This window comes from Mesorhizobium sp. USDA 4775, assembly GCF_054062655.1.
Genome location: NZ_JBSSFM010000001.1, coordinates 2,445,071 through 2,557,932, shown reverse-complemented (window position 1 = coordinate 2,557,932; position 112,862 = coordinate 2,445,071). Strand labels below are relative to the sequence as shown.

The following is a 112,862-nucleotide window of genomic DNA, read 5'->3' as shown; positions in this document are numbered from 1 at the left end:
CAAAAGCTGCGACTTAGGTTTTGAACCCGCACGGACATGACGAAAGGCGCTCGGCAACCGGCCGCCAACCATCCGGCAATGGTGAGGACATGAAGAAACTGGTTTGTGCCGGCGAGATCCTGGTCGAGATCATGGCCGAGCGGATCGGCCAGAGTTTCCTTGCCCCCGGCCCGCTGGTCGGCCCGTTTCCATCGGGCGCGCCCGCGATCTTCATCGACCAGGCGGCACGGCTCGGCCAGCCGGCTGGCCTGATCGCGGCCGTCGGTGACGATGATTTCGGCCATTTGAACATCGAGCGCCTGCGCGCCGACGGCGCCGACATCTCGGCCATCAAGGTTCACCGGGGCGCCGCCACGGGCACAGCTTTCGTGACCTATGAAACCGATGGCAGCCGGCACTTCGTCTACAACATCAAGCAAAGTGCGGCCGGCCTGATCGAGATCGGCGTCGAGGCACGCGCGCTGCTCGCCGGGGCCGACCATTTTCACGTCATGGGCACCTCGCTGTTCTCGCCAGAGGTGACCGAGGTGGCGCGTATCGGGATCGAGACTGTCAAGGCGCGCGGCGGCACGGTGTCCTTCGACCCCAACATCCGCAAGGAGATGCTCGATCTGCCGGGCCTGCGCGATGCACTGCACTTCGTGCTGTCGAAGACCGACGTTTTCCTGCCGAGCGGACCGGAACTGTTCATCTTCGCCGGGGCGACCGACGAGGAGAGCGCGGTGCGCGAAATGCTGGACCGCGGCATCTCCGCCGTGGTCATCAAGAAAGGCGCGCAAGGTGCCGTTCACTACGACAAGACCGGACGCACCGCGTCACCCGGCTTCGTCGTCGACGAAATCGATCCGACCGGCGCCGGCGACTGCTTTGCGGCGGCCTTCGTCTCATTCTGGCTGCGTGGAGAAGTACCTGAAAAAGCACTGCGCATCGCCAATGGCTGCGGCGCGCTGGCGGTGACCAGGAAGGGCCCGATGGAGGGCATCGCCTCGCTTGCCGCCGTCGAGGCCTTCCTCGCGACCGCCCGAACCGGAACGCCGGCATGAGCCAGGCGACGGACAGGCTGGCGATAATCGCGACGCGCCGTGCGGCCGGCGAACGCAGCGGCATCGCCTCGATCTGCTCGGCCCATCCGCTGGTCATCGAGGCGGCGCTGCGCCATGGCAAGGCGCGCGACGCCGACGTGCTGATCGAGGCCACCTGCAACCAGGTGAACCACGAAGGCGGTTATACCGGCATGACACCAGCGGATTTCCGACGCTTCGTCGAGACGATCGCTGGCAAGATCGGATTTTCCCTCGACAGGCTAGTGCTCGGCGGCGATCATCTCGGCCCCAATCCGTGGAAGCATCTGCCAGCGCGCGAGGCCATGGCCAAGGCTTCGCGCATGGTCGACGCCTATGCCGAGGCCGGTTTCACCAAGATCCATCTCGATGCCAGCATGGGCTGCGCCGGCGAAGGTGCCGCACCGTCCGATGCGACGATCGCCGCGCGCGCCGCCGAACTGGCCGAGGTGGCGGAGGCCGCCACCGAACGAACGGGCGGCACAAAGCCTGTCTATGTCATCGGCACCGAAGTGCCGGTGCCGGGCGGCGCTCTGGAAGCGATGGACCATCTGGCGGTGACGACGCCCGAAGCGGCACGAGAGACGGTGCGTCTCCACCGCGATGCCTTCAGCCGGCGAGGCCTCGACCAGGCTTTTTCGCGCGCCCTCGGCGTCGTCGTGCAGCCGGGCGTCGAATTCGGCAATGCCGAGGTGATCACCTATAAACCGGAACGCGCCCGAGCATTGGCCGGCACGTTGCGGGATCTGCCGCAATTCGTCTTCGAGGCGCATTCGACCGATTACCAGCAGGTCTCGGCTCTGACCGCGCTGGTCGATGACGGCTTCGCCATTCTCAAGGTCGGGCCATGGCTGACCTTCGCGCTGCGCGAAGCATTTTATGGCCTGAGCCATATCGCCGACATTCTGGCTCCCGACCCGGCGCGCGAAAGCCTGCCGGCGGCGATGGAGCGCGTGATGCTGGCAGCGCCGGGCAATTGGAAGAATTACTACCACGGCTCCGAGCCAGAGCAGCGGATCGAACGCCACTTCTCCTACAGCGACCGCATCCGCTACTATTGGCCGGCGCCGGCGGCACAGCACGCGACGGAAGCGCTGATGCACGCGCTCGGCGACCGCGACATCCCCCTGCCCCTCATCAGCCAGTATCTCGGCCATCTCGACGGCGCGGTGGCGAACGGGTCCGCGGCGCCAAAGGCCGGGGAGTTGCTGATCGCCAGCGTGACAGAAGTTCTCGACATCTACGCCAGCGCAACCGGCTGATCCGCCGGTTACGGCTTCGGTACAAGGCCAGCGCCGCCCAGCCCTGCGCCCCTATTCCAGATCGCGGTGCGCGTTGGGGAGGCATCGCCTCCCCAATCTCGGAATATCACTCCCCGCGCATTGTCGCCTGGAAGGTCGGCAGGTGCTTCTTCTGCGCTTCCAGCATGCGTTCGCGGTAGACGCCGTAGATGACGTCGGTGTCGTGCAGCGTCACGCCCGCAATCGTCGGCGAGGCGAAGACCGGCAGTTCGATGCCGCGCTTGGCGAGCTGCTCGGCGGTGCGCGCGATCAGTTCGTGCGCCAGGATCATGGCGAGCACCGTCGACGAGCCGGAAACCGGACGGCTCCAGCCTTCGACCGGCACGATGGCGTCCTCGATCGGCGAGCACGTGTCGATGACGAGGTCCGCCGCATCCGCCAACCGCTTGCCGGAGGAGTGCGTCGCCGGCTTGTCCAAATTGTTCTTGCTGGTCACCGCGACGACGAAAATGCCGCGCTTCTTGGCATAGAGCGCGGTGTCGATGCCGGAGGAGTTGCGGCCGCTATGGCCGAAGATGATGATCGAGTCGCCCTTGTTGAGCGGCTGGTGGTCGAGGAATTTCTCGGCGTATTTCTCCGTCCGCTCCAGCCACAAGAGCTCGCGCACGCCGCCGGCGCCGAGCACGTTGTGCCACATGACACGCGGGTCGGTCAGCGGGTTGAAGCCGACATAGCTGCCGTAGCGAGGGAACACTTCCTGAACCGGCAGCACCGAATGGCCCGAACCGTAGAGATGGACCAGCCCGCCACCTTCGAGCGAGTCGGCAAAGCGGCTGGCGGCCTGGCCGAAGGCCTCTTCATTGGCTTTTGCCGCCTGATCGATAAGGGCGGTGAGACGGTGGATGTAGAGATCGGACACTTGGGTACTCCTGTTGATATCTAGGCTTGGAAAGGATCAGCTTCTGGGGGTTGACGGGACGCGGCCGGCGCGCAGCGTCGAACGGATTTCATAGCGGTCGCCCCGCATGATCGAGACGGTGAATTCGAACGGGCCGCGCTCGTCGGTGGTGATGCGCTCGACGACGAAAGCGGGGCTGCCGGCCGGGAGATCGAGCAGTTCGGCATCCGCCGCGCCGACGGCACCGACGCGGTAATTCTCGCGCGCGGCCACCGGTACGATGCCGTAATGGCGCTCCAGCGCCTCGTAGAGCGAGCCCTGCAGCAGGCCGGCGTCGAGGAAGCCCGGCACGCGCACGGCCGACAGCTGCGCCGTCTGGATACCGATCGGCTCATTGTTGCCCAGTCTCAGCCGCCGGATGCGCACCACCGGATCACCCTCCTCGATCTCCAGCGCGCCGGCGGCGGCGGCATTGGCGGTGGTGAGGCTGCAATCGAGAAGGCGCGAGCCGGCGACCACGCCCATATTGCCCATCTCCTGGGTGAAGCTGGTCAGCTCGCGGGTGCCGGCGACCAGCGTGGTCGAGCGCACGAAGGTGCCGCGGCCATGTTCGCGGCGCAGCAGCCCGGCCTCCTCGAGATTGCGCAAGGCATGGCGCAAAGTGATGCGGCTCACGCCGAACAAGGCGCACAGCCTGTCTTCGGCCGGGATCTGGTCGCCCGTTGCCCATTCGCCGCTCTTGACGATGGCGCGGATCGCCTCCTCGACCTGATACCAGAGCGGCTCCGGCCTTCTGCGGTCCGGCTGCTGAAAGCTCGCTTCGCTCATCGCACCTGCCTCCACCCTTCCCCCACACGGCCGGCCAGCGCCGCGCCGACAAGTCCCGCATCCGGGCCGAAATGGCCGGGCTGGATCTCAATGCCGCGCAAATGCGAGGGCAACTGACGGCGCAGTGCCGCGAGCAGCGGCGGGCGCATCACGTCCAGCGCCTCGGCCAGCCCGCCTGAAATCAGCACCGCCTGCGGGTCGAGCAGCGCCACCGCGCCGGCAAGCGCCGTGCCGATCTGGCGTGCCGGCACTTCAAGCAAGGTCTGCGCGGCGAGCTCGCCGGCGCGGGCAGCGGCGATCAGCTGGCGGCTGTCGGCGAGCCCGATCTGGCCGGCAAGCGCATCGAGCGCCCTGCCGGAAGCGGCACGCTCCAGCCAGCCGCTGCGCTCCGCGCCATGGTCCCTGATGTCGGCGCACGCCCAGCCGAACGAACAGGCGCCGCCATGCGCGCCGGCAACGATACGGCCATTGGCCAGCACCGCCGAGCCGATGCCGGTGCCGATCGCCAGCAGGATCGCGTCCGACATGCCTTTCGCGCTGCCTTCGACGGCTTCGGCCAGCAGCGCGATCTGCGCGTCATTGCCAAGCGCGATGCGCAGGCCCGGAAACAGCGCCTGGAGGTCGACGCCGTCGAGGAATGGCAGGTTCGGAATCCAGCGGCAGGCCGAGCCCTCGACCAGCCCCGGCACCGCAATGCCAAGCGCCTCGACCGGGCCGGCTTCCGCGCACAGTGCGTTGATGCGGGCGACAAGAGCATCGAGGCTTGCCGGCGCCAGCTCACGGCTCAGCACCTTCAACGCGCTGATGTCGCCGGTCGAGATGGCGGCGCGCAGATTGGTGCCGCCGAGATCGATGGCCAGAACCCGCGTCATCGGCCCGACCCTTTGCCGAACGGTGGCGAGAACAGGCCGCTGCCGGCATTCCAGGAATGCGATGCCGCCGTGAAAGCCTGGGCATGGCGCGTGCCGCGCAGGCAGCCGCGCAGGCGGTAGAGCGCGCTGTAATAGTCGACATAGGGAAAGCTGCTCAAGCCTCGCGCCAGCTCATATTCCTTGACCGCCCCGGTCCAGGCCTCGAAGCCGTCACTGACATCGACAAGATGCTCCGGGCGAAAACCGTCATCGTCCTCCCAGTTCTCACCGAACAGCAGCAATTGCGGCGTGTGCGCCGCATGGTCGCTGGCAATGGTCGGCAGGGCGGCGAAGAAGATGCCGGTCTGCGTGAGATGCGCTGCGGCACGATGGTCCTTGTGCCAGCTGCCGTGCCAATGGGTGATGACGATCTCAGGTTTCAGCTCGCGAATGACCTCGCACACTTTCAGCGCCGTCTCGTCGTTGGAAGGCAGGAAGGCATCGCGCAGCCCAAGACTGCGCAGCGTGACCCCAAGGCGCGCGGCCGCCCTGCCCGCTTCTTCTTGCTTCTGCACGCAATAATGCTCGGGGATCAAACAGGGATGGCCCTGTTCGCCCATGGTCAGGTGCAGAAAGGTTACCGCGGCACCACGCTTCACGGCGGCCGCAGCCAGCGGCCCGGCGATCACCTCGGCATCGAAGGCATGCGCGCCGACCACCAGGATGGAGTGCGCGGCGTAGATCCTGTCCTCGATCATTTCATGCCTCCCCCGGCGCCGACGCCCTCGCGAATCTGGCGCGCCAGCAAACAATACATGATCAGGATAGGCGCCATGGAAATCGCCAGCGACGCGAACACCAGGCCCCAGTCGGTGCGGAACTGGCCGACGAAGACGCTGATCGCCAGCGGCACCGTCTTGTAGCGATCGTCGAAGATGAAGATCAGCGGGAAGAAGAAATCGTTCCACACCGCGATCGCGGTGAAGATGGCGACGATCGACACCGCCGGCCTCACCATCGGCAGGATGATCTGGAACAGGATGCGGACTTCGCCGGCGCCATCCATGCGCGCCGCCTCGTCGAGTTCGGAGGGCAGTACGCGCATGAAATTGGCGAAAATGAAGACGGCGAAGGGAATGCGGATCGCCGAATAGACGAGGATCAATCCGGTCAGCGAATCCAGGAGGCCGAGATTGCGCATCAGCGTGAACAGTTCGACCGAGGCCAGCCGGATCGGCAGCATGATGCCGGACAGGAACAGGCCGAGCATGACAGCATTCCAGCCAAGCCGATAGCGGCTGAGCGGATAGGCGGCCATGGCCGAGACGACGATGGTGAGCACCACCGCACCGCCGGTGACGATCAGGCTATTGATGAAATTGTGGCCGAGATCGGCGCGCGTCCAGGCGTTGACGAAATTGTCGAGAGCCCAGCTTTGCGGCAGGCCAAGCCGGTTGGCGTAGATCTCGGCTGTGGTCTTGAAGCAGGAGACGACGAGGATGTAGAGCGGCAACAGCACAGCCGCCGTCCACACGGCCAACACCGTCCAGCCGGGCAGCCGCGCCAATTGCCGCGAGATCGCCGCCCTGTCTGAAATCGCCAGCGCGCTCATAGCTGCACCGTGCGGCGGTCGAAGAACCGCAGCATCATCAGCGTGCCGACGCTGAGGATCAGGAACAGCATGGTGCCAAGTGCCAAAGCGAGGCCGATATCGGTGATGCCGACAGCCCCCTCCGCGCCGAAGGCCAGCCGGTAGAAATAGGTCACCAGCGTGTCGGTCGAATAGCTCGGATTGCCCTGCACGCCCTGCATGACATAGACGATGTCGAATTGGTTGAAGGTATTGATGAAGGACAAGATCGTCAGCGTGCCCAGCGCCGGCATCAGCAGCGGCAGCGCGATCGAGAACAGCATACGCGCATTGCCGGCGCCGTCGAGTTTCGCCGCCTCGAAGATCTGGCCGGAAATCTGCCGCAGACCGGCCGTGTAGATCAGCACCGGCAGGCCCATCCAGTTCCAGGCATCGACGGCGATCAGCATGGCGAGTGCGGTGTGGCTGTTGCCGAGCACGGTGAGGCTGCCCTGGTGCAGGCCAAGCCCATTCAGCGCCCATTCGACGACGCCGCCCGGCGCCAAAAGCAGCCGCCACAGTGCGCCGACGATGACCGGGCTCAGCACCGCCGGGAAGAAGAAGACCGACTGGAAGAAGGCGGCACCTTTGTCACGCAGGAAGAGCAGCCAGGCAAACAAAAGCCCGATGCCGTTCTGGAAGACCATGATGCCGAGGAACCAGGCGGTGTTGTGCCAGAGCGCGCCATAGAGCCGCGCGCCGCTCGGGAAAACAACCAGCCGCGAGAAATTGGAAACGCCGGCGAACTCGACCATGCGCAGCCCCTTCCAGACGAAGACGCTGCCCCACAGCGACATCGCCAGCGGAAAGAGAACGAACAAGGCATAGACCGCCAGCGCCGGCAGGATGAACAGCACGGCCATGCGCTGCTGCGTGCGCTTCAGGCTGCTTGTGCGGCGAAAAGTGGTCATGCGCTGTTTGTGTCCGGACGAGAGGCCGGCCGCGATGCGGCCGACCGGCTCCCTACTGCTTCGGCTTGAACCAGGTGGCGACGGCGGCCTGCATGTCGGCCGCCAGTTTCTCCGGCGCGATGTTGCCTTCGACCATGTCGATGATCTCCGACTGCAGCACCGAAGACGCCGTCGGCGACTGCCAGCGGAAGCCGACCAGCGTCAGATAGGGCGTCGAATTCTTCGACATCGCCATCATCTCGGCCAGCACCGGGTCCTTCACGGTGACATCGGTGCGGGCCGGCGGCCAGCCGAGCTCGTCGGCAAACATCTGCGCGAATTCGGCCGAAGCCATGAAGCCCAGCACCTTGGTCGCTGCCTCCTTGTTGGCGCTTTCGGAGACGAGACCGTAGGAGCCGTCGGAGAAGGCGGAAGTGTAGAGCTTTGCTCCGGCATCGTCGGCCGGGAACGGGAAGATCGAGAATTTCAGCTTCGGGTTCTGCGCCTTGAAGCTGCCGTTCTCGAACGAGCCGCCGAGGAACATCGCGGCCTTGCCGCCGATGAACTGTTGCGTGGCAGTGGTGTAGTCGATGCCGGCGAAGCCATCGGGGAAATAGGGTTTCAAATCGGCGAATCGCTTCAACGCCGCGACATAGCGCGGATCCTCGAAGGTCGCCTTGCCGGTCATCATCTCGTCGTAGAAGCCCGGGCCGTAGACGGTCGGGCCGATGACGCCGACGCCGATCTCCAGCTCCCAGGCCGAACCGTTGGCGCCGCCGGCGGCGACCGGCGTGATGCCGGCCGCCTTCAACTTCTCGCAAGCGGCGACGAAATCCTTGTAGGTCTTGGGGATCTCGATGCCCTGGGCGGCGAAAATATCCTGGTTGTAGAAGACGCCCATCATCGGCACCGAATAGGGCACGCCATAGAGCTTGCCGTCGGCGCGGCCGCGCGCGCCGCCCAGCGCGGCGTCCGCCATGTTCTTCAATTCGGGCACGCTGTCGTCGAGCGCGTCGAGATAGCCGGCGTCGACGAAGGGCTGCAATTCACCATAGGCCTTGAGCTGGGCGATGTCGGGGCCCCGGCCGCCGCGCAGGGCGGTGCTCAGACGGTTCTGGTAATCGGCGTCCGGCGTAAACTGGATGTCGATCTTGATGCCAGGGTTCTTCGCCTCGAAGGCATCGAAGATGCGGCGCATCGCGGCCTCGTCCTCGGTGCGCCAGCTCCACAGTGTCACCGTGCTGTCGGCCCTCGCCGGCAAGGCAGTGAAGACGCCGGCGCAGGCGGCGGCAAGGCCGCCGATAAGGCCAAGGGCGGTACGTCGATGAAGTGAAAGCATGCTCATTGCCAGTCTCCCATTTTCTCTGTCCTTGGCGCCCCGCAGCGCTTCGACGCCGCGAGAGAGTCATTGGCTCGGGCAAGTCATTATAACGACATAGCAGCATTCGCAAGAGGTCTGGCACGCCTCAGGCATGGCGCCGTCACGGAAAAACTAGTGGCGTCAAGCAATCAATATACTGTTTTATAACGATAAAATCTTCTTATTCGGCAGAGCGAAGAAATCTGAAACCGCTCGATACCAGCTTTTTCGCCGACAGGCTCTTGCGCCATCGCCTGAAGTTGTCATAACGTCATCGTGATCGATAGGGAGGATGAGGAATGTCGTTTGCCTGGACTTCGAAACTGGCGCTGGCCGCGGGCCTGGCCATCCTGCCCGCCACGGCATGGGCGCAATCGGTCAACATCTCCTATTTGACGCACTGGTCGCCGGAGACGGTCGCGCTGCTGGAAGCGGCGGCCAAGGATTATGCCAAGACCAATCCGGACGTCAGCGTCACCGTGCGCGCCGTTCCGTTCGGCGATCTCCTGACCACGTTGCGCTCGCAAGGCGGCGGCTCGGACGGCCCGACGATTGGCGGCATCTACGATCTGTGGCTGCCCGAACTCGCCCGCGACAAGCTGGTCGCGCCCGCTCCCGATGCGGTGGCCAGCGAGGTCAAGGCCTCATGGCCGGCGGGCGTCACCAGCGCCGCCTCTGTCGGCGGCACGCTCTACGGCATTCCCAACGAGATCGATGTCTATGCGCTGAATTACAACAAGGCGCTGTTCAAGCAGGCCGGCATCGCGGCGCCACCGAAAACCTGGGACGAGTTCAAGGATGCGGCGAAGAAACTGACCAACAAGGAGGCCGGCCAGCAGGGTTTCGGCATGATCAACAGCTGGGCGGCCGGCGTCGTCCATCCCTTCGCTTCGCTGCTCGTTTCTAACGGCGGCGAGCTGGTCAAGGACGGCAAGCCGGTGTTGGATAGCCAGCAAGCCGCGCAGACCTTCCAGCTCTATGAGGACCTGATCAAGTCGGGCGCCAGCGTGCCGGCGATGGCGACGGCGGATGCCAACACCACCGGTCCGTTCCTCGACAATTTCGTCTCCGGCAAGACCGGCATGATCATCATGGCCAATTGGTGGGAGAGCGCGCTGAAGACCGGCATGGGCGACAAGTTCGCCGACATCGCTACCGCGCCGATCCCGGTCGGCCCGAGCGGCGACAAGCCGCATTCGATCTCCTATTCGTGGATGACCGTGGTCAACGCCAATGCGGGTGCTGCCGAGCAAAAGGCGGCGTGGGAATTCCTGGCCTGGCTCAACAATCCGAAGTCCGGCAAAAACGGCGCCTCGGCCATGTCGGATATCCTGATGTCGATGGGCATCCTGCCCTCGCGCCTGTCCGATATCGAAGCACACAAGGACAAGCTCGGCTCGGAATTCCTCTCCGGCTATATCAGCGTGCTCGCCGATGCCAAGCCGTTTCCGGTCGTGCCGGGCGGACAGGAATTCTCGGAATCCCTGCAGCAGACGCTCGAGGCGTTGCAGTATGGCCAGGTCTTGGCCAAGGATGCGCAGGCGACGGCGCAGGCCGACGCCACCTCGATCCTGGAGCGCGCCGCCAAATAATGATCCAGAGGTACCGTGCCTCGGCGGGCATCATGCTTACGCCCGCCGTGACGCTGATCGGCATCTTCATCCTGTTGCCGATGATGCTCACCGTCTGGCTGTCCTTCCAGGACTGGTCGACACAGACGCCGTTTTCCAGCGCCAGCTTCGTCGGCCTCGACAATTTCCACGAGATCTTTGGGGCCTCCTCGGTCGGGCGTGACTTTAAGGGCGCGCTCACCCAACACCGCCATCTACACCGCGCTCTCCGTCATCCTCATCCTGCCGCTATCGGTCGCGTTCGGCCTGATGGTCTACCAGCATGATGTCGCCGGCGGCACGGCGCTGCGGACTGTGCTCTTCTCCACCTACATGGTGCCGATGATCGCGGTGGCGCTGGCCTGGTCGAAGCTCTATTCGCCGAGCGAAGGACCGCTCAACCAGATGCTCGGCCTCATCGGTATCGGCCCGCAGCCCTTTCTGTCGTCGCCGCGCTCAGCGCTGGTCTCGATCGTCTTGCTCAATGTCTGGCAGCAGGTCGGCTACTTCACCGTGCTGGCGATCGCGGGCCTCACGCAGATCCCGGGCAGCCTCTACGAGGCAGCGAAGCTCGACGGCGCCAACCGCTTCGAGCAGTTCCGCTTCATCACGCTGCCGTTGATGCGGCGCACGCTTTTGTTCAGCGCCGTCATCGCCATCATCAACGCCGTGCAGGTGTTCGAGCCGGTGGCGCTGATCACGCAAGGCGGGCCGGTCGGCTCGACCAATGTGCTCACCTACCACATCCGCCGCGTCGGCATCGAGCGCGCGCAAGGCGGTCTGGGTTCGGCGATGGCGGTCATGCTGATGCTTTCACTTATCGTCGTGGTCTGCGCGCTGTTTGCTCTCGCCAACCGGAAGGATCAGGAATGAGCGCGGGATCATCGAGCCGGCTGCCGCGCAAGCGCCCGTCCGGGCGCAAGGCGCTGCTGGCGACGCTGATGCTGCTGGTCGCCGTGGCCTCGGCCTTCCCGCTGGTGTGGATGGTGCTGTCGAGCCTCAAGACGCCGGCCGAGAGCATGCAGGTGCCGCCGGTGTGGATACCGCACACACCCAGCCTCGACGCCTATGAAAAGGTTTCCGGCGTGGTCAATGTCGGCCGCTCGATGTGGAATTCCCTGGTCATCGCCTCGATCACCACCGCTGGCATCCTGATCACCAGCATGATGGCCGGCTATGCCTTCGCCAAATACCACTTCCCCGCCAAATCGCTGCTGTTTTCGCTGCTGATCGCCACCATGTTCCTGCCGCCGATCGTCACGCTGATCCCGCTCTATCGGCTGGTCGGCTCGATCGGGCTCAATGCCAGCCTGGCAGGCATCATCGTGCCCAACCTCGCCAATGCCTTCGGCATCTTCCTGATGCGCCAGTTCATATCAGGCGTGCCGGACGACCTTATCGATGCGGCGCGGATGGACGGCGCTTCAGAGTTGCTGATCCTCTTCAAGATCGTGGCGCCCAGCGTCGCGCCGGCGATCGCCGCACTCGCCCTGTTCGCCTTCGTCTACCATTGGAACAGCTATCTCTGGCCGCTGACCGTGCTGCAGGGCAATGCCGACGCCTACCCGATCGTGATCAGCCTGAGCCGGCTCTTGAGCTACAACCGTGGCGCGGTGAATACCGGCCTGGTGATGGCCGGCGCGACGCTGGCCGTGCTGCCGCCGCTCATCCTGTTCGTCCTGCTGCAGCGCTTCTTCGTCGATTCCATCGTCGGCTCGGCGATCAAGGGATAGCTGCTTCAGTATGGCAGCCCGACATAGTTTTCGGCGAGCGCGGTCGACGCGGCCTGCGAGTGCACGAGATAGTCGAGTTCGGCTTCCTGGATGCGCTGGCCGAAATCGCCTGTGTCAGGGAAGCGGTGCAGCATGGTCGTCATCCACCAGGAAAAGCGCACCGCCTTCCACACCCGCGCCAGCGCCTTTTGCGAATAGGCCTCAATGCCAGCTTGGGACTTTCCAACGTAGAACTCGCGCAGACCGGCGAAGAGATAGCGTACATCGCTGGCGGCGAGGTTGAGGCCCTTGGCGCCAGTCGGCGGCACGATGTGGGCGGCATCGCCGACCAGGAACAGCCGGCCGAAACGCATCGGCTCGGCAACGAAGGAGCGCAACGGCGCGATCGACTTTTCGAAGGATGACCCGGTGGTGACGCTTGCCGCCGTCCGTTCCGGCAAGCGGCGGCGCAGCTCGTCCCAGAAGCGGTCGTCGGACCAGGCCTCGACGCGGTCGTCCTGCGGGCACTGCACATAGTAGCGGCTGCGATGCGTCGAACGCATCGAGCACAATGCAAAGCCCCGCTCGTGATTGGCATAGACCAGTTCGTGATCGGCTGGCGGCACTTCGGCCAGCACGCCGAGCCAGCCGAACGGATATTGCCGCTCGAAGGTCTTCAGCGCGCGCTCCGGCACCGATTTGCGGCTGACGCCGTGATAGCCATCGCAGCCGGCGATGAAGTCGCAATCAATCCGGTGAGAGACGCCATCCTTGTCGTCGTAGGTAACGAACGGCGCAGCGCCATCGAAATCATGCAGCGCGACATTAGCGGCCTCATAGACAGTGACGAGGCCAGCCGCCTCGCGCTTGTCCATCAGATCATGCGTCACTTCGGTCTGGCCATAGACGGTGACATGCTTGCCGCCGGTGAGCGCCGCGAGATCAATGCGGTGCAGGCGCCCGTCGAAAGCCAGCGAAATGCCGGAATGCGGCAGGCCTTCGGCATGCAGCCTTGCAGCAACACCGGCCTCTTCCAGCAACTCGACCGTGCCTTGTTCGAGCACCCCTGCCCGCACGCGGCCAACCACATGTTCGCGGCTCGAGCGTTCAAGAATGATGGTCTCGACGCCGATGCCGGCGAGAAGCTGCCCAAGCAGCAGGCCGGAGGGTCCGGAGCCGACAATGGCGACCTGCGTGCGCATCAGTGACCGAGGCTTTCGATCTGTCCGGCCAGTTCGGCGGCAAGGCGCAGCGACGCGGCGGTGGCGACGACCATCTGCGGCAGCAACAGCCATTCCAGCGTCCAGGCCGCACCCGAGCGCTCCTGTTCATGCACCAGTGCCTGATGCATGCCGGAAAGCTGCGTGGCGTTGAAGCGGGCGAGCGCCACCAGCGCCTCGGCCTTCACCGGGTTCTGCTTGTGCGGCATGGCCGACGAGCTGCCGCCGCCGGAAAGCGCGATGTCAGTTCCGCCCTGCGCCATCAGCGCGATGTCCTGGCCGAACTTCCCGAGGCTGCCGGTCAGCAGCGACAGCCAGCCGGCGAAGTCGGCGAGCGTGTCGCGCTGGCTCTGCCATTGGGGCGCATCGGCAAGGCCGAGTTTTGCGGCAAGCGCGGCGCGCACCGCCGGCCCCTTATCGCCGAGCCTTTCCAGCGTGCCGGCAGCGCCGCCGAATTGCACCACCAGCAGGCGCCTCGCCTGGTCCGACAATCTTTCCTGATGCCGCTGCAACGGCCCACGCCACGCCGTGATGCGATCCGTCACTTGGATAGGGATCGCTGGTTGCATGCGGGTCATGCCGGTCAGCGCCCTGCCGCCGAAGCGCTCCTCAAGCGAGGTGAGGCGCAAAACGGTTTCGGTCAGCAGCAGGCCGATATGCTCGACGATCGCTTTCAGCCGAAGCATAAGGCTCGTATCGATGACGTCCTGGCTGGTCGCTCCGAAATGCACCTTGTCACCATGCGGTTCACCGACCGCAGCCCTGATCTGGCGCACCAGTTCCGGCACCATGACGCCGTCCTTGGCGACGCCTGCTCTCAGCAAAGCGGTATCCGGCCGGAATGATGCCAGTGCCGTCACGATCGCTGCCGCGGCATCCCTGGCGATGATCCCGTTTTCAGCCTCCGCTTCGGCCAATGCGCACTCGAACGCTAGCGCCGCCTCGATTTCCGCCTCGACGGAAAAATGCCGCGATGCTTCCTCGTCGCCGAGGAGTGCGGATAGCAACGGATGGTCGAAGGGCGATACGGTCATGAGATCTCCTAGCTGTCGAAGAAGACCGTTTCCTTCTCCCCCTGGAGATGGATGTCGAAGACGTAGGTGCCGCCCTGGCGCTCGGCGATCAAAGTCGGCACGCGGACGCGATGCTCGATGCGCGCCAGGATCGGATCCTCGCCATTGGCCTTTTCCTCGTCGGAAAAATAGAGCCGCGTGTGCAGGCCGAGATTGATGCCGCGCGCGACGATCCATAGCGTGATGTGCGGCGCCATCAGCCTTCCATCCCGGAACGGCACGCGGCCCGGCTTGATCGTCTCGAATGCACAGACGCCTGTGTCCATGTCGGTCGGGCAGCGGCCCCAGCCGAAGAAGTTCGGATCGGCCGCGCCGCGCAATTCGGCCGGCGAATTGTGGAGCCCGTCCGCATCCGCCTGCCAGATCTCGATCAGCGCGTCCTTGAGCGGCGTGCCTGTGCCGTCGAGTACCCTAATTTTGAGACCGATGCGCTCGCCCCTGGTCTTGTCGTTGACCATGGTCGCGCCGAGATCGGTCGCATAGACGCCACCGATGCCGCAGAAGTTCGGCGTCAGCCCGATATGGACGTAGGGTCCCGCGGTCTGCGAGGGGCTTTCCCTGAGGCGGTCGAGCGATTGGCGCATCAATTGCCCTCCAGCCGATTTTCGAACAGCGACGAGCGGCGGCCGCGCAGCACGATGTCGAACTTGTAGGCGAGCGCGTCCATCGGGACCGTCGCCTGCTTGTCGAGGATGGCCGTCAGCGCCTCGATGGCCGCCTTGTCGGCGATGCCGCGCACGATCGGGCATTTCCAGATCAGCGGATCGCCCTCGAAATACATCTGCGTGATCAGCCGCTGCGCGAAGCCGTGGCCGAAAACCGAGAAATGGATGTGCGCCGGGCGCCAGTCATTGGGACCGTTGGGCCACGGGTAAGGCCCGGGCTTGACAGTGCGGAAGGCATAGCCACCATCGTCGCCTGTGATGGTGCGGCCGCAGCCACCGAAATTCGGGTCGAGCGGCGCCAGATAGCCGTCCTTCTTGTGGCGGTAGCGGCCGCCGGCATTGGCCTGCCAGAATTCGATGAGCACGCCGGGAACGCCAACACCGCGTTCGTCGAGCACACGCCCATGGACGATGATGCGCTCGCCGATGGCGCTCTCGCCCGGCCTGGCGAAATTATGGATCAGGTCGTTGTCGAGTTCACCGAGCATGGCATGGCCGAAGACTGGTCCGGCTATTTCCGACAGCGTGTTGTCGAAGGACAAAAGCGCCTTTTGCGGCGAGCGCAGCACCGAACTCTTATAGCCCGGCGTCAGCGCCGGCGGATGCCATGTCCGGTCGCGCTGGAAGAAGGCGCCGGACTCAGGTCTCCGGTTCGAGCCGGACTCAGAGGGCATTGTCGGCTCCGTCCATTTCCGAAAACACGTCCTTGGCTATTCTGAAGGCACGGTTGGCGGCCGGCACGCCGGCATAAATGGCGACATGCAGGAACGCCTCGCAGATATCGTCGCGCGTCGCACCGGTGTTGGCGGTGGCGCGCACATGCAGGGCGACCTCCTCATCATGGCCGAGTGCCGCCAGCAGCGCCAGCGTGACGATCGAGCGCTCGCGCTTGCTGAGGCCCGGCCGGGCCCACACAGTCCCCCAGGCTGCCTCGGTGATCAGTTCCTGGAAGGGTTGATCGAAATCGGTGGCGGCGACCTCAGCCCGATCGACATGCCGATCGCCGAGCACCGCGCGCCGCACCACGAGGCCAGTGCGATATCGGGCTGCGTTGCCGGGGACTTCATCCATGGTTTTCTGCTCCAGGGGCAAGCGATGTGACAAAATCGCGGATCAGCGCGGTGAGCGCTTCAGGCTGTTCGACGCAGAGAATATGTCCGGCGTCACGGATGATCTCGAAACGCGAACCGGGGATCAGAGCGGCCAGCGAGCGGACGAGAGCGGGAGGCGTCGAGCCGTCCTGGTCACCGACGACACAGAGTGTCGGCACCTCGATGCGGCGTGCCGCGTCAGTAAAATCGGCGTTGCGGATAGCAACGCAGGTTCCCACGTAGCCGGCAAGTGCTTGCCGGGTCATCATGTTCCAATAGCCATCCAGTTCGGCCACCCGTGAGGTGTGGAAGGCGGGAGTGAACCACACTTTGAGCACGCCATCGGCAATGGCCTGGATGCCCTTGCGTTCGACGACCGCGATGCGGGTGTTCCAGCTCTCATTTGTGCCGATCTTGTGGGCCGTGTCGCACAGGATCATGGCCTCGACGATCCCCGGGCGCCTGGCGTAGAGCCCTTGCGCGATCATGCCGCCGACCGAAAGGCCGCACAGCACGACCTTCTTCAAGCCGAAATGATCGATGAGCCCCGAGAGATCGTCGACATGATCGTCGATCGACTTGATCTCGCCTATGTCGGACAGCCCGTGGCCGCGCTTGTCATAGACCAGCAAGGACATTTCCCCATCGAGCGCCGAGACAATGTCGTCCCAGATGCGGAAGTCGGTGCCCAGCGAATTGATGAATATGATCGCGCGCGCATTGCCGGTCGCCTTGAGGTGGCGATGGTGCAGCGTGATGCCGCCGATGGTGACGAATGACACGATTTCGATCCTCCACCTCCCACATTGCACAAGGCATTTGGTTCGGTAAAATGATATTTTGCGCCATTTCATTAACTCAGGGGTTACTAAATCCATGGCCGAGAGCCGCATCCGCTTCCGTCACCTGCAGGCCTTCCTGGAGGTTGCGCGGCAGGGCAGCGTGGCCCGCGCCGCCGATTTCCTGCATGTCAGCGCGCCGGCGGTGACCAAGACGTTGCGTGAACTGGAAGAGGCGCTCGGTGTCGCCGTTGTCGAGCGTGACGGGCGCGGTATCCGGGTCACAAGGCTTGGTGAGATCTTCCTCAGCCATGCCGGTTCTGCGATCACCGCGTTGAAGCGCGGCGTCGATTCCGTTCGCCAGGACGGCGCAATCAACCGCCATCCGATCCGCATCGGCGCTCTGCCGACCGTGTCGGCAAAGGTCATGCCCAAGGCCATGAGCCTGTTCCTCGGAGAAAACACCGGCGCGGCGATCAAGATCGTCACTGGCGAGAACGCGGTGCTGCTCGAGCAATTGCGTACCGGCGCGCTCGATCTTGTCGTCGGACGGCTGGCAGCGCCCGAAAACATGACCGGCTTCTTCTTCGAGCATCTCTATTCCGAACAGGTGCTGTTCGTGGTGCGGGCCGGGCATCCACTGCTGGAACCGGGAGCGGATATCTTCGCCAGGCTCGACGAATTCCCGGTGCTGATGCCGACCCGGGAATCCGTCATCCGCCCCTTCGTCGATCGCCTGTTCATCACCAACGGCATGACCGCGCCGGCGACCGAGATCGAAACCGTCTCGGATTCGTTTGGCCGCTCCTTCATGCGGCAGAGCAATGCGGTGTGGATCATTTCGGCCGGCGTGGTTGCCAACGAGATCGCCAGCGGCGCCTTCGTCGCCCTGCCGGTCGACACCGAGGAAACCAAGGGACCGGTCGGCCTGACGATGCGCACCGATACGGCGCCATCGCCGGCCTTCACCATCCTGCTGCAGACCATTCGCGAGGCGGCAAGGCCGGGCAAGTGAGGCGTCGGGCCGTTCGGACCGATCCCCGCGTTCTTCGGAAATCCCCTAACCCCAGGGTTAATGAAACACCGCAAAATATCATTTTACCGAACCAAAACGCTGGTGCACTGTGCCGATGGAGGAGCACAAAGGGAGGAATGCATGACCTACGCTAACGGTAGCAGATCCAGTATTCGTGGCGTGTCGCGGCGCCAGTTCATTGCCACCTCGATCGCTGGCGGCGCGGCGCTCGCGCTTGGTGGCGGCAAGGCCTTCGCCCAGGCGGCCGGCACGCTCAAGGTCGGCTTCGTCAGCCCGCGCACAGGGCCGCTGGCCGGCTTCGGCCAGACCGACGGTTATGTGCTCGACCTCGCCCGCAAGGCGCTGGCCGGCGGCCTCGATATCGGCGGCAAGAAATACAGCGTCGAAATCCTGGACCAGGACACGCAGTCGGACCCGTCACGTGCGGGCCAGCTCGCCAAGGACCTGGTCAACAACCAGGCCATCGACCTGATGCTGGCGGTGTCGACGCCCGAGGTGATCAACCCGGTCGCCGACGCCTGCGAGGCCGCGGGGGTGCCCTGCCTGTCGACCGTCATGCCGTGGGAGGCCTGGTATTTCGGCCGCGGCGCCAAGCCCGGCGCGCCCTCGCCGTTCAAATGGACCTATCATTTCGGCTTCGGCGTCGGCGAGTTCTTCAAGACCTACATCTCGCAATGGAACCTGATCGAGACCAACAAGAAGGTCGGCGTCATGTATCCCAACGACGCCGACGGCAACGCTATCCGCGCCAATCTGGCGCCGCTGCTGGCCAAGCAAGGCTTCACCATCGTCGATCCCGGCGCCTACGAGACCGGCACCACCGACTATTCCTCGCAGATCGCGCTGTTCAAGCAGGAAGGCGTCGAGATCTTCAATTCCTTCCCGATCCCGCCGGACTTTGCCGCCTTCTGGCGCCAGGCGGCACAGCAGGGGCTGATCAAGCAGATCAAGATCGCCCAGGTCGCCAAGACCGGCCTGTTCCCGTCTGACATCGAGGCGCTCGGCGACCTCGGCATGAAGATTTCGAGCGCCGCCTACTGGCACAAGGCTTTCCCCTACAAGTCGCCGCTTACCGGCGTTTCGGGCACCGAGCTCGCCGACGGCTATGAGGCGGCGAGCGGCAAGCAGTGGACGCAGCAGCTCGGCGCCTCGATGTCGCTGCTCGACGCCGGCTTCGAAGCGCTGAAGGCCAGCTCCGACGCCAAGGACAAGGCGGCGGTGGCCAAGGCGCTGAGCACGCTGAAGACCGAGACCATGATCGGCAAGGTCGATTTCACCAGCGGCCCTGTCGCCAATGTCTCGCCCGGTCCGATCATCGGCACGCAGTGGGTGGCTGCCAAGGAAGGCAGCAAATTCCCGCTCGACTATGTCGTGACCGAGAACGCCACCGATCCGAAGGTGCCCGTCGAAGCCAAGCTTCAGCCTTACAACGGCTGATGGACCGCTGACGAGGATCGCCTGGTGACCCATCCGCAACAACAGGCTGTTCTGACCGCTGCCGGCATCCATAAGCGCTTCGGCGCGCTTGTGGTGCTGGATGCGGTCGACTTCGCCATGGCGGCCGACGAGGCGGTGGGTATTGTCGGCCCGAACGGCGCCGGCAAAACGACACTGCTCAGTGTGCTTTCCGGCGCCTTTCCACCGAGTGCGGGCACGGTCAGCTTCAAGGGCGGCGACGTGACGCCGCTGTCGGCGACGCAGCGTTGCCGGCTCGGCCTGGTGCGCACGCACCAGGTGCCCAAACCATTCAGCGGCATGACCACCTTCGAGAATGTCTTCGTCGCGGCCTCGCACGGCGCCGGCCTCGGCCGCGACGAGGCCTATGAGGAAGCCCTCGGTTCGCTGAAACTGTGCGGCATGCTGGGTGTTGCCAACCGCCGCGCCGAGACGCTCGGACTGCTCGACCGCAAGCGGCTGGAGCTGGCGCGCGCGCTGGCGGCAAGGCCGACGCTGCTGCTGCTCGACGAGATCGGCGGCGGCCTGACCGACGGCGAAGCCGGCGAGCTTGTCGCCACGATCAAGGAATTGCGCCGCCGCAAGATCGGCATCGTCTGGATCGAGCACATCGTCCACATCCTGCTGCAAGTGGCCGAACGGCTGATCTGCATGGATGCGGGAAAAATCATCGCCGACGGTGAGCCGCAAGCCGTCATGGCCGATCCGGAGGTCGTGCGCGCCTATCTCGGCGGAGGCCCGAAATGAGCCTGCTGTCGGTTGAGGATCTCGTTGTCCGCCACGGCCTGCTGCAGGCGGTGCGCGGCGTCAGCTTCAGCATCGAACGCGGCGAGACGCTGGCGTTGGTCGGCGCTAACGGCGCCGGCAAGACGACGCTGCTCAGGGCAATTGCCGGCGCGCACCAGCCGGCGGCCGGCCGCGTGCTGCTGGACGGCGCCGATCTTACCAACGTGCCGTCGCACAGGCGCGTCGGCATGGGCATCGCGCTGGTGCCGGAAGGGCGAAAGCTCTTCGTGCAGATGACGGTCGAGGAGAACCTTCTGCTCGGCAGAACCGCCGGCCGGCCGGGCGAGTGGAGCGTCGACAGAGTGCTCGACATGTTCCCCAATCTGAAGCCCCGCCGCCATGCCAAGACGGGCCATCTCTCAGGCGGCGAGCAGCAGGCGACGGCGATCGGCCGGGCGCTGATGAGCAATCCGGAAGTGCTTTTGCTCGACGAGGTTTCGCTTGGCCTGTCGCCGCTGATCGTCGACCGTGTCTACGCGGCCCTCCAGGGGCTGATCGCTTCCGGCACGACCATCATCCTGGTCGAGCAGGACCTCAACCGCGCGCTCGCTGTCTCCGACAGGGTGATCTGCATGCTCGAAGGGCGTGTGGCGCTGGAAGGGCCGAGCAAGGCGGTTTCGCGCGACCAGGTGACGAAAGCCTATTTCGGCCTGCACCGGAAAAGTCCCGGGAGCGTTCCGGCATGAGCAACCAGATCATTCAGGGCATCCTGCTCGGCGGCTACTACGCGCTAATCGCCTGCGGCCTGTCCTTCATGTTCTCGGTGATGCGCATCATCAACCTCGCCCATGGCAGCCTTGCCGTGTTCGCGGCCTTTGCGCTGTGGTGGCTGGCCTCGCGGTTCCATATCCCGCCGTTTGTCGGCCTGCTGATCGTGCTGCCGCTGATGGCGGCGATCGGCTGGGCGCTGCAGCGTTTCCTGCTCGAACGCAGCGCGCGTGGCGGTGCGCTGCTGCCGATCCTGACCACGTTTGGCCTGGCCATTGTCATCGACAACATGCTGTTCGAGCAGTTCGGCGCCGACACGCGTTCGCTGGCACCCTATATCGGCAGCCTGTCCTATGATTCCTGGGAGTGGCCGGGCAGCATCTATGTCGGCAAGCTGGCCGTGATCATGTTTGCCACCGCCGTGATCCTGCTGGGAGGGCTGCAGCTGTTCCTCACTCGCACCCGGCTTGGCCGCTCGATCCGCGCCACTTCGGAAGACCCTGATACGGCCGGCCTGGTCGGCGTCGATGCGCGTCGCGCCAATGCCATCGCCGCTTCCATCGCCATGGTCACGGTTGGTCTTGCCGGCGCCTTTCTCGGCATGCGCGCCACCTTCGATCCCTATGCCGGCGCGCCGCAACTGCTGTTCGCTTTCGAAGCCGCTGTGATCGGCGGTGCCGGTTCGCTGTGGGGAACGCTGGTCGGTGGCATCGTGCTGGCGCTTGCGCAGACACTCGGCGCGCAAGTGCACCCGCAAGGCTTTCTGATCGGCGGCCATGCCGTGTTCCTCGTCGTGCTGTTCGTGCGGCTGTCTACATCCGGCCTCGGCCTGCGCGGCCTGCTGCGCCTGCCTTCCCGGAGCGCATCATGAGTGCGGTTTCGTCCTCGCCGGTCATCGAGCGCGGCACGGCGACGTCGCGGATCGCGGCGATTGCGGTCGCCGTCATCATCGCGCTGCTCGCTATTGCGCCGCAGTTCCTCTCGGCGGGCGCGGTCGACCGCATGACGGCATTGTTCATCTATGTGATCCTGGCGGCGATGTGGAACGCTCTGGCCGGCTTCGGCGGCCTGGTTTCCGTAGGCCAGCAGGTGTTCTTCGGGCTCGGAGCCTATTTCGCCATCCGGCTGGCCGATGCCGGCCTCAACCCTTTCGCCTCGCTTTTCGTTTCAGCGATCGTTGTCGGCGTTGTCTCCTGGCCGCTCTCGTTGTTCATGCTGCGGCTGCGGAACGGCGAGTTCGCCATCGGCATGTGGGTGATCGCGGCGCTGACGCATCTCCTGGTCAATCTCGACCGGCTGGTGCAAGGCGAAACCGGCACGTCGCTGATCTCGCTCAACGTCTACGATGCCGGTACAAGGCGGGTGGCGATCTACTGGCTGGCGCTGGCCTCGATGACCGCGCTGCTCGCCATCCTGTTCGGCCTGCTGCGCGGCAGCACGGGTGCGGCAATCCGCGCCATCCGCGACAATGAGGATGCCGCAGCCTCGGTCGGTGTGCGCGTCACCGGCACCAAGCGGCTTTTGTTTGTGCTTGCCGCCTTCGGCATCGGCGTTGCCGGGGCGCTGTGGCTGGCGACCTCCATCACCTTCCAGCCGAAAACCTACTTCAACGTCCAGTGGACCGCCTACATGATCTTCATGGTGCTGGTCGGCGGCATCGGCACGTTCGAGGGCGCCATCCTCGGCGCGCTGGTGTTCTTCCTCATTGAGACCTGGTTCGGCGGCACCGGCGTCTGGTACCTCGTCGGCCTCGGCGCCACGGCCGTGCTGTTCTCGCTGTTCCTGCCGCGCGGCCTGTGGGGAACGATCGAGGAGCGTTTTGGGCTGCGCCTGCTGCCGGTCGGCTACCGCGTCAGGCTTCCGGCAACCGCTGTCGACGGCGACGCGACGCCACAACAATCCACGATATCTCGGGAGAAGGCATGACCATGCTTTTCGGCAAGACGATCCTCATCACCGGCGTCGCCTCCGGCATCGGCGCGCGCACAGCCGAACTTGCCGGCCAGCTTGGCGCGGACGTGATCGGCGTTGATGTGCGCGAGCCGGCGGCAGCGATGGGCAGTTTCGTCAAGGCCGACATCTCATCGAAGGCCGGCGTCGACGAACTGGTCGCGCGACTGCCGCAGCGCATCGACGCGCTATGCAATGTCGCCGGCCTCTCCGGCAACACCGGCGCGGCAGCAACCCTGGCCGTCAACTTCTTTGGCCTGCGCGCACTGTCCGAAGCCGTCGCGCCAAAAATTCGCGAAGGCGGCGCCATCGTCAACGTCGCCTCGATCGCCGGCTATGGCTGGCGCGCCAACCTCAACCGCGCCGCTTCGATGGTCAGCATCGAAGGCTTTCCCGATGTCGCCGAGGTGGTCCGCGACCACGCCGTCAGGAACGAGGAAGGCTACCCCGTCTCGAAGGAGTTGCTCCTGCTGTGGACCTTTCGCGCGGCGCATCAGGATCTGTTCAAGAGCCGTGGCATCCGCGTCAATGCGGTGAGTCCCGGACCGGTCGAGACGCCTATCCTGAAACAATTCCGCACCGTACTTGGCGATGCCCGCGTCGACAGCGACATTGCCCGGGTAGGACGGGCCGGCACATCGGGCGATATAGCGCCTGTCGTGCTGTTCCTGTGTTCGGACGGCGCGCGGTGGGTCAATGGCGCCAATGTACCGGTCGACGGCGGCCTCGAAGCATCGATCAACGCCGAAGTGCTCGGCTTTTAATCGCGAAGCTCCACCGGAGCGAGGGAGACAATCATGGATATCGGACTTCTGATCGACGGCGACAAAAGGGATGCGTCCGGCGCGGCCGCCTACGAGCGCATGGACCCGTTCACCGGCAAGCTGGCGACGCGCGCCGCAGCAGCCAGCGTTGCCGACGCCAACGCGGCTGTGGAAGCCGCGGCCGCTGCCTTTACGACCTGGTCGAAGACCGGGCCTGGTGAGCGCCGCGCCTTGCTGTCCAGGGCGGCCGACGTGATGGCCTCCAAGGTCGGCGAATTCACCCGGCTGATGATGGAAGAGACCGGCGCCACCGGTCCCTGGGCCGGCTTCAATGTCATGCTGGCGGCCAACATGCTTCGCGAGGCAGCGGCGATGACGACGCAGATTTCTGGCGAGATCATTCCTTCCGACAAGCCGGGGACGCTCGCCATGGCGATCCGCCAGCCGGCCGGCGTGTGTCTCGGCATCGCGCCATGGAATGCGCCGGTCATTCTCGGCACCCGCGCCATCGCCATGCCGCTCGCCTGCGGCAACACGGTGGTGCTGAAGGCCTCGGAAATGTGCCCCGGCACACACCGGTTGATCGGTCAGGTTCTGGTCGAGGCCGGCCTGCCCAAGGGCGTCATCAATGTCGTCACCAACGACCCCAGGGATGCCGCCGCAATCGTCGAGGCGCTGGTCGCGCATCCCTCGGTCAAGCGCGTCAACTTCACCGGCTCGACCAAGGTCGGGCGCATCATCGCCGAGCTTGCCGGGCGGCATCTGAAGCCGGCGCTGCTCGAACTCGGCGGCAAGGCACCGCTGCTGGTTCTGGACGACGCCGACATCGACGCAGCGGTCAATGCGGCGACCTTCGGCGCCTTCATGCATCAGGGCCAGATCTGCATGTCGACCGAGCGGCTGATCGTCGACGAGAGGATCGCCGACGAATTCGTTTCCAAGCTCGCCGTCCGCGCGTCGGGCCTGCCGGCCGGCGATCCGCGCGGCCATGTCGTGCTGGGCTCGCTGATCAGCAGCCAGGCGGCCGACAAGATGGAGGAGCTTGTCGCTGACGCCGTCGCCAAGGGCGCCAAGCTTGTCGCCGGTGGCAAGCGCACCGGCACGGTTGTCGAGGCAACGCTGCTCGACCATGTCACCCCGGCGATGCGCGTCTATGCCGAAGAATCCTTCGGGCCGGTCAAGCCGGTCATCCGGGTGAAGGGCGAGGACGAGGCGGTGCGTGTCGCCAACGACACCGAGTATGGCCTGTCGTCAGCCGTGTTCAGCCGCGACATCAAGCGCGCCATGGCGGTCGCCGCGCGCATCGAAGCCGGCATCTGCCACATCAACGGCCCGACCGTCGGTGACGAGGCGCAGATGCCGTTCGGCGGCGTCAAGGGCTCGGGCTATGGCCGCTTCGGCGGCAAGGCCTCGATCGCCGAGTTCACCGATCTGCGCTGGGTGACGATCGAGGATCCCGGCCAGCACTATCCGTTCTAGCCGGCCTCGTCTCGCGGTCGGCAATGAAGATCAACCGGCCAGGGACGGCGTGAAGCGAACGCTGGCGGATCGCATCAGACCGGGCGCTAGTACGATGCAGCCAGTGTCGATGCGGCTGCCCGTGCGGTTGAAGGCATCGGTGATATTGCTGACCGGCTCGGCGCAAAAGAACGGCTCGCCGGGCGGCGTGTAGAGGACAAGGAAATCGAGCGGCGCCTCGGCCTCGATGTCCAGTCGCCGTCCGTGTTCGGGCCAGGAGATCCGGGCGCGGCGCGCCCATCCGCTGAAAACCGTGTCGAAGTCCACTTCCGATACGTCAAAACCGATGGACGGGTCAGCTCCTACCGGCGGCAGGACATGCCGGACGGGCAGGACCTCCGTGTCCGTCTCCCACATGCCGGACACCGGCGCCTGGACATGCGCCCACGGCGTCGACGGGAAATAGGGATGGAGGCCGAAGCCGGCCGGCATCGGTGCGTCCGACAGGTTGCGTACCTTGATGGTCACGCAAAGCCTGCCGTCAGCCAGCGTTATCTCTTGCTCGGCTTCATAGCTCCATGGCCAGGAATCGGCGGCGTGGCGATAGCGCAGGACGATCGTGCCGGCTTCATGCCTGACGACCACCCAAGGCCGGCGCCAGCCATGGCCATGTTCATGATGAGGATCGTCGGCAGTCGTCGGAAGCCGGATGGTGCGTCCCGCGAACTCGAACCGGCCGCCCCTTATGCGATTGGAATAGGGAACGAGCGGGAAGCAGGCCATGGCGCCGGCATCGCGGCTACTGATCGCGGCCGGATCTGCCGGGCGCAGCCAATCCACCACGGCGCCATCTTGCCACCATCGATACGACGCCAGCGCACCGCCGGCGGCCGGAGCAATGTCAACCGTCGCGATGCCATCGCTGATCGAGACCAGTTCCGTGTGCTGCGCGGCAACCGCAGCGAAATTCTTTGTCATCGGCGCTCCCCCGTCCATTGACTCCGATCGCCATGGCGATAAGACATATCGTATGAATAGTATGAAGAATAAGAAATCTTTTAGCACGGCACGGACGTCGCGGGTTGCCGTGGCGGTTTCCAGCGGCTCCACCGCACTGCACGCGACCGTTGTCGAGCAGATCGGCCTGCGCATCGTGCAGGGCGACTTCCTGCCCGGCGAGGCGCTGCCCAATGCCGACGATTCCAGCGAGATGCTGGGGGTCAGCCGCACGGTGCTGCGCGAGGCGATCAAGGTGCTGGCCGGCAAGGGGCTGGTCGAATCGCGGCCGAAGACCGGCACACGGGTGCGCCCACGCTCCGACTGGAATTTCCTTGATCCGGACGTCCTGTCATGGCGCTACGCCGGCGGTGTCAGCGCCGACGATGTGCGGGCGCTGTTCGAGCTGCGCCGTGCCATCGAGCCAATGTCGGCAGCACTTGCGGCCCAGCGCGCCACGCCTGCCCAGATCGCCGAGATCCATGCGGCACTGGCCGAGATGGAAGCGGTGAGCGACGATGGCGACCGCTTCGCCAAGCCCGATCTGGTGTTCCACCAGACCATCCTGCGCATGACCGGCAACGAGCTGATCGGCTCGCTGGCGGCACTCGTCGAAACCGCACTGGTGATGAGCTTTCGCCTCTCCAACGACAATCCGGAAGGCCAGCGCCATTCCTTGCCGCTGCATCGCGAGGTGGCCGAGAAGATCGCCGCCGGTGACGCCGCCGGCGCGCAAAAGGCACTGCTGGTGCTCATCGACAATGCCGAGGATGACGTGCGCCGCAGCGTCGAGAACCGCAACAGACGCCGCAAGGATCGAGGCCAGCAATCGTGACCGACACCAAACGCAAACTGCGGTCCGAAGCCTGGTTCGGCGGTGAAGGCAAGAACGCCTTCATGCACCGCAGCTGGATGAAGAACCAGGGCATCCCGGCCGATGCTTTCGACGGCCGCCCGGTGATCGGCATCTGCAACACCTGGTCGGAGCTGACGCCGTGCAATGCGCATCTGCGGGCGCTGGCCGATCACGTCAAGCGCGGCGTCTACGAGGCCGGCGGCCTGCCGCTCGAATTCCCTGTCATGTCGCTCGGCGAGAGCAACATGCGCCCCACTGCCATGCTGTTTCGCAATCTGGTCAGCATGGATGTCGAGGAATCCATCCGCGGTAACCCCATCGACGGCGTCATCCTGCTGGTGGGCTGCGACAAGACCACGCCGGCGCTCTTGATGGGGGCCGCCTCGTGCAATTTGCCGACCATCACCGTTTCCGGCGGGCCAATGCTCAACGGCAAGTTCCGTGGGCAGGATATCGGCTCGGGTACGCATGTCTGGAAATTCGCAGAGGAAGTGAAGGCCGGCCGCATGCCGGTCGCCGACTTCCTCGCCGCGGAACAGGGTCAGAGCCGGTCGGCCGGCAGTTGCATGACCATGGGCACGGCTTCGACCATGGCCAGCATGGTGGAAGCGCTCGGCATCGGCATGCCGGACAACGCCGCGATCCCGGCCGTGGATTCGCGCCGTGGCGTGCTCGCCCAGCTGGCCGGACGCCAGATCGTCGACCTAGTCCGCAGGGACGTGAAAATTTCGGACATTCTTACAAGGCAAGCGTTCGAGAACGCCATTCGCGTCAATGGCGCGATCGGCGGCTCGACCAATGCGGTGCTGCATCTGATCGCCATCGCCAACCGGGTCGGTGTCGATCTCAGCCTCGAAGACTGGGACCGCCTTGGCCGCGACGTTCCAACCATTGTCGACCTGATGCCGTCGGGCCGGTTCCTGATGGAAGATTTCTACTATGCCGGGGGGCTGGCTGCGGTCATGGCGTCGCTTGATGAAGTGGGGCTTCTTCATCGCGACGTCATGACCGTCAGCGACAAGACGATCGGCGAGTTGATCGACGGCGCGCCCAACTACAACCGCGAGGTCATCAGGCCGCTGAGCGAACCGTTGACCGACCAAGGCGGCATCTCGATCCTGCGCGGCAATCTGGCGCCCAATGGCGCGGTCATCAAGCCGTCGGCGGCAACGCCCGAACTAATGCAGCATCGCGGCAAGGCGGTCGTCTTCGAGAACATCGAGCATTACTACGCCCGCATCGACGATCCGGAGCTGGATATCGACGCCTCCTCGGTGATGGTGTTGAAGAATTGCGGGCCGCGCGGCTACCCCGGCATGGCCGAGGTCGGCAACATGCCGCTGCCGGCGAAGCTGCTCAAGCAGGGCGTCTCCGACATGGTGCGCATCTCGGATGCACGCATGAGCGGCACGGCCTATGGCACGGTGGTGCTGCATGTCGCGCCGGAGGCCGCGGCCGGTGGCGCGCTGGCCTTGGTCCGCGACGGCGATCTCATCGAGCTCGATGTCGCCGGCCGCCGGTTGGAACTGCTGGTATCGGACGAGGAGCTGGCGATCCGCCGCCGCGACTGGAAGCCGCCGGCGCCGCCTGAAGGCGGCTATCAGAGCCTCTATGTCGAACGCGTGCTGCAGGCCGACAAGGGCTGCGATTTCGACTTTCTCGTCGGCCGGCGCGATGCCGGCATCCCCCGGCATTCCCATTAGAGAGGCGCGCGATGACGGATGAAATCGGCTACGCCATCTACCCGAGCCTCAAGGGCCGCAGTGTCTTCATAACCGGCGGCGGCAGCGGCATCGGCGAAAGCCTGGTGCGCCATTTCTGCGCGCAAGGCAGCCGCGTCGCCTTCGTCGATCTGGCGGAAGAGCCTTCCAGGCACCTGGTCGAGGCGATCGCGGCCGAAGGACACCCAGCGCCGCTGTTTATTCCGTGCGATCTGCGCGATGTCGAGCAGCTGCAGGCGGCAACCGCGCAGGCAATGCAGCACAATGGCCCGATCCAGGTGCTGTGCAACAATGCCGGCAACGATGACCGCCATCAGACCAAGGACGTGACGGTCGCCTACTGGGACGACCGCATGGCGGTCAATCTGCGCCACCAGTTCTTCGCCGCGCAGGCGGTGCGACCGCAGATGAGCGCGCAGGGTGGTGGCTCGATCATCAATTTCGGCTCCATCACCTGGATGGTCGGCGATCCCGACTGTCCTGCCTATGTCACCGCGAAAGCCGCTGTCTACGGAATGACGCGGGCGCTGGCCCGCGAACTCGGCCCCGAGCGCATCCGAGTCAACTGCATGGTGCCGGGCTGGGTGATGACCGAGCGCCAGATGCGGCTGTGGCTAAATCCGGCCGGTGAACGCCAGATCGCGGAAAGGCAGTGCCTGCCCGACCGGTTGCAGCCCGCCGACATCGCGCGCATGGCGCTGTTCCTCGCCGCCGACGACAGCCTGATGTGTACGAGCCAGCAATTCATCGTCGATGCGGGCTGGGTGTGACCGATACGGCTCCAAGGGAAGAAGGGTATTTCATGCGTCTTGTTCAGTACAGAATGCCGGATGGCAGCAGGCGGGTCGGCCGCGTCTCCGAAGACGGCAATCGCTTGCACCCGCTCGACAAGACTGGCAGCGTTCTGGAACTCGCCGAAGCGGCGATCGCCGAGGACATGTCCATCGCGTCGCTGGTCGAGAAGCGCACGGGCACCACGACGGTCGACTACAACGAGCTGTTGCGCGATGGCCGCGTGCTGGCTCCCGTCGATCATCCGGAACCGGCGCGCTTCCTGGTTACCGGAACCGGCCTGACCCATACCGGAAGTGCCGCCGCGCGCAACCAGATGCATGTTCTGACCCATGGCGACGGTGTCGAGGAATCCGATTCCTTGAAAATCTTCCGTATGGGGCTGGAGGGCGGCAAGCCTGGCGCTGGCAAGATCGGCATCCAGCCCGAGTGGTTCTTCAAAGGCGTCGGCACCTGCGTTGTGTCGCCAGGTGCTGAGCTGCCGATGCCGGCATTCGCGAAAGCCGGGGCAGAGGAAGCCGAGATCGTCGGGCTTTATCTCAACGGCCCGGACGGCCATCCCTATCGCATCGGCTATGCGCTCGGAAACGAATATTCCGACCATGTGACGGAGGGCGAGAACTACCTCTACCTCGCCCATTCCAAGCTGCGCTCCTGTTCGATCGGACCCGAGCTGCTGATCGGCGACCTGCCCGAAGAAGTTCGGGGCCATTCCCGCATCCTGCGCGACGGCACTGTCATCTGGGAGCAGGAGTTCCTGTCGGGCGAAGCGCACATGTCGCACTCGATCGCCAATCTCGAACATTTCCATTTCCGCTACCCGATGCACCGAAGGGCGGGCGATCTGCACGCCTATTTCTTCGGCGCGGCGGTGATGAGCTACGCCTCCGGCATCAAGACGGCTTCCGGCGACGAGTATGAAATCCAGGCACAGGCATTCGGCAAGCCACTGCGCAACCGGATGGTGTCGGTGCCGGACGAGGGACTGGTCACCGTCACCCAGCTGTGACGGCAGAGGTCCGAAATCACGGTCCACCAGAACGACAATGGGAGATTAAAAATGGGACTGAAGAAAGCGTTTCTAAAACTAGCGACAATCGGGCTCGGCATCGGCCTGATGACATCGGCGGCCTTGGCCGCGAACCTTCGAGTACTGGCCTGGGACGGCTATGCCGACCCGGATTGGGTGAAGGATTTCACCGCGGCAACCGGCATCGGCGTCGATGTCGTCTTCATCGGCAGCGATGACGAGATCTGGGCCAAGATCAAGGGCAGCGAAGGCCAGGATTTCGATGTCTTCGCCGTCAACACCGCCCAGCTGCAGCGCTACATCAAGGCCGATCTGGTGTCGCCGATCGACATCACCAAGCTGTCGAACCAGAAGGAGGTGCTGCCGCGCTTCCGCGATCTATCGCAGGTCAGCGGCGACACCAAGGACGGCAAGGTCTACGGCATTCCGTTCTGCTTCGATTCCATCGGGCTGATCTACGACACGGACAAGGTCAAGCCGGCGCCGACCTCGATGTCGGTGCTGTGGGATCCGGCCTACAAGGGCAAGGTCCTGGCCTACGACAATGGCGAGCACAATTTCTCGTTCACCGCTCTGACGCTTGGCTACAAGGATCCGTTCAATCTCGACGCGGAGCAGATGGCGGCGGTCAAGGCCAAGCTGGTTGAGCTCAAGCGCAATGTGCTGAGTTTCTACACCACCGCCGACGAGGCGCAGCAGATCTACCAGAACAATGACGTTGCCCTGATCTGGGCCAATTATGGCCAGCAGCAGGTCAAGGCGCTGCAGAAGATCGGCGCCCATGTCGCCTACGTCAATCCGAGTGAAGGCGCTCTGGCCTGGCTCGACAATTGGGTGATCTCCAAGGGCGTGCGCGACAATGCGGCGGCCGAGCAATGGATCGACTTCATGCTGACGAAGAAGGTCAGCGGCGAGCTTTCCGAGCGCACCGGCTTCGGCAACACCGTGGTCGAGTCGAGCAGTGCCGGCAGCAACGACAAGCTGGTCTGGCTGAACAATGTCGAGGACCCGCTGAAGCGGTCGGACATGTGGAACGAGATCAAGGCGACGCCCTGATCCTTTCCGCAGCCCGACCTAGAAGGACCCGGCGGTCCGGACGTTCCGGACCGCCGCAGCGTATGCGAGAATAGTCTATGAGCCAGAACACCGACCTGCTGACGCTGCGGTCCGTCTCGAAATCCTACGGCACGGTTCCCGTGCTGCACGACATCGACCTGTCTGTCCGGGACGGTGAGTTCCTGACCGTTCTTGGACCGTCGGGCTCGGGCAAAACCACGGTCTTGCGGCTGATCGGCGGGCTGGAGCCACTGACCGCGGGCGAGATCCGCCTCGACGGCCAGGACATCAGCCGCATGCCGATCAACAAGCGGCCGTTCAACACCGTGTTCCAGGACTATGCGTTGTTCCCGCATATGACCGTTTCCGGCAATGTGGGCTATGGTCTCTCGGTGCGCCATGTCCAGCGCAAGGAGATTGCGCGCCGTATCGCGGAAGCCCTGGAGCTGGTGCAACTCGGGCGCTTCGCCGACCGCTTTCCGGCACAGCTTTCCGGCGGCCAGCGCCAGCGCGTCGCGCTCGCCCGAGCGCTGATCTGCCAGCCGCGCCTGATCCTGCTTGACGAGCCGCTCGCCGCGCTCGACCTCGAACTGCGCCGGCAGATGCAGGAGTTCCTGAAATCCATCCAGCGCGAGATCAAGACCACCTTCCTTTTCGTCACCCATGACCAGGAAGAAGCGATCGGCATGGCCGACCGGATCTGCGTCATGCAGGCTGGCCATATCCGCCAGCTCGGCACGCCGCACGAGCTTTACTACAAGCCGAATTGCGAGTTCGTGGCGCGCTTCTTCGGCGAGAACAATCTGGTGGCCGGAAAGCTCGGCCCCGTCCAGGGCGAGCAGCGGCCGATCGAGACCGCACTTGGGCGACTGATCTGTTCGATCAGCGGCCAGCCGCATTTGAAGGCCGCGCCAGACGGCGCGAGCGCCTTCGCGGCGTTCCGGCCCGAGGCCTTGCATCTCGCGGACTCCACAGACGGCGACAACCGCTTTTCCGGCACCATCGCCGATCTGGCCTTTGCCGGCTCGTCGACCGTCGCCACGATCACGGCGGGTGCGGACACTGCCGCGCAGCGGCTGCGGCTGCGAACCCCAAGCCGGATCGACGGCAGCGCGCTGAGATCCGGCGAGACGGTTTCGCTTTCGTTTGCGCCGCATGAAGGCCATCTGGTGCTGGCATGAGCGCGGGCGTCACGACACAGCCCGCGGAAAGGCGTTTGTCGCTGCTGGTGACCGTGCTGGCTTTCGCCCTGCCGGTGATCTTCGTCCTGGTGCCGCTGGCGATCTTCCTGGTCTACAGTTTCTTCAGCGTCGACCAGGGCACGATCGTCTACGCGCCGACGCTCGGCAACTATGTCCGGTTCTTCACCGATCGGATCTTCCTGCCGGTGTTTTGGAACACCATCGTGCTGTGCGTGTCGGTCGCCGTCATCTGCATCCTGCTTGCCTATCCCGCTGCCTATTTCCTGACGACGCTGAGAGGGCGGTGGCGCTATGCCTTGCTGATGCTGCTTCTGGTGCCGCTGCTGATGAGCTACGTCACAAGATCTACGCGATCCGCAGCATCCTCGGCCTCAACGGCTTCCTCAACAAGGCGCTGGTGGCAATTGGCATCCTGCAGCAGCCGTCGACGCTTTTCGTGTTCAACATGAACGCCATCCTGTTGACGCTGAGCCTGCTTTTGATCCCCTTCGCGATCCTGCCGATCTTCCTGTCGCTGGAGCGGATACCGCAGACCTTGCTGCGTGCCTCCGACGATCTTGGCGCGAGCGGCTTGCAGACGTTCCTGCGCATCACCTTGCCGCTCAGCCTGCCCGGCGTCGCCTCGGCGGCGAGCTTCGTCTTCGTGCTGGCGATCGGCGATTTCCTGACGCCGCAGATGGTCGGCGGGATCAGCGGCTTCACCTTCGGCCGCATCCTCTACAGCCAGTTCGGCACGGCCTATAATTGGCCATTCGGCGCGGCACTGTCGGTGGCGCTGGCGATCGTGGTGATCTGCGCCATCCTCATCGGCGAACGGTTCGGGCGCAGCCGGGGGACGTCGGTATGAACGCCCTGCCCCGACCCTCCACCATCTTCCTGGCCGTGATCACAACGCTGGTCGCGGTGCTGCTCTACAGCCCACTGTTCGTGCCGATCGTGTCGTCGTTCTTCACCATCTCGCACGGCGATGTCGACTGGTCGTCACCAACCCTCTCGACCTACCGAGCCCTGGCCGAAAACCACAACATCCTGGCAGCCTTGCGCACCACGCTGATCGTCGGCCTGTGCACCGTCGTGCTCTCGGTGGTCAGCGGCACGCTGCTGGCGCTCTATTATCACGGGCGCCGCTCGGGGCGCTCGATCCTGCAGTTCATCATCTTCCTGCCGTTCCTGATGCCGCCGATCATCAGCGGCCTCGCGCTGCTGATCTTCTTCCGCGAGATCGGCCTCGAACGTTCTCTGCTGACGGTCGTCATCGGCCATACGGTCTTCGTGCTGGCGATCGTCTATCGCACCGTGCTGATGCGGCTGCAGTCGATGAGCCGTACACTGGTCGAAGCGTCCTACGATCTCGGCGCCACCGGCTGGCAGACCTTCTGGCGCATCATCCTGCCGAATCTGTCGAGCGCCATGGTCGGCGGCGCAATCCTGGCCTTCGCGCTGTCGTTCGACGAGACGATGATCACCATCCTGGTCACCGGCACGCAAAGCACCCTGCCGGTCAGGCTGTGGGCGATGATGCGGCTTGGCTTCTCGCCCGACATCAATGCGCTGGTCGCCTTGATCCTGATGTTCACCGTGCTGCTCTGCGTGCTCGCCGCCCGTTTCCTGATCCCCAGGCAGATGGCGACGGAGCGGAGCTGAATTATCGAACACCCGTCATCGTGCGAAGGCAGCTGGATCGAGGTCGAAGACGCGCCCCCGATTGAGGATGTTCTTCGGGTCGAGCGCCGTCTTCAGCCGCCGCATCGTGGCGATCTCGGCGTCGCTGCGCACCAGATGCAACCACTGCTTCTTGTCGAGACCGATGCCATGCTCGGCCGAAACGCCGCCGCCCGCCACCGCCACGCCGCTATAGACGATGCCGTAGGCCGCCGCCGGATCCACAGTGCGCACCTGGTAGTGCAGATTGCCATCACCGAGATGGCCGAAGACATAGATGTCGGCGTCGGGGTCAAAGGCGCGGATCGCGGTCTCCGCTTCTTGCAGGAACGCCCCCATCCGTGTCAGCGGAATGCTGATGTCGACGCCGATCAGGCCTTTCATCGAAAACAGGACGCGATTGGCGTCTTCCCGCACATCCCAGAGCGCGCGGAATTCACGCGGCGATTGCGAGACGACGACATCGTCGACCACGCCGTCCTCGACCGCCTGCATCAGGACTTCGGCGAAGCGCTCGCTGTCGCGCTCAGGCTCGCTGCCCTGGATTTCGGCCAGCACATAGACGGGCGAGCCCGCCGGCAATGGCGCCGGCATGGCCATGCTGGCAGCCATTACGTCATAGAGCGGCGCGAAGTTGACCTCATAGGCGGATAACAATGGCCCGAGCTTTTGCCGCAGCAGCCCGAGCAGGGCGATCGCCGCATCGAGCGAAGCGAGCGCGCAGAAGGCGTTCACCTCGGAGGCCGGCTTCGGATGCAGCCGGAGCGCGGCGCGGGTGACGACGCCGAGCGTCCCTTCCGCGCCGATGAAGAGCTGGCCGAGGTCGTAGCCGGAATTGTCCTTGGGCAGGCCCTTGAGCGAGGACAGCACGCTGCCATCGGCCAGCACAGCCTCCAGCCCCAGCACCTGCGCGCGGTACATGCCATAACGCAGCACGCGGATGCCGCCGGCATTGGTGGCGATGTTGCCGCCGACCGTGGCCGAGCCGCGCGCGCCGATATCGACGCCGAACACCAGCCCGGCACCGTCGGCCGCCTCCTGCACCGCTTGCAGCGTCGCGCCGGCTTCGGCGACGATACTGGAGGCTTGAGTGTCCGGCGCGGCGAGGCCGCTCATGCGCTCCAGCGACAGCACGATCTCCCCGGGCTGGACGCGTGTGCCACCGGCCAGCCCGGTGCGTCCGCCCTGGACGACGACCGGCTGGCCAAGAGCGTTGCAGCCAGCGAGCGCCGCCGCGACACCGATAGTATCGCGCGGACGCAGCACCACTTCGGGCAGCACGCCAAGCTTGCCGTCGGGATCGTCGCGATAGCGCTGGTCGACATCGGAGCCTGCAAGCACGCCGCCCACGCCCAGCCGATCGCCAAGGGCGGAGAGAAGCCGTTGCGTTTCAGGCGACATCGGACTCAGACGCCGGCGTGGCGAAGCGCGTCGTCTGCGTCCCGCGACCGCATGGGCCGATGAGTATTTCCGTCCGCCACGCTCGCCATCCTTCAATTGCAGCCGGCCGATCCTATTCGGGATCGCCTGTCGTGCAAGCGATATCGGCTGCCCTGAGCGACACCGGCATCAATCACGGTAAGACGCGATTGATGCCGGCGGCCATTGTGTCTGCTTACTGAAGCTTGGCCTGTAGCGCGTTGACGTCATCGGTGGTCATTTCGCCATCGGTGGTCACCTTGCCATCGATGATCTTCCACAGCCGGAACGGGCCGGTGATGTCGCCGAATTTATCGAAGGCCACCGGACCGATGACGCCTTCGTAGCGGATCGGCTTGCCGTCCTTAATCAGGCCGAGCGCCTTGGCGAACTCCTCCTTACCGGCGAAGATCGGCGTGCCTGCCGGATCGACTGCCTTGTACATGGCATCCCTGATCTTGGCCGGATCCTCGGAGCCGGCAATGGCGATGGCCAGCCCGACGATGGCGCCGGCATCATAGGAACGATCGGCCGCCGGGTTGGAGGGTTCGATGCCGGAGAATGCCTTGTAGTTCTTGGTGAAGTACTCGGTCGATGCGGTCGGGCTGGTTCCCGACGACGTGCCGTAGGCGTCCTTCAGATAGTCGGCGCCGACGGACTCGATGAAGTCAGGACTGTTCATGCCGTCATTGAGCAGGAATTTCTGCACGCCGCCTTGCGAAATCCAGGTGCGGGCAACGGTGGCTCCGTCGACCGGCGTGCTGACCAGATAGAGGCCGTCCGGCTCGCCGGCCATCGCCGCCGTGACTTCCGAGGCATAGCTCGACTGCTTCTCGTTGTAAGGCGTGTCGGAGACGATGGTGCCGCCGAGCGCTTTGTAAGCGCGCGAGAATTCGGCCACCATGTTGACGCCGAAATCGTTATTGACGTGGATGATCGACAGCTTCTTGAAGCCCTTGTCGATGGCGTATTTGGCGGCAGCCACACCTTGCAGCGTATCGGACGTGATGGTGCGGAAGAAGATGCCGTTGGTCTTGCCGTCGCGGCCGAGCGCGGTCAGCGTCGGCGAAGAGGATGCCGGCGAGACCTGGACGATCTTGGCAGGTGCCGTGACAGAGGTCAGGATCGGGATCGACACCGACGAGATGATGCCACCGATGATGACCGGCACCTTCTTGACCTGCACCAGCTGGGTCGCGGCGTCGACGGCGATGTTGCCCTGGCTCTGGCTGTCGCGCGTATCGGTCACCAGATCGCAGCCGCGCACGCCGCCGGCCTCGTTGATGTCGCGAAAAGCCATTTCGACCGACTTGGCGCCGGCCTGGCCATATTCGCCGGCCGGACCGGTCAGTTCCATGACGAGGCCGACGGTGATCTTGCAGTCGGCGGCCTGCGCGGCGCCCGCCATCGTGACGAGAGCAAGCGCGGTGGTGAGTTGGAGTATCGTCTTTCTCATTGTTGTTCCCCTTTCGTTACTCGCACTAAATTGATCTCTGGAGCCTGTTCAGCGTTCCGGCACCTGCAGCCAGGTTTCATGCAGGTGTCGCCATTCGACGCCGTTGGGCGCCGATGAACTGGTGGTGAAGACAGCGCTCGACTGACGGCGGCTGTGCTTGCCCGCGCGCAACTGCACCTCGACGTAAAGGACGACGATGGTGTCCTCGGTTTGCCAACCGGGCCTGATATCCTCGATCGAAATGGCAAAGCCGTCGTCGCACGTGGCGCGGCTTGAGCGGACATGATCGATCACAGCGTCACGGTCGAGGATCTGGCCGCTCGGTGCGATCATGGTCAAGCCTTCGCCCATGACGTCTTCGAAGCGCGAGAAATCCACCGTGTCGGCACGCGCGGCGACGAACCAGTCGACGAAGAAGCGATGCAGGCCGAAGACCTCGGCGCTGGCCCGCGAAAACAGCGTCGGGTTGCTGGCGCTCATGTGCGGCCTGCGTTCAAATTGTAGTGCATGATCGAGCCGTGGCGGCCGTGGCGGTCGCGCTCCAGCGTGTAGACGTCGCCCAGGGGACCTTGACTTTGCGCGATCACGGCCGTGATCTTCGCCCGGTCATCGGCGTCGAGCGCGACATCCATAATGCCAGCATTGGCCAGCGCATGAGCCTGATTGCGGGCACCGACGATGACGGCGGCGACTCGCGGCTGTTCCAGCACCCAGGCACTGGCGATGGTGGCGATGTCGACGCCGTGGCGGTCGCCAACGGCCTTCAATGCCTGGAGCAATTGCTGGAACAGGTCCCAGCCGCCGAAATCATCGATGATCAGCTTGTATTTGACCAGCGAGCGGTTTTCGAGCGGCGTGGTGGGTTCGGCGACCCCAAGCCATTTGTCGCTGAGGAAGCCGCCGGCCACCGAACCATAGCAGAGGAAGCTGACGCCATTTTTCGCGGCAAGCTCGGCGAGGCTGTGTGCCGGCCGCTGATCGAGCACCGAATATTGCAGTTGCTGGCTGACCAGCGGAATGCCGGCGGCGAGGATTTCGGCCAGCCGCGGCGTGTCGAAATTGGTGGTGCCGAGATTGCGCACCTTGCCCTCGCGCCGAAGCTCGTCGAGCCAGCCCATCGCCTCGACATAGCGAGGCTGGTCATAGTCCCACCAGTGGAACTGCACGAGATCGAGCCGCTCGGTCTTCAGCCTGCGCAGCGACTGCTCGACGATGCCCCTGATATAGTCGCGGCTGATCGTGGCCAGCCGTTCAAGGTCGGGCACCAGCTTTGTGTGCACCTTCATTCTTGCGGCAACGTCGAGGCCGCGCTCGCTGGCCAGCCGCAGGCGCGCGGCGCCGATCAGTTCCTCGACGCCGGTGTAGATGTCGGCGCAATCATAGGTCCAGATGCCGGCATCGAAAGTGGCGATCAGATCGGTCACCGCTTGGCTGCGGTCGATGGCGCCATGGCCGCCGGCAAGCTGCCAGCCGCCGCGAATGACGCGCGAAATGGTGTAGCCGGGGCCGAGTTCGAAAGTCTTGGCAGTCATCCCTTGTCATTCTCCTTCGGCAGCGGCACGGCCGTGGTCTGCGCATGGCTGAACCGCCGTTTGCCGGTCCTGACGATCCTGAGCCGGCTGGCGCAATTGGGATCGGGACAGGCGATCTCGGCGTCCGAGGTCATCCAGTCATTGGCGTCGGTCGGACGCTGCTTTGCCGCCAGCAGCGGCAACACGGCGGCGAGCGAATAGATCGAAAAGCCCTGCCCCGCCGGCAGGCACAGCATCTCGCCCTTGAGTTCGAAATAATCGCCTGCCTTGGCGCCGCAATAGATCGGCTTGCCCTCGGGGATGACCGCCTCGACGCGAAGGTCGAAGAGCTCGAAACTGTCGTCGGCCATGTCAGGCCTCCACCAGGCTGAAGGTGACGTCGCAGGCGCCGTTGCGGCGAATGACGCCACATGAGGCGGCGAATTGGTCGCGCTCTTCAGCGCGTACCTGCGCCACCACGCTGCCGGCCAGCCAGCCGATCGGGAACAGAAGCCGCGCGCCCTGCCCGTAGTAGAGGCCGATGTCGAAAATGGCATTGGGGTTGCCGCCCCACATGCGCGGCGGCACATAGGACAGCACAATATCGCCGGGCTGCGGTGTCAGCGTTGCGTTCTCCGACGGCAAGGGCCTGGCATAGGCCTGGCCATCGAGATCAGATGATGGAATCGGGCAGGAGATTTCCGGTCCCGTCCACATCGCATGGATGCCGGGGACGACACGTGGCGTGGCGAGGTACGCCTGGAGAAAGGCAGCGTTTTCCGGCGCCTTTTCGGGCAGCAGCAGCGCCGTCACGGAAAGCTTCGAGCGCGGTTCGGTGATCTTGAAGGCCGGCTTGTTCATGTCTGGTCTTTCGCGGCGGCGGATTGAAGCTTGTCGCGCAAGAAGGCAAAAGGCCGGCTGATATCGGCCACCAGCGCCTCGCGCGCCGCTTGCGCATCCTGCTTGGCGAGCGCCGCGACGATGCGGCGGTGATAGTGCGCGGTGTCGACCTCGCCGGCGTCGGAAAAGGCATAGATGGCGACGCGGATGCAGGGGCCCGATTGCAGCCAAAGGCTTTCGATCATCGGGATCAGCACGGCCGAGCCGCAGCAGCGGTAGATCTCGAAATGGAAGCTCTGGTTGAGCGTCGCTTCGCGGTCGATATCCTTCTTGTGCTTCAGCGCCCGCATCTCATCCCACTCGCCGAGCATGGCTTCAATCGAAGCGATCTGGCGCGGGCTCATGCGCGTGGCGGCAAGCGCGATCGCTTCGCCTTCGATGAGTGAGCGGGCACGCAAAAGATCGTCGATACGTTCCAGCGTGATCGGCGGCACGCGCACCGAGCGGTTGGGCAGCGCCTCCAGCGCCTTTTCGGTGATCAGCCGGCCGAGCGCTTCACGCACCGGCATGGTCGAGGTGACCAGCGCATCGGCAAGGCCGCGGATGGTCAGCACCTGGTTCGGCTCGAACAGGCCGCCGATCAAGGCGCGGCGCAATTCGGAATAGACGCGATCCTGCACGGTCTCGCGGCCGACCGGCGTAAGCTGGGCTGCGATTGTTTCGTTGGTTCGCTCGATGGCAGCCTTCTGCATTCCCGGCTTGTGCCCCGTTTTCGGCTTGCGGATGAAATTAAAGCCGAATAGCGTGATCAAAGCAAGTGTGATCACAAATCAATAATCAGGAGATGGCGATGACCGTCTTCGGCCAGAGGGTTTGATGAGCGAGGCAACCGAACGGCAGGGGAAGGAGACCCGTGCGCCGGCTCTGACGGCGAGGCATATCGTCAGGCGGTTCGGCGGCCTTGTCGCCGTCAACGATGTCTCGTTTGACGTCAAAGCCGGCGAAATCCTTGGCCTGATCGGACCGAATGGCGCCGGCAAGACGACCATGTTCGACCTGCTGGCCGGCAGTATTCTGCCTTCCAGCGGCGATATCCTGCTCAACGGTGCGCGCGTCTCCGGCGAAGCCGCGCATCTGCGTATCGGCCGTGGCCTTGGCCGTACCTTCCAGATCCCCCGCCCGCTGCCCAATCTGACGCTGATCGAAAACATCATGCTGGCGGCACAGGGCCAGGCCGGCGAAAAGCTGCTGGCCAACTTCGTCACGCCATGGCGGGTGGCGGCACAGGAAAAAGCGGCCAGGGCAAAGGCGCTCGACCTTTTGGAACTGGTGACCCTCGCGCATCTGGCGCATGAGCCGGCGCGCGTGCTGTCCGGCGGCCAGCGCAAATTGCTCGAACTCGCCCGTGTCATGATGGCCGACCCGGCAATCATCCTGCTCGACGAGCCGGCGGCCGGCGTCAACGCGACGCTGCTGGAAGTCATCATCGACCGCATCCGCGACATCAATGCGCGCGGCATCACCTTCCTGCTGATCGAGCACAATATCGACATGGTGACGCGGCTCTGTCACCGCGTGCTGGTCATGGCGAGCGGGCAACTGCTCAGCGAAGGCACGGCGGAAGAGGTCGCCCGCGACCCGCGCGTCATCGAGGCCTATCTCGGGGGCACCGCATGAGCGAAGCCGTCCTCGATGTCCGCGATCTCGAAGCCGGCTACGAGCCTGGCGTGCCGATCGTGCGCGGCGCCTCGATCACTGTCAGAAAAGGCGAGATCGTCGTCGTCCTCGGCCCCAACGGCGCCGGCAAATCGAGCTTCATCAAGGCGATCTCCGGCCTCGTCCCGATCACCGGCGGCACGGTGTTCTTGGACGGCAAGGACATCACCGCAGCACCGGCCCATACCATGGTGCGGCTTGGCCTGGCCTTCGTGCCGCAGACCGAGAATATCTTTCCGCTGATGTCGGTCGAGGACAATCTCAGAGTCGCCTGCGGCATCCTCGAGCGGCGTGAAATCCCAGCGCGTATGGACGAGATGTACGCGGCCTTCCCGGATCTCGTGCGCCAGCGCCGCACCGCCGCCGGCAATCTGTCGGGCGGACAGCGACAAATGCTTGCGGTCGCCCGCGCCCTGATCGTGCATCCCAAGGTCCTGGTGCTCGACGAGCCGTCGGCCGGCCTGTCGCCGAAATTCGTGTCGATGGTGTTCGAGATGCTGGCCGGCATCCGCAAGTCCGGCGTCACCATCCTCCTGGTCGAACAAAATGCCAAGGCAGCACTGGCCATCGGCGACCGCGCCTATGTGCTGGTCGAGGGCAAGGATCGGCACGAGGGCGTCGCTTCCGAACTGTGGAACGATCCTGTCGTCGCCGAACTCTATCTCGGCCAGCGCCCCTCTCGCGCCAGCAAGGGAGGCGCGGCATGAGCCTGCAATTTGTCGTCGATGGATTGCTGACGGGTTCGATGATCGGCCTTGGCGCCATCGGCGTGACACTGACCTATTCGATCCTGCGCTTCTCCAATTTTGCTCATGGCGACTTCATGGCCTGGGGCACCTATGCGACCTTGGCCGTCGTCAGTGCCATTGGCGCCACCTTCGGCAAGGTAGCACCCATCGCGCCGCTGTCCTTCGGCTGGCCGCTCCTGGTTGCGCTGGTCGTCGGCATGGCCTTCACCGCCTTGCTGGCGCTGCTACTCGACAGAGTGCTGTTCTCGCGGCTGCGCTCGCAGGGCCAGGCGATCATCGTGGTGATGGCGAGCTTCGGCGCCTCGATGGCGCTGAGGAGCCTGCTCGAATTCACCTTCAGCTCACGTCCGACCTATTTCAGCAGGGCGATCCAGATCGCCATGCCGGTCGGCTTCGGCATCCGCATCACGCCCGATCAGATCGCACTTCTGCTGCTGACCGCGGTGCTGGTGCTCGGCGTGCATCTTTTGATGACGCGCACGCAGACCGGCCGCGCCATGCAGGCGCTCAGCCAGAATGCGGCGCTTGCCCGCATCGTCGGCATCGACGTCGCCGGCGTCGTGCGCGTCACCTGGATCATCGGCGGCGCGCTTGCCTGCGTCGCCGGCGTGATGATCGGCATCCTGGTGCAGATCCGCCCGTTCATGGGTTTCGACATGCTGTTGCCGATGTTCGCCGCCGCCATCCTCGGCGGCATCGGCAGCATTCCGGGTGCGGTGCTCGGCGGGCTGATCATCGGGCTCGCCGAAGCCGGCGCGGTGCAGCTGATCGGCGCCGAATGGCGCGCCGCCGTCTCCTTCATCATCCTGATGGCGGTGCTGTTCGTGCGGCCGATCGGCCTTTTCGGAGTTCGGGAAAGATGATCGATCTTATCGGCTACGGCGCCTTCTTCCTGACCACCGCGCTGATCTTTTCGCTGGTCACGCTCGGGCTCAATCTGCAGTGGGGGCTGACCGGCCTGTTCAATGTCGGCCTCGCCGGTTTCGTCGCCATTGGTGCCTACACCTCGGCCTTGCTGACCACGCCGGACGATGCTGCGCGACTTGGTGGCTTCGCCCTGCCGATCCTTGTCGGCTGGGCGGGTGCCATGGTCGTCGGCGGCATTGCCGCTGCACTGACCGGCATGGCGACACTGCGGCTGAGATCCGACTATCTGGCGATCACCACATTCGGCGTCGCCGTCGTCGTGCAACTGGTCGCGCTCAATGCGCAGAAGCTGACCGGCGGGCCGTTCGGCATCGGCTTCATTCCGCGTCCCTTCGGCAGCCTTGCGGAGACGCCGCTGCTGTTCAACCTGTCCAACCTCGCCGTCGTCGGCGCGGTCACGCTGATCGCCTATCTCGCTCTGGAGCATCTGTCGCGCAGCCCCTGGGGACGCGTGCTGAAGGCCTTGCGCGAGGATGAGCGGGCGGCGATCTCGCTGGGCAAGAGCGCGCGCTTCTACCGCGTCCAGGCCTTTGCCGTCGGCGGCGCGATCATGGCGCTGGCCGGCGCGTTGCAGGCGCATTTCACCGGCTTCATCGCACCGGACAATTATTTGCCGATCCTGACCTTCCAGGTCTGGGTGATGCTGATCGTCGGCGGCTCGGGCAGCAATCTCGGCGCCGTCATCGGCAGCATCCTTGTCTGGGGGATATGGGCGGGGTCGGGCACATTGACCAGCGTTCTGTTCGCGCCCGAGCAGCAGGCGCGTGCGGCCTCGCTGCAGATCGTCGCTATCGGCGTCATGCTCTGCGTCATCCTGCTGATCCGGCCGAACGGTCTGTTCGGCGACAGGCCGCGTCGCCCACGCTTCGGCAAGCGAGAAAAAGCGGCGGCGATCAAGAGCAGTTTTGGATCATGACCGCTGCGATCGGGCAGGAAGCGCGTGGCGCTTCGCTCTGGCATGCCGTCAGCCGCAATCGCCGGGAACGGCCGGCGCTGCAAGGCAGGCTGGATGTCGATCTGGCCATCGTCGGCGGTGGATTTGCCGGCCTGTCGACCGCGCTGCACGCCGCTGAAAAAGGCATCTCCGTGGCTGTTCTCGAAGCCGAAATCATCGCCTGGGGCGCGACCGGGAGGAATGCCGGTTTCGTCGTGCCGAACTTCGCCAAGATGGACCCTGACAGCATCGTCGCGCATCTCGGCCCGGAGCGCGGCGAACGCCTGATCGACTTTGCCGCCGGCAGTGCCGACCTGGTCTTCGGCCTGATCAAACGGCACGGCATCGACTCCGACGCCGTGCAGAACGGATGGATCCAACCTGCACATTCGCCTGCCGCCCTCGAGAAGGTCAAATCGCGCGCCGGGCAATGGGCGTGGCGTAACCGACCGGCTGTCACGTTGGATCGGCAAGACGTCGAGGCGCTGACGGGCGCACGCGGCTATGTCGGCGGCTGGATGGACCGTTCGGGCGGCGTGCTCAATCCGGTCGCCTACGCGAATGGACTGGCCGGTGCGGCGCAGAAGGCTGGCGCCAAGATCTTCGAGCGCACGCCGGTTACCTCGGTCGATCGCGTGGTCGATGGCTGGTCGCTGAAAACGCCATCGGGTTCGGCGCGTGCCGGCAAGGTGCTGATCGCCACCAACGCCTATGGCGGATCGCTCAATCCGCTGCTGCAACGAAGCTATTTTCCGCTGAAGATTTTCCAGATCGCGACAGAGCCTTTGCCGCGCGACGTGCGGACGCGTTTGCTTCCCGGCGGGCAGGGCGTGGGCGACACCAGGCGCAATCTCTTCACCTTCCGCTTCGATGCCGACAATCGGCTGATCAGCGGCGGCATGCATATTCTGAGCGCCGGCGCCGACACACGCGTGCCGCACACGATCTGGCGGCGGCTGGCCAGCCATCTCGACCTGCCGGACCTGCCACCGCTTGCCTATGGCTGGTCAGGAATGGCCGCGGTCGAGCCGGATTTCCTGCCGCACCTCCTGGATCTGGGGCCAGGGCTGATCGCCGGCCGCGCCTGCAACGGGCGCGGCATCGCCATGACGACGGCGATGGGCAAAGTGCTGGCCGACTGGGCCGCCGGAACCGAGGTGCGTGATTTGCCGCTGCCGTTCGCACCGCCGGCGCCGATCCCCTTCCACGCGCTGCTGCGGCACGCGCCCAACATGCTGCTTGGCTGGAGCATGCTGCGCGACCGGCTAGACGAGACAGCGTAGGCTGATCCAGCCGCCGTCCGATCAGGTCGTCGTGCGAAGATTTTCGGAGAGAACCGCGGCCGCCACGGCGATGTCCTGTTCAAGGGAGACTCGGACAGCAGGGCCATCGCGCTGCTCCAACGCCGCGACAATCCCGCGATGCGCGTCGTTCGACTGCGGAATATAGCGGTCGGCCTGCATCAGCAGCTTCAGATAGGGCCCGACGCGGCCCCAGAGATCGCGGATCATGTTCAACAGGATCGGCGCGCCGGCATGCTGGTAGATGGCAAAGTGAAACGCCTCGTTCAGCGCGAGATAGCCTCTGGCGTCGCCGGCCTCGATCGCGCGCTGCATGCCGGCGAGCGTCGCCTTTATCTCGACCAGCCCGCTTTCGCTCATCCGCGTGGCGGCCATCTCACCCGCCAGCCCTTCGACGGCAATGCGGATATGGGTCAATTCCTCGAAGGCCGGGGCCGACAGCAAGGGCACGATAACAGAGCGGTTGTTCTGCATCTCGAGCAGCCGCTCGGCGACCAGCCTTTGCAGCGCCTCACGGATCGGCGTCGTCGAGATGCCGAAGGTCTCGGCAAGCTTGCGGATGACCAGCGTCTGGCCCGGGCTGAAACCGCCTGAAATCAATTCCTGCTTGAGCGCGCCATAGGCGCGGTCGTTGAGGGTTTGATGTTCGAGCTTCAGCATGCGTTCCGATCACCAGTTTGACAAAGCGCGATCGAGCGTCTCGGCCAGTTGCTCGGCATTGTCCCTGGCAAAGGGCAGCGGCGGCCTGATCTTCAGCACATTGCCGCGCGGACCGCAGGACGAGATCAGCACGCCATTCTCGCGCATGGCTTCGACGACAGAAGACGTCTTGCTGGCGGCCAGCGCTTCGTCGCCATCCGCTGTCAACTCGACGCCGAAATAGAGGCCGTTGTGCCTGACGTCACCGACCATGCCGTGCCGGCCCTGCAGCGCCCGCAGCAGATCAGCCGTATAGGCGCCGACATTGCGCGCGTTCTCGATCAGCCCCTCGCCTTCGATCACGTCCAGAACCGCGATGCCGACGGCGGCCGCGACCGGATTGCCGCCGAAGGTGTTGAAATAACCGGTGTTGGAGCCGAAGGACGAGACAAGCCGCGGGCGCACCAGCACCGCACCCATCGGATGCCCGTCGCCGATCGGCTTGCCCATGGTGACGATGTCGGGCTCGATGCCATAATTGGCAAAACCCCACATGCCCTGGCCAAGGCGGCCGAAGCCGGACTGGACCTCATCTGATATGACGATGCCGCCGGCCTTCCTGACGTGATCCGCCGCCTCGCGCAGGACAGCCGCGTCGGGAAAGAAAATGCCGTCGCTGGAAAAGGCGGAGTCAAGCAGCAGCGCCGCCGGACGAATATTCTGCGCACGCATGTCCTCGATGGCGGCGGCGACATTTCTGGCGAAGTCCTTCGCGGCGCGGCCGTGGTCGCGGAACGTGTCCGGCGCGGCCACGGTCCGATGGTGCGCGGGCACGCCCTTCGCGCCGACCGCCGCAGGCGACAGCTGCGCGGTAGCGATCGTGGCGCCGTGATAAGCGAAATCGGTGATGATGACGCCGGTGCCGCCGCTCGAATGCTGGGCGATGCGGATGGCGAGGTCGTTGGCCTCGCTGCCGGTGCAGGTGAACATGGCATGGCCGAGATGGGAGGGAACCGTGCCGAGCAGTTTTTCCGCATAATCGAGGATGATCTCGCTCAAGTAGCGGGTATGGGTGTTGAGCGTTGCGGCCTGTCCCGACAGCGCCTCGACGACGCGCGGATGGCAGTGCCCGACCGAGGCGACGTTGTTGTAGGCGTCGAGGAATTTGCGACCTGTCGCATCGTAGAGCCAGACGCCGCTGCCGCGCACCAGATGGATCGGGTTGCGGTAGAAGGCGCGATAGGTCGGCCCAAGCAGCCTGGCGCGGCGTTCGAGCAGGGCCTGCTCGGATGCTGTCGAGTCGGTATTTGCGGGATATGGCGAAGACTGGGACACGGGCATCTACTCCGGATTGGAATGGTCGAGAAAATAACGGCGGGCCTCATCGGACGACAGCCCGTCCAGTCGTTCGAGTGACGCCCAGACCTCGGTGATGAGGCGCAGCACATAGTCGCGCTTGGCCGGGAACCGTTCCGCCTGCCAGTTGGCGATGTTGGCGATGAGCGCCAGGCGAGCACGGATCAGATCGAAAAGGATGCCGATCTCTTCGGCCTCCAATGCCAGCACCGACTGGTAGCCGGCGACGAAGCGCGCCGCCGGCGCCAGCGGATGGCCTTCAGCAGGCCAGCGGTAGACGGCGCCGATGGCGAGATCGCAGATCAGCGGCGAATGAATCATGTCGCCGAAATCGAGGATGCCGCTGACCATTTCCGGCCGCGAGGCATCCATCACCACATTGTAGGAGTTCATGTCGTTGTGGACGATTTGGGCGCGCAGGCTCGGAATGACCGGCGCCGTACGCGCCTCGAAGGCATCGATGACGCGCTCGACCATGGCGCGGTGGCCGGCATCGGCGATAAACGCCAGCATCGGCCGCGTCTTGGCGACCTTGCGGATGTCCCAGAGCAGGTCGCTGCCGGCGGCCGGATGGAAGAAGCCGCGCAGAGCCCGGCCAAGCCGGGCGAGGAAAATGCCGAGATTGCGATCCTGCGCCGCCGACGTGGGGCAGCGCGACAGCAACTGGCCGGGCAGATAGGTGACCAGCCGGATGATGCGCGGCGCCGATCCGCCGGCGCTGACCGTGAACTGCGCGTCGCCCTCAAGGCTCTTGCGCACCGAAGGAACCGGCAAGGTCGGGTCGACAGCAAGGATGTGGTCGAGCGCCTTGTTCTGGAAATCGGTGAAGCCGGCTTCCTCCGCCCGGATGGGAAATCTTGAGGACGAACTCGCCCTCGCCGTCGGTATGGATGTGGAAATTGTGGTCACGTTCGCCCGGCAACGGCCGCGCGCTGCCGGTGAGGCCGTAGTGCCGGCGCAAGATGGCAAGCGCATCGGCGATCGAAACGTCAGGCGCATCCTGCGCCAGCGTTTCGCCAAAAGCGTCAGGCACAGCCGCATTCATGAGCTCATCTCCGGATCGATCGGCTCGAGACCACACCAGTCGGCGATGAACAGCGCTATGGTCTGGGTGACCTTGCGCACCGAGTCCAGATCGACGGCCTCGTCATAGCCATGCGGCATGCGGCAGATCGGGCCATAGACGATCGCCGGCGTGTCGGCGTAGAGGCCGAAGAAGCGCGCATCCGTGGTCGCCGAGGTGACATGCTCCGTCAGCGGCTCGCCCCACACGGCGGTATGGCTGCGGCGCAGCACGGCTTCCATCTCGTCGGCGCCCTCCAAAACATAGCCCTCGGCCATGAAGCCGTTGTAGGTCATCTTGGGCGGACGATTGGCCAGGAAGGGATCGGCACGGGCCGCATCTGCGATGCAGGCTTCGAGCTCGGCCCTGGCATCCTCGAGCTTCTGCCCGGGATAGGTCGCGACCCGCATCTCGAAGACGCAGCGTGCCGGAACGCTCGATGTCCATTCGCCGCCCTCGATCTTGCCGAGGTTGAAGCGGATCGGGTGCGGGTGATCGCAGAAATGCTTGTCATCGACCTTGCGCGCGTTCCACACGATTTCGAGCTGCTTCAGCGCCTGGATGATGAGAAAGGCCTTTTCGATGGCATTGGCGCCGGCCGAGAAAGCGCCCGACGCATGCTGCGGATCGCCGTCGACCTCGACCCTGAACCAGATCGGCCCCACCTGCGCCCGCATTAAGCGCGGTTCCAGGGGCTCGGGAATGAAGGCGGCGTCGGCGCGATAGCCGCGTTGCAGGCAGGCGAGCGCGCCATTGCCGGTGCACTCTTCCTCGACCACCGACTGGAGGTAAACATTCGCGGCCGGCTGATAGCCGAGGCTGCGCAAGGCGGCGAGCGCGTAGAGACAGGCCGACAGGCCGGCTTTCATGTCGCCGGCGCCGCGACCATGCATCCAGCCGTCTTCGATGGCCGGATCGTAGGGGTCGCGCACCCAGCGGTCGAGCGGCCCCGTCGGCACCACATCGATATGGCCGTTGAGGATCAGCGAGCGGCCGGTGGCGTTTCTCGGCGTGTGGGTAGCGACGACATTGAAAGCATCGTCGTAGGAGACCGCAACCGGTGAAAACCCAGGCAGGTTACGGATCGCGTCGACATCGACGCGCCACATATCGACAGCGTAGCCATCGGCCTCATAAGCGGCCGCCATGAAGGATTGCGCGGCGTGTTCCTCGCCGCGCTGGGATGGAAAGCGCACGAGGTCCGCCAGGAACGCGACTTGCCGCGCGAAGCCGTTATCGATCGCGCGCAAAATGGCTTCGTCGGCAATCCGCTCAGGCATAATATTTCGCTTTCTCGTGAATGGTGTATCATATCTCATATGCCATATCGTGGAAAGGCAAGGAGACAGGTCGGGCCAAAACTATGGCCCAACCCGGGAAGCTCTTGGCAGGCGGGCGCAGAGTTGGCATCAGCTTACTGCATGCTGGCGAAACCGCTTGGCAGAGTTCGAGGACAGATGCTGGTCACCGAAGGCGCATTGCCGGATGAAATCACCGATCTCACGTCAGGCTACCGGCGCGTGCCGGCCGGCAAGATCGTCAATGCGGTGACGTGGATGGAGGCGCGCGCCCCGGTGCCGGGTTTCGCCCAGCCCCTGGCGATGACCCGGATCGCCAAACCCGACAGCGCCGCCTACCGCGCGATCTTCCTCAAGATCGGTGCTCCCTGGCTGTGGGACCGCGCCGCCGAAATGTCGGATGCCGAAATATCAGCGCATTTCGCCGATCCGTGCCAGCATCTCTATTATGGCCGTGATGAGAGTGGCGGCCATGTCGGCATGGTCGAGTTCCGCATGGCCGACGACAACGAGATCGAGATCACCTATTTCGGCCTGTTCCCCGGCTTGACCGGTCGTGGCCTCGGCAAACGGCTGATGGCTGGCGCGCTCGATCAGGCATGGCGCCTCGCGCCGGGACGCATCTGGCTGCACACCAGCAGCATCGACCATCACAGCGTCATCGGTTTCTACCAGGCTTGCGGGTTTAAGCCCTATGCGACCGGTTTCGAAATCACCGACGATCCCCGGATCAAGGGAACCCTGCCGCGCGATGCCGCCCCGCAAATCCCGTTGATCGAAACGGAATGGGTGCCCGTCGCCAGATGAGACCATCTTCGCAACCCGCCGGCCTGTCATCGTCTCACCATCGCCGGTGGGTGCGGCGCGAGAGCATCCTGTCGAGGCTGGAGCGGCATGTCGACACGCGCATCGTGCTGTTCGCGGCGCCCGCCGGCTTCGGCAAGTCGACGACGATGGCGCAATGGGCGGCCGAGGTCGCGCGCCACGGCCGTTTGACGGCATGGCTGTCCTGCGAGGCGACGGATAATGACGAAGGCGCCTTCCTGTCGCATCTGGTGGGCGCGCTGCGCCACCTGGTCCAGAACCCGGCCGAACTCGACCTCGCCTTCCAGTCGAGCCCTATCCCCCAGCTCGACGTGGTGCTCGCGGCACTGGTGATGGGTTTTGCGGCGCGCGACGCCGAAATCACCCTGTTCTTCGACGACTACCACGTCATCGAGGCGGCGGCGGTGAAGCGCTTCATGGAACGCCTGACGCGGCAGGCGCCCGCCAACATCGCCTTCGTCATCGGCTCGCGCAACCTGCCCGACCTGCAGCTCGGCAAGCTCAGAGTGCTTGGCGACGTTTTCGAAATCGGCCCGGACGATCTGCGCTTCGCCTCGTCCGAAGCCGAAGCCTTCTTCAATGACAAATTGGGCCTCAGCGTCAGCAGCGGTACCGTCGAGGCCTTGTGCTCGCGGACCGAGGGCTGGGCCGCCGGCCTGCAACTCGCCTCGCTGTCGCTCAGCGCCGCGCATGCACCGGAAACCGTTATCGGCAATTTCACCGGCGCCAACCGCAACGTCGCCGATTTCCTGATGGGCGAAGTCTTCCTGGGGCTGCCGCCGGCCCTGGCGAAGTTCCTGCTCCACAGTTCGATCTTCGCGCGCTTCAGCGCCGAAGCGTGCCGGGCGGTCCTGCGGGCGGCGGATGCCGAGGCCGATATCACCGAGATCGAGACCCGCAATCTTTTCCTCGTGCCGCTCGATGAGGAGCGGCGCTGGTTCCGCTATCATCATCTGTTCCATGACTTCCTCAGCCGCGAAATGGAGCGGCGCGAGCCGGAGATGATCGCACCGCTGCACCTGGCCGCCGCCGAATGGTTCGGCGAACGCAAGATGCTGACCGAGGCGATCGGGCATGCGCTCGCCGCCGGCGACCAGGCCCGCGCAGCGGTGTTCGTCGAGAACAACGCGCTCGAGCTCATCGCCCAGTGCCAGCTGCTTTATGTGCGCCAATTGCTGGCGCTGTTGCCGAGGAAACTGGTCGACCAGCGCATCCGGCTGCAGCTCATCGTGCTGTGGCTGGCGGTGCACTCAAGCCAGCCCGAGATTGCCCAGCAGACACTTGCCAATGCGCGCAAGCTGATCGAGACCGGGCCGGCCGACGGCAAGGATCCGGGCACGCTGACCGGCACCACGATCGAGGCCGAAATCGCCGTCCTCGATGCCGCCGTGCACAGCACGCTGGAGCGGTTCGAGGACGCGCGCGACACCGCACTGTCCGCCCTGCGCATCATCGCGCCCGATGCCTGGTTCATGGAAGGGGCGACCGCCAATGTCATCGGCTACAATCTCTATGCGCTGGGCGACCTCGAGGGGGCGCGGGCGGCGGCGGACGCGGCACGCAAGGCGCATGAGCGAAGCGGCAGCCTGCTCGGCGTCACCATCGCCAATTGCTACATGGCGGTCATCGAACGCTCGGCCGGCCACCTGCCCGCCGCCGAAAGGCTGCTGCGCAACACGATCATCGAGGCCAGGACGCGGATCGGCGCAAACTCCTATGCCGAGGCCCTTGCCGGAACGCTGCTGGCCGAACTCGCCTATGAGACCAACGCATCCGGCGAGGCGCTGACGCTGGTCGAGAATCTCGGGCCGCTGATCGAAGGCGCCGCGGTCATCGTCTATCCGCTGGCCAGCGTGCCGACCTATGCCCGCGTGCTGCAGCTGACCGGTCGCGGCGACGCGGCACTCGACATGCTGGAGCGCGTCTACCAGCGCGTGCGCGGCTCGGTCTACCGCCGCCTCGCGTCGGTGCTGGTGCATGATCGCATCCGGCTGCTCATCGACCAGAACCGTGTCGCCGAGGCACGCGGCCTGCTCGACGATCATCGCCGCGAAAGCACTGAAACCGCCCCTACCGTCGCCAACGAATTCGAGTTCTTCGCCGAAGGCCGGCTGCTGACGGCCGAAAAATCCTACGCGGCGGCCACGGCACTTTTCGGCGCGCTGCTGGAGCGGACGAAAAGCAGCGGGCGCATGCGCCGCCACATACTGGCGCTGATCCTGCGCGCCAAGGCCGCCGGCCATGACCAGCGCGAGGCCGACCGTCATCTCCTCGAAGCGCTACGCCTTGCCCAGCCTTCCGGCTTCATCCGTTCCTTCGTCGACGAGGGCAGGCCCGTGGTCGAAGCGTTGATGCGATTGCGCGCGGCGCAGGCAAAGACCGACCCGTCCCTGTCGGCCTATGCGACGCGTATTATCGATGCCGCGCAGACGATGCCCATGGCGACGCGCAAATTGGCCGCCCCTGCAGCCGAGAAGGAACATCTCACCCAGCGCGAGTCCGAGCTGCTGCGTTGCCTGTCGGAAGGCATGTCCAACCGCGATATCGCGGTCGCGCTTTCGGTCAGCGAAACGACGGTGAAATGGCATTTGAAGAACATTTTCGGCAAGCTCTCGGTCTCGAACCGCGTCCAGGCTGTGCGTGCCGCGCAGGCGGCCGCAAACCTCCGCCCCCCTCCGAAAGGAGGGGCATAGACATCCCGCGTGCCCCCTCTTTCGGGTCGGGCCATGGGATCTTTAGCCTGCTAGCGTCGTCCAGATTTTAGAGGACGCTGCTTATGGCGACAGGTTACGTTTTTCACGAACAGCTGATGTGGCATGACACCGGCCCCAGCGCCGACATGATGCCTCCCGGCCGTTTCGTGGAACCGGGACGGCACCTGGAATCGCCGGGGTCGAAGCGCCGGCTGAACAACCTTATCCAGGTCAGTGGCCTGGCGCGCCATCTGGTGCCGATCCTTGCCGAGCCGGTGACGGTCGAGGACCTGCTGCGCGTCCACACGCAGCGCCATGTCGACGACATCCGCATGCTCAGCGAACGCGGCTGCGGCTTCGCCGGCCCCCAGGCACCGATCGGCCTCAACAGTTTCGACATCGCCCTGCTCTCGGCCGGCACCACCTATGCCGCGATGCGCGCGGTGCTGACCGGCCGTGTCGACAACGCCTATGCGCTGGCGCGGCCACCGGGGCATCATGCCGAGCCCGACCAAGCAATGGGCAACTGCCTGTTCTCCAACATCGGCATTGCCGTGCGCCGGCTGCAGCATGAAGGCCTGCTTGGCCGCGCGGCGATAGTCGACTGGGACGTGCATCATGGCAACGGCACCGAGACGGTGTTTTATTCCGATCCGTCGGTGCTGACCATTTCCCTGCACCAGGACAATCTCTATCCGACCGGGCGCGGCGCGATGGCCGACAATGGCAAGGGCGAAGGCGAAGGCTACAACATCAACATACCGCTGCCGGCCGGCAGCGGCACCGGCGCCTATGAAGCCACCTTCGACCGCATCGTCGCCCCCGCGCTGCGCGCCTACAAACCGGATCTCGTCATTGTTGCCTCCGGCTTCGACGCGTCGGGCTTCGATCCGCTCGGCCGCATGATGCTTAACAGCGAATGCTTCCGGCGCCTTGCCGCGCGCATGGTGGCGCTGGCAGCCGAGACATCGAAGGGCCGACTGATGATGACCCATGAAGGCGGCTATTCCGAAGGCTATGTGCCGTTCTGCGGCCATGCCGTCATCGAGACACTCGCCAATCACCGCACCGAAGTGATCGATCCGCTGTCGGACCATATCGACGAATGGGCCGGGCAGGACTTGCAGCCGCATCAGGCTGCGGTGATCGATGCGGCCGAAGGCCTGCTCGCAGGCCTGCGCCAACGCCTCGCAAGTGCTGCCTGACACGATGGATTTTATCGTCACCACGCTCCTCAACGCGCTGACGCTGATCAGCATCCTGATGCTGGTCGGGCTCGGGCTGGCGATCAGCTTCGGCCTGATGAACGTGACCAATCTGGCGCATGGCGAATTCGTCACTGTCGGCGCCTTCGCGGTCTATTTCGTCCAGAGCGTGGGCGGCTCGTTCTGGCTGGGGCTGGCCGCCGCACCCATCGCCGGCGCGGTGGTCGGCTGCATCCTGGAGTTCGCCATCATCCGCCATCTCTATTCGCGGCCGGTCTCGACCGTGCTTGCCACCTGGGGCGTCAGCCTGATCCTGCAGCAGGGGCTGGAACTGACCTTTGGCCTCGGCGCCAAGCCGGTGACGCCGCCGATCGAGGGCACGTTCGACCTGTTCTTCACCGTCTATCCCGCCTATCGGCTGATCCTGATCGCCATCGCCATGCTAACCTTGCTCGGTGTCGTGCTGCTGATCAGCCGGACGTCGTTCGGCCTCGACATCCGCACCGTCATCCAGAACCGCGAAATGGCCGAAGGCGTCGGCATCAACACGCGGCGCACCTACGCCATCGCCTTCACCTTTGGCGCGGCGATCGCCGGGCTCGCCGGCGGCCTGGTCGCACCGCTGGCGATCGTGCTGCCGCAGATGGGGGTGAACTACCTCGCCAATGCCTTCTTCGTCGTGATTGTCGGCGGCGTCGGCTCGATCGGCGGTCTCGTCGCCGGCAGTGTCTTCGTCGGCGGGCTGACCAGTGTGCTCAACTACCAGATCTCGCCATCGCTGGCGCAGGCGATCGTGCTGCTGGCGGCAATCGTCGCCGTGCGGCTGCGGCCCAACGGCCTGTTCAACGGAGCGTCGCGATGATCGCCCGCGACCGCAACTGGCTGCTGATCTTCGCCGTCTGCGCGGCGCTCGCCGTCGTCTATCCGTTCATCGCCGACGGCTACCAGCTGACGGTGATCCGCGACGCGCTGATCTTCGGTCTGTTCGCGGCGAGCCTCGACTTCTTCTGGGGCCGCACCGGCATCCTGTGTTTCGGCCACGCCGCCTTCTTCGGCATTGGTGGCTACATCATGGCGCTGGTCACGCTCAACGACGCCATCCCCTTGGGCAGCCTGCTCGGCATCCTGGGCGCGATTGCGGGTGCTGCCTTCGTCGCCGCCATCATCGGCTACTTCCTGTTCTTCGGCGGCATCCGCGGCAGCTACTTCACCATCGTGACGCTTGCCATGGGCGTCATCTGCCAGCAGGCCGCCGTCTCCTGGAGCTCGGTCACCGGTGGCGACAGCGGCCTGATCGGCATTCCGTCGATCGCCTTCGATCTTGGCGAAATACATGTCGATCTCAGCCAGGATCTGCCGAGTTACATCTTCGTCGCGTCCATCGTTGCGGTGGTCGTGCTGGTGCTGTGGTCGCTCAGCAGAGGTCGCTGGGGCACCGTGCTGACCGCCATCCAGGACAATGAAGTCCGGGCGGCCGCCCTTGGCCACAATGCGCCGCTGAGGCTACTCGTCACCTTCGTCCTGTCCGCGGCGATCGCCGGGCTCGCCGGCGCGCTCTATGTCTGCATGGCCGGGTTGGTGGCACCCGACCTGTCCGGGCTGCTGCTGTCGACGGAAGTCATCGTCTGGGTAGCGGTTGGCGGGCGCGGCACGCTGCTTGGTCCGGTCCTGGGCGCCATCGCCATACAGCGCGCGCAGCAGACGATCAGCAGCTTCAACCCGAGCCTGTGGCCGCTTTTGCTCGGCTGCGTCTTCGTCGTCATCGTCTTCGTGCTGCCGGACGGCATCCTGTCGATCTATGCGCGGCTGAAGAGCCTGTTCAAGGGCCGGAGGCAAGCGCAATGAGCGACGTGCTGCTTCAGGCCGAGAATGTCGGCATACGCTTTGGCGGGCTGCAAGCGCTGGAAGGGTTGAACCTGACGGTGCGCGACAGGGAGCTCTGCTGCATCATCGGGCCGAACGGCGCCGGCAAGAGCACCTTCCTCAACCTTTTGACCGGCACACTTCGCCCGACCAGCGGCAGCGTGCGCTTCCTCGGCCACGACATTGCCGGCCTGCCGCTGCACCGCATCGCCCGGCTCGGCATCGCCCGAAAATTCCAGATCCCGTCGGTCTTTCCGAGCCTCTCGGTCGAGGACAATCTCAAGGTCGCACGGTGGGGCACCTCGTCGCCGGTGCGTCCGGTCGGTGAGCTGCTGGACCTGGTCGCGCTTGGCAGCCGCGCGGCCACGCTGGCCGGCGAACTGGCGCACGGCCAGAAGCAATGGCTGGAGATCGGCATGGCATTGGCGATCGAGCCAAGGCTGCTGCTGCTCGACGAGCCGACCGCCGGCATGACGCCGCAGGAAACGCTGGCGACCGCGCAGATGCTGCTGCGGCTCAAGGGCGAGTTCTCGATCGTCGCTGTCGAGCACGACATCCGCTTCGTGCGGGCGCTGAACTGCGAGACGCTGGTGCTGCACCAGGGACGCCGGCTGCGCAGCGGTCCTTTCCACGACATCGAGGCCGACGAAATGGTCCGCGATGTCTATCTGGGGAGGCGCTGACCATGCTGCGGACACTCGCGGTCTCGGCCGGCTACGGCCTGCTCCCTGTGCTGAACGGCATCGATCTCAGCGTGGCACCGGGTGAAGTCGTCGGCCTGCTTGGCCGCAATGGCGCCGGCAAGACGACGCTGCTGCGCGTCATCGCCGGTGGCCTGAAGGCGAGCGGCGGCGCGGTTGTTCTCGGCGATCAGGACCTTACCGACGCGGCGGCCTTCCGCCGGGCGCGGGCGGGCATAGCGCATGTGCCGCAGGGCCGCGGCATCTTCAACCAGCTGACCGTGCGGCAGAATTTGGAGGTCGGCACGCGCGCAGCCATGGACCGTGGCGACGGCGGCATTCCTGACGACATCTTCGGCTATTTTCCGATCCTGCGCGAACGCGAGGCGCAAATCGCCGGCACGCTGTCGGGCGGCCAGCAGCAGATGCTGGCGATCGGCCGCGCGCTATGCGGCCTGCCGTCGGTGCTGCTGCTCGACGAACCCTCGGAAGGCATCCAGCCGAACATCGTGCAGTCGATCGCCGAGCTGGTGCCGCGCATCGCCCGCGAGCGCGGCATCGCGATCGTTCTGGTCGAGCAGAATCTCGATCTCGTTCTGAAGGCGGCCGACCGCTGCCTGGTGATGGAAAAGGGCAGGATCGTGCACGAGGGCACGCCGGAGGCGTTCGCCGACGAGAGCCTGCTGAAGGACCTGTTGGCCCTATGAGGCGCGCCCGAAGCGCATCTGGACCTGCTGACTTTGTAAGGCGTGCATGGGGCGTGCCTGGACTGGAAGGGAACATAACAATGATAAGCAGAAGAACGATACTGAAAGCCGGCGGCGCAGCCGCCGCCTTCGCCATGGTCGGCGCGCCGTCGATCCTGCGCGCCGCCGATACCGTCAAGGTCGGCCTGTCGATCCCGATCACCGGACTGCAGGCGATCCTCGGTGAGACGCTGCTCAATTGCTACAAGCTCGCCGCCGCCGAGCTCAATGCCGCCAACGGCATTGGCGGTCGCCAGGTCGAACTGTTCATCGAGGACAACCAGACGACGACCAAGGGCTCGATCGACAAGGCGCGCAAGCTCATCAACGAAGACAAGGTCGACGTGGTCATGGGCACGATCATTTCGCCCGAGCGCAGCGCGACGCTGTCGGTGACCTCGAAAGCCAAGAAGCTGTTCTTCTACCCGACCAATTTCGAGGGCGGCGAATGCAACCGCTACTTCGTCGCCACCGGGCCGATCCCGATGCAGCAGGTCGACCCGATGATGCCGTGGGTGGCCGAGAATCTCGGTAAGACGATCTATGTCATGGCCTCGGACTACGCCTGGCCGCAGAAGATGACCGAGGCGATCACGGCGGCCTATGAGAAGGCCGGCGGCAAGATCATCGGCGCCGACTACTATCCGTTCGGCACCACGGATTTCGGCCCGGCTTTCCAGAAGATCAAATCGCTGAAGCCCGATGTCGTCTGGTCGATGGTGGTCGGCAACGATGCCGTCACGCAGCTCAAGCAATATCGCTCTTTCGACATCAAGCAGCCGCTGATCGCGCCGCTCGACGAGGTTTTCAACAAGGACGCGCTGCCGCCCGGCGTCGCCGCCGGCACCTATGCGCCGCAGCCTTACTGGATGGCGCTCGACAATCCGGTCAACAAGAAGTTCATCGCAAGCTTCCGCGAAAAGTTCGGCCAGGAGAAGATGGTCAACGGCATCGGTGAGGCCGGCTACAACGGCCTGCATCTCTATGCGCTGGCCGCCGAGAAGGCCGGGTCACTCAGGGATGACGATGTGCTCAAGGCATTGCCCACCATCGAGTTCGACGCGCCGCAAGGCAAGATCCGCGTCGATGCCTCCAACAACCACACGCTCTGCCATTCCTATGTCGGCAAGGCGGCGGCGGACGGCGTCAGCTACGAGATCGCTAAGGATTTCGGCGCCATCACGCCGGTCACGCCTTACTGCAAGGTGTAGGATCTTACACCCGAGAGGTCCTGACGGCGGCTTTTCGGCCGCCGTCACGGCGTCCGCGGCGCCGGCAGCCGCTCGCGTAATTCGTCGACAAGCACCCTGGTGTTTTCGGAATAGTCGATGGGCACGACGACGAGATGCACGCCGCCGCCGGTGAAGGCCCGCTCCAGCGCCGGCCGCAAATCGGCGATCTCCATAACCCTGGTTCCCTTGGCGCCATAGGCCTCGGCGTATTTGACGAAATCGGGATTGCCGAAGGTCATGCCGAAATCCGGGAATTCGTCGACCGCCTGCTTCCAGCGGATCATGCCATAGGCATGGTCTTCGAGCAGCAGGATGACGAGGTTGAGCTTCAGCCTGACGGCGGTCTCCAGTTCCTGGCTGTTCATCATGAAGCCACCATCGCCGCAAATGGCCATGACACGGCGCGTGGGATAGAGCAGTGACGCCATCATCGCCGACGGCAGGCCGGCGCCCATCGTGGCCAGCGCATTGTCGAGCAGCAGCGTGTTTGCCATGCGCGTGCGGTAGTTGCGCGCGAACCAGATCTTGTACATGCCGTTGTCGAGGGCGAGGATTCCGTCCGCCGGCATTACGGCACGCACATCATGCACGATGCGCTGCGGCGTGAAGCGGTCTTCGGTGGCGCGCGCCGCGATCCGGCTCAAAATGCCTTCCCTGAGTGGCAGCAGCGCCTGTGCGTTGGGGATCTTGCCCTCGATGCGGTCCGCCAGGAGCGCCAGCGACGGGCCAAGGTCGCCGACGATCTCGGCCTGCGGGAAATAGACCTGCTCGACATCGGCCGAGTGGTAGCCGACATGGATGACCTTCGGCCCGTTGGCGCCCATGATGAAGGGCGGCTTCTCAACCGTGTCGTGGCCGATGGTGATGATCAGATCGGCCTGTTCGATGGCCTCGTGCACATAGTCGCGCTCCGACAGTGCCGCCGTTCCCATATAGAGTTCGGTGCCGCCGGGCACCGTGCCCTTGCCCATCTGCGTGGTGAAATAGGGTATTTGCGTGCGCAGCACGAACTGGGCGACATCGGGTGTCACACGCGGCCTCGACGCCGCCGCGCCGAACATCAGCAGCGGACGCTTGGCCTCCATGATCATGCGGGCGGCGCGATCGAGCGCGTCCGCGCTGGCCAGCGGCAGCTCGACCGGATGCGTCGGCACCAGCGCCACCGGCTCGCACTCGGCCGCCGCGATGTCTTCCGGCAGTTCCAGATGCACCGGGCCGGGCCGCTCTTCCTGGGCAACGCGGAAGGCCTCGCGCACCAGCGAGGGGATCATCTTGGGCGAGACGATCTGGCGCGACAGCTTGGTCAGCGGCTTCATCGCCGCGACGATGTCGACGATCTGGAAGCGCGCCTGCCGTGATGACAATATGCCTTTCTGGCCGGTGATCATGATCATCGGCATCGCGCCGAGCAGCGCATAGGCCGCCCCGGTCGTCAGATTGAGCGCCCCGGGGCCAAGCGTGGTGATGCACACGCCCGCCTTGCCGGTGAGCCTGCCATAAGTGGCAGCCATGAAAGCAGCGGCCTGCTCATGTCGGGTCAAGATCAGCTGGATCGACGAGCGGCGGATCGATTCGACGATGTCGAGATTCTCCTCGCCGGGAATGCCGAAAATCCGGTCGACCCCTTCATTCTCGAGGGCCGCCACGAACAGATCCGAACCTTTGGTCATGAACCGCCTCTCCTGCAATGCGCACGTTCCGCCTTCATATGGCATTGGTAAGCGGCGCCTCAAAGAGCGCAAGCCTGCTCTCGGCGATCAGCCCATCAGTTTCGGCAGGGCGGCTGCCAGCGCATCGATGGCGAGCCTAACCTTGAGCGGCAGATGCGGCGTCTGCAGCCAGAGCGCATGGCAGTCGTAGAGATAGTGCGGCTGGTCCGGCAACAGCGCGACCAACGCACCGGCCTCTATGCGCTCGCGGACCAGCCACCACGGTAGCCACGCCAGCCCCATGCCTTCGGCCGCTGCATCGGCGATGGCGTCGAGATCGTCGAGCCGCAGCCGACCGCTGGGGATGATCTCCTGTACGGATTGCCCTTCACGCGCAAACAGCCAGGGCTGAACGACCTGGCCGAGCCGGCGATAGACGATTGCCTGATGGTCGGCGAGATCTTCGATCCGCCGCGGTTCGCCATGGATTCCGAGATAGGCAGGCGCGGCACAGACAACCATGCCCTGGCGTGCAACGCGGCGCGCGATCACGCCGGCCTTGTCCTCAAGATCGCCGGTGCGGATGGCAAGGTCAAAGCCGTCCTCCGCGAGATCGGCGAAGCGGTCGCTGAGCGACAGATCGAGTTCCAGCATCGGATAGTGCCGCGCCAGCTTCAGCAACACGGGGGTGACGCAGTGGCGGCCGAAATGCGCCGGCATGGTCACGCGCAGTCTGCCTCTCGGTTCCGAAAACTGGTCGGCGGCCAGCGCATCGGCGGCTTTCGCCTCGGCCAGCACGATGCGGCAGCGTTCGTAATAGGCGCGGCCGAAATCAGTCAGGCTCTGGCGGCGCGTGGTGCGGTTGATGAGGCGTACGCCGAGCCGCTCTTCGAGAGAGCGGACATGCTTGCCCACCATCGGCCCGGACAGGTCGAGCGCCACCGCCGCAGCCGCGAACGAGCCAAGGTCGACCGCCTTGACGAACACGGCCATGCTCTCGAGCCTATCCATATTCGAAACCTCTGGTTTCTACTGCTTTATCCCTACGCCCATTTATCCATGAAGCCTCTGCCTGCATAGCTCATTCGGTTCAGATAATTAGGAGTAACCCGAATGGCTCGTATTGTCCGCTTCCACCAGCATGGCGGTCCCGAAGTTCTGCGCATCGAGGATATCGACCTCACTCCACCGCGTCCGGGTGAGGTTCAAATCCGCGTCAAGGCGCTCGGACTCAACCGTGCCGAGGCGCTGCTGCGCGCGGGCAGCTATATCGAGACTCCGCCCCTGCCCTCCGGGCTCGGGCTGGAAGCGGCAGGCATTGTCGAAACGGTAGGCGAAGGCGTGAAGGATTTCGCCCCGGGCGACGCTGTCAGCGTCATCCCGCCGCAATCGATGGTGCGCTGGCCCGCTTACGGCGAGCTGGTCACCTATCCCGCCAGGCTCATCGTCAAGCACCCATCGTCGCTCGACTGGCAGACGGCGGCGGCGATCTGGATGCAATATCTCACCGCCTATGGCGCCCTGATCGATATCGCCAAACTGAGCAGCGGAGACGCTGTCGTCATCACCGCGGCCTCAAGCAGCGTCGGGCTTGCCGCGCTCCAGATTGCCAACAAGGTTGGCGCGACAGCGATCGCGGTGACGCGAACATCGGTAAAGAAACAGGCCCTGCTCGATGCCGGAGCGGCGCAGGTTGTCGTCCTGGCCGAGGAGGATCTCGCCGCACGGCTGAGCGAGATCGCGGGGCCGCAAGGCGTGCGCGTCGTGCTCGATGCAATCGGTGGTCCGATCTTCGAGCCGCTGACGGCGGCAATGTCAAAGGGCGGCATTCTCATCGAATATGGCGGGTTGAGCCCCGAGCCGACGCCGTTCCCTCTGGCTGCCGTGTTGGGCAAGACGCTGACGTTGCGTGGCTATCTCGTGCACGAAATCACCGGCACCCCGGAGAAGCTGGAGGTCGCCAAGGCGTTCATCCTCGAAGGCCTGGAGACGGGTACGCTGAGGCCGATCATCGACCGGAGCTTCGCGTTCAACCAGATCGTCGAGGCGCACCGCTACCTCGAATCGAACGAGCAATTCGGCAAGATCATCGTAACGGTTTGAGCGACGGCAGCGGCGAACAAATCATTCCGGCAATATCGCCCTTGAAGGCCTGGCTCGGCATTCCTAACTGTGTGGTGCGGGCCGGGCCCCTCTGACGATCGCTTCTGGTGATTGTGATGTCGGACCGCTTTAACGGGCCCGTTTCCACCTTTTTCGGTCAAGCGGGCTCAATCCTTTCGGTTTGGAGCCCCGTATGACATCTTCCCTCCTTGGTTTGGTTTGCCCCTCCTGCCGCGTCGCGCTCGTGATGAGCGAACGCCAGGGTATCGAGATCGACTATTGTCCGCAGTGCCGTGGCGTCTGGCTTGATCGAGGCGAACTCGACAAGATCATCGAGCGTTCCGGCAGGGAAGCGTCGCCTGCGGCGCAGCCACAGCCGGCAGCCTTCTCCCAGCCGCAACACGGCCGCGATGACGATTATTCGCGCTCGCAGGGCCACCGCTACCCCAAGCGGAAGAAATCCTTCTTCGAAGAATTGTTCGATTGACCGCATGGCGCCCGGCACCTGCTTAAAATTTCCAAAACCATACCGATAAAGGTTCATCTCCGATGATGTCTCGCACCAGCCGATTTGCAGCCCTGTTCGCCGGACTGTTCCTCGCATTCTCCATGGTCGCGATCGATCATGCCGAGGCTCGGCGTGGCGGCAGTTTCGGCAGTCGCGGCACGCGCACGTTCCAGTCGGCACCGCCAACGAGGACGGCGCCGGCGCCGACCGCTCCGGTCGAGCGTTCGATGACACCCAACACCGGTGTGAACTCTGCCGCCCGGCAGCCGCAGGCCGGCCTGCAGAGGCCCGGCTTCATGAGCGGCTTCGGTGGAACGATGATGCGCGGCCTGCTGATCGGCGGCCTGATCGGCCTGCTCCTGGGCCAAGGCTTCGGTGGTCTGGCCGGCATGTTCGGCTTCCTGCTCCAAGCCCTGCTCATCGGTGGCGCGATCATGCTGGCCATCCGCTTCTTCCGCTCGCAGTCGGCGCAGGGCCCTGCCCCGGCGCTGGCCGGTGCCGGCAATGCCCAGGCGTCGCGATTTGAGAACCGTGCTGCGGCGCAGCAGCAGGCAAGCTCGTTCACAATTCCCGGCTTTGGCGGTGGTTCGGGCGGAGGCTCACCGGCTGACGTCTCGGAGGAGATCACACTGGCTCAGAGCGACCTCGACGAAGACCATGCCGCCCTGCGCCGGGCGACGACGCCCGAAATGGTGTCCTATCTCTCGGAAGAGCTGGCCGACAATGCCCAGAAAGGTCTCAGGAACGAGGTCTCCGATATCACCTTGCTGCAGGCCGACATCGCGGAAAGCTGGCGCGAGGATGACCGCGACTACGCCACGGCCGCGTTGCGCTACGAGTCTCGCGACGTGATGCGCGAGCGGGCCAGCGGCAAGGTTGTCGAGGGCGACGAGAACCATCCGACAGAGACGACCGAGCTGTGGACATTTACGCGTCAGAATGGCTCGAACTGGAAGCTCTCGGCAATCCAACAGGCCTGAGCCCGACCATCGTACGGGTGCGTCGGTAGCGCCTCAGCGCACGATCCTGACGCACATCGGCGTGCCGATCTCGATGGTGCGTCCGATGTCCGTCAGCACGCCTGCGCGCTGAAATAAGGCGCCTCCCGGTTCAGGCGGCCGACAAAGACCAGGCAATCCTTTTTCATGATTTCCCCCCGCCTGCCCGCGCGTGAGCGCGCGGGATTGGGAAAAATTCGCCCCGCCCTCGCTTGCAACGTAATCCCATATGTGAAAATACTATTTACAAAAGAAGATTGGCGGGAGGAGACGTCATGCAGTCCGGCGCTTTGAGGCGTGTTCAAATGGCTGACCTAAGCCTCCTGCGAGACTGCCGGAGCCAGCCATGAACGACTTCGCGCCCACCGTCGGCATCGCATCGACCTACCCCAAAAACATGCCTGAGGCGCACGCGGCACTGCCAGTGTGGAACGCCGAGAACTGGTTCTACGAGGACTGGCCGGTCGGCCAGAAAATTCGGTCGTTGCGGCGCACGATGGCGGAAGGCGACAGCCATCTCTTCAACACGCTGGTGCTCGACATCCACCCCTATGTGCAGGACCAGATGTTCGCCGAAAGCGAAGGCATTTTCGGCAAGCGGCTGATCGCCGGTGCTTTCGTCTTTTCGGCGGGGCTGGGGCTGGTCGCCACCAACTGCGTCAACGCCTTTTCCTATGGCTATGACAAGCTCCGTTTCATAAAGCCCGTCTTCATTGGCGACACGATCTATTCGATCCGCTCCAACCTCGACAAGACGCCGCGCTACAAGGAGATGGGGCTGATCCGTGCCAGCTACGAAGTGTTCAAGGGCGAAGGCGAGCTGGTCCTCTATTGCGAGCATCTGCAGACGGTGAAGTATCGCAACCCGGCCGATTTCGTCGGCAAGACGGAGAAATGAAAATGCCGGCAGCCGCCGAATTGCCGCTTGCCGGTCTCACCGTCGTCGACATGAGCCAGTTCCTGTCCGGCCCCTATTGCTCGCTGCGCCTGCTCGATCTCGGTGCCCGTGTCATCAAGATCGAGCGTCCGGATGGCGGCGACCTGTCGCGCCGGCTCTATCTCAGCGACACCGAGATCGGCGGCGATTCCACGATCTTCCACGCCATCAACCGCGCCAAGGAAAGTTTTGCCATCGACCTGAAGAACGAGGCCGATCTCGAGGCGCTGCGCGGGCTTCTGGCCAAGGCCGATGTGCTTATCCAGAATTTCCGGCCCGGCGTCATCGAGCGGCTCGGCCTCGACTACGAAGCCGTCCGCAAGATCAACCCGCGGCTCGTCTACGCGTCGATCAGCGGCTATGGCGAGGACGGCCCATGGGTCAAGCGGCCCGGCCAGGATCTCCTGGCCCAATCGCGCTCCGGCGTGATGTGGCTGAACGGCGACGAGGACCAGGGGCCGGTGCCCTTCGGCCTTGCGATCGGTGACATGCTGGCGGGTGCAGCCTGCGCGCAAGGCATTCTGGCGGCGCTGGTGCGGCGCGGCATCACCGGCCAGGGCAGCCATATCGAAACCAGCCTCCTGGAAGCGTTGGTCGACTTCCAGTTCGAGGTGCTGACCACGCATCTCAATGACGGCCGCCGGCTGCCACGCCGCTCCAATTTCCGCAGCGCGCATGCCTATCTCTCGGCGCCCTATGGCGTCTATCCGGCCAAGGACGGCTATCTCGCCATCGCCATGACGCCGATCCCCAGACTTGCCGACCTGCTGTCGCTCAATGAGCTGGCGCCTTATCGCGACAGACCGGCCTCCTGGTTCACCGCGCGCGACGACATCAAGGCGATCATCGCGCAGCGGATCGCCAGCAAAACCATCGACGAATGGCTCGCCATTCTCGAGCCGGCCGACATCTGGTGCGCCAAGGTGCTGACCTGGCCGGAGATGCTGGCCAGCGAAGGTTTCCAGTCGCTCGACATGCTGCAGACGGTGACGCGCGAGGACGATGTCTCGATCCTCACCACCAGTTCGCCGCTCAGGGTCGACGGTGTCAGGGCCAAGGTCGATCGCGCCGCACCGCGCATCGGCGAGCACAGTGCCGCGATCCGCGAGGAGTTCGGCCTGTGACCACGCTCAAGGGCATGACCTGGAGCCATCCGCGCGGCTACGATCCGATGGTCGCCTGCTCGTCGCTCTGGCAGCAGAAGACCGGCGTCGCCATCGACTGGGACAAGCGCTCGCTGCAGGATTTCGAATCCTTCCCGGTCGAGGAACTGGCGCGCGCCTATGATCTGATCGTCATCGACCATCCGCATGTCGGCCAGATCACCGCGGAACGCTGCCTCGCGCCGCTGGATGTCGCCGGCCGCGAGGTCGAGCGCGCAGCCCTTGCGTCGGGAAGCGTCGGCCAGTCCTATCCAAGCTACGCCTGGCAAGGGCGGCAATGGGCCTTTCCGATCGATGCGGCCAGCCAGGTCCAGGCATGGCGGCCGGACGCGCTCGATGCGCCGCCGGCGCGCTGGAGCGAGGTGCTCGACCTCGCCCGGCAAGGACACGTGCTTTTGCCGCTGCGCCCGCCGCATGTGCTGATGGTGTTCTACACGCTTGCCGGCAATCTCGGGCACGCTTGCGTGACCGATCCGTCCCGCGATCTCATCGATAGCGAGGCCGGCAGCCAAGTCTTCGAAATGATGCGAGAGATCGCCGGCCTGGTCGAACCGGCCTGTTTGGAGATGGATCCGATCGCGGTTTCCGAACGCATGGCGGAAGCCGATTCCCAGATCGTCTGCGCGCCGCTGATCTATGGCTACGCTTCCTATGCGCTATCAGGGTTTCGCGCGCGCCGGCTGGCCTTCACCGACATCCCGGTCGTTGGCGCCAACGGCCCTGTCGGCTCGGCGCTCGGCGGCACCGGCATAGCGGTGTCAGCCTTTTCCAAGGCGAAGGAGGCTGCGACCGACTTTGCCTATTGGGTCGCCAGCGGCGACGTGCAGCGCGGCGCCTATGCCGCTGCCGGTGGCCAACCAGGCCATGCTGCCGCCTGGGAAGACCACACCGTCAATGCCGCGACCGGCAATTTCTATCGCGACACGCGCGCAACGCTGGGAGGCGCATGGGTGCGGCCGCGTCATGACGGCTACATGGCGTTCCAGCAGGCAGCGTCCGACCGCATCCTGTCCGGCATGACTTCCGGACACAGGGCCGCCGAGGTGGTTGCCGATCTCGTCAGCCTGTTCCGGGAGAGTGCCCCCGCGCAGGTGTCCGGCGCTGCCGGTAGAGGAGCCTGAACGAAACCGAACGGCGTAGAACGTCCGGGCTACGCCCCGGCGAGATGCCGAGGCAAATGCAACCTATTCCAGCCGCCAGAGCTTGCGGGCATTGCCCGACAGCAGGCTGTCGCGCTCCGCGATGCTGCAGCCGGAAAGCAGCGCGTGGGTCGCCGCGACCCAGGTCGACAGGCCGCCACCGAGCGTGCAGACCGGCCAGTCGCTGCCCCAGACGACACGGTCCCAGCCGAACGCAGCGATGGTGTGCTCGACATAGGGCCGCAGCGTCCCGACCGTCCAGCTGCCGGGATCGGCATAGGCGACGACGCCGGAGATCTTGGCCATGACGTTCGGACGCAGCGCGATCTCGCTCATATGCTCGCGCCAGGGATGCTCGGCGCCGCCCTTGATGTCGGGAACGCCGCAATGGTCGAGAACGAACTGGACGTCGGGTGCGAGGTCGGCCAGCGCTATTGCTTTCGGAATCTGGTGCGGCAGCACGACGAGATCGAAGGTCAGGCCGGCACCGCCAAGCCGCTTGATGTTGTCGCGAAACACCGCGCCCTCCGACAGATCGTCGGGCACGACATGGAGCACACGGCGGAAACCCCTGACGAAAGGATTTGCCCGCTGCCTTTCGAGATAGACCGGGAAGTCAGCATCTTCCGGCCGGCAGGACGCGATCGCCCCGACCAGCATGCTGCCGGCCTGTCGCGACAGACCTTCCACCCGTGCGGTCTCGGCTTCAATGTCAGCGGGATCGACATCGACCTCCATGTGCAGCACGCGCTCGACGCCGACACGCAGCGCCTCGGTGGCATATTCCTCGTAGGAGAAATCGCGGTTGAGCGGCGGCACCCCGGCAAGCCAGGGATAGCGCAAGGCCGAGCGATCGATGAGATGCAGATGGGTATCGATGATCACTGGAGCTCCTCCAAATTCTTTGTCAAATTATCTCACGGAGGAATTCTTCATTCAAATAAGAATTTATGCAGCCGACCCTACAGCCGAGCCAGCCAGATGCGACAGCTTCTCGCACGTCGCCAGCAGCAGTTCGATTGTCCTGGTGATATCTGGCGCGGACGGCGCATTGACCACGGTGATGTAAGGGATCGACAGGGCGGCGATGGCCTTGCCGTCGGAGCTGCGTACTGGAGCCGAGAGGTTGAAGACGCCGGCGGTCTGCATCGAGGCCATCATCTCGTAGCCACGGTCACGGATCTGGTCGAGCCGGGTGAAGAACTCGGCCGATTGCGCCGTCTTGTCGGTGCTGCGGACGTGTTCGGAGATCATCATCTGCCGCTCTTCCTGCGAGCGGAAGGCAAGCAGCACATGGCCCGAACCGGTGTCGAACAGGCTGATGTGGGAGCCGACGCGGATCGAGATGCCCCAGTAGTTCGGTGCCTCCTGCTGGGCGATGACGACGGCAGAACCGCGATCAAAAACAACGAGTTGGTTGGCCTGCTGCGAGGTCTCGGCCAGTTCGCGCATTAGTGGTGTGGCGTAGGACACCAGCCGCCGCACCGGAGCGTGCAGCTGCGCCAGGCCGAAAAGTTTCAGCGTCAGTGAATAGCGGTCGCCGTCCAGCCTTGTGACATAGCCGCGCCGCACCAGCCGGTCGAGCATGCGGTAGAATTCGTTGGGGCTGCGGTCAAGTTTCTTGGCGATTTCGGCCTGGGTAAGGCCGCCGTCCACGCCGGCCAGCAGCTCAAGAATGTCGAGCCCCTTGTCGAGCGCCGGCGCGCGGTAGCGCTCGTCTTCGCTGTCATCCATGAGGCATTTCTCCAGTGAAATCGATTCTTCATATACGCAGGAATGCGCCCGGCGGAAACAAATTTCGCCTTGACGTACGTATGAATGTTTTGTTTGTATATGAATGTAGCATTTCTTGTCACGCGGACAAGTTGCGGTCGCCGCTAAGGCGCACCCAGGGAGGAAACCAATGAACAGACTGCTTTCCGGCGTCTCCGCCGGCGCATTGGTGCTTGCATTTGGTGCAGGCACGGCCCTTGCCGGCGACCTGCCCGGCAAGTTCGAAGGCGTCACCGTCGACGTGAAACTGATCGGCGGCCAGCAATATGAAAAGCTCTATGAGCGCATTCCCGAATGGGAAAAGGCCACCGGCGCCAAGGTCAACATCCTGACCAAGAAGAATGGCTTCGACATCGACAAGGAGTTGAAGTCCGACATCGCCTCTGGCAGCACCAACTGGTGCGTCGGCTGGAACCATTCGTCCTTCGCGCCGCAATATACCGGCCTCTACACAGACCTCAGTAAATTGCTGCCCAAGGAAGAGATCGACGCCTTCGTGCCGTCGACGATCAAGGCGGCAACCATCGACGGCAAGCTGGAGATGCTGCCGCGCGCGCAGTTCGACGTCTCGGCGCTCTACTACCAGAAGAGCCTCTACGAGAACGCAGACAACAAGACCAAGTTCAAGGCCAAATACGGCTATGACCTGGTGCCGCCGGACAGTTGGAAGGAAGTCACCGACCAGGCCGAGTTCTTCGCCAACCCGCCCAATTTCTACGGCACGCAGTTCGCCGGCAAGGAAGAGGCGATCAATGGCCGCTTCTACGAGATGGTGGTCGCCGAGGGCGGCGAGTATCTCGACAAGGACGGCAAGCCGGTCTTCAACTCGGAGGCCGGCATCCGGGCGCTCGACTGGTTCGTCAATCTCTACAAGGCCAAGGCCGTGCCGGCCGGAACGACCAACTATCTCTGGGACGATCTCGGCCAGGGCTTTGCCTCGGGCACCGTCGCCATCAATCTGGACTGGCCGGGCTGGGCCGGCTTCTTCAACGACCCGAAATCGTCCAAGGTGGCGGGCAATGTCGGCGTGAAGGTCGCGCCGAAGGGTTCTTCCGGCAAGCGCACCGGCTGGTCCGGTTTCCACGGTTTCTCGGTGACCGAGAACTGCCCGAACAAGGCCGCCGCCGCTTCGCTCGTTTGGTGGCTGACCAATGAGGACAGCCAGAAACTGGAAGCCGCCGCAGGCCCGCTGCCGACACGCACGGCCGTGTGGGATTGGGACCTGAAGCAGGCCGCAAACGATCCTTACAAGAAGGAGGTTCTCTCTGCCTTCCAGGAAGAAGCCAAGCACGCCTTCGCCGTGCCGCAGACGCCTGAGTGGATCGAGATTTCGAACGCCGTCTATCCCGAACTTCAGGCGGCGATCCTGGGCGACAAGACCCCCAAGCAGGCATTGGACGAAGCCGCCGCCAAGGCGACGCAAATCCTGCAGGATGCCGGCAAGCTCTAGAACCGTCTCCCAAGGCCGCCTCCCCCATAATGAATGGGGGAGGCGATCGCGTCTCGCCGGAGGCCCCGCGATGCACACCGCCTTTCGGCGCCTCGCTCACGCAATGCAAAACCCAACAGGATTCTGATGAAGGGCTTCAAGCCATCGGCGCCATTCCTGCTGCTGCTTCCAGCCTTCATCGTGCTGGCCGCGGTCGTCGTCGTGCCGCTGCTTCTGTCGCTCTATTCCAGCTTCACACCGTTCCGCCTGACCAAGCCCGAAACATTCTTCGTCTTCGTCGGCTTCCGGAACTATCTCTCGATCCTGGCCAACACCGATTTCTGGTGGGCGTTCGGGCGCACGGTGCTGCTGCTGACGATCGCGCTCAATCTCGAAATGCTGCTCGGCCTCGGCCTCGCCATGCTGGTCGAGAAGGCGACGCGCGGCCAGCGCATCCTGCGCACGCTGATGATGTTTCCGATGATGTTCTCGCCGATCCTCGTCGGCTTCCAGTTCAAGTTCATGTTCAACGACAATATCGGCCTGGTGAACAACGCGCTGCAGTCGCTCGGCATCACGCAGGACGCCATTCCGTGGCTGATCGAGGGCCATCTCGCCTTCATCGCCATCTCGATCGCCGAGATCTGGTCGTCGACCGCGATCTTCGCCATCCTGATCCTCGCCGGCCTGCTCGCCATGCCCAAGGAGCCGATCGAGGCCGCGCGGGTCGATGGCTGCACGCCCTGGCAGACCCTCCGCTATGTGACGTGGCCGTTCGTCATGCCTTTCGCCTATATCGCCATGACCATCCGTTCGCTCGACGTCGCGCGCGCCTATGACATCGTCAAGATCATGACCGATGGCGGACCGGCGGGCCGCACCGAGCTGTTGTGGACGCTGGTGGCGCGCACCGCCTACAGCGACGGGCGCATGGGGATGGCCAACGCCATGGCCTATTTCTCGATCCTGCTGTCGATCGCCTTCACCGTCTATTTCTTCAACAAGCTCGCCGCGGCGCGCACGCAGATCGGCGCGGAGTGGTGATGGACGAGAATTCTTCCGCCCGCCTGAAGCGCCGGCTGCTGGGCATCGTCCATCGCGTCGGCCTGTTCCTGGCGATGCTGACAATCTGCCTGCCCGGCCTCTGGATCGTGCTATCGTCGCTGCGGCCAACCGTCGAGATCATGGCCAAGCCGCCGGTGTGGATCCCGCAGGAGATCTCGTTCGACGCTTACATCGCAATGTTCTCGGGCATCGGCAAAGGCGGCATCCCGGTCATCGAATATTTCCGCAACTCGCTGATCATCTCGGTGACCTCGACGATCATTGCGGTGGCCATCGGCATGGCCGGCGGCTATGCCTTCGCGCGCTACCGCTTCCGCGGCAAATCCAGCGTCTTCCTTGGCCTGATGCTGACGCGCACGGTGCCCGGCATCGCACTGTCGCTGCCGCTGTTCTTCCTCTATGTGCGGCTCGGCATCATCGACACGCATTTCGGGCTGATCCTCGCCTATGTCGCGCTCAACGTGCCGTTCACCATCTGGCTGATCGACGGCTTCTTCCGCCAGGTGCCGAAAGACCTCGCGGAGGCAGCACAAATCGATGGCTGCACGCGCTGGCAGGCCTTCTGGCAGGTCGAGTTCCCGCTCGCCGGGCCGGGCATTGCGTCTGCCGCCATCTTTGCCTTCCTGACCTGCTGGAACGAGTTCGCGCTGGCCTCGCAACTGACCCGCTCGGTGAGCGCCAAGACGCTGCCGGTCGGCCTGCTCGACTACACGGCCGAATTCACCATCGACTGGCGCGGCATGTGCGCGCTGGCCGTGGTGATGATCATTCCCGCACTCACCCTCACCTATATCGTCCAGAAACACCTTGTCGGCGGCCTGACCTCCGGCGCGGTGAAAGGCTGATCCCATGGCAACGGTTTCCCTGAAAAAACTGACCAAGCGCTACGGCAATATCGGGATCGTGCATGGCATCGATCTCGATATTGCCGACCGCGAATTCATCGCGCTGGTCGGCCCGTCAGGCTGCGGCAAGTCGACGACTTTGCGCATGATCGCCGGACTGGAAGAGATCAGCGCCGGCTCGATCGAGATCGGCGGGCGGATCGTCAACGATCTGCCGCCGCGCTCGCGCAACATCTCGATGGTGTTCCAGTCCTATGCGCTCTATCCGCATATGACCGTGCGCGAAAACCTTGGCTTCTCCTTGAAGATCGCCGGTGCGGCCAAGGAGGACATGGAACGCCGTGTCGCCGAGGCCTCGGCCATCCTGGGCCTCGACACGCTGCTCGACCGCCGCCCGTCGCAACTGTCGGGCGGCCAGCGCCAGCGTGTCGCCATGGGCCGCGCTATCGTGCGCGACCCTGACGTCTTCCTGTTCGACGAGCCGCTTTCCAACCTCGACGCCAAGCTCAGGACGCAGATGCGCACCGAGATCAAGAAGCTGCATGCCAAGGTGCAGTCGACAGTGATCTACGTCACCCACGACCAGGTCGAGGCAATGACGCTGGCCGACCGCATCGTCATCATGCGCGACGGCCATATCGAACAGGTCGGCACGCCAGACGAGGTCTTCCGCCGCCCGGCGACACGCTTCGTCGCCGGCTTCATCGGTTCGCCGCCGATGAATTTGCACGAGGCGACGGTCGATGACGGCCAACTGGTTTTCGCCAGCGGCGAAAAGCTGCCGCTACCCGCCCAATTCAAGGCCAATGTCGCGACCGGCGACAAGGTCGTGTTCGGCCTGCGGCCAGACGACATCTATCCGACCGGCCATGGCATCAGCTCCGGCGGTGCGGCCGACGTCCATCAGATCGACCTGCCGATCACCGTCACCGAACCGCTCGGCAACGAGACGCTGGTGTTCGTCGAGTTCAACGGCACCGACTGGGTTTCGCGCATGCTGAACCCGCGCCCGTTGCGCTCCGGCGAGCGGGTGGCGATGAGCCTCGACCTGTCGCAGGCGCATCTGTTCACCGCCGAGACCGGAAAGACATTGCGGAGCTGACCGATGGCTAGAATCGAGAAAATCGAACTGCGGATGGTGGACCTTGTGCCCAAGGTCAAGCGCACGGACGCCATCCAGAGTTTCGTCAGCCAGGAAACACCGATCGTCACCATCACCGATTCCGACGGCGCGGTCGGCACCGGCTACAGCTACACGATCGGCACCGGCGGTTCGTCGGTGATGCGGCTCTTGTCCGACCACCTGGCGCCACGCCTGATCGGCCGCGACCCCGACATGATCGAGGCGATCTGGCACGATCTCGAATTCGCCACCCATGCGACGACCATCGGTGCGATCACCTCCATCGCCATTGCGGCGATCGATACGGCGCTCTGGGATCTGAGGGCGAAGAAGCAGAACCTGCCGCTGTGGAAACTCGCCGGCGGCGCCAAGGACCGCTGCCCGCTCTACACCACCGAGGGCGGCTGGCTGCACATCGAGACCGCAGCACTTGTCGACGACGCGCTGGCTGCCAAGGCGAAGGGATTTCGTGGCTCGAAAGTGAAGATCGGCAGGCCGCACGGGTCGGAGGATCTCGCCCGCCTGTCGGCGGTGCGCAAGGCCGTGGGCGACGGCTACGAGATCATGACCGACGCCAATCAGGGGTTTTCGGTCGACGAGGCGATCCGGCGCGCGGCGCGGCTGCGCGAACTCGACCTCGCCTGGATCGAGGAGCCGCTGCCGGCCGACGACATTGACGGCCATATCAGGTTGTCCAACTCGACGCCGACGCCAATTGCCATTGGCGAATCGCTCTATTCGATCCGCCATTTTCGCGAATACATGCAGAAAGGCGCCTGCTCGATCGTGCAGGTCGATGTCGGCCGCATCGGCGGCATCACGCCATGGCTCAAGATCGCCCATGCGGCGGAGGCCTTCGACATTCCGGTCTGCCCGCATTTCCTAATGGAGCTGCATGTCAGCTTGACCTGCGCGGTTCAGAACGGCAGGTATGTCGAGTACATTCCGCAACTCGACCAGTTGACCGGCAAGCATATGCGCATCGAGGATGGGCATGCGCTGGCGCCCGACGAACCCGGCATCGGCATCGACTGGGATTGGGACGCGGTCAAGGCCATGAGCATCGCCGAATTCACTACGGCGATCACGAAGTAGGAGTCGGATATGCAGCGAATGGGCATGGTGCTGGGGTTGAAGCCCGAAAAGGTCGAGGAGTATGTCCGCCTGCATGCCGCCGTCTGGCCCGACGTGCTGACCATGATCTCGGCCTGCAACATCAAGAATTATTCGATCTATCTGAAGCGGCCGGAGAATCTGCTGTTCTCCTATTTCGAATATCACGGCACCGATTATGCGGCCGACATGGCCAAGATGGCCGCCGACCCGAAGACGCAGGAATGGTGGTCGGTCTGCATACCATGCCAGGAGCCGCTCACGACCCGCAAGGAGGGCGAATGGTGGGCCAGCACGGACGAGGTCTTCCACTATGACTGAGGGCGGTTTCGACCCTGCCTTACTCGTCCAGTCCTGGCCAACACCCTCGAAGCCTCGCCCGATCGTCACTTTCGGTGCCGGATCGATCGTCGGGGACGCGCATTTTCCCGCCTATCGCAAAGCCGGCTTTCCGATTGCCGGCCTCTATGATCCCGACCAGGCCAAGGCGAAAACCCTGGCCGACAAATGGGGCATGACGGCGTTCCGTTCGGTCGACGAAGCCGCATCCGTCCCGGATGCGATCTTCGATCTGGCGACCCCGCCGGGACGGCACGCCGAGATCCTGAAAGCCCTGCCCGACGCTGCGGTCGCATTGATCCAGAAGCCGATGGGCAACTATCTCGGCGAGGCAACCGAAATCCTCGAAATCTGCCGTGCCAAGAACCTCAAGGCGGCCGTGAACTTTCAGCTGCGCTTCGCGCCGATGATGCTGGCGCTCAAGGACGCTATCGCCAGGGGCTGGCTCGGCGAAGTCGTCGACTTCGATGCCTGGCTGGCGCTGGCGACACCGTGGGAGTTGTGGGAGTTCCTGCTCAAGGCGCCGCGCGTCGAGATCGCCATGCACTCGATCCACTATATCGATCTCATCCGGCAATTGCTCGGCGATCCCAAAGGCGTCCACGCCAAGACGCTCGGCCATCCCAACCACAAGGTGGCGCAGACGCGCACCAGCGCCATTCTCGACTATGGCGACACCATGCGCTGCGCGCTGTCGATCAACCACGACCACAAGTTCGGCCGCCGCCACCAGGCCTGCGAATTCCGCATCTGCGGCACCGAGGGGGCGGCCTATCTCAAGCTCGGCCTGAACCTCGACTATCCCCGGGGCGAACCGGACATTCTGGAAATCCATCCGAAGGGCGCAACGGACTGGATCGCGGTACCGCTTGCCGGCGAGTGGTTCCCCGACGCCTTCGTCGGGCGCATGGCCAACGTCCAGCGCTTCGCATCAGGAGAAGACGACGAACTGGTCAGCTCGGTCGAGGACGCCTGGAGCACCATGGCGCTGGTGGAAGCCGCCTATAGATCGAGCGCGGCGCCGGCGACGCCGATCGCGGAAAGACCCTGATGGAACAGATCCAATATTTCGAAGATTATGAAATCGGCTCTTCGCGGCTAACCAGCGGCCGCACCATCACCGAGACCGACTTCATCGTCCATGCCGGCCACACCGGCGATTTCTTCCCGCACCACATGGACGCCGAGTACATGAAGACGACGCCGTTCGGCCAGCGCATCGCGCATGGTACGCTGGTGTTCTCGGTCGGCATCGGGCTGACGGCAAGCATCGTCAACCCCGTCGCCTTCTCCTATGGCTATGACCGGCTGCGCTTCATCAAGCCGGTGTTCATCGGCGACACGATCCGCACGCGCACCACCATTACGGCCAAGGAAGACGATCCCAAGCGGCCGGGCTCGGGACGCGTGATCGAACGCTGCGAGGTGATCAACCAGCGCGGCGAGGTCGTGCTGGCGGCCGATCATATCTACATCGTCGAACGCAAGCCGGCGCAGAGCTGAAGAACAGCGTGGTTCTTACGAACCGGTCGTGCGGTGATGCGCTTGAGCCCCGAGCAGCAGGACCATCCCGACTAGGATTTTCGCGACAGGCCGCCGCGTAACGCGGTGCCGGCCTTCAGCGTTCCGCTGGCAATGGCTTCGCGCAGGACGTTGGCGACCTGCTCCGCCACTGTCTGCGGCCTCCCACGCAATCGATGCTCCCTGACACGCGGACTCCAGAGTAGTGGAAAACCAGCGAACTGGATATGAGTATCCTCGTGTACGGTACGGCACACGCCGCTGAAGACTGGACAGCGCTGATAGCGAGATGCGCCGAGCCGATGGTCTCTGTCGAATATTCGTGCAGGGCGCTGCCCGGCGCAGGCAGTTCGCCTATGCTGCCGTGGCCGGCCGATCCTTGAACAGGACCGGATCGGCAACAGCCGGCTCCGCATACCGTATGCGCAGGCGCAGAAATGGCGCTTCGATGCAGGTGTAGCTGAGATATCCGATCGGGATCGTCGCCAGAAAACACAGCAAGGACCAGAGGCAGGCAATGTAGAAATTGCTGATGCCCATGATGTTCGCGTTGATGAACGCCGCCAACTGCATGACGAAGAACAGGTGCAGGAGATAGATCGAATAGCTGTAGGCCCCAGCCTTCTCCAGGATCCTGAACGGCAGGCCTGTTCGCTGCCTTGGAAAGCTGGTGTCGTAATAGGCGATCCCAAACGAATAGGCCGCCGCCTCCACCGTCGGCAGGATGATCCATATCCAATGCGGCGAGGGATACCGCTCAAGCTGGTAAAACCCTCCCGCGGCATCGAACCACCAGAAGAACCCCGAAAAGGCCAGCAGAACGGCCAGCGCGAGCCAGTGCCGGTCCTTCGCATGGGCGCGGAGATGGAAGGCAAGGATGCCGGCCAGGAACTGATCGGCATGGCCAATGATGGTCCAGGCCGCCGCCGACTGTACCTCGCCGAGGTGCACGTAAAGTGCGCACCTCAGCAAAATGGCCGCCGCGATGAACAGCAAGGGAGCGAACAGGAAGCGTCTGGACGCCATCAGCAGGAACGGCAGCAGGATGTAGAAGTGGGCTTCCACGGTTATCGACCAGCCGCCGTTCGGGAGGGTTGGAAAGATCACCCCCTTCCCGACGTCGGTGAAATAGCCGCCCAGGGGCTGGCCCGCCATAGATACGCGGCAAGCCTCGATGGCTATCACGGCCAGCAGGAGCGGAAGCAGCCTCAGCGCCCGGTTGGCGAAGAAGGGCAGATAGCTGACCTGTTTCCCATCAAGAAGCTTGGCGAACAGGTAGCCGGAGAGCGTCATGAACAATGAAACGCCGGTGACCCCCTCATCCAGCAGGCTGAAAATGGGCACGGCAGGTACAAAACCATAGGGCACCGGCCCCTCTGGAGACTGGTGGAGGAAATGCCAGGTGAAGACCAGGAAAGCCGCTAGGCCACGAACATGGTCCAGCGCCGGATAGTGTTCTCCAGTCGAAGATCTCATGATTCAGACCAGGCGCCCGGGCGTTCAACGATCATCGCAATGTCGCGCGGTCCCAATGCCCGCAACGATGGCAGCAGAGCGAGGGCCCGCTTGCCAATGCCTAGTTTGCCCGCCTCTCGTTAATTTACACTTCCATCCAATGGAGAAAGTCCGGCGCAGCCAGCCGCAACCGCCAGAAACCGCGTGGCACGTGCGGGACGCAGCCGCCTTCGATCAATCGACCTCCACGGCGACCACCGCCGCGCAGTCACCGGCCTTGACCAGGCCGGGAAAATGCCGCGCCGCCAGCATACCCGACATTTTTGCCCGGATCTCCTGCGGGGCAATGCCCGTGCGGCCAACCGAATGGATCCGTGCCAGCACCGCGCCCTCTTCGACGGGCTCGCCGAGATCAACCATGGTTTCGATCATGCCGTCCTCCTCGGCGAAGGAGAAGCAATCGCCAGACGGCATATCCAGCCATTGAGTTCTGCCCTTCTCGACCGCCCCAGCAACAATGCCCGCATGACGCAGCACATTGAGAATGCCACGCCGTGCAATCCGCACCGTTTGAGCGCGCGAGGTGCCACCGCCGCCAAGCTCGGTGCTGACGAAGACCTTGCCCATCTCCTCGGCCGCCGTGTCGTACATGCCGACCGAGTCGATCTCGATCATGCGCATCGAGAAGGGCGCCGAAAATGCCGCCACCGCATCGAAGGCTTTCTGCTCCAGTGCCTTGTCGGGCAGAGTGTGGGCCGCGCAGAACGGCACGAAATCCAGCGTCTTTCCCCCGGAGTGGAAGTCGAAGACGATGTCGGCGCGGGGCAGCAACTCGCGCTGGAAATAGTCGGCGATCTTCTCGGTCACCGTGCCGTCCGGCCGGCCGGGGAAGCTGCGGTTCATGTTGCCCTTGTCGATTGGCGAGGTCCGCGTGCCGGCGCGGAAGGCCGGATAGTTCATCGCCGGCACGATGATCACCGTGCCGCTGACTTGCTTCGGGTCGAGCGTGCGGGCGAGATCGTAGAGCGCCAACGGCCCTTCATACTCGTCGCCATGATTGCCGCCGGACAGCAGCGCCGTCGGTCCCTTGCCGTTGCGGACGACGCACATCGGAATCATCACCGAGCCCCAAGCCGAGTCGTCGCGGCTGTATGGCAGGCGCAGGAAACCGTGCTGGACGCCGTCACGACCGAAATCGACGGTCGGTGTGATCGGTGACGGGCGGAGGCTGGACATCTGGCTCAATTCTTCACCACCAGTTTGCGCGGAACATTGGCCAGGCACTCTACACCGGTTTCGGTAATCAAGATGGACTCGGTGATCTCCAGCCCCATCGTTTCCAGCCACAGGCCGGTCATGAAATGGAAGGTCATGCCGGGCTTGAGTTCGGTGCGGTCGCCGGGGCGCAGGCTCATGGTGCGTTCGCCCCAGTCCGGCGGATAGGACAGACCTATCGAGTAGCCGGTGCGGTTGTCCTTGACGATGCCATACCTTTTCAGCACGGCGAAGAAGGCATTGGCGATGTCCTCGCAGGCGTTGCCGGGCTTTGCGGCGGCAAGCCCCGCCTCCATGCCTTCCAGCGTCGCCTTCTCGGCATCGAGGAATTCCTGCGTCGGCTTGCCGAGGAAGACGGTGCGCGACAGCGGACAATGGTAGCGGTTGTAGCAGCCGGCGATCTCGAAGAAGGTGCCCTCGCCCCGCTTCATCGGCTGGTCGTCCCAAGTCAGATGCGGCGCCGAGGCGTCCACGCCGGACGGCAGCAGCGGCACGATCGCCGGATAGTCGCCGCCAATACCGTCAACGCCGCGCGTGCCGGCATCATAGATCTCTGCGACGAGATCGCATTTGCGCATGCCGATCTCTATTCTGTCGAAAATGCGCTGGTGCATGGCTTCGACGATGCGGGCGGCCTTACGCATGTAGTCGATCTCGGTCGGGCTCTTCACCGCGCGCTGCCAGTTGACCAGCGCGGTGGCGTCGACGAAGCGGGCATTGGGCAGATGTTTCTGCAACGAGGCGAAGGCGGCGGCCGAGAACCAGTAATTGTCCATCTCGACGCCGATGGTGAGCTTGCCCCAGCCGCGATCGACGAGCATGCTGGACAAGAAGTCCATCGGATGGCGTTCCGTCGACTGCACATAGTGGTCGGCGTAGCCGACGATGTTGTCCTGCGCGAGATAGGCGGTGCGCCTGGCACCGTTGGCGTCCTGGCCGCGGCCGTACCAGACGGGCTCGCCCGACGGCGGCACGATGACCGCCTGGTGCACGTAGAAGGACCAGCCGTCATAACCGGTCAGCCAGGCCATGTTGGAAGGGTCGCTGACGATGAGGAGATCGACGCCCTTGGCCTCCATGGCTCGCCGCGTCTTGGCGAGGCGATCCGCAAATTCGCCGCGCGAGAATTTCAGGTTCGGTTGCATTGTTCTTGGTCCTCGTTTGTTAGGCCCTGGAACCCGTTTCAACTTCGGTGAACCCGGCTCCAGGAATTTTGCTTGAGCATGATCTGATCGGAAAACCGGTTCCCACTTTTCCGGATCATGCTTTGCGGCCAGCATCAGCTTTCAAAAATGGTTCCGGCATTAGCCGCCCGCGCGCGGTCGCGGGCGAGCGTGGCGATCGCGGTGTCCTGCACGCCGGTGCCGGTCAGATCGGCGATGGTGATATCGCTGGCCGAACGTCTCCCGTGTCGTTCGCCGGCGATGATCTGGCCGAGTTCGGTCACTTCTTCATCGGCGGCCATCACCCCTGCCGCGATGGCATGATGCAGTTCGCCCAGACGCCGCGTCTGGCGCGCGCTGTCGGCGACGTAGAGATCGGCCATGCGCAGGATGGCCGGCGCGACCTCGTTCTTGTGTTCGGCGTCCGAGCCCATGGCGGTGATGTGCTGGCCGGCCGAAATGAAGCCTGCCTTGATCAGCGGCTCCGTCGACGGCGTGGTGGTGACGATGATGTCGGCGCCGACAACGGCATTTGCTGCATCGGGCTCGGCGCGCACGACAATGCCCAGTCTTTCGCGCAAGCGGGCAGCGGTGACTTCGGCCTTGGCGGCGTCGCGCGCCCAGATGCGGGCTTCGGCGATCGGCCTGACAAGGCGCAGTGCTTCCAGTTGCAGACCTGCCTGCAAACCGGCGCCGAAGATTGCTGCCACGGTGGCGTCTTCGCGCGAGAGATGCTTCGCCGCGACCGCGCCTGCTGCAGCGGTGCGGACATCGGTCAGGTAGCCATTGTCGAGCAGCAGCGCCTCGACCACACCGGTCTTTGCCGAAAGCAGCACCATCATGCCGCCACCGCTCGGCAGGCCGAGCTTTGGATTGTCGAAGAAGCCGGAGCTGATCTTCACGGCGAAGCCGTCGATACCGGGCACATAAGCGGACTTCACGTCGACCTCGCCGCGACGCTCGGGAATGTCGAGCCGCAGGATCGGCGGCATCGCCACGGGCAGAGTGGCGAGCGCGCGAAAAGCGTTCTCGATGCAAGCGACCGCGTCGAGATCGAGCGTTACGATCTTGCGCAGTTCTGCTTCGGTCAGAATCATCATACGGCTCATGCGGCGCGCTCCCCGATTGCCTCGCCGCAGACGATCCTGCGGTGCGCGTTCATGTCGATGTTCCGGCCGGAGAGAAGTACGACCACCTGCCCTTTCGCCTTGACCTTGCCGGCGAGCAGCGCTGCGATGCCGACCGCGCCGGCGCCCTCGACGATCTCGCGCTCCTGCGCATAGGCGTGGCGGACGCCGGCGGCGATCTCGTCCTCGCCGAGCAGGATGATTTCGTCGAGCAGGTCCCGGCACATGGCGAAGGTCAGCCTATTGTCGAGGCCGATACCACCACCAAGCGAATCCGCCAGCGTCGGCAGTTCCTCCACCAGGACAGGCCGGCCGGCATCGAGGCTCGCTTTCATCGCAGCACCCCGCGCCATCGAAACGCCGATGACTTTCGTGCCGGGGCTGACACCCTTGACGGCTGCGGCCACGCCTGAGGCCAAGCCGCCGCCGGAAAGCTGCACCAGCACGAGACCGGCCTCCGGGACCTGCTCGATCATCTCCAGCCCGAGCGTGCCTTGCCCGGCGATGATGGCGGGATGGTCGAAGGGCGGCAGCATCACCAGCCCCTCCTCCGCCACCAGCCGCTCGACCTCCTGCTGGGCGTCGTCCTGGCTGTTGCCGACAATGCGCACCTCGGCGCCGAGCCGACGGATTTCGTCCAGCTTGTTCTGCGGCACCAGCCGCGACATGCAGATCACCGCGCGCATGCCTTCGAGCTTCGCCGCATGCGCCAGCGCGCGACCGTGATTGCCGGTCGAGGCCGCGACAACACCGCGCGCCTTTTCGTCAGCACGGAGCGAAGCGATGGCATTCGAAGCGCCGCGCAATTTGAAGCTGCCGGTGGTCTGCCGGTGTTCGAGCTTGAGGTGAACCTGTGCGCCCAGCTGTTCGGAAAGACTCGAAGAAAGCACGGTCGGCGTACGCTCGACCTTGCCGGCAATACGCTCACGCGCGGCTCGAATATGCTCAAGCGTAACCTGTCTCATGATCATCAATCGCGCGGCAACGGCAGCGTCATCAGACGGCCGAATTCAGGATGGGCTGTCTCGTCGCCGCAAAGGCGCAAGCAGTTCCAGGCGGTCGCCTGATTGCTGGTAACAACGGGACGGCCGATGGCCTGTTCCATGCCGGTGACCTCAAGCGCGCCGCGCAGCGCTGTACAGGACACAAACAGGGCATCGGCCTGCGGGTGGGTCGCCTGGCGCGCGAGATCGACAAGGGCTGTCGGCGGGATGCGCGCCATCTCGCGATCGTCCTCGAAACCGAGACAGGTGAAGCTGGCGATCTCGAAACCACGCGCCGCGAAATAGGCCGCCATCGGCCTGGAGGTTTCGACCGTGTAGGGGGTCAGAATGCTGATCCGGCGCACGCCGAAGGCATTCAGCCCGCGCATGCCGGCCATTGGCGGGGTGACCACGGGAACGCCAGGCTTGGCCGCCTGGATCGCCGTCTCGATCTCGGCATCGCCGATCACCACCGAGGCCGACGTACAGGAGTAGCAGACGGCCTCGAGCTTCTCGTCGGGCAGGATCAGGGCAGCACCCGCCGTCAGCGCCGGCTGCATCTTGCGCAGATTTTCCGGCGTCGTCGGATTGGCATAGGGAATGCGCGCGACATAGACGCCGATGCGTTCGCTCGCCACCATGCGGCGAAAATCCGGTTCGCTGGTGTGATCCGTGGCCAGGATGATCAGGCCGACGCGCTTGTCGAGCGGACGCTCATCGAGTGATGGCCGACTGGGATAGACCTTGATCTCGGGCAAGGGTTTCATCGGCTACCTCTCGATCTTGCCGTAACGGCGTTCCAGCCAGCGCAGCAGCACGACCGAACAAAGGCTGATGGCGAGGAAGAAGGCGCCGACCAGCGTGATCGGCTCGATGTAACGATAATAGGTGTTGGCGACGCTTTTGGCCTGGTTCATCAGCTCCAGCACGGTGATCGCCGAGAGCAACGGCGTCTCCTTGAACATGGCAATGAAATAATTGGCCAGTGCCGGGATCATCGGCGGGATGGCCTGAGGGATGATGATGTGCGTCCAGGTTTGCCGGGCGCTGAGATTGCAGGCCTTGGCGGCCTCCCACTGGCCACGCGGTACATTGTCGATGCCGGCGCGGTAGACCTCCGCCGTGTAGGTTCCGTAGTGCAGCCCGAGCCCGATGACACCAGCGACCAGCGGCGGCAGCAGGATGCCGATGTCGGGCAGCACGTAGAAGATGAAATAGAGCTGCACCAGAAGCGGTGTGCCGCGGATGAACTCGGCCGCCCAGCCGACAGTACGCGACAACGCCTTGTTGGGCGAGCGGCGCGCAAGCGCGATCCCCAGCCCGACGATCGCCGCCAGCACCGAGCCGAGCAGCGTCGCCAGGATGGTGATCTTCACCCCCTGGATCAGCGTCGGCATGATCTGCCATACGAAATCCCAGTCCCACTCCATCAGACGCGCACCCCATCGAGGCCGCGCGCCATGCGGCGTTCCAGCGAGCGCACGCCCCAAGAAATGAGCAGTGCAAGGACGAAGTAGATGACCAGGATGGTGGCGAAAGGCACCATCGTGTTGCCGGTCTGGGCGCGCACCACCTGCGCCTGGAAGGTCAGGTCGGCGAGCGAGATCAGCGAGACCACGGAGGTGGCCTTGAGCAGTTCGATGGCGTTGTTGCCGAAGGTCGGCAGCATCACTAGAAAGGCCTGCGGCAGGATGACATGGCGCAGGCCTTGCCAGCGGCCGAGATTGAGCGCGATGCAGGCCTCATGCTGTTCGCGGCCGATCGACTGAACGGCGCCGCGCACCACTTCGGCGGCATAGGCGCCGACGTTCAGGCCCAGCGCCAGCACGCCGGCCTGCAGCGGGGTCAGTTCGAGACCAATCAGCGGGAGCACGAAATAGGCGAAGAACAGCTGCACGAAGATCGAGGTGCCGCGGAAGAATTCGATATAAGCGGTGGCGAGCGCCCTCAGTGCGAAGAAGCGCGACAGCCGTCCCATGCCGGCCAGAAAGGCCATGATCAGGGCAAGCACCGACCCCATCAGCGTCAGCTCGATGGTGACAAGCGCTCCCTGCAATATCAGGCCGAGATAGCCGGACCACTGGGTCATCTAGGTTCCAACGTTCCATTTTAGCCCCTTCTCCCCGTTCACGGCGAGTTGAGGAGCGGTCCGCGTAGCGGGCGAAAAGCCAATTGCTTGGCTTTTCGAGCGACGAAAGCCGGCAGGCAGATGAGGGGCGGCTCCAGCTTCTCCAAACTTGGCGCCGCCCCTCATCCGTCACTTCGTGACACCTTCTCCCCGTGAAACGGGAAGAAGGAAGAAGAGGCGCCTACTTCGCCGAGCAGAGCTTGTCGCGCGTCGTCGACATCGCGGCGGCGGCCGAGAAACCGTAGGGCTCGATGATCTTGGCGAATTCGCCCGACTTCTTCATCTTGGCGAGCTCGACGTCATAGGCATCGCGCAGCGCCTCGTCGCCCTTCTTGAAGGCGGCGCCGTCGCAATAGACCGGGGCACCCTGGACCGGGGCGATGACTTCGAGGTTCGGGTCGTTGGCCTTCTTCATCAGATCGTTGATCGACAGAACCGGCAGCGAATAGGCGTCGATGCGGCCGTCCTGCACCATTTTCAGGCCGCTCTGGCCGTCCGGCACGACGATGACGCGTTCGCGCGGCACGCCGGCGTTCAGCGCCAGCTTCTCCTCGGTGCCACCGCCGGGCGCGCCGATCGTGGCCGATGTGTCCTTGGCGACGTCCTCGTAGCTCTTGAAGGCTTTCGGATTGCCCTTCTTCACCAGCATCGCCTCGGCGTCGCACAGCACCGGTTCGGAATAGGCGACCGCGGCGCAACGCTCCGGCTTCATGAACAGGCCGGCGGTGACGACGTCGAAGCGGCCGGCCTTCAGGCCGGGGATCATGGCGCCATATTCCGAGATCGAGGCGACGATGTCGCCAACGCCGAGGCGTTTGAAGATCTCGCGCGCCACGTCGGGCGCCGCGCCAGAAACCTTGCCGTCGGCCGCGACCGCCGTGTAGGGCGGCTCATTGGCGATGGCGACACGGGCAAAGCCCTGTGACTTCAACTGCTCGAGCTTGCTGTCGTCGGCCGAACCCGGGATCGAGGCGGCCAGCACCGCCGTCAGTGCAAGGCCGGCGACGCCGGCCAGAATGCCAAGTTTCTTCATTGTTCCCAACTCCTGTTTCTTGTCTTGGTTTGTTTGGGGCGGCTTTCCGTCCCTTGAGGACGGCGTTGTCGCCTCGGGCATGACGGTCAGACGCGATGTCCGGCCGCGATGATCTTCTTCAGGAAGCCTTGCGTGCGCTCCTGTTTGGGATGGCGGAAAATCTCGTCGGGCTTGCCTTCCTCGACGATCTTGCCGCGATCGAAGAACAGCACCCGGTCGGCGAAGTCATGGGCAAACCCCATCTCGTGGGTGACCAGCAGCATGGTCATGTCGGTCTCGGCGCAGAGCCGCCACAGAACGTTGAGCACCTCCTCGACCAGTTCCGGGTCGAGCGCCGACGTCACCTCGTCGAACAGCATGATCTTTGGCTGCAGAGCGAGCGCCCGGGCGATCGCCACGCGCTGCTTCTGGCCGCCCGACAGTTGCGCCGGCATCGCCTTGGCCTTGTCGGCCATGCCGACCATGTCGAGCAGTTCCATCGCCCGCTTTTCGGCGGCGGCGCGGGGCGTTCCCTTGGTCAGCATCGGCGCCAGCGTCACATTGTCGATGACGCTCTTGTGCGGAAACAGGTTGAACAGCTGGAACACCATGCCGATCTTCTGGCGCATCCGCGCCAGATGCCGCTCGTCGGCCGGCAGCAGCTGGCCGTTGCGCTCCATGTGGTAGAGCTGCTCGCCCTCGATCTGGATGTGGCCGCCATCGATGCGCTCCAGCGTCATCAGGATGCGCAGGATCGTCGTCTTGCCCGAGCCGGACGGACCGATCAGCGCCAGCTTCTCGCGCGGCATGACCTGCATCGACAAGCCGTCCAGCACCTTGAAGGCACCGAAGCTCTTCGAAATGGCATCGACCTTGATGATGGGTGCGGACAAATGAATTTCCCCGTGCTGGAGAAGCCTGTGCCCTTAACGATGCGGAACGCGCCAAATCATGTCAATTGGGAAAATAATATCATGACAATATTTCCCATTCCGCACAATTGTTGAGCAATCGGTGCCGAAGAGCGGCGCACTCGCTAGATTGCCAACAGCAGATGCTCCGGATCGCCAAGCAAGAGCTTGGTGACAACGCCGAGGCCGGCGCGCAGTTCCCCTTCGGTGGTCGAGCCCAGCGAGATGCGCACCGCCGGATGCCAGGGCGCGTCGGAAATGCGGAAGGATGTTCCCGGCGCGATCGCCACGCCCTGCAGCCGGGCCTGGGCGACAAAGCCCTCTTCGGCACGGTCGTCGGGCAGTTGCAGCCAGATATGCAGCCCGTCGCGCCGGGCGCGATAGTCGATCCCGGCAAGCACCTCGGCGGCGATATCCTGGCGCCGCCGTAACGCGGCGCGCTGCCAGCGCACCAGTTCCATCGCCGTGCCGTCGGTCACCCATTTGGTGGCGATCTCGGCCACCAGCGGCGTCGCCATCCAGTTCGACACCAGATGCCGGTTGGCGACGGCGGCGACATAACGGTCAGGCGCGGCGAGATAGCCGATGCGCAGGCCGGGCACGGTGATCTTGGTGAAAGAGGTGACGTAGAGCGTGCGCTCCGGCGCGTAAGCGGCGACCGGCGGCGGCCGGTCCTCGACCAGCGGCCCCAGCACGTCATTCTCGATGATGGCGATGTCATGCTTGCGCGCGACGGCGGCGATTTCTTCACGCCGCCGCGCATCCATCAGCGTCGCCGTCGGGTTGATCACCGAAGGCTGCACGAACACCGCGCGGATGTCGGAAAGACGGCAGGCCTCGTCCAGCGCCTCCGGGATCAGGCCGCTATCATCGATCGGCAGGCCTTCGAGGTTGAAACCGAGATAGCGCGCCAGCGGCACCAGCGTGTGGTGGCCGATCGCCTCGGTGGCGACGGTCGATCCCGGCGGCGCCACGCTCATCAGCGCCACCGTCATGCCGGCGGTGGCGCCATTGGTCAGGCTGATGTTCTGGGCGGAAATGTCGAGCCCGCACAGTTTCAGCCATTCGACCGCCACCGCACGATGGCGCGGAAACACCATGTTGGGCCGGAAGGACAGCGCCGAACTCGACGGCAGGTTTTCGGCGAGCCAACCCAGCGCCTGCTTCAATCGCTCCAGATGCATCGGCTCGCAGACCGGCTTCAGGATGGAGAGGTCGATGACCTCGCCGAGACGCTCGGGCAGATAGGGCGGCTCCGGCTCGCGACGCTGCGTCTGGACGAAGCTGCCGCGGCCGATCTCGCCGGAAATCAGGCCGCGCCGGATCAATTCCTCATAGGCGCGGCTGACCGTCTGCACCGACAGCTTGAGATCGTCGGCCAGCCGTCGATGTGTCGGCAGCCGCGCGCCATTGGCAAGACGTCCGTCATGGATGGCGCGCGCGAACTGGTCGGCAAGCGATTGATAGGCTGGCCGCCTTATGAGCGCGGGATCGGGTTGCCACAATGTCATGACTTATTAGAGATCGAAATCAGTGCAATTGACAATCGAAATAATGCGCCATCATGGTACAGTGGACGAAAAAGTGGGCGCTGATGGCTGCTGCGAAACTCGACGCGATCGACCTCAAAATCCTCGACGCCATCCAGCGCGACGGGCGCATCACCAAGCTGGCGCTGGCCGAGCAGGTGGGGCTGTCGCCGACGCCGTGCTGGATGCGGCTGCGTAAGCTGGAAAAGGCCGGCATCGTCTCGGGCTATCACGCAAGGATCGCCATGCGCGTCGTGGCGCCGGTGGCCACCGTTCTGATGGAAGTGACGTTGGCCAGCCACCGCCAGGCCGATTTCGACCGCTTCGAGCGCGTCATCCGCGATATCCCCGAAATCGTCGCCTGCTGGTCGGTGGGCGGCGGCGTCGACTATGTGCTGAAGGTGATGGCTCGCGACATCGACGCCTATCAGCGGCTTGTCGACGGCTTGCTCGACCGCGAGATCGGCATCGACCGCTATTTCACCTACATCGTCACCAAGACGGTGAAGGAAGAGATCGCACTTCCCATCACCGAGTTGCTGCCGGTGTCGCCGTAGTACCGGAGAAATCGTCTGCAGAGGCTTCACAATAGAGAGAATCTCTCTACTTCAGAACACCCAAACAGCCTCTCTGTCTGCCCACGACCGATAGTCTCCCAGGATCAGACCGAACCGGGAGGCTTCGACCATGTCCGCGCATTTCGCCCGCTCGCATCGCCATGAGGCGCTCGACCGCCTCGCCGACCGCGGTCTGCTGCGCGAACTCGCCTATGTCGACGGCCACTGGACGGCGAGCGAGGCCGCCGAAAGCTTTGAGGTCACGGATCCGGCGACGGGAAGCACGGTCGCTTTCGTCGCGGCGCTGGATGCACGGCAAACGACAAAAGCAATCGATGCCGCCGCGCGCGCTTTTCCGGCCTGGCGGTCGCTGCTGCCGCAGGAGCGGTCAAGAATCCTGCGAAAATGGTTCGAGCTGATCATTGCCGCGAAAGACGACCTGGCATTGCTGATGACCCTGGAACAGGGCAAGCCCTTGCAGGAATCGCTCGGCGAAATCGACTATGCCGCCACTTTCGTCGAGTGGTATGCGGAGGAAGCCAAGCGCCTCAACGCCGAGAGCGTCACCAGCCATCTGGCGAACGCGGAAATGATGGTGCGGCGCGAGCCGCTCGGCGTCGTCGGCATCGTCACGCCGTGGAATTTCCCCTCGGCCATGCTGACCCGCAAGGCGGCCGCCGCCCTTGCCGCCGGCTGCACCATTGTCGCGCATCCGTCCTCGGAAACGCCGCTGTCGGCGCTGGCGCTGGCCGAGCTTGGCGAGCGCGCGGGACTGCCGGCCGGCGTCTTCAACATCGTCACCGGCAAGGCCGCGACGATCGTCGGGCGGATGTGCGAAGACGCACGCGTCCGCGCCATGAGTTTTACGGGCTCGACTGAGATCGGCAGGCTGATTGCCGCGCAGAGCGCGCCGACGATGAAGCGGCTGGTGATGGAGCTTGGCGGCCACGCTCCGCTCATCGTGTTTGCCGATGCGGATCTCGACAAGGCGGTGAGCATCGCCATCGACGCTAAATTCGCCACATCGGGCCAGGATTGCCTCGCCGCCAACCGCATCTACGTCCAGCGGCCGATCCACGATCGCTTCTACGCTGCCTTCGCCAAGCGGATCGAGGCGCTGCGGACCGGCAATGGCCTTGACGACAAGACCGACATCGGGCCGCTGATGCATGAGCGCGCCGTCCAGAAAGTCGAGGAGCAGGTCGCCGATGCGCTCGCCCATGGCGCGCGTTGCCTTGCCGGCGGCAAGCGACATCAGGCCGGGCCGCTGTTCTACCAGCCGACGCTGCTGGCCGACGTTTCCGACGCGGCGCTGATCATGCGCGAAGAGACTTTTGGGCCGGTCGCCGCGGTGACGCCGTTCGACAGCGAGGACGAGGTTGTCGAACGTGCCAATGCCACCGAATATGGCCTGGTCGCCTATGTCGTGACCGAGAGTGGCGCGCGCCAGCAGCGCGTGGGCCGCGCGCTCGACTACGGCATGGTCGCTATCAACCGGGTGAAGATCACCGGCGCGCCAATTCCCTTCGGCGGCGTCAAGCAGTCCGGCATCGGCCGCGAGGGTTCGCGCCACGGGCTCGAAGCGTTCACCGATCTCAAATATCTCTGCCTGGACGTCGCATAAATCCGTCCGGCCATCCCTCAAGGAGACCAAAATGCTCGACCAGTCCAACGAACTCAACGCCTGGGATCGCGACCACTTCTTCCATCCCTCGACGCATATGGGCACGCACGCGCGCGGTGAATCGCCGACCCGCATCATGGCGGGTGGTGAAGGCGTCACCGTCTGGGACAACAATGGCAGGAAGAGTATCGATGCCTTTGCCGGCCTCTATTGCGTCAATGTCGGCTATGGCCGCCAGAAGATCGCCGATGCAATCGCCACCCAGGCGAAGAACCTCGCCTACTATCATGCCTATGTCGGCCACGGCACCGAGGCCTCGATCACGTTGGCCAAGATGATCATCGACCGCGCGCCGAAGGGCATGTCGAGGGTCTATTTCGGCCTCTCCGGCTCGGACGCCAACGAAACCAACATCAAGCTGATCTGGTACTACAACAATGTGCTGGGCCGGCCGGAAAAGAAGAAGATCATTTCGCGCTGGCGCGGCTATCACGGTTCGGGCGTGATGACCGGATCGCTGACCGGGCTCGACCTGTTCCACAACGCCTTCGACCTGCCGCGCGCGCCGGTGCTGCACACCGAAGCGCCGTATTATTTCCGCCGCGCCGACCGCTCGATGAGCGAGGAGCAGTTCTCGCAGCATTGCGCCGACAAGCTCGAGGAGATGATCCTGGCCGAAGGCCCCGAAACCGTCGCCGCCTTCATCGGCGAGCCGATCCTCGGCACCGGTGGCATCGTGCCCCCGCCTGCCGGTTACTGGGAAAAGATCCAGGCGGTGCTGAGGAAGTATGATGTGCTGCTGGTCGCCGACGAGGTGGTGACCGGCTTCGGCCGACTGGGCACCATGTTCGGCTCCGACCATTACGGCATCAAGCCGGACTTGATCACCATCGCCAAGGGCCTGACCTCGGCCTATGCGCCGCTGTCGGGCGTCATCGTCGCCGACAAGATGTGGCAGGTGCTGGTCGACGGTTCCGACAAGCTCGGTTCGCTCGGCCATGGCTGGACCTATTCGGCGCATCCGATCTGCGTTGCCGCCGGTGTCGCCAATCTCGAACTGATCGACGAGATGGATCTGGTGACGAATGCCCGCGAGACCGGCGCCTATTTCCGTGCCGAGCTCGCCAAGGCCGTCGGCGGCCATAAAAATGTCGGCGACGTACGCGGCGATGGCATGCTGGCGGCGGTCGAGTTCGTCGCCGACAAGGACGACCGGGTGTTCTTCGACGCTTCGCAGAAGATCGGGCCGCAAGTGGCGACAGCGCTTGCCGCCAGCGGCGTCATAGGCCGCGCCATGCCGCAGGGCGATATTCTGGGCTTCGCACCGCCGCTCTGCCTGACCCGCGAGGAGGCCGACATCGTCGTCTCGAAGACGGCGGATGCGGTGAAGAGCGTGTTTGCCAATCTTTGAGATCGACGATGAATGCCATGACCGGAACCGTCCCCGCCACCATGGCCGCCGTGCTGCTCACCGGGCACGGCGGACCGGAAAAACTCGTCTACCGCACCGATGTGAAGGTGCCCGCGCCTATCCCGGGTGAGGTGCTGGTGAAAGTCGGCGCTTGCGGGATGAACAACACCGACGTCTGGGTGCGCCAGGGTGCCTATGGTACCGAAGAGGATGCCGCCGCCGTGTCGACCTGGCGGCGCCAGGGCAACACGCTTGTTTTCCCTCGCATCCAAGGCACCGACACGGTTGGCACCATCGTTGCCGTTGGCGACGGCGTTTCGCCGGACCGCATCGGTGAGCGGGTGATGGTCGATTTCTCCATCTACAACCGCGACGACGATTCACTGGCCGACATAGACTATATGGGCCATGGCCGCGACGGCGGTTACGCCGAGTATCAGACCGTGCCGGCGCAGAATGCGCATGTCGTCGACACGGATATGAGTGACGTCGAACTCGCCACTTTCTGCTGCGCCTACCTGACCGGCGAACAGATGCTGGAACGCGCTGGCTTAAAAGCCGGCGAGCGCGTGCTGGTCACCGGTGCCTCGGGCGGCGTCGGCTCCGGCATCGTGCAATTGGCGCGGGCGCGCGGCGCCATTCCCTACGCCGTCGTCGGCAAGGGCAAGGAACAGGCGGTGCTCGACATCGGCGCCGAGGCCGTCATCACCCGTGGCGTCGCTGACTTGCCACAGGCCGTGGCTGAAGTGACCGGCGGCCGGCCGATCGACGTGGTAGCCGATCTTGTCGGCGGCGCGATCTTCAACGACCTGCTGCGTATTCTGCGGCCCGAAGGCCGCTACACCACGGCCGGCGCGATCGCCGGGCCGGTCGTGCAGCTCGATCTCAGGACCATGTATCTCAAGCAATTGCAGTTGCATGGCTCGAGCCAGGGCACGCGCGCGGATTTCCGCCGGATCGTCAGCTACATCGAAGCGAAAAAGATCCGGCCACTGGTCGGCGGCGTCTACAGGCTCTCCGATTTTCACCGCGCACAGGCCGACTTCGTCGCCAAGGATTTCGTCGGCAAGCTGGTGGTGGTACCTGATGCCGTGGCGGAGCGGCCGGCGTAGTTTCCTGGCCCCTCGCTCTAGCCACCTTCTGCCGCTGTCCCAATGGGAATGGCTTGCAGTCGTGTCTGCGAGCCGTCACAAACGGCGACGCCCGTAGTCATACTGGTCCGGGCATCTGGTCGCGGGATACAGGCGAAACATGACAGGCCGAATGATATTGCTCGATGCCAGGCCGCTCGGCGTGGCCGACGTCGCCGAGATCGCACGCCGCAACGCCCGGCTGATGCTGGGCGAAGAGGCGATGCGCCGCATCCGGGCGAGCCGCGCCCTGATCGAGCATCTGACCGGGCTTGGCAAGCCGATGTACGGCGTCACCACGGGCCTGGGCGCCTGTGTCGACACGCCGCTCGCACAGGCGGACCTGATCGCCTTCCAGCACAGCGTGCCGCTCAGCCACAGCATGGGCATCGGGCCGGCCTTGCCGACAGAAGCGGTGCGAGCGATGATGACCGCGCGCATCTCGGGCATGGCCGCCGGCGGCACCGGAACCTCCGAACGCGTGGTCACGGGCCTTGTCGCGGCGCTCAACGCCGGCGTCCATCCGGTGATCCCGACCTGGGGCTCGATCGGCGCGGCCGACCTTGCCCATCTCGGCCATATGGCAAGGTCGCTGCGCGGCGATGGCGAGGCGGAATTCCAGGGCAGGATCATGCCCTCCGCCGAGGCGCTTGCCTTGGCCGGGCTCGATCCGCTGGACCTGCGCGAGAAGGACGGCCACGCCATCATCGTCGCCAACAGCCTGTCGACCGGAGCGGCGTGCCTGTGCCTCGAAGACGTCGCCCATCTCATCGACTGGGCGCTGGCCGCCGTGGCGCTCAACTACGAGGCGTTCCGCTCCTCCCTCACCGCGATCGACGAGCAAGCGCTGGCCGCACGGCCGGCCTTCGGCCAGCGCGAGATCGGCGCGCGGTTGCGCGCGGAGCTGGCGGGAAGCGGCTTGTGGAAGGACAAGGCGGCACGGCGCTTGCAGGATCCGCTCAGCTATCGCTGCGTGCCACAGGTCTGGGGCGGCCTGCTCAATGCGTTCGAACAGGCACGGCTGGCTACCGAGATCGAACTGACCCATTCGGGCGACAACCCGGTGATCCTGGCCGACGGCGAACGGGTGATTTCCAACGGCAATTTCGACCTGACGGCAATGACGCTCGCCTGGGAACAGCTCGGCCAGGCACTCGCGCATTGCGCGGTTGGCACCGCCAACCGCTGCATGAAGCTGATGTCGCCGACAACAGCCGAACTGCCGCGTTTCCTATCGGCGAGAGGCGGCAGTCGTCAGGGCTATGCGGAACTGCAGAAGCCCTTGTCCGCGCTGGAAGCCGAAATCCGGCACCTGGCCAACCCGATGTCACTCAGCCCGCTCGCCGTTTCCGACGGCATCGAGGATCAGTCGTCGATGGCGCCCAGGGTGGTGGCCAAGACCGCCGAGATCATCGAGCGCATGCGCTATCTCGTGGCGATGGAGCTGATCTTCGCTGCGACGGGTGTGGAGTTGCGCGGTGTCGTCGACAGCATGGGCGAAGGGCCGCGGCGCACCTTCGCCGCCGTGCGCGCGCTCGTAAGCCCGCTCGATGACGACCGCGAGATGAGCACCGACATGACGCGGATGGCGCGGATGGTGGCCGGTCCCCGGTACTGAGCCGACGGCCGGTCCGCCACGATCGGTATCCCGATCTTCCGGCGCGAATCCTAGGCGTCAAGCAACCAACGCGCGCGGTCCGCCCACCAGGGCTATCGGTGTGGTCGGTCGTTGCAAAACTCATCTTCGGCGTCACAAGCGGCGCATGCAATGCATCAAGACATTAAAGAAGAGATGTCGCGAAATTGCTTGCCGATATGGCATGATCATATTAGAAATAACAAATACGTTCTTCCATGAGGTAAAATAACGGAACCTGCGCTTGGCTAGCGCAAGCACTGCGAAAGTATCCGAGGAGAGCCAAGGCCCGGGTATGCGGTTCGCAGACAAGAATGTGCCGCCCTGGAGTGAATTGCCGAACGTTTGCCTGACCTGACACCCCTGATCCTGTCTGGGAGGAGCCCATGGCCAACACCTACAAGGTCCATTTCGTCAGCAATCGGAACCCCATCGTGAACAGCCAAGGGCGGATCACCGGCTTCGGCCCCAATCTCAGCCAAGCTCAAGGCGTCGATATTCGCTACGGAGAGGTCCAGGTGACAGTCACCGGAGCTCCCAAACAGGGCAAGATCGTGCCTGGCACCCTGCGTGTGTATGACGAGAAGATACTCGTCGAGAAGGGCAAGGCTCAAATTCGTGGAAGCGACCAGATGTTTTCCGCGCTTCATCCGGCGTTCGTTTCGGCAAAGACGATCATCTTGTTCGCGCACGGCTTCTTCAACACCTTTTCCGACAGCGTCGAACGCGCGGCGACGATCCTCAGCTTCTACGGAATACATGCCGAGATCATCGTCTTTAGTTGGCCCTCTGCCGGCACATTGATCGGCTACCAGCATGACCGGGCAACATCACGACAGAGCGGTCCGGCCTTTGCCCGGGTTATCCGCAGGCTAGCGACGGAGCTTGCCGGGCTTTCCTCGACCGCGCCGCGTCCGACTGTTCACCTGCTCTGTCACAGTATGGGAAACTATGTGCTGCGTTTTGGCGTTCAGGCATTGCTGGCGCAACCGCAAGATACAAAACCCGGCGAGACCCAACCGGCCGTACCGGCGACGCATCTTCCGACCATCTTCAATCAGATCATTCTCGCCGCAGCCGACGAGGATTCCGACGCGTTCGACCGGCAGGACAAACTGAAGGCGCTGCCCGACCTCGGGCGTGGCGTTACCGTCTACTACACCCACGAGGATTGGGTGCTGACCTTCTTGAGTGCCGGGATCGAATTCAACGGCCCCCGGCTCGGCGCCGGAGGCCCTGACAACATGGCAACCATCAGCGACAAGGTGAGTGCGGTGGACGTGAGCGACGTCGTTCCAGCCGGACTCAACATGGATAGCCATCAATATTATCGGCTCTATACGCCGGTGCGCGACGATGAAGTCGCGGTGCTGGCAGGTCAAGCGCCCGACAAGATCCACAACCGGGCCGCGACAGGCGTTCCACACCGATATCGGATCGAGCCTACGGTGGGTTAGATATTGAAGATTGCGGCGGAACGTCTCGTTCGGACCTGCTGCCGTGATAATCCGCGGCGGCAGCGCGATGTTATTGATAAGGGCCTCTGAGGTTGAGTTTCTCGGCCAGGAGGCAGAAGCGGTCGATCAGCCGGACAAGCTCTTCGCCCTGCTCAGTGACCATCTTGCCGCGCTCTGTGGGCGGCGCATCCGACAGAGCCTTCCACAGCCGGCTTTGCCGATCACAGACATCCGCCAGTTCGGAGCAGTCGCTGGCAGTCAATTTCAAAAAATGATCCGCCGTCACCGGTCCGATGCCTGGGGGCGTTGTCGCCCCAAGCGAGAGATAACCCGGCGGCACGGTGCCTTTGGCATTGGTCACCGATTTGCGGCAGATGACATCGAACAGCTGGTCGACAGCCTGTTTGGCGCCGGCAACGCGCGACGGATGGTCCGTATCGGCTGCCGCATGCGGCAGAAGTTCAAGTTTTTCGCCGTGCCTTTCGACGAGGTCGAGATAAGGCAGCATCGGGCCGGAAAGACGTCCAGTCGAGTCATCCCTGAACAGATCGGCATCGATGGCGGCGTGGCGCACCCGCCCTGCGTCCAGCGCCTCGCCAAGCGCTGCGACGTCGATAAGCTCGCCGCGATCGTAGTTGACCAGCACCGCACCCTTGTTCATGCGGGACAGTACCTCGGCGCCAATGAGCCCGGCATTGGCGTAGCGGCCCGTCTGCGCGTCCTGCTTGCCCAGGCCGACATGGACGCTGAGCACATCTGCACCTTCAGCCGCGTCGGCAAGATCCGCCGCGAAGGCAAAGCCCTCGGCTTCTACCCAGTCGCGGTGCCGTGGCCTTGCATGGATCACCACGCGCATGCCGAAGGCACGGGCGAGCTTGGCCACCTCGCGGCCGATATTGCCGTAGCCGATGATAGCGATCGTCTTGCCTTCGAGTTTTTCGGTCGGGAAATCACGCAACTCCCTGCCGGTGTCGAAATCGCCGCGTGCCACCCGGTCGTGAAGCAAGCCGACAGGTAGATCCGGCAGCACTTTCAGGATCGCCTTCATCACCATCTGTGCGGTGGCGCGGCTGTTGATGCCGGGCGTGTTCATCAGCACCGCGCTGCCGCCCTCGCCGCTGCCGCCACCCCAGGAGCGCGAACCCATATTGCCGGTGCCGGCGCCGATCCGCACACCGGCCAGCGCAAAGACGGTCTCTGCGGGCAGGAAGGTCGCTGCGGCGATGACGGCGTCGTAGCGTCCGTCGCCGGCGGCCTCGACCAGCTCCTCGCGGGTGCTGAGATCCGGCTGGTAGAAGAAATGCACCCGGCCCCGCTCGAGGCCCGATTTGTCGCCAAGCGCGGACAAATGGAAGCGGCCGCCCTTGGCTTCGATATGGGCGCGCACGTCGCTGGGATCAGGCTTGCCGTCAGGTCCGAAGCGCAGGCCGACCAGATCACAGATCAGCACGGTGTAGATCCCCTGCGGATCGATCGGCTCTACGGCCTGGGTATTGGTGTTTGCGGTCACGTCGTTTCCCCATGCAAGAACGGAAAGGTCTGCCGGTACGGCAGCACGCTCTGAAATCAGAACCTATCCGCCCGGAAGGGCGTCAGATCGATCGCCGGCGGCAAACCGGCGGCGAGTTGCGACACGATCTTGCCGGTGACGGCGCCGCCGATGAGGCCTTGATGGCCATGGCCGAAGGCATAGATGACGTTCTTGGCCCGCGACGCCAGACAGCCCTATCTAGAGACTGGGTCCTAGCTTGATCGGGCTGCCGTCGCTGAACCGCGATTGACGGAACCTGTGAAGATCATGCCCGATCTCGTTTCCCTGGACGAGGTCGGACACGACGCGGCCCATGCCAGGTCCGATGCCGAAGCCATGACCGCTCATCCCGGTGGCGATGACGAGACCCGGAATTTCGGCGGCACGATCAACGACCGGCACCACATCCGGCATCGCATCGATCATGCCCGCCCAGCTCGCCTTGATCGGCACCGTCTTGAACTGCGTGAAAAGTGCCGCGAATTCGCGCTCGATATCGCGCAATGCCGAGGCTTTGGGGGCGGGATTGAGGATGCGCATCCGTTCGAACGGGCTTTCCTCGTCCGCGTTCCACCTGCGTGGGGTCGACCAGCCGTCCGGATAGCCGCGCGGCGGCGCCGGCAGGTAGGAGGTGCCAAAAGGATTTGCCATCAGAGCGGGAACGTATTTGGTCGCATGACGAAAGGCATCAGGCCCGACATACAGCTGACTGGTGCCTCCCGATGCCAGCGTGTAGCCGCCATCCTGCCTGCGTCGGAATGCGATATGGTCGTCGGCGACGGCACCAGAGTGGATTTCGGGCATCGGTCCGGTCGCGGCGACGGTCGCCCTGACGCTCAGCTGCGGGATGGAGACGCCGTGGGCGCGCAGGAAGAGCGACGTCCACGCACCGCTCGCGACGACCGCGCTCGAGGTGGCGATACGGCCCTGCTCGGTCCAGACCCCGCTAACGCGTCCAGCCGATATGTCGAGCATGCGCGCCGCACAATTCTCGATGATGGTGACGCCCTCCCGGGCGGCCAGGCGGGCAAGCGCTGAAACCGCGACCCAGGGCTCGGCGCGCATGTCGGATGGGGTGGTCATAGCGCCCTTGAAAGAGCGCGACATGGCCGGGATCAGCCTGGCCGTCTCACCCTGGTCGAGGAGACGCGTGTCGACGCCGTGTATCTCTGCGATCTTCAGGAATTTCGCGAAGCCGGCCATCTCCTTGTCGGTTCGCGCAAGGTAGGTAACGCCCGTCTGCTTCAGTCCGATGTCCTCGCCGCATTCCTCGGCCAGTTGCCGCCAGAGGCGTTGCGCTTCGATGACAACAGGCAGTTCATCGGCATCGCGACCCTGCTGCCGGATCCAGCCCCAGTTCCGCGACGATTGCTCGCCGGCGATGCGGCCCTTTTCCAGCAATGTCACCGAAATGTTGCGTCGCGCCAGGAACAGGGCCGTGGTCACGCCGATGACGCCACCACCGATGACCACAACCTCCGAAGCCTTCGGCAACGGTGCTTGAAACTGGATCGGCATGGCTTCGGTGAAGGGAAAACTTGTCAAGGAAGACTGCCCTCTTGCTTTTCACGGCGGCGTCGGCCCTGGCTGCTTCCGTGTCGGCGACGCGTGACAGAACTGATAGTCCGTCAAGGCTGGGTCGAGCTGGAGAATCTGCGCGTCAATGCAATGAATTGTTTATGCCAGCGAATGTCGGCTCGACACCCTCACAGGAACTTTGGCGGCAAAGGCGCAAGCGCCCGGCGACGACCGATGGCGGCACCGCCTGTCAGGCACAGTGCGATGCCGCCATTGGCCCCTTGAAGGGTCAAGTCCGACACGCGTAACATTGCGTCATCAGAACTGAGTCTGCTTCATGCGTCCGGGCTAATGTCCGGATTGGACTGGATATTTCCTTGCCTACGGATGCAACCAGCGGCGCGGCGAAGCGCGGCAAATCGTTTGCCCATGTGGCGGAAGCCTCCTGGGGCAAGGGCCTCAGCACCTTGCTGCGCATCGTGCGCATGACGCTGCGCCATCCCTGGCAGGTCACCATCACGCTGGTCTCGACCTTCATCGCCGCGACGCTGCAGCTTTTCATCCCACGCCTGCTGGGACGCGCCATCGACCAGGCGCAAGGCGTGATCGCCGCGGGCGCCGGCACCGCGGCAGAACAGGCACTGTGGCACACGGCGCTGACCCTGCTGGTCGTCAGCATCCTGCGCGGCCTCTTCACCATGGCGCAGAACTATTTTGGCGAGGCCGTCGGCCATCAGACCGGCTATGAATTGCGGCTCGCCTTCTACGAGAAGATCCAGCGGCTGAGCTTCTCCTTCCACGACAAGGTCCATACCGGCGACCTGATCACGCTCGGGCTGCTCGATCTCGACGGCGTGCGCATGTTCTTTGCCACAGGCATCCTGCGCGTGGTGCTGCTCGGCGTGCTGATCGGCGTCGGCGCCTATCTCCTGATCAGCACCGATCTCGTGCTCGGCCTGCTCAGCCTCAGCTTCGTGCCTTTCGTCGCCTGGCGTTCCTCGGTGACACAGCTCAGATTGCGCAGCACCTGGCTGACGCTGCAGGAGCGGCTGTCGGTGCTGAGCCGGGTGATGGACGAGAATCTTGGCGGCATCCGTGTCGTGCGTGCCTTCGCGGCGCAGCGCCATGAGCTCAAGAAATTCGACCGCGCCAAGCAGGACGCGCTGGAGCTGGCCAATCAGCGCGTCGACATCCGCGTCGCCAACACCAGCGCCATGAACTTTTCCTTCCTGGCCGCCATGGGGCTGGTGCTGTGGTTCGGCGGCCAGAAGGTGATCGCGGGCCAGATCAGCGTCGGTACGCTGGCGCAGTTCCTCACCTTCATGACCATCCTGCAAATGCCGGTGCGCCAGCTTGGCCTGATGGTCAATTCCTTCGCGCGCGCCTCGACCTGCGGCACGCGGCTGTTCGAACTGCTCGACACCGAACTCGACATCGAGGATGCACCCGACGCCAAGGATCTCGTCATCACCGATGGCGTGCTGCGCTTCGATGATGTCGGCTTCCGCTATGAGGGCGCGGGCGGCCGTCCGACCCTGTCCGGCATATCCTTCGAGGCGAAGCCCGGCGAGACGGTCGGCATTGTCGGCCCGCCGGGCAGCGGCAAGTCGACCATCGCGCATTTGATCCCGCGCTTCTACGACGTCACCTCCGGCGCGATCACCATCGACGGCCAGGATATAAGCAAGGTCACGCTGCAATCGCTGCGCAAGGTGGTCGGCGTGGTGCAGCAGGATGCGTTCCTGTTCACCACCTCGATCGAGAACAACATCGCCTATGGCAACCCCTGGGCGCGCGAGACCCGCATCGGACAGGCCGCCGAATATGCGCAGTTGCACAACTATATTATCGGGCTTCCGGCCGGCTACACCACGGTCGTCGGCGAGCGCGGCGCCTCGCTTTCCGGCGGCCAACGGCAGCGCCTGACCATTGCGCGCAGCCTGATGCTGCGGCCATCGGTTCTGGTCTTCGACGATTCCACCGCGGCAATCGATGCCGGCACCGAGCAGCGTATCCGCGCGGCGATGAAGCGCTTCGCCGGGGATCGCGTGACGCTGATCATCTCGCACCGGTTGAGTTCGCTGATGCATGCCGACCAGATCCTGTTCGTCGAGGGCGGCCGCATCGTCGAGCGCGGCACGCATGAGGAACTGCTGGCGCTGGGCGGACGCTACCGCGCGCTTTATGACCTGCAGCTGCGGCCGGACGACGACCGGCTCGAGGGAGCCGCATGATGTCGACGCAGGACGACGACGAGAAGGACGACAAAAGCGGGCGGCCGACCAAGGCCGTCGTCGGCTCGCATCGCGACGAGGAAGAGGTTTTCGGCAAGGCCTATGATCCGCGCATCGTCAGACGCATCTGGAGCTTCGTCAGACCCTATCAGGGCCGGATCTTCATCTCGGTGGCGGCGGTGCTGGTGTTCACGCTGACGCAGCTGGCGATCCCGCTGGTCATCCGTTACGCCATCGACCACGGCATGGCTCCGGGCCGGCTCGACCGCTCGGTGATGATCTCCGCGATCGTCACCTTCACCGTGATCATCCTGATCAACTATGCCGCCAGTTATGTGCAGGAAAGCGTCGTCGGCAAGGTGGCGGAGAACGTGCTTTCCGACCTGCGCCGCGCCATGTTCAGCCATCTGCAGCTTGTGTCGCTCAGCTTCATGGACAAGACCGAGGTCGGCCGGCTGATGTCGCGCCTGCAGGGCGACGTCAATTCGATGCAGGAATTCCTCGAGACATCGGTGATGTCGGTGGGCGACATCGTGCTGCTGTTCGGTATCGTCACCGTTCTGCTGTGGCTCGATTTCCGGCTCGGACTGCTGACGCTGTCGACCATGCCGATGCTGTTCATCGTGCGGCTGTTCTGGCTGCCGCGCGCCAAGGTCGCCTTCATGGCGGCGCACGAAACCAATTCCATCGCCAACGGGGCACTCGCCGAAGGCATCCATGGCGTGCGCACCGTGCAGAGCCTGGAACGCCAGCACGTCAATTTCGACCTCTATGACGAAAAGGTGCTGGCCAACCTCAACGCCCATCTGCGGTCGGCTCGATACGCGCAGGTGATGGTGCCGATCGTCGACACGCTGACTGGCATCGCCATGGCGACGGTCATTGTCGTCGGCGGTTCGATGGTGCTGTCGCACAGCCTCGATGTCGGCGTCATGGTGGCGTTCCTGTTCTACATCCAGCGCTTCTTCGACCCGATCCGCTCGCTCACCATGCAGTACAGCGTCATGCAGCGCGCCATGGCTTCGGGCCAGCGCATCTCCGAAGTGCTCGACGTGCCGGTGGATGTCAGCGACAAGGACAATGCGGTGGCCTTGTCGCGCGATACGGACGGCTCGGTCGAGTTCAGGAACGTCACCTTCGGCTATCGGCCGAACCAGCCGGTGCTGAAGAACATCTCCTTCCGCGTCAATCCTGGCGAGACCGTCGCGCTTGTCGGCCCGACGGGATCGGGCAAGTCGAGTTCGATGGCGCTGGTGCACCGCTTCTACGATGTCTGGTCGGGGCAAGTCCTTGTCGGCGGTCACGATGTGCGTGACCTGACGCAGGATTCACTCGGCGACCAAGTAGCCATGGTGCTGCAGGAGCCGTTCCTGTTCTCCGGCACGGTGCTGGAGAACATCCGCTACCACAAAACATCAGCCAGCCGCGAAGAAGTGGTTCGCGCGGCACAGGCCGTCGGCGCGCACGACTTCATCGAGCAACTACCCGGCGGCTACGATACCGAGCTCGAACAGCGCGGCGGCAACCTCTCGCTCGGCCAGCGCCAGCTCATCAGTTTCGCGCGCGCGCTGGTCGCCGACGCCAAGATCCTGGTGCTCGACGAGGCCACGGCCAGCATCGATTCCTACACCGAGATGCTGATCCAGAAGGCGCTGATCACCCTGCTGGAGGGCCGCACCGGGCTGGTCATCGCCCATCGACTCGCCACCATCCGCGGCGCCGACCGCATCATCGTGCTGCAGAATGGCGAGATCGTCGAAAGCGGCAACCACGAACAGCTGATGCTGAGGAAGCGCCTCTACGCCCGGCTCTACAACATGAACTACGCTTCGTTCGACGACATTTCCGACGAAGAAATGGGAATGGACGCGGCGCTCGGCAAAGCGACGTGAGCGGTGCGGGCGGGTTCGAACCGCCGCTGCCCTCCTGAAAGAACCTATCTGCGAGATCCCCTGATGTGACCGCTGACCTGCACGCCATCCTCGGCGCGCAGATACAGAAAGCCGGGAATGGAGATCAACGGGATGATCGCGGTCAGCAGGAACACCTGGTGAAAGCGCTCCGGCGTAAGCACATGGGTCTCCCCCGCGATCAGGCCCAGCAGTATGGCGGCGATCGAGACACCAAGCGAAACGCTGAGCTGCTGCAGCACGCCACCAAGGCTGGTGGCGCGGCTGAGCTTGTCCGCCGGCAGATCGGCGTAGGACAAGGTGTTGGAGGTCATGAACTGCGCCGAGCGGACGATGCCGAACAGGAAGACGTAGACGCCGATCATCCAATGCGGCGTATCAGGCCCCATCAGGGCGAAACCCGCCACGGTGGCGGAGCCGACGACCGCGCTGCCGATCAGCACGGCGCTGAAGCCGAACCGCCGCAGCAGCGGCGACAGCAGCGGCCGCATGAGCAAGGCGCCGAAGCTGCCCACGAATGTCAGCGAGCCCGAAGTGACCGGGCTCATGCCGAAGCCGAGCTGCAGCATCAGCGGCAGGAGGAACGGCACGCCGTTGAGGCCGACGCGGCACAGGCCGCCGGCCAGCGTGCCGACCCAGAAGGAGCGAAACCGAAACAGCGTCAGGTCAACGGCCGGCGCCGCGACGCGGCGCGCATAGCGCCCGAAGGCGAGCAGCAGCAGGACGGAAGCGGTCAGCACCAGCACTGTGGCTGAAACGGGAATGATCGGCCGGCCGATGTTTTCCAGCCCGAATTGCAGCAGTGCCACACCGCATCCCACCATCAGGAACCCTGCGAAGTCGAAGCGCTGCACCGCCTCCTCGTGAAAATCGTCGACAAAGCGCAGCGCGGCCAGAATGCCGAGGCAGCCGAACGGCACGTTGACATAGAATATCCAGCGCCACGAGGCGTAGGTGGTAAGCAGGCCGCCGAGCAGCGGCCCGATGACCGGCCCCATGATGGCGGGCAAGGTCATGTAGGTCATGGCGGTGATCAGCCCGCTGCGCGGAAAGCTGCGCAGCAGGATCAACCGGCCGACCGGCGTCATCATGGCCCCGCCCAACCCCTGCAGCGCACGCATGGCCAGCAGCATGCCGAAACTGTTGGCCACACCGCACAGTGCCGAGCCAAGGGTGAAGGTGAACAGCGCCAGCGCGAACACTTTTCGCGCGCCGAACCTGTCGGCGAACCAGCCGCTGACGGGAATGAACACAGCGAGCGTCAGAATGTAGGTGGTGATCGCAAGGTTCAGCCGGACCGGCGTCGTGTCGAGACTGTGCGCAATGGCCGGAATCGCGGTGGTGATGATGGTGGAATCGAGCTGCTCCATCAGGAAGGCGATGGCGACAATGATCGGAATGATCAGCCTCAGCCTCGGATCACGCTCGGTGGCGAATTGAGGCTGTTCCAATGCTGCGGCAAATTCCGTCATGCGAGCGGCTTATATTCTGTAGCCAAAGCAGCGCATCCCAGTTCAAAGGCAAGATTGCCCTACGTGCCAGCCAGCCGGAGTCTGGTCGCACGGCCGTCTTATGGTCCGACAAATAGGTCAGGGGTAGCGATTTCCACCTTGCCGGAAGTCAACAAATCTTGACCGGCGCCGTGAATGGGCCGGACGTCGGCAAGGAGGCGATGGTGTCGCGAGATCGCCTGAAGACACTGCACGGTCCCGCAAGCATCCGTCCCGATTTCGTGAAGGAACGTGTCCGGCGAGAGACGGCTTTCTTCCCCATATCCTTGGAACGGAAAGGAGACATTTCCATGAAAAGGCGACTCGTATTCATCAGTTCCATGCTGCTGACCTTGGCCACGAGCACGATAGCGTTGCCACCGTCGCCGACGCCGCCGTCGTCAGGCACCACTTTGTCCACCTCACCGTTGCGCACGGCGGCCATGCGCACGCCGCACATGGCCGACACGCTGGCCACGGCGGCTGGGTTGGCCGCGATTGGACTGGCGACAATTGGGGCAGCAACCATGGCCGGATGGACAGCGACTACAATGGCTACGGCAGTTATCATGGCTACGCCGGTGACTTCTGCGGGACCATCGCGTGGACACTCGACCTATGCGGTCCCCACGGCCCCTGATTGCTGACCATGCAGAGCGACTCTCCGTCCCGATTTCGTGAAGGAACGTGTGCGGTGAGGCGGCCGTTTTTCTCCCATGCGCAATATCGCAACAAAACAGGAGTAACGCTCATGAAAAGGCAATTGGTGTTTGCAAGCTCCGTTGCGCTGGCATTGGCGGCAGGTACGACTTCATTTGCAACCATGGCCGACGCCGCGGTCGTCAGGCACCATGGCGGCGGCCATGCCATGGGGCCTTTCCGCGGCCGCCATTTCGGTGGCGGGCATAGATACGCCTTTCACCGCGGACACGGCCGCCATTGGGCTGGCGGCGGCTGGCGAGGCGGCTATTATGGCGGCTACTACGATTATTGCGGACCGGTCCAGCTGGCGCTCGGCCTATGTGTCCCATACCGCCCCTACTATTATGGCCCCTTCGGAATGCTCTGACCTTTGTCGGGCCATGGTAGCCGCGAGGGCTCGAGGGCTACGCCATTTCAGGACGTCTTGACGCCTCGCGGATCGCCTTGTGCACGCCGCGCTGCAGATCCATGAAGGCCGGGGTCTCCATCACCTCTTCCCGGCGCGGCCGCTCGATGTCGACGTTGAAGGTCTGCATGATGCGTCCCGGCCCGATCCCCATGACGACGATGCGGTCCGACAGATAGACCGCCTCCTCCACATCATGCGTGACGAAGAGAACGGTCAGCTTGTGTTCCTCCCAAATCTGGGTCAGCAGTTCCTGCATCTGGTGCCGGGTCAAGGCATCGAGCGCGCCGAACGGTTCATCCATCAGCAGCATCTTCGGCCGATAGGACAGCGCGCGCGCAATGGCGACGCGCTGCTTCATGCCGCCCGACAGTTCGGACGGATAGCGGTCGGCGCTTTGCGACAGCTTGACGAGGTCGAGATGCTCAAGCGCAATCTCGCGGCAGGCCGTGCGATCGTAGCCGGCGGCCTTGAGGGCGAACTCGATGTTCTGCCGCGCCGTCAGCCAGGGCAGCAGCGTGTAGGACTGGAAGACGACGCCGCGGTCGAGACCCGGCTGCAGGATCGGCGCGCCATCGATGCTGAGATCGCCGGCGTCGAAGTCCTGCAGTCCGGCAACGATCGACAGCAGCGTGCTCTTGCCGCACCCCGACGTGCCGACGAGCGAGACGAACTCATTGTCGGCGAGATCGAGATTGATGTCGCGCAGCACTTCAGTGCGCCGCTCGCCCGTGCCGAAGCTCTTGTCGAGGCCGGCGATGCGCAATTTGGGAACAGTCATCGGCGGTTCCTCATTGCGAATGGCCATCCTGGCGAAACAGAACCTTTTCCAGCGCCTTCATGACCTGGTCGGTGATGAGACCAAGCACGCCGAGGAGCAGGATGTAACCAATGATGGTGTTGGTCTGGAAATAGCGCTGCGACACGGTAATGCGATAGCCGAGGCCAGATGTCGCCGCGACAAGTTCGGCCAGCACCAGCCAGGTCCATGCCCAGCCGAGGCTGATGCGCAGCGTATCCCAGATACCCGGCAGGGCGCTGGGCACGACGATGCGCGTCAGGATCTTGCGGTCCGGCAGGCCGAGCGTGCGGCCAAGGCCGATGAAATCGGCGGGAACCCGTTTCACATTGTCCATGACCATCAGCACCTGCTGGAAGAAGGTGCCGATGAAGATGATCAGGAATTTCTGCGTATCGCCGGTACCTGCCCACAATATGGAGAGCGGCACGAAAGCGACTACCGGCATGTAGCGGATGAAATCCACCAGCGGCTCGATACCAGCCTCCCAGGAGCGGAAGCTGCCGATCAGCACGCCGATCGGGATCGACAGTGCCGAGGCGATGAGGAAACCGATGGAAATGCGATACGCCGAGGCGGTGAGGTCCAGCCACAGCGTGCCGTCAGCGGCGAGCTTGGCGATCTGGGTCGCAACACTGCCGGGCGACGGCAGGAAGATGGGCTTTACCCATTCCAGCCCGGTCGCCGCCCACCAGGCGAGGCCAAGCCCGACAAAGACGGCCACCGCGATCATCAGGAAACGCGACCTGGCGATGGGCGCGCCGATCCCGGAGGACCGGCGGCGCCTCGCCTGTTTCGTGGCCGCCTTTGGCGCGGAGCGCGCCGGGCCGGTTTTCGCGGGGGGATCCGCTGACATCTGCGCTACCACCGCGATCCGGCCTCTATCATTGCGCCGCCTTGACGAAGGACGGGTCGATCATCTGCTCGGGCGTCACGTCGGCCTGGAGCAGCTTGGCGTTCTTGGCGGCAGCTTCGACGTCGGCGAATGTCTTGGTGGTGAAATCGCCGGTCAGCGCCGTCTTGTTTTCGGCAAGCGAATAGTAGCGCACGCCGTCGAAAGCGGTGTTGAGGTCCTTGACGTCGGAACCGACCGCCTTGGCGATGATGGCGCGGCCGCCGGGTGTGTCTGCATTGTAATCCTTGAGTGCGGCGTCCCAGCTCTTGATCATGGCCAGCACCTGGCCGGGCCGCGACTTGATGACCTCGTCGCGCACCACCAGCACGTCGCTGATCAGGCCGGGGTCCTCGCCGGCGGAAAACAGCAGCTTGACGTCCTTGTTCTGCGCCATGGCGACGGTGAGGTAGGGCTCGTAGGTGACAGCGACCGGCACGCGGCCGGCGATCAAGGCGCCGCCGGCGTCGGAGGCAGGCATCGGAACCGGCTGAACGTCGGCGATCGACATGCCATTCTTGGCGAGCGCGTATTTGAGCAGGATGTCGCTGGTCGTGCCTTCTTCGAAAGCAACCTGCTTGCCCTTGAGGTCGGCGATGGAGGTGACGTCCTTGCCGGCGATGATGGCGTCGGCCGTCATCGAGACATCGAGCAGCAGCACGATCTTCACCGGCAGGCCGGCGGCCACCATGCCCATCGCCGTGTGGGTCGCGATATTGGCGGCGTCGAGCTGGCCGCTGGCCAAAGCGGCGTTGATATCCTTGTCCTCGGCGAAGTTGACGATCTGGACGTCCGACAAGCCATTCGTCTTGAACAGGCCCTTGGCGTCGGCGACGTGCCACTGGCCATAGCCGAGCCAGGGCTCGATGCCTATCTTGAACGGTCCTGCCTCTGGCGTCGTGGGAATGGCCGCATCGGCGGCGTGGGCCACTGGCGCGGCGGCGAGCCCGATGGCGGCGGCCATCATGAGCGCGCGAAATTGTCCTGCTAGGTTACGCATCATCTCAAGTTCCCCTTGATGATCAGACCGCTTTTTTCCCAGGCATCCGGTCTGGTGAGACTGCGGGTTTCTGCTCTTGCGGCACTGTGCCTCGGCGTCTTGCCCACCACTTCGTGGTGAAGTGCAGGGATATTTCAGCGTCAGCGGGAGCGGATGTCAAGGCTAAAATACATACATGCATATACAAGTTGGCACGGCTCAATTTCCCTCGTGGATCAGGCGCATCCGCTCGCGCTTTCAGGATCGATCAAGTCGAGGAAATCGGTCACCCGATCGGCCCCGGCATCGGGCTCGCTGCCGACCATGGCCGCGACTGAAAAGGCGATGAGAGAAGACACCGGCGTGTGGCTGCGCGCGCCGGCGCGCAGGTTCATGACCAGGGTCGGCGACAGGAAAAGCCCTGAGCGCAGGACCGCCCGCCAATCCGCCGGCAGCATGCCGCGCCGCTTGAGCTCGAGCAGCAAGGGTCGCCACAAAGCGGTGGCCTTGACCTCCAGCAGGTCGCGGCGAACCGGGCTCAAATCCCAGTCGGTGTCGACATGGAGCAGATTTCCTTCCAGCCGCGCCCGTGCGCGAAAAGTCTCCGTCGCGATGGCCGGATCGTAGAGCCAGAACGGATGGGCGAAGATGTTGTGGAAGGTGGCCTTCACCTCGGCCAGCAGCGTCGGGATATGCGAGCCGGCAAAAGCAGGATCGAAGAAGGACAGCTCCGCCCTCCCCGCTTCTTCCGTGTACCAGACATTGGCATTGTGGGCGTCGCCATGCGCGACCACGCCGCCGGCATCGGCTAGCCGTTCCGGCCGCAAGCGCGCCGTAGCAGCGTCGAAAAGTTCGCCGATGCTGCTGGTGTAAAGCTGCCCGTTGATGACGAATTTCAGCCGGGAGAACCGATCCCAGCCAAGTTCCATGCCGGGAAAGACAAACGGCTTGCCGACATAGAAATCCGCCAGCCGGCCGCCCGGCGACGACCGCGTATCGGCGTCGACCAGCCGCTCATAAAACAGCCGGTGGATCGGCTCCGCCGAGACCTCCGCGACAGTCACCGGATGCAGCTTCTCGAGATAGACCTCGAGCAGCCTGGCGGACAGGTCGCGCTCGGCAAGAACCGCCTCGCGCCGCTTGCCGGCATCGTCCTCAACATCCAGCGCGAACAGGACATCCGAGAATCTCGGATCCGTGCGGCGCCGATAGACAAGGATCTGCTCGCCGGGCTGAGCGGACATATGGACAGGCTGGTCGACCGGCAGGCCGGCACGCGACAGGATCTCGGCCCGGTAGTATTCGCCGGTCATGCCCTCTTCGCGTTCCTCCTGGTGAAATTTGAAGAAATAGGCCTGGCCCTCGCTGTCGAAGAAACCGTTCAACGAATTGAGGCTGTATTTGTCGACATTGATGCGGACATTGCTTGGAGTCATCCCGAACAGGTCGCCCAGCAGCGCCGCCAGCGCGCGTTGCGCCTCGCCGACATCATGCTGCGCGAGCGTGCGGATCCGCGCCGTACGGCTCGGTGTCTGTGTCATCGATCGTCGCCTCGGGTCAGGCCGTCAGCCGAGAGTGAAATCGCTCTCATCAATACATGTACATACATCTATGGAAAAACCTCTGCGAACTGCGGTAGCCCTGCCGCCGTCAGTTGGTCTTGGAGGGGGAATAGCGGCTGCCGAGCGAATAGCGGCTGCCGGCATAGGTCAGCTTGCTGATGGTGGCGACGATCGCGCCTGTCCATGTGCGGCGGTGCAGAAACAGACAGCAGCTGCCGACATCGATATTGAGATGCCGCGCCGTCTCGGCGTCGGCCGGGATCGCCGAGATGATATGCTCGACCTCGGTCACCGGGGTTTTCTGCATGAGGTAGTCGTAGGTCGCCGTCTTCGAAAAGTCCTGCTTGTCGTAGTCGGGGATCAGGTTCGGATTGACGAAGCGCTCTTCGAGCTGCACCGGCAAATCATTCTCGAAATTGACGACGACGGAGTGATAGATCGCGACGCGCTTTGGGAACTCGAAGGACAAAGCGAGCTCCTTGGTCGGCATGATGGTTTCCAGCACGAGGACTTCGGAGCGATGCCTGTTGCCGCGCTCGACGATCTCGGCCGCGATGTTGTTGATCTCGATCAGCGTCGACTGCGGCCGGGGCGGCGCGATGAAGGTGCCGACGCCTTGCAGCCGGATCAGGAACCCCGCCGCGGTCAGTTCCCGCAAGGCCCGGTGGACCGTCATGCGCGAGACACCAAGCGAAACCACCAGCTCATTCTCGGACGGCAGCTTGCGATCCTTGCCCCACCGGCCCGTTCCGATGTTGGTCAGGATGTAGTCCTTCACCTTCTCGTAAAGGGGGCTCGCCGTATCGGGCAAATCGATCATTTCAAAATCCTTTCCGGCAATTTATCGGAAATCACGCCGGCTCAACAGGTTGCCGCATGCGGATGATTGTTTTCAAGCCGTCGCTTTGCCCCGCCAACAGCCGCTCATAATTGGCCGGAATATCGTCGAGACCGATCTCGCGATCGATCAGGGCGAGCAAAGGTTCGCTCAATCCACCCAGCATCCGCACGGCGTCGGGCAACTCGTCGGCGAAGGCATGGCACCCCAGCAGCGCGATCTCGCGTTCGACCAGAAGGTTGGGATCGATGTCGAGACGGCCATGGAAGATGCCGACCATCGCCACCGTGCTGCCGGAATCGAGAACGCCGAGCAACTGGGTGAACGCGGCGATGCTGCCGGTCGCCTCGACGGCCGCCAGCAAGGGGGCGTTGCCAGTCGCTGCGGCAATGGCATCGCGGTCGAGGTCAACGATTTTTGCGCCGGTCACCCGCGCCACGCGGTCGCAGCGCGCCTGGTTGCGGTCGGCGACAAGCACGGCGCCTGCAAAGCTCTGCGAAAGCAGCAGCGCGGCGAGACCGCCGATCGGCCCGCAGCCGACGACGAGCACCGGGCCTGCCGTCTTGGGCAGACGCCGCACCGCGTGCAGCGCCACCGCGAGCGGCTCGGCCATCGCGGCGACCCGCTCGTCAAGTTCCGCATCGACGACATGCAGCAAGCGTGCGGGCAAAACAGCCTGTTCGGCGAAACCGCCGTCGCAGACCTCGCCGACAAAGCCCAGCGAAGCGCAGAGATGGCGCCTGCCGGCATGGCATTGCGCGCACTCCCCGCACCAGAAGCGGGAATCGGCAACCACCCTGTCGCCGACGGCGACGGTGCCGACGCCCTCGCCGATCGCGGTCACCGTGCCGGTCAGCTCATGGCCGGCGGTCGAAGGCGACCGGCTTATCCATTGGCCGGTACGGAAATTGTGCAGGTCTGAACCGCAGATGCCGGCGGCATCGACCCTGAGCTTCACCCAGCCGGCATCCGGAATGCCTGGCGGGGCAATGTGCTCCACGCGCAGATCGCCGGGTCCATAAAGCCGTGCTGCCTTCATCGCGATCGTCTCCGTTCAGCCCGCGAGGTAGCGGTCGCGGATTTCCGAGACGGCGTTTTCGTGCGAGCTGAAGCCCTCGTAGCGGGCGAGCCTGCGGGCGTGCTTCGCCAATTCCGGATAGGCGGCCGAGGTGACATAGCCGACCGACGAGCGCTTGACGAAATCCGTCACCGAAAGCGGCCCATAGGTCCGCGCCCAGCGGCTGGTCGGCAGCACGGCATTCGGCCCAAGGACGAAGTTGGCAAGCGTCACCGGCGTGTGCGGACCCATGAGGATCTCCGCCGCCTCGGTGATGTGCCCGAGATGCGCGAACGGCTCGTTCGACAGGATTTCCAGATGTTCGGGCGCATAGTCGTTGATGAAGCGGTAGCTGTCTTCCAGCGACGCTGTCAGTACGATGCCACCGCGCTTGCCGGTCAGCACCGCGCGCGAGAATTCCACACGCTGTTCGGTCATCCGCGACCAGTGTTGCGGGAGCGCAGCGAGCGCTGCCTCGGCGACCTTGCGGCTGTGCGTCACCAGATAGGCCGAGGAATCCGGTCCGTGCTCGGCCTCGATCAGCAGATCGAGCGCGGCAAGGCCGCCGTCGATACTGTCATCGGCAAAGATGATGGCTTCCGACGGTCCGGCCGGAAGCCCTGTGTTAATGACCGAGGACAGTACGCTCTTCGCCGCCACCACCCATGGGCTGCCGGGGCCGACGATCTTGAGCGCCGGCTTCACCGTCTCGGTGCCGTAGGCGACGGCGGCGACGGCATGGGCGCCGCCGCATTTGTGGACGGTGTGCACGCCGGCGAGACGAGCCGCGACCAGGGTCGCCGCATCCACCGAACCATCCGATGTCGCTGGCGTCACGATGGCGATCTGCGGCACACCGGCAATGACCGCCGGAACTGATGTCATCATCGTCACCGACGGGAAGGCGCCCTTGCCGCGCGGCACATAGAGCGCGACTGAGGCGATCGGCGTATAGCGGTCGCCGGCATAGGCGCCCGGCCGAACTTCCTTGAGCCACATCGTTTCCG

109 protein-coding genes (1 of these 109 cut by a window edge) are annotated in these 112,862 nt (G+C 64.3%); 58 read left to right on the top strand and 51 right to left on the bottom strand.

Annotation, left to right across the window (positions count from 1 at the left end; translation table 11 throughout):
- Window positions 1-89: 89 nt before the first annotated feature.
- Window positions 90-1,043 (top strand): tagatose kinase, encoded by a 954-nt coding sequence (locus tag ACVILI_RS12260; protein WP_038645179.1) that lies wholly within the window; start codon window positions 90-92, stop codon window positions 1,041-1,043.
- Window positions 1,040-2,323 (top strand): D-tagatose-bisphosphate aldolase, class II, non-catalytic subunit, encoded by a 1,284-nt coding sequence (locus ACVILI_RS12255; protein ID WP_038645177.1) that lies wholly within the window; start codon window positions 1,040-1,042, stop codon window positions 2,321-2,323. Before ACVILI_RS12260 ends, ACVILI_RS12255 begins: the two co-directional genes overlap by 4 nt.
- Before the next feature lie 106 nt (window positions 2,324-2,429).
- Here ACVILI_RS12255 and ACVILI_RS12250 read toward each other — a convergent pair whose 3' ends face one another.
- The 7 genes from ACVILI_RS12250 to ACVILI_RS12220 are packed head-to-tail and all read right to left on the bottom strand — an operon-like array spanning window position 2,430 to window position 8,744.
- Entirely contained in the window at window positions 2,430-3,221 is a 792-nt protein-coding gene (locus ACVILI_RS12250) for a sugar isomerase domain-containing protein (RefSeq protein ID WP_019856774.1), read from the bottom strand.
- Window positions 3,222-3,257: 36 nt separating this feature from the next.
- Entirely contained in the window at window positions 3,258-4,028 is a 771-nt protein-coding gene (locus ACVILI_RS12245; RefSeq protein ID WP_032920989.1) for a GntR family transcriptional regulator, read from the bottom strand.
- Window positions 4,025-4,900: an ROK family protein gene (locus ACVILI_RS12240; RefSeq protein ID WP_038645175.1), complete on the bottom strand. Its 876-nt coding sequence runs from the start codon at window positions 4,898-4,900 to the stop codon at window positions 4,025-4,027. The genes ACVILI_RS12245 and ACVILI_RS12240 overlap by 4 nt, the downstream gene beginning before the upstream one ends.
- Complete coding sequence (locus ACVILI_RS12235; protein ID WP_038645173.1) at window positions 4,897-5,637, bottom strand: PIG-L deacetylase family protein; 741 nt, start codon at window positions 5,635-5,637, stop codon at window positions 4,897-4,899. Before ACVILI_RS12235 ends, ACVILI_RS12240 begins: the two co-directional genes overlap by 4 nt.
- Window positions 5,634-6,491, bottom strand: coding sequence for a carbohydrate ABC transporter permease (locus tag ACVILI_RS12230; RefSeq protein ID WP_038645171.1), 858 nt, complete (start codon window positions 6,489-6,491; stop codon window positions 5,634-5,636). The genes ACVILI_RS12235 and ACVILI_RS12230 overlap by 4 nt, the downstream gene beginning before the upstream one ends.
- Entirely contained in the window at window positions 6,488-7,420 is a 933-nt protein-coding gene (locus ACVILI_RS12225) for a carbohydrate ABC transporter permease (protein WP_038645169.1), read from the bottom strand. The genes ACVILI_RS12230 and ACVILI_RS12225 overlap by 4 nt, the downstream gene beginning before the upstream one ends.
- 52 nt (window positions 7,421-7,472) lie before the next feature.
- On the bottom strand, window positions 7,473-8,744 hold the full coding sequence (locus tag ACVILI_RS12220) for an extracellular solute-binding protein (RefSeq protein ID WP_038645167.1): 1,272 nt from the start codon (window positions 8,742-8,744) through the stop codon (window positions 7,473-7,475).
- 314 nt (window positions 8,745-9,058) lie between these two features.
- Between ACVILI_RS12220 and ACVILI_RS12215 the strand changes: the two genes are divergently transcribed.
- From ACVILI_RS12215 to ACVILI_RS12205, 3 genes are all read left to right on the top strand, one after another.
- Window positions 9,059-10,351: an ABC transporter substrate-binding protein gene (locus ACVILI_RS12215; RefSeq protein ID WP_457102457.1), complete on the top strand. Its 1,293-nt coding sequence runs from the start codon at window positions 9,059-9,061 to the stop codon at window positions 10,349-10,351.
- Between the two features lie 198 nt (window positions 10,352-10,549).
- The gene (locus ACVILI_RS12210) at window positions 10,550-11,242 is read left to right on the top strand and encodes a carbohydrate ABC transporter permease (RefSeq protein WP_457102456.1); all 693 of its coding nucleotides are present in this window, start codon (window positions 10,550-10,552) and stop codon (window positions 11,240-11,242) included.
- The gene (locus ACVILI_RS12205; protein ID WP_019856765.1) at window positions 11,239-12,102 is read left to right on the top strand and encodes a carbohydrate ABC transporter permease; all 864 of its coding nucleotides are present in this window, start codon (window positions 11,239-11,241) and stop codon (window positions 12,100-12,102) included. The genes ACVILI_RS12210 and ACVILI_RS12205 overlap by 4 nt, the downstream gene beginning before the upstream one ends.
- A gap of 5 nt (window positions 12,103-12,107) precedes the next feature.
- On the opposite strand, the gene pobA is transcribed toward ACVILI_RS12205, so the two are convergent.
- From pobA to pcaD, 6 genes are read right to left on the bottom strand one after another with little or no spacing between them, the layout of a single operon-like run.
- On the bottom strand, window positions 12,108-13,283 hold the full coding sequence (gene pobA / locus ACVILI_RS12200) for a 4-hydroxybenzoate 3-monooxygenase (RefSeq protein WP_038645160.1): 1,176 nt from the start codon (window positions 13,281-13,283) through the stop codon (window positions 12,108-12,110).
- The gene (locus ACVILI_RS12195) at window positions 13,283-14,335 is read right to left on the bottom strand and encodes a 3-carboxy-cis,cis-muconate cycloisomerase (protein WP_038645159.1); all 1,053 of its coding nucleotides are present in this window, start codon (window positions 14,333-14,335) and stop codon (window positions 13,283-13,285) included. Before ACVILI_RS12195 ends, pobA begins: the two co-directional genes overlap by 1 nt.
- A gap of 8 nt (window positions 14,336-14,343) precedes the next feature.
- The gene (gene pcaG / locus ACVILI_RS12190; protein ID WP_019856762.1) at window positions 14,344-14,958 is read right to left on the bottom strand and encodes a protocatechuate 3,4-dioxygenase subunit alpha; all 615 of its coding nucleotides are present in this window, start codon (window positions 14,956-14,958) and stop codon (window positions 14,344-14,346) included.
- Complete coding sequence (gene pcaH / locus ACVILI_RS12185) at window positions 14,958-15,713, bottom strand: protocatechuate 3,4-dioxygenase subunit beta (protein ID WP_038645157.1); 756 nt, start codon at window positions 15,711-15,713, stop codon at window positions 14,958-14,960. Before pcaH ends, pcaG begins: the two co-directional genes overlap by 1 nt.
- Window positions 15,703-16,110 (bottom strand): 4-carboxymuconolactone decarboxylase, encoded by a 408-nt coding sequence (gene pcaC / locus ACVILI_RS12180; protein ID WP_019856760.1) that lies wholly within the window; start codon window positions 16,108-16,110, stop codon window positions 15,703-15,705. Before pcaC ends, pcaH begins: the two co-directional genes overlap by 11 nt.
- A complete protein-coding gene (gene pcaD / locus ACVILI_RS12175) occupies window positions 16,103-16,912 on the bottom strand; it encodes a 3-oxoadipate enol-lactonase (protein WP_457102455.1) in 810 nt (269 codons plus the stop codon). The genes pcaC and pcaD overlap by 8 nt, the downstream gene beginning before the upstream one ends.
- Window positions 16,913-17,006: 94 nt before the next feature.
- Between pcaD and pcaQ the strand changes: the two genes are divergently transcribed.
- From pcaQ to ACVILI_RS12135, 8 genes are all read left to right on the top strand, one after another.
- Complete coding sequence (pcaQ, locus tag ACVILI_RS12170) at window positions 17,007-17,924, top strand: pca operon transcription factor PcaQ (protein WP_010914665.1); 918 nt, start codon at window positions 17,007-17,009, stop codon at window positions 17,922-17,924.
- Between the two features lie 141 nt (window positions 17,925-18,065).
- Complete coding sequence (locus ACVILI_RS12165; RefSeq protein WP_051726748.1) at window positions 18,066-19,382, top strand: ABC transporter substrate-binding protein; 1,317 nt, start codon at window positions 18,066-18,068, stop codon at window positions 19,380-19,382.
- A 21-nt stretch (window positions 19,383-19,403) separates the two neighbouring features.
- Window positions 19,404-20,147, top strand: coding sequence for an ABC transporter ATP-binding protein (locus ACVILI_RS12160; protein ID WP_027046577.1), 744 nt, complete (start codon window positions 19,404-19,406; stop codon window positions 20,145-20,147).
- A complete protein-coding gene (locus ACVILI_RS12155; protein WP_019856756.1) occupies window positions 20,144-20,872 on the top strand; it encodes an ABC transporter ATP-binding protein in 729 nt (242 codons plus the stop codon). The genes ACVILI_RS12160 and ACVILI_RS12155 overlap by 4 nt, the downstream gene beginning before the upstream one ends.
- Window positions 20,869-21,765 (top strand): branched-chain amino acid ABC transporter permease, encoded by an 897-nt coding sequence (locus ACVILI_RS12150; RefSeq protein ID WP_019856755.1) that lies wholly within the window; start codon window positions 20,869-20,871, stop codon window positions 21,763-21,765. Before ACVILI_RS12155 ends, ACVILI_RS12150 begins: the two co-directional genes overlap by 4 nt.
- Window positions 21,762-22,820 carry a branched-chain amino acid ABC transporter permease gene (locus tag ACVILI_RS12145; RefSeq protein ID WP_019856754.1) on the top strand — a complete coding sequence of 353 codons (1,059 nt, stop codon included), beginning with the start codon at window positions 21,762-21,764 and terminating at the stop codon, window positions 22,818-22,820. Before ACVILI_RS12150 ends, ACVILI_RS12145 begins: the two co-directional genes overlap by 4 nt.
- Before the next feature lie 2 nt (window positions 22,821-22,822).
- Complete coding sequence (locus ACVILI_RS12140) at window positions 22,823-23,608, top strand: coniferyl-alcohol dehydrogenase (RefSeq protein WP_038652277.1); 786 nt, start codon at window positions 22,823-22,825, stop codon at window positions 23,606-23,608.
- A 33-nt stretch (window positions 23,609-23,641) separates the two neighbouring features.
- On the top strand, window positions 23,642-25,087 hold the full coding sequence (locus tag ACVILI_RS12135; protein ID WP_038645150.1) for an aldehyde dehydrogenase: 1,446 nt from the start codon (window positions 23,642-23,644) through the stop codon (window positions 25,085-25,087).
- Window positions 25,088-25,117: 30 nt separating this feature from the next.
- Here ACVILI_RS12135 and ACVILI_RS12130 read toward each other — a convergent pair whose 3' ends face one another.
- Window positions 25,118-26,176 carry an aldose 1-epimerase gene (locus ACVILI_RS12130; RefSeq protein WP_240565007.1) on the bottom strand — a complete coding sequence of 353 codons (1,059 nt, stop codon included), beginning with the start codon at window positions 26,174-26,176 and terminating at the stop codon, window positions 25,118-25,120.
- Between ACVILI_RS12130 and ACVILI_RS12125 the strand changes: the two genes are divergently transcribed.
- The 9 genes from ACVILI_RS12125 to ACVILI_RS12085 all read left to right on the top strand — a co-directional run bounded on the left by ACVILI_RS12125 (window position 26,154) and on the right by ACVILI_RS12085 (window position 34,363).
- Entirely contained in the window at window positions 26,154-26,897 is a 744-nt protein-coding gene (locus tag ACVILI_RS12125) for a FadR/GntR family transcriptional regulator (RefSeq protein WP_080643708.1), read from the top strand. The two genes, ACVILI_RS12130 and ACVILI_RS12125, sit on opposite strands and share 23 nt — an antisense overlap.
- Window positions 26,894-28,621, top strand: coding sequence for an IlvD/Edd family dehydratase (locus ACVILI_RS12120; RefSeq protein WP_038645148.1), 1,728 nt, complete (start codon window positions 26,894-26,896; stop codon window positions 28,619-28,621). Before ACVILI_RS12125 ends, ACVILI_RS12120 begins: the two co-directional genes overlap by 4 nt.
- Window positions 28,622-28,632: 11 nt before the next feature.
- A complete protein-coding gene (locus ACVILI_RS12115; protein ID WP_038645146.1) occupies window positions 28,633-29,409 on the top strand; it encodes an SDR family NAD(P)-dependent oxidoreductase in 777 nt (258 codons plus the stop codon).
- A gap of 32 nt (window positions 29,410-29,441) precedes the next feature.
- Window positions 29,442-30,440 carry an AraD1 family protein gene (gene araD1, locus ACVILI_RS12110; protein ID WP_038645145.1) on the top strand — a complete coding sequence of 333 codons (999 nt, stop codon included), beginning with the start codon at window positions 29,442-29,444 and terminating at the stop codon, window positions 30,438-30,440.
- Between the two features lie 51 nt (window positions 30,441-30,491).
- Window positions 30,492-31,517, top strand: coding sequence for an ABC transporter substrate-binding protein (locus tag ACVILI_RS12105; RefSeq protein WP_038645143.1), 1,026 nt, complete (start codon window positions 30,492-30,494; stop codon window positions 31,515-31,517).
- A 77-nt stretch (window positions 31,518-31,594) separates the two neighbouring features.
- A complete protein-coding gene (locus tag ACVILI_RS12100) occupies window positions 31,595-32,698 on the top strand; it encodes an ABC transporter ATP-binding protein (protein WP_038645142.1) in 1,104 nt (367 codons plus the stop codon).
- 35 nt (window positions 32,699-32,733) lie between these two features.
- Window positions 32,734-33,168, top strand: a complete 435-nt coding sequence (locus ACVILI_RS12095) for a hypothetical protein (protein WP_457102454.1) — start codon at window positions 32,734-32,736, stop codon at window positions 33,166-33,168.
- Window positions 33,117-33,566: an ABC transporter permease gene (locus tag ACVILI_RS12090; protein WP_457102453.1), complete on the top strand. Its 450-nt coding sequence runs from the start codon at window positions 33,117-33,119 to the stop codon at window positions 33,564-33,566. Before ACVILI_RS12095 ends, ACVILI_RS12090 begins: the two co-directional genes overlap by 52 nt.
- Window positions 33,563-34,363 carry an ABC transporter permease gene (locus ACVILI_RS12085; protein WP_038645138.1) on the top strand — a complete coding sequence of 267 codons (801 nt, stop codon included), beginning with the start codon at window positions 33,563-33,565 and terminating at the stop codon, window positions 34,361-34,363. The genes ACVILI_RS12090 and ACVILI_RS12085 overlap by 4 nt, the downstream gene beginning before the upstream one ends.
- 15 nt (window positions 34,364-34,378) lie before the next feature.
- Here ACVILI_RS12085 and ACVILI_RS12080 read toward each other — a convergent pair whose 3' ends face one another.
- The 7 genes from ACVILI_RS12080 to ACVILI_RS12050 all read right to left on the bottom strand — a co-directional run bounded on the left by ACVILI_RS12080 (window position 34,379) and on the right by ACVILI_RS12050 (window position 40,359).
- The gene (locus ACVILI_RS12080; protein WP_038645136.1) at window positions 34,379-35,782 is read right to left on the bottom strand and encodes an FAD-binding oxidoreductase; all 1,404 of its coding nucleotides are present in this window, start codon (window positions 35,780-35,782) and stop codon (window positions 34,379-34,381) included.
- Between the two features lie 214 nt (window positions 35,783-35,996).
- On the bottom strand, window positions 35,997-37,256 hold the full coding sequence (locus ACVILI_RS12075; RefSeq protein WP_457102452.1) for an ABC transporter substrate-binding protein: 1,260 nt from the start codon (window positions 37,254-37,256) through the stop codon (window positions 35,997-35,999).
- A 48-nt stretch (window positions 37,257-37,304) separates the two neighbouring features.
- Window positions 37,305-37,736: a DUF4440 domain-containing protein gene (locus ACVILI_RS12070; protein WP_019856740.1), complete on the bottom strand. Its 432-nt coding sequence runs from the start codon at window positions 37,734-37,736 to the stop codon at window positions 37,305-37,307.
- On the bottom strand, window positions 37,733-38,788 hold the full coding sequence (locus tag ACVILI_RS12065) for an aldo/keto reductase (RefSeq protein WP_019856739.1): 1,056 nt from the start codon (window positions 38,786-38,788) through the stop codon (window positions 37,733-37,735). Before ACVILI_RS12065 ends, ACVILI_RS12070 begins: the two co-directional genes overlap by 4 nt.
- On the bottom strand, window positions 38,785-39,138 hold the full coding sequence (locus tag ACVILI_RS12060; protein ID WP_019856738.1) for a TIGR04076 family protein: 354 nt from the start codon (window positions 39,136-39,138) through the stop codon (window positions 38,785-38,787). Before ACVILI_RS12060 ends, ACVILI_RS12065 begins: the two co-directional genes overlap by 4 nt.
- Before the next feature lies 1 nt (window position 39,139).
- A complete protein-coding gene (locus tag ACVILI_RS12055; RefSeq protein ID WP_038645132.1) occupies window positions 39,140-39,628 on the bottom strand; it encodes a DUF3830 family protein in 489 nt (162 codons plus the stop codon).
- A complete protein-coding gene (locus ACVILI_RS12050) occupies window positions 39,625-40,359 on the bottom strand; it encodes a GntR family transcriptional regulator (RefSeq protein ID WP_083246939.1) in 735 nt (244 codons plus the stop codon). The genes ACVILI_RS12055 and ACVILI_RS12050 overlap by 4 nt, the downstream gene beginning before the upstream one ends.
- Before the next feature lie 124 nt (window positions 40,360-40,483).
- Here ACVILI_RS12050 and ACVILI_RS12045 point away from each other — a divergent pair, with 124 nt between their 5' ends.
- From ACVILI_RS12045 to ACVILI_RS12025, 5 genes are read left to right on the top strand one after another with little or no spacing between them, the layout of a single operon-like run.
- The gene (locus ACVILI_RS12045) at window positions 40,484-41,284 is read left to right on the top strand and encodes an ABC transporter ATP-binding protein (protein WP_038645128.1); all 801 of its coding nucleotides are present in this window, start codon (window positions 40,484-40,486) and stop codon (window positions 41,282-41,284) included.
- The gene (locus tag ACVILI_RS12040; RefSeq protein WP_019856734.1) at window positions 41,281-42,030 is read left to right on the top strand and encodes an ABC transporter ATP-binding protein; all 750 of its coding nucleotides are present in this window, start codon (window positions 41,281-41,283) and stop codon (window positions 42,028-42,030) included. Before ACVILI_RS12045 ends, ACVILI_RS12040 begins: the two co-directional genes overlap by 4 nt.
- A complete protein-coding gene (locus tag ACVILI_RS12035) occupies window positions 42,027-42,935 on the top strand; it encodes a branched-chain amino acid ABC transporter permease (RefSeq protein ID WP_019856733.1) in 909 nt (302 codons plus the stop codon). The genes ACVILI_RS12040 and ACVILI_RS12035 overlap by 4 nt, the downstream gene beginning before the upstream one ends.
- Window positions 42,932-43,915: a branched-chain amino acid ABC transporter permease gene (locus ACVILI_RS12030; protein ID WP_019856732.1), complete on the top strand. Its 984-nt coding sequence runs from the start codon at window positions 42,932-42,934 to the stop codon at window positions 43,913-43,915. Before ACVILI_RS12035 ends, ACVILI_RS12030 begins: the two co-directional genes overlap by 4 nt.
- Window positions 43,912-45,216 (top strand): NAD(P)/FAD-dependent oxidoreductase, encoded by a 1,305-nt coding sequence (locus ACVILI_RS12025; protein WP_240564877.1) that lies wholly within the window; start codon window positions 43,912-43,914, stop codon window positions 45,214-45,216. Before ACVILI_RS12030 ends, ACVILI_RS12025 begins: the two co-directional genes overlap by 4 nt.
- Window positions 45,217-45,237: 21 nt before the next feature.
- Here the strand turns inward: ACVILI_RS12025 and ACVILI_RS12020 are convergent, their stop codons facing one another.
- The 4 genes from ACVILI_RS12020 to ACVILI_RS12005 form a co-directional block, all read right to left on the bottom strand.
- Window positions 45,238-45,894: a GntR family transcriptional regulator gene (locus tag ACVILI_RS12020; RefSeq protein ID WP_019856730.1), complete on the bottom strand. Its 657-nt coding sequence runs from the start codon at window positions 45,892-45,894 to the stop codon at window positions 45,238-45,240.
- Between the two features lie 9 nt (window positions 45,895-45,903).
- Window positions 45,904-47,214 (bottom strand): aspartate aminotransferase family protein, encoded by a 1,311-nt coding sequence (locus tag ACVILI_RS12015; RefSeq protein WP_019856729.1) that lies wholly within the window; start codon window positions 47,212-47,214, stop codon window positions 45,904-45,906.
- Entirely contained in the window at window positions 47,215-48,138 is a 924-nt protein-coding gene (locus ACVILI_RS12010) for a phosphotransferase (RefSeq protein WP_457102451.1), read from the bottom strand.
- A gap of 132 nt (window positions 48,139-48,270) precedes the next feature.
- Window positions 48,271-49,572 (bottom strand): ArgE/DapE family deacylase, encoded by a 1,302-nt coding sequence (locus ACVILI_RS12005; protein ID WP_038645119.1) that lies wholly within the window; start codon window positions 49,570-49,572, stop codon window positions 48,271-48,273.
- Window positions 49,573-49,749: 177 nt separating this feature from the next.
- On the opposite strand from ACVILI_RS12005, the gene ACVILI_RS12000 reads away from it, so the two are divergent.
- From ACVILI_RS12000 to ACVILI_RS11965, 8 genes are all read left to right on the top strand, one after another.
- On the top strand, window positions 49,750-50,397 hold the full coding sequence (locus tag ACVILI_RS12000; protein ID WP_167626451.1) for a GNAT family N-acetyltransferase: 648 nt from the start codon (window positions 49,750-49,752) through the stop codon (window positions 50,395-50,397).
- Entirely contained in the window at window positions 50,394-53,108 is a 2,715-nt protein-coding gene (locus ACVILI_RS11995) for a LuxR C-terminal-related transcriptional regulator (protein WP_240564876.1), read from the top strand. The genes ACVILI_RS12000 and ACVILI_RS11995 overlap by 4 nt, the downstream gene beginning before the upstream one ends.
- 83 nt (window positions 53,109-53,191) lie before the next feature.
- Window positions 53,192-54,313 carry a class II histone deacetylase gene (locus ACVILI_RS11990; protein ID WP_038645114.1) on the top strand — a complete coding sequence of 374 codons (1,122 nt, stop codon included), beginning with the start codon at window positions 53,192-53,194 and terminating at the stop codon, window positions 54,311-54,313.
- The gene (gene urtB / locus ACVILI_RS11985; RefSeq protein WP_240564874.1) at window positions 54,258-55,175 is read left to right on the top strand and encodes an urea ABC transporter permease subunit UrtB; all 918 of its coding nucleotides are present in this window, start codon (window positions 54,258-54,260) and stop codon (window positions 55,173-55,175) included. The genes ACVILI_RS11990 and urtB overlap by 56 nt, the downstream gene beginning before the upstream one ends.
- A complete protein-coding gene (locus ACVILI_RS11980; RefSeq protein WP_038645113.1) occupies window positions 55,172-56,158 on the top strand; it encodes a branched-chain amino acid ABC transporter permease in 987 nt (328 codons plus the stop codon). The genes urtB and ACVILI_RS11980 overlap by 4 nt, the downstream gene beginning before the upstream one ends.
- The gene (locus tag ACVILI_RS11975) at window positions 56,155-56,859 is read left to right on the top strand and encodes an ATP-binding cassette domain-containing protein (RefSeq protein ID WP_019856722.1); all 705 of its coding nucleotides are present in this window, start codon (window positions 56,155-56,157) and stop codon (window positions 56,857-56,859) included. The genes ACVILI_RS11980 and ACVILI_RS11975 overlap by 4 nt, the downstream gene beginning before the upstream one ends.
- 2 nt (window positions 56,860-56,861) lie before the next feature.
- The gene (locus ACVILI_RS11970; protein WP_019856721.1) at window positions 56,862-57,563 is read left to right on the top strand and encodes an ABC transporter ATP-binding protein; all 702 of its coding nucleotides are present in this window, start codon (window positions 56,862-56,864) and stop codon (window positions 57,561-57,563) included.
- Window positions 57,564-57,643: 80 nt separating this feature from the next.
- Window positions 57,644-58,813 carry a substrate-binding protein gene (locus tag ACVILI_RS11965; RefSeq protein ID WP_038645111.1) on the top strand — a complete coding sequence of 390 codons (1,170 nt, stop codon included), beginning with the start codon at window positions 57,644-57,646 and terminating at the stop codon, window positions 58,811-58,813.
- Between the two features lie 44 nt (window positions 58,814-58,857).
- Here ACVILI_RS11965 and ACVILI_RS11960 read toward each other — a convergent pair whose 3' ends face one another.
- Window positions 58,858-60,504, bottom strand: coding sequence for an acetolactate synthase large subunit (locus tag ACVILI_RS11960; protein WP_019856719.1), 1,647 nt, complete (start codon window positions 60,502-60,504; stop codon window positions 58,858-58,860).
- An 87-nt stretch (window positions 60,505-60,591) separates the two neighbouring features.
- Complete coding sequence (locus ACVILI_RS11955) at window positions 60,592-61,494, bottom strand: LysR family transcriptional regulator (RefSeq protein ID WP_038645109.1); 903 nt, start codon at window positions 61,492-61,494, stop codon at window positions 60,592-60,594.
- A 102-nt stretch (window positions 61,495-61,596) separates the two neighbouring features.
- Between ACVILI_RS11955 and ACVILI_RS11950 the strand changes: the two genes are divergently transcribed.
- The 6 genes from ACVILI_RS11950 to ACVILI_RS11925 all read left to right on the top strand — a co-directional run bounded on the left by ACVILI_RS11950 (window position 61,597) and on the right by ACVILI_RS11925 (window position 67,313).
- On the top strand, window positions 61,597-62,586 hold the full coding sequence (locus ACVILI_RS11950) for a zinc-dependent alcohol dehydrogenase family protein (RefSeq protein ID WP_038645107.1): 990 nt from the start codon (window positions 61,597-61,599) through the stop codon (window positions 62,584-62,586).
- A 193-nt stretch (window positions 62,587-62,779) separates the two neighbouring features.
- Complete coding sequence (locus ACVILI_RS11945; RefSeq protein ID WP_019856716.1) at window positions 62,780-63,073, top strand: TFIIB-type zinc ribbon-containing protein; 294 nt, start codon at window positions 62,780-62,782, stop codon at window positions 63,071-63,073.
- 62 nt (window positions 63,074-63,135) lie between these two features.
- Window positions 63,136-64,074 carry a TIM44-like domain-containing protein gene (locus ACVILI_RS11940; protein WP_457102450.1) on the top strand — a complete coding sequence of 313 codons (939 nt, stop codon included), beginning with the start codon at window positions 63,136-63,138 and terminating at the stop codon, window positions 64,072-64,074.
- Window positions 64,075-64,438: 364 nt separating this feature from the next.
- Entirely contained in the window at window positions 64,439-64,990 is a 552-nt protein-coding gene (locus tag ACVILI_RS11935; protein WP_038645105.1) for a MaoC family dehydratase, read from the top strand.
- Between the two features lie 2 nt (window positions 64,991-64,992).
- Window positions 64,993-66,153, top strand: a complete 1,161-nt coding sequence (locus ACVILI_RS11930; RefSeq protein WP_038652271.1) for a CaiB/BaiF CoA transferase family protein — start codon at window positions 64,993-64,995, stop codon at window positions 66,151-66,153.
- 14 nt (window positions 66,154-66,167) lie between these two features.
- Window positions 66,168-67,313: an extracellular solute-binding protein gene (locus ACVILI_RS11925; protein WP_038652268.1), complete on the top strand. Its 1,146-nt coding sequence runs from the start codon at window positions 66,168-66,170 to the stop codon at window positions 67,311-67,313.
- A gap of 63 nt (window positions 67,314-67,376) precedes the next feature.
- Here the strand turns inward: ACVILI_RS11925 and ACVILI_RS11920 are convergent, their stop codons facing one another.
- Together ACVILI_RS11920 and ACVILI_RS11915 are read right to left on the bottom strand one after the other, a co-directional pair.
- Window positions 67,377-68,216, bottom strand: coding sequence for an amidohydrolase family protein (locus tag ACVILI_RS11920; protein WP_038645104.1), 840 nt, complete (start codon window positions 68,214-68,216; stop codon window positions 67,377-67,379).
- 63 nt (window positions 68,217-68,279) lie between these two features.
- Window positions 68,280-69,065, bottom strand: a complete 786-nt coding sequence (locus ACVILI_RS11915) for an IclR family transcriptional regulator (protein WP_019856711.1) — start codon at window positions 69,063-69,065, stop codon at window positions 68,280-68,282.
- Window positions 69,066-69,234: 169 nt separating this feature from the next.
- Here ACVILI_RS11915 and ACVILI_RS11910 point away from each other — a divergent pair, with 169 nt between their 5' ends.
- From ACVILI_RS11910 to ACVILI_RS11875, 8 genes are all read left to right on the top strand, one after another.
- Window positions 69,235-70,554, top strand: a complete 1,320-nt coding sequence (locus ACVILI_RS11910) for an ABC transporter substrate-binding protein (RefSeq protein WP_019856710.1) — start codon at window positions 69,235-69,237, stop codon at window positions 70,552-70,554.
- Between the two features lie 126 nt (window positions 70,555-70,680).
- Entirely contained in the window at window positions 70,681-71,577 is an 897-nt protein-coding gene (locus ACVILI_RS11905; protein ID WP_240564873.1) for a carbohydrate ABC transporter permease, read from the top strand.
- Window positions 71,577-72,443 (top strand): carbohydrate ABC transporter permease, encoded by an 867-nt coding sequence (locus tag ACVILI_RS11900; protein ID WP_038645102.1) that lies wholly within the window; start codon window positions 71,577-71,579, stop codon window positions 72,441-72,443. Before ACVILI_RS11905 ends, ACVILI_RS11900 begins: the two co-directional genes overlap by 1 nt.
- 4 nt (window positions 72,444-72,447) lie before the next feature.
- On the top strand, window positions 72,448-73,545 hold the full coding sequence (locus ACVILI_RS11895; protein WP_019856707.1) for an ABC transporter ATP-binding protein: 1,098 nt from the start codon (window positions 72,448-72,450) through the stop codon (window positions 73,543-73,545).
- A 3-nt stretch (window positions 73,546-73,548) separates the two neighbouring features.
- Window positions 73,549-74,661, top strand: coding sequence for a mandelate racemase/muconate lactonizing enzyme family protein (locus ACVILI_RS11890; RefSeq protein ID WP_019856706.1), 1,113 nt, complete (start codon window positions 73,549-73,551; stop codon window positions 74,659-74,661).
- 9 nt (window positions 74,662-74,670) lie between these two features.
- Window positions 74,671-75,000, top strand: a complete 330-nt coding sequence (locus tag ACVILI_RS11885; RefSeq protein WP_019856705.1) for an L-rhamnose mutarotase — start codon at window positions 74,671-74,673, stop codon at window positions 74,998-75,000.
- Window positions 74,993-76,069 (top strand): Gfo/Idh/MocA family protein, encoded by a 1,077-nt coding sequence (locus tag ACVILI_RS11880; RefSeq protein WP_019856704.1) that lies wholly within the window; start codon window positions 74,993-74,995, stop codon window positions 76,067-76,069. Before ACVILI_RS11885 ends, ACVILI_RS11880 begins: the two co-directional genes overlap by 8 nt.
- Window positions 76,066-76,521 (top strand): MaoC/PaaZ C-terminal domain-containing protein, encoded by a 456-nt coding sequence (locus ACVILI_RS11875; RefSeq protein ID WP_027046569.1) that lies wholly within the window; start codon window positions 76,066-76,068, stop codon window positions 76,519-76,521. The genes ACVILI_RS11880 and ACVILI_RS11875 overlap by 4 nt, the downstream gene beginning before the upstream one ends.
- A 372-nt stretch (window positions 76,522-76,893) precedes the next feature.
- Here ACVILI_RS11875 and ACVILI_RS11870 read toward each other — a convergent pair whose 3' ends face one another.
- From ACVILI_RS11870 to ehuR, 11 genes are all read right to left on the bottom strand, one after another.
- Window positions 76,894-78,015 (bottom strand): acyltransferase family protein, encoded by a 1,122-nt coding sequence (locus ACVILI_RS11870; RefSeq protein ID WP_019856701.1) that lies wholly within the window; start codon window positions 78,013-78,015, stop codon window positions 76,894-76,896.
- A 213-nt stretch (window positions 78,016-78,228) separates the two neighbouring features.
- Window positions 78,229-79,230, bottom strand: coding sequence for a N(2)-acetyl-L-2,4-diaminobutanoate deacetylase DoeB (doeB, locus tag ACVILI_RS11865; RefSeq protein ID WP_027046568.1), 1,002 nt, complete (start codon window positions 79,228-79,230; stop codon window positions 78,229-78,231).
- Window positions 79,231-79,235: 5 nt separating this feature from the next.
- Entirely contained in the window at window positions 79,236-80,414 is a 1,179-nt protein-coding gene (gene doeA / locus ACVILI_RS11860) for an ectoine hydrolase DoeA (RefSeq protein WP_038645100.1), read from the bottom strand.
- Between the two features lie 134 nt (window positions 80,415-80,548).
- Window positions 80,549-81,541, bottom strand: coding sequence for a cyclodeaminase (locus ACVILI_RS11855; RefSeq protein WP_038645098.1), 993 nt, complete (start codon window positions 81,539-81,541; stop codon window positions 80,549-80,551).
- Window positions 81,538-82,524 (bottom strand): hydroxyectoine utilization dehydratase EutB, encoded by a 987-nt coding sequence (gene eutB / locus ACVILI_RS11850; RefSeq protein ID WP_038652265.1) that lies wholly within the window; start codon window positions 82,522-82,524, stop codon window positions 81,538-81,540. Before eutB ends, ACVILI_RS11855 begins: the two co-directional genes overlap by 4 nt.
- Window positions 82,525-82,529: 5 nt before the next feature.
- Window positions 82,530-83,309 carry an ectoine utilization protein EutA gene (gene eutA, locus ACVILI_RS11845; protein ID WP_038645096.1) on the bottom strand — a complete coding sequence of 260 codons (780 nt, stop codon included), beginning with the start codon at window positions 83,307-83,309 and terminating at the stop codon, window positions 82,530-82,532.
- Between the two features lie 3 nt (window positions 83,310-83,312).
- The gene (gene ehuD, locus ACVILI_RS11840) at window positions 83,313-83,972 is read right to left on the bottom strand and encodes an ectoine/hydroxyectoine ABC transporter permease subunit EhuD (RefSeq protein ID WP_038645094.1); all 660 of its coding nucleotides are present in this window, start codon (window positions 83,970-83,972) and stop codon (window positions 83,313-83,315) included.
- Window positions 83,972-84,631, bottom strand: coding sequence for an ectoine/hydroxyectoine ABC transporter permease subunit EhuC (ehuC, locus tag ACVILI_RS11835; RefSeq protein ID WP_032929174.1), 660 nt, complete (start codon window positions 84,629-84,631; stop codon window positions 83,972-83,974). The genes ehuD and ehuC overlap by 1 nt, the downstream gene beginning before the upstream one ends.
- Window positions 84,632-84,851: 220 nt before the next feature.
- The gene (ehuB, locus tag ACVILI_RS11830; protein WP_027046565.1) at window positions 84,852-85,703 is read right to left on the bottom strand and encodes an ectoine/hydroxyectoine ABC transporter substrate-binding protein EhuB; all 852 of its coding nucleotides are present in this window, start codon (window positions 85,701-85,703) and stop codon (window positions 84,852-84,854) included.
- A gap of 86 nt (window positions 85,704-85,789) precedes the next feature.
- A complete protein-coding gene (ehuA, locus tag ACVILI_RS11825) occupies window positions 85,790-86,575 on the bottom strand; it encodes an ectoine/hydroxyectoine ABC transporter ATP-binding protein EhuA (protein WP_019856693.1) in 786 nt (261 codons plus the stop codon).
- A gap of 143 nt (window positions 86,576-86,718) precedes the next feature.
- Window positions 86,719-88,104, bottom strand: a complete 1,386-nt coding sequence (gene ehuR, locus ACVILI_RS11820; protein ID WP_019856692.1) for a MocR-like ectoine utilization transcription factor EhuR — start codon at window positions 88,102-88,104, stop codon at window positions 86,719-86,721.
- Between the two features lie 83 nt (window positions 88,105-88,187).
- Between ehuR and ACVILI_RS11815 the strand changes: the two genes are divergently transcribed.
- The 6 genes from ACVILI_RS11815 to ACVILI_RS11790 all read left to right on the top strand — a co-directional run bounded on the left by ACVILI_RS11815 (window position 88,188) and on the right by ACVILI_RS11790 (window position 95,937).
- On the top strand, window positions 88,188-88,679 hold the full coding sequence (locus tag ACVILI_RS11815; RefSeq protein WP_038652262.1) for an Lrp/AsnC family transcriptional regulator: 492 nt from the start codon (window positions 88,188-88,190) through the stop codon (window positions 88,677-88,679).
- Window positions 88,680-88,809: 130 nt separating this feature from the next.
- A complete protein-coding gene (locus ACVILI_RS11810) occupies window positions 88,810-90,303 on the top strand; it encodes an NAD-dependent succinate-semialdehyde dehydrogenase (protein ID WP_038645090.1) in 1,494 nt (497 codons plus the stop codon).
- Between the two features lie 31 nt (window positions 90,304-90,334).
- Window positions 90,335-91,714: an aspartate aminotransferase family protein gene (locus tag ACVILI_RS11805; RefSeq protein ID WP_038645089.1), complete on the top strand. Its 1,380-nt coding sequence runs from the start codon at window positions 90,335-90,337 to the stop codon at window positions 91,712-91,714.
- Window positions 91,715-91,722: 8 nt separating this feature from the next.
- Complete coding sequence (locus ACVILI_RS11800; protein ID WP_038645087.1) at window positions 91,723-92,826, top strand: alcohol dehydrogenase family protein; 1,104 nt, start codon at window positions 91,723-91,725, stop codon at window positions 92,824-92,826.
- Between the two features lie 139 nt (window positions 92,827-92,965).
- Entirely contained in the window at window positions 92,966-94,462 is a 1,497-nt protein-coding gene (locus ACVILI_RS11795; protein ID WP_038645085.1) for an HAL/PAL/TAL family ammonia-lyase, read from the top strand.
- 404 nt (window positions 94,463-94,866) lie between these two features.
- Window positions 94,867-95,937 (top strand): alpha/beta hydrolase, encoded by a 1,071-nt coding sequence (locus ACVILI_RS11790; protein WP_038645084.1) that lies wholly within the window; start codon window positions 94,867-94,869, stop codon window positions 95,935-95,937.
- 70 nt (window positions 95,938-96,007) lie between these two features.
- On the opposite strand, the gene ACVILI_RS11785 is transcribed toward ACVILI_RS11790, so the two are convergent.
- Both ACVILI_RS11785 and ACVILI_RS11780 read right to left on the bottom strand, forming a co-directional pair.
- Entirely contained in the window at window positions 96,008-97,447 is a 1,440-nt protein-coding gene (locus tag ACVILI_RS11785) for an NAD(P)-dependent oxidoreductase (RefSeq protein WP_038645082.1), read from the bottom strand.
- Between the two features lie 219 nt (window positions 97,448-97,666).
- Window positions 97,667-99,013 (bottom strand): NAD(P)/FAD-dependent oxidoreductase, encoded by a 1,347-nt coding sequence (locus ACVILI_RS11780; RefSeq protein ID WP_038645080.1) that lies wholly within the window; start codon window positions 99,011-99,013, stop codon window positions 97,667-97,669.
- Window positions 99,014-99,363: 350 nt separating this feature from the next.
- Here ACVILI_RS11780 and ACVILI_RS11775 point away from each other — a divergent pair, with 350 nt between their 5' ends.
- Window positions 99,364-101,220: an ABC transporter ATP-binding protein gene (locus ACVILI_RS11775; protein WP_457102449.1), complete on the top strand. Its 1,857-nt coding sequence runs from the start codon at window positions 99,364-99,366 to the stop codon at window positions 101,218-101,220.
- A complete protein-coding gene (locus ACVILI_RS11770; RefSeq protein WP_240564871.1) occupies window positions 101,220-103,112 on the top strand; it encodes an ABC transporter ATP-binding protein in 1,893 nt (630 codons plus the stop codon). The genes ACVILI_RS11775 and ACVILI_RS11770 overlap by 1 nt, the downstream gene beginning before the upstream one ends.
- A 44-nt stretch (window positions 103,113-103,156) precedes the next feature.
- Here ACVILI_RS11770 and ACVILI_RS11765 read toward each other — a convergent pair whose 3' ends face one another.
- Together ACVILI_RS11765 and ACVILI_RS11760 are read right to left on the bottom strand one after the other, a co-directional pair.
- A complete protein-coding gene (locus ACVILI_RS11765) occupies window positions 103,157-104,602 on the bottom strand; it encodes a DHA2 family efflux MFS transporter permease subunit (RefSeq protein WP_038645076.1) in 1,446 nt (481 codons plus the stop codon).
- Between the two features lie 148 nt (window positions 104,603-104,750).
- On the bottom strand, window positions 104,751-105,191 hold the full coding sequence (locus tag ACVILI_RS11760; protein WP_038645074.1) for a hypothetical protein: 441 nt from the start codon (window positions 105,189-105,191) through the stop codon (window positions 104,751-104,753).
- Window positions 105,192-105,371: 180 nt separating this feature from the next.
- Between ACVILI_RS11760 and ACVILI_RS11755 the strand changes: the two genes are divergently transcribed.
- On the top strand, window positions 105,372-105,689 hold the full coding sequence (locus ACVILI_RS11755) for a sulfur globule protein precursor (RefSeq protein WP_148307351.1): 318 nt from the start codon (window positions 105,372-105,374) through the stop codon (window positions 105,687-105,689).
- Window positions 105,690-105,726: 37 nt separating this feature from the next.
- Here the strand turns inward: ACVILI_RS11755 and ACVILI_RS11750 are convergent, their stop codons facing one another.
- The 7 genes from ACVILI_RS11750 to hisD all read right to left on the bottom strand — a co-directional run.
- Window positions 105,727-106,509: an ABC transporter ATP-binding protein gene (locus ACVILI_RS11750; RefSeq protein WP_027046562.1), complete on the bottom strand. Its 783-nt coding sequence runs from the start codon at window positions 106,507-106,509 to the stop codon at window positions 105,727-105,729.
- Window positions 106,510-106,519: 10 nt separating this feature from the next.
- Window positions 106,520-107,383 carry an ABC transporter permease gene (locus ACVILI_RS11745; protein ID WP_019856678.1) on the bottom strand — a complete coding sequence of 288 codons (864 nt, stop codon included), beginning with the start codon at window positions 107,381-107,383 and terminating at the stop codon, window positions 106,520-106,522.
- Window positions 107,384-107,411: 28 nt separating this feature from the next.
- Window positions 107,412-108,419, bottom strand: coding sequence for an ABC transporter substrate-binding protein (locus tag ACVILI_RS11740; RefSeq protein WP_027046561.1), 1,008 nt, complete (start codon window positions 108,417-108,419; stop codon window positions 107,412-107,414).
- Between the two features lie 215 nt (window positions 108,420-108,634).
- The gene (locus ACVILI_RS11735; RefSeq protein ID WP_038645070.1) at window positions 108,635-109,939 is read right to left on the bottom strand and encodes a hypothetical protein; all 1,305 of its coding nucleotides are present in this window, start codon (window positions 109,937-109,939) and stop codon (window positions 108,635-108,637) included.
- Between the two features lie 109 nt (window positions 109,940-110,048).
- The gene (gene hutC / locus ACVILI_RS11730; RefSeq protein WP_038645068.1) at window positions 110,049-110,780 is read right to left on the bottom strand and encodes a histidine utilization repressor; all 732 of its coding nucleotides are present in this window, start codon (window positions 110,778-110,780) and stop codon (window positions 110,049-110,051) included.
- A gap of 31 nt (window positions 110,781-110,811) precedes the next feature.
- Complete coding sequence (locus ACVILI_RS11725) at window positions 110,812-111,837, bottom strand: zinc-dependent alcohol dehydrogenase (protein WP_038645066.1); 1,026 nt, start codon at window positions 111,835-111,837, stop codon at window positions 110,812-110,814.
- 15 nt (window positions 111,838-111,852) lie between these two features.
- On the bottom strand, window positions 111,853-112,862 hold the 3' portion of the coding sequence (hisD, locus tag ACVILI_RS11720) for a histidinol dehydrogenase (RefSeq protein ID WP_038645064.1). Its footprint extends 313 nt past the window's final position; 1,010 of the gene's 1,323 nt are visible here — the last part of the coding sequence; the start codon falls outside the window, past its right edge; it ends in the stop codon at window positions 111,853-111,855.

Excerpts from the sequence above, each read along its gene's own strand:
- ACVILI_RS12260 (WP_038645179.1), top strand. The coding sequence starts at position 90 with ATGAAGAAACTGGTTTGTGCCGGCGAGATCCTGGTCGAGATCATGGCC.
- ACVILI_RS12255 (WP_038645177.1), top strand. The coding sequence starts at position 1,040 with ATGAGCCAGGCGACGGACAGGCTGGCGATAATCGCGACGCGCCGTGCG.
- ACVILI_RS12245 (WP_032920989.1), bottom strand. The coding sequence starts at position 4,028 with ATGAGCGAAGCGAGCTTTCAGCAGCCGGACCGCAGAAGGCCGGAGCCG.
- ACVILI_RS12240 (WP_038645175.1), bottom strand. The coding sequence starts at position 4,900 with ATGACGCGGGTTCTGGCCATCGATCTCGGCGGCACCAATCTGCGCGCC.
- ACVILI_RS12235 (WP_038645173.1), bottom strand. The coding sequence starts at position 5,637 with ATGATCGAGGACAGGATCTACGCCGCGCACTCCATCCTGGTGGTCGGC.
- ACVILI_RS12230 (WP_038645171.1), bottom strand. The coding sequence starts at position 6,491 with ATGAGCGCGCTGGCGATTTCAGACAGGGCGGCGATCTCGCGGCAATTG.
- ACVILI_RS12225 (WP_038645169.1), bottom strand. The coding sequence starts at position 7,420 with ATGACCACTTTTCGCCGCACAAGCAGCCTGAAGCGCACGCAGCAGCGC.
- ACVILI_RS12220 (WP_038645167.1), bottom strand. The coding sequence starts at position 8,744 with ATGAGCATGCTTTCACTTCATCGACGTACCGCCCTTGGCCTTATCGGC.
- ACVILI_RS12215 (WP_457102457.1), top strand. The coding sequence starts at position 9,059 with ATGTCGTTTGCCTGGACTTCGAAACTGGCGCTGGCCGCGGGCCTGGCC.
- ACVILI_RS12205 (WP_019856765.1), top strand. The coding sequence starts at position 11,239 with ATGAGCGCGGGATCATCGAGCCGGCTGCCGCGCAAGCGCCCGTCCGGG.
- pobA (WP_038645160.1), bottom strand. The coding sequence starts at position 13,283 with ATGCGCACGCAGGTCGCCATTGTCGGCTCCGGACCCTCCGGCCTGCTG.
- ACVILI_RS12195 (WP_038645159.1), bottom strand. The coding sequence starts at position 14,335 with ATGACCGTATCGCCCTTCGACCATCCGTTGCTATCCGCACTCCTCGGC.
- pcaG (WP_019856762.1), bottom strand. The coding sequence starts at position 14,958 with ATGCGCCAATCGCTCGACCGCCTCAGGGAAAGCCCCTCGCAGACCGCG.
- pcaH (WP_038645157.1), bottom strand. The coding sequence starts at position 15,713 with ATGCCCTCTGAGTCCGGCTCGAACCGGAGACCTGAGTCCGGCGCCTTC.
- pcaC (WP_019856760.1), bottom strand. The coding sequence starts at position 16,110 with ATGGATGAAGTCCCCGGCAACGCAGCCCGATATCGCACTGGCCTCGTG.
- pcaQ (WP_010914665.1), top strand. The coding sequence starts at position 17,007 with ATGGCCGAGAGCCGCATCCGCTTCCGTCACCTGCAGGCCTTCCTGGAG.
- ACVILI_RS12165 (WP_051726748.1), top strand. The coding sequence starts at position 18,066 with ATGACCTACGCTAACGGTAGCAGATCCAGTATTCGTGGCGTGTCGCGG.
- ACVILI_RS12155 (WP_019856756.1), top strand. The coding sequence starts at position 20,144 with ATGAGCCTGCTGTCGGTTGAGGATCTCGTTGTCCGCCACGGCCTGCTG.
- ACVILI_RS12150 (WP_019856755.1), top strand. The coding sequence starts at position 20,869 with ATGAGCAACCAGATCATTCAGGGCATCCTGCTCGGCGGCTACTACGCG.
- ACVILI_RS12145 (WP_019856754.1), top strand. The coding sequence starts at position 21,762 with ATGAGTGCGGTTTCGTCCTCGCCGGTCATCGAGCGCGGCACGGCGACG.
- ACVILI_RS12140 (WP_038652277.1), top strand. The coding sequence starts at position 22,823 with ATGCTTTTCGGCAAGACGATCCTCATCACCGGCGTCGCCTCCGGCATC.
- ACVILI_RS12135 (WP_038645150.1), top strand. The coding sequence starts at position 23,642 with ATGGATATCGGACTTCTGATCGACGGCGACAAAAGGGATGCGTCCGGC.
- ACVILI_RS12115 (WP_038645146.1), top strand. The coding sequence starts at position 28,633 with ATGACGGATGAAATCGGCTACGCCATCTACCCGAGCCTCAAGGGCCGC.
- araD1 (WP_038645145.1), top strand. The coding sequence starts at position 29,442 with ATGCGTCTTGTTCAGTACAGAATGCCGGATGGCAGCAGGCGGGTCGGC.
- ACVILI_RS12105 (WP_038645143.1), top strand. The coding sequence starts at position 30,492 with ATGGGACTGAAGAAAGCGTTTCTAAAACTAGCGACAATCGGGCTCGGC.
- ACVILI_RS12100 (WP_038645142.1), top strand. The coding sequence starts at position 31,595 with ATGAGCCAGAACACCGACCTGCTGACGCTGCGGTCCGTCTCGAAATCC.
- ACVILI_RS12085 (WP_038645138.1), top strand. The coding sequence starts at position 33,563 with ATGAACGCCCTGCCCCGACCCTCCACCATCTTCCTGGCCGTGATCACA.
- ACVILI_RS12080 (WP_038645136.1), bottom strand. The coding sequence starts at position 35,782 with ATGTCGCCTGAAACGCAACGGCTTCTCTCCGCCCTTGGCGATCGGCTG.
- ACVILI_RS12075 (WP_457102452.1), bottom strand. The coding sequence starts at position 37,256 with ATGAGAAAGACGATACTCCAACTCACCACCGCGCTTGCTCTCGTCACG.
- ACVILI_RS12070 (WP_019856740.1), bottom strand. The coding sequence starts at position 37,736 with ATGAGCGCCAGCAACCCGACGCTGTTTTCGCGGGCCAGCGCCGAGGTC.
- ACVILI_RS12065 (WP_019856739.1), bottom strand. The coding sequence starts at position 38,788 with ATGACTGCCAAGACTTTCGAACTCGGCCCCGGCTACACCATTTCGCGC.
- ACVILI_RS12060 (WP_019856738.1), bottom strand. The coding sequence starts at position 39,138 with ATGGCCGACGACAGTTTCGAGCTCTTCGACCTTCGCGTCGAGGCGGTC.
- ACVILI_RS12055 (WP_038645132.1), bottom strand. The coding sequence starts at position 39,628 with ATGAACAAGCCGGCCTTCAAGATCACCGAACCGCGCTCGAAGCTTTCC.
- ACVILI_RS12050 (WP_083246939.1), bottom strand. The coding sequence starts at position 40,359 with ATGCAGAAGGCTGCCATCGAGCGAACCAACGAAACAATCGCAGCCCAG.
- ACVILI_RS12045 (WP_038645128.1), top strand. The coding sequence starts at position 40,484 with ATGAGCGAGGCAACCGAACGGCAGGGGAAGGAGACCCGTGCGCCGGCT.
- ACVILI_RS12040 (WP_019856734.1), top strand. The coding sequence starts at position 41,281 with ATGAGCGAAGCCGTCCTCGATGTCCGCGATCTCGAAGCCGGCTACGAG.
- ACVILI_RS12035 (WP_019856733.1), top strand. The coding sequence starts at position 42,027 with ATGAGCCTGCAATTTGTCGTCGATGGATTGCTGACGGGTTCGATGATC.
- ACVILI_RS12030 (WP_019856732.1), top strand. The coding sequence starts at position 42,932 with ATGATCGATCTTATCGGCTACGGCGCCTTCTTCCTGACCACCGCGCTG.
- ACVILI_RS12025 (WP_240564877.1), top strand. The coding sequence starts at position 43,912 with ATGACCGCTGCGATCGGGCAGGAAGCGCGTGGCGCTTCGCTCTGGCAT.
- ACVILI_RS12020 (WP_019856730.1), bottom strand. The coding sequence starts at position 45,894 with ATGCTGAAGCTCGAACATCAAACCCTCAACGACCGCGCCTATGGCGCG.
- ACVILI_RS12015 (WP_019856729.1), bottom strand. The coding sequence starts at position 47,214 with ATGCCCGTGTCCCAGTCTTCGCCATATCCCGCAAATACCGACTCGACA.
- ACVILI_RS12005 (WP_038645119.1), bottom strand. The coding sequence starts at position 49,572 with ATGCCTGAGCGGATTGCCGACGAAGCCATTTTGCGCGCGATCGATAAC.
- ACVILI_RS12000 (WP_167626451.1), top strand. The coding sequence starts at position 49,750 with ATGCTGGTCACCGAAGGCGCATTGCCGGATGAAATCACCGATCTCACG.
- ACVILI_RS11995 (WP_240564876.1), top strand. The coding sequence starts at position 50,394 with ATGAGACCATCTTCGCAACCCGCCGGCCTGTCATCGTCTCACCATCGC.
- ACVILI_RS11990 (WP_038645114.1), top strand. The coding sequence starts at position 53,192 with ATGGCGACAGGTTACGTTTTTCACGAACAGCTGATGTGGCATGACACC.
- urtB (WP_240564874.1), top strand. The coding sequence starts at position 54,258 with ATGCGGCCGAAGGCCTGCTCGCAGGCCTGCGCCAACGCCTCGCAAGTG.
- ACVILI_RS11980 (WP_038645113.1), top strand. The coding sequence starts at position 55,172 with ATGATCGCCCGCGACCGCAACTGGCTGCTGATCTTCGCCGTCTGCGCG.
- ACVILI_RS11975 (WP_019856722.1), top strand. The coding sequence starts at position 56,155 with ATGAGCGACGTGCTGCTTCAGGCCGAGAATGTCGGCATACGCTTTGGC.
- ACVILI_RS11970 (WP_019856721.1), top strand. The coding sequence starts at position 56,862 with ATGCTGCGGACACTCGCGGTCTCGGCCGGCTACGGCCTGCTCCCTGTG.
- ACVILI_RS11965 (WP_038645111.1), top strand. The coding sequence starts at position 57,644 with ATGATAAGCAGAAGAACGATACTGAAAGCCGGCGGCGCAGCCGCCGCC.
- ACVILI_RS11960 (WP_019856719.1), bottom strand. The coding sequence starts at position 60,504 with ATGACCAAAGGTTCGGATCTGTTCGTGGCGGCCCTCGAGAATGAAGGG.
- ACVILI_RS11955 (WP_038645109.1), bottom strand. The coding sequence starts at position 61,494 with ATGGATAGGCTCGAGAGCATGGCCGTGTTCGTCAAGGCGGTCGACCTT.
- ACVILI_RS11950 (WP_038645107.1), top strand. The coding sequence starts at position 61,597 with ATGGCTCGTATTGTCCGCTTCCACCAGCATGGCGGTCCCGAAGTTCTG.
- ACVILI_RS11945 (WP_019856716.1), top strand. The coding sequence starts at position 62,780 with ATGACATCTTCCCTCCTTGGTTTGGTTTGCCCCTCCTGCCGCGTCGCG.
- ACVILI_RS11940 (WP_457102450.1), top strand. The coding sequence starts at position 63,136 with ATGATGTCTCGCACCAGCCGATTTGCAGCCCTGTTCGCCGGACTGTTC.
- ACVILI_RS11935 (WP_038645105.1), top strand. The coding sequence starts at position 64,439 with ATGAACGACTTCGCGCCCACCGTCGGCATCGCATCGACCTACCCCAAA.
- ACVILI_RS11930 (WP_038652271.1), top strand. The coding sequence starts at position 64,993 with ATGCCGGCAGCCGCCGAATTGCCGCTTGCCGGTCTCACCGTCGTCGAC.
- ACVILI_RS11925 (WP_038652268.1), top strand. The coding sequence starts at position 66,168 with ATGACCTGGAGCCATCCGCGCGGCTACGATCCGATGGTCGCCTGCTCG.
- ACVILI_RS11915 (WP_019856711.1), bottom strand. The coding sequence starts at position 69,065 with ATGGATGACAGCGAAGACGAGCGCTACCGCGCGCCGGCGCTCGACAAG.
- ACVILI_RS11910 (WP_019856710.1), top strand. The coding sequence starts at position 69,235 with ATGAACAGACTGCTTTCCGGCGTCTCCGCCGGCGCATTGGTGCTTGCA.
- ACVILI_RS11905 (WP_240564873.1), top strand. The coding sequence starts at position 70,681 with ATGAAGGGCTTCAAGCCATCGGCGCCATTCCTGCTGCTGCTTCCAGCC.
- ACVILI_RS11900 (WP_038645102.1), top strand. The coding sequence starts at position 71,577 with ATGGACGAGAATTCTTCCGCCCGCCTGAAGCGCCGGCTGCTGGGCATC.
- ACVILI_RS11895 (WP_019856707.1), top strand. The coding sequence starts at position 72,448 with ATGGCAACGGTTTCCCTGAAAAAACTGACCAAGCGCTACGGCAATATC.
- ACVILI_RS11890 (WP_019856706.1), top strand. The coding sequence starts at position 73,549 with ATGGCTAGAATCGAGAAAATCGAACTGCGGATGGTGGACCTTGTGCCC.
- ACVILI_RS11885 (WP_019856705.1), top strand. The coding sequence starts at position 74,671 with ATGCAGCGAATGGGCATGGTGCTGGGGTTGAAGCCCGAAAAGGTCGAG.
- ACVILI_RS11880 (WP_019856704.1), top strand. The coding sequence starts at position 74,993 with ATGACTGAGGGCGGTTTCGACCCTGCCTTACTCGTCCAGTCCTGGCCA.
- ACVILI_RS11870 (WP_019856701.1), bottom strand. The coding sequence starts at position 78,015 with ATGAGATCTTCGACTGGAGAACACTATCCGGCGCTGGACCATGTTCGT.
- doeB (WP_027046568.1), bottom strand. The coding sequence starts at position 79,230 with ATGTCCAGCCTCCGCCCGTCACCGATCACACCGACCGTCGATTTCGGT.
- doeA (WP_038645100.1), bottom strand. The coding sequence starts at position 80,414 with ATGCAACCGAACCTGAAATTCTCGCGCGGCGAATTTGCGGATCGCCTC.
- ACVILI_RS11855 (WP_038645098.1), bottom strand. The coding sequence starts at position 81,541 with ATGAGCCGTATGATGATTCTGACCGAAGCAGAACTGCGCAAGATCGTA.
- eutB (WP_038652265.1), bottom strand. The coding sequence starts at position 82,524 with ATGAGACAGGTTACGCTTGAGCATATTCGAGCCGCGCGTGAGCGTATT.
- eutA (WP_038645096.1), bottom strand. The coding sequence starts at position 83,309 with ATGAAACCCTTGCCCGAGATCAAGGTCTATCCCAGTCGGCCATCACTC.
- ehuD (WP_038645094.1), bottom strand. The coding sequence starts at position 83,972 with ATGGAGTGGGACTGGGATTTCGTATGGCAGATCATGCCGACGCTGATC.
- ehuC (WP_032929174.1), bottom strand. The coding sequence starts at position 84,631 with ATGACCCAGTGGTCCGGCTATCTCGGCCTGATATTGCAGGGAGCGCTT.
- ehuB (WP_027046565.1), bottom strand. The coding sequence starts at position 85,703 with ATGAAGAAACTTGGCATTCTGGCCGGCGTCGCCGGCCTTGCACTGACG.
- ehuR (WP_019856692.1), bottom strand. The coding sequence starts at position 88,104 with ATGACATTGTGGCAACCCGATCCCGCGCTCATAAGGCGGCCAGCCTAT.
- ACVILI_RS11815 (WP_038652262.1), top strand. The coding sequence starts at position 88,188 with ATGGCTGCTGCGAAACTCGACGCGATCGACCTCAAAATCCTCGACGCC.
- ACVILI_RS11810 (WP_038645090.1), top strand. The coding sequence starts at position 88,810 with ATGTCCGCGCATTTCGCCCGCTCGCATCGCCATGAGGCGCTCGACCGC.
- ACVILI_RS11805 (WP_038645089.1), top strand. The coding sequence starts at position 90,335 with ATGCTCGACCAGTCCAACGAACTCAACGCCTGGGATCGCGACCACTTC.
- ACVILI_RS11800 (WP_038645087.1), top strand. The coding sequence starts at position 91,723 with ATGAATGCCATGACCGGAACCGTCCCCGCCACCATGGCCGCCGTGCTG.
- ACVILI_RS11795 (WP_038645085.1), top strand. The coding sequence starts at position 92,966 with ATGACAGGCCGAATGATATTGCTCGATGCCAGGCCGCTCGGCGTGGCC.
- ACVILI_RS11790 (WP_038645084.1), top strand. The coding sequence starts at position 94,867 with ATGGCCAACACCTACAAGGTCCATTTCGTCAGCAATCGGAACCCCATC.
- ACVILI_RS11770 (WP_240564871.1), top strand. The coding sequence starts at position 101,220 with ATGTCGACGCAGGACGACGACGAGAAGGACGACAAAAGCGGGCGGCCG.
- ACVILI_RS11765 (WP_038645076.1), bottom strand. The coding sequence starts at position 104,602 with ATGACGGAATTTGCCGCAGCATTGGAACAGCCTCAATTCGCCACCGAG.
- ACVILI_RS11760 (WP_038645074.1), bottom strand. The coding sequence starts at position 105,191 with ATGATAACTGCCGTAGCCATTGTAGTCGCTGTCCATCCGGCCATGGTT.
- ACVILI_RS11755 (WP_148307351.1), top strand. The coding sequence starts at position 105,372 with ATGAAAAGGCAATTGGTGTTTGCAAGCTCCGTTGCGCTGGCATTGGCG.
- ACVILI_RS11750 (WP_027046562.1), bottom strand. The coding sequence starts at position 106,509 with ATGACTGTTCCCAAATTGCGCATCGCCGGCCTCGACAAGAGCTTCGGC.
- ACVILI_RS11745 (WP_019856678.1), bottom strand. The coding sequence starts at position 107,383 with ATGTCAGCGGATCCCCCCGCGAAAACCGGCCCGGCGCGCTCCGCGCCA.
- ACVILI_RS11740 (WP_027046561.1), bottom strand. The coding sequence starts at position 108,419 with ATGCGTAACCTAGCAGGACAATTTCGCGCGCTCATGATGGCCGCCGCC.
- ACVILI_RS11735 (WP_038645070.1), bottom strand. The coding sequence starts at position 109,939 with ATGACACAGACACCGAGCCGTACGGCGCGGATCCGCACGCTCGCGCAG.
- hutC (WP_038645068.1), bottom strand. The coding sequence starts at position 110,780 with ATGATCGATTTGCCCGATACGGCGAGCCCCCTTTACGAGAAGGTGAAG.
- ACVILI_RS11725 (WP_038645066.1), bottom strand. The coding sequence starts at position 111,837 with ATGAAGGCAGCACGGCTTTATGGACCCGGCGATCTGCGCGTGGAGCAC.